The sequence below is a fragment of the Agrobacterium sp. 6Ca8 genome (genome assembly GCF_055382765.1).
The window spans coordinates 284,145-395,359 of record NZ_AP026435.1 but is presented as its reverse complement, the minus strand read 5'-3'; the positions used below and the strand labels follow the sequence as shown (position 1 = coordinate 395,359).

Genomic DNA, 111,215 nt, shown 5'->3' with positions numbered 1-111,215 from the left:
ATCGCCACGACCCTCCCGGTCCGGGCCTCCATAGAGACCAGCGCGCCCTGGACCTGCGGGGGCTGGCGCAGGCGGTGCCCCTCTTGCGTCTTCTCGACGTACACGACATCACCCACCGAAAAGACGTCGGACGCATCCTTCGCGCATCGTCTTTTGCCTTTCATGCGGCCGCAAAGTGCCCAACCGAGCGCTTTCAGATCCATCTCGATAGGCGCTTCGGCGCCGACATCAAGCCGCAAGAGCACCCCCTTCGTATCAACCCGCGATACGAGGGCGATGCGCCACTCGGGAACGTCGACTAGCGGTGCAATTGTTTCGGCAGCCGATGGCCAGCTCCCTGCGTTATCCAGATGGAGCAGCGGTCCGCGATAGCCCTTGGCCTGATCGTATTCGACGAGCCCCTTCTGCAACGCGCTCATCGCCGCATGTTGAAGATTAGGGTCCAAGCTCGTGCGCACGCTGAAGCCGGCACGATAGAGTTCCGCCTCGCCGTACTTCGCCAGCAAAAACCTGCGGACCTCTTCGGTGAAGTATTCCGCCTTCTGGACGGCCGGCTGGCTTTCCCGGACAACGACGTCCAACGGTTGCGCCATGGCCCGGAGCGTCTCGGCTTTGGTGACAAATCTGTTCGCGAGCATCTGCTCGATCACCCAGTTTCGGCGGGCGATCGCTCGGTCGTGAGCCTTAACCGGATGGTAGTTATTTGGTCCTTTCGGCAGCGCCGCGAGATACGCCGCCTCGGCGATGTCGAGATCGGCCACACTCTTGCCGAAATAAGTCAACGCTGCCTGTGCGATGCCGTAGCTTCCAGCGCCCAGATAGATATCATTGAGATAGAGCTCAAGCAGTTGGTCTTTGGTGAAGGCCTGGCTCATGCGGACTGCGAGCAGCATTTCCTTCACCTTCCGTTCGAATGTCCGGTCATTCGTCAAAAGGAAGTTCTTGGCTATCTGCTGCGTGATCGTCGAGGCACCGATCAGGCGACCGCCGCTCAAGCTATTTTCGACATTCGAGAGCAAGGCCTGTCCGATGCTGAACGGATCGACACCGGAATGGCTGTAGAAATTCTTGTCCTCGGCGGCGAGAAAAGCGCCCCTTACCCGCAGCGGCACAGCCCCGATCGGCATGAAAAGACGCTTCTCGCGGGCAAATTCCGCCATTAGCGTACCATTCCCGGCGTAAAGCCGCGATGTGACGGAGGGTTTCCAGTTGGCGAGCATGGTATGGTCGGGGAGACCGGCGCTGAAACTTGCGACCAAGAGATAAAGCATCAGGGCGAGCGCGAGACCCAGATTGATTCCGGCACTCAAAATCGCTCCAAGAAGCTTCATCCCTTACTCCATTCTAGATCCGGCCACCGCCCGCCAAGAGACCAATCTGGAGGCAACAGAAAGCGAGCCTCACTTTTCGTGAGACGCTTCGCTTCTTCTTGGCGAGCTGATCGTTCCGCCGCGTTCTTCTCGAGATCGGCCGTTTCGGTAATGGTTTGATATAGGGGTTGAACCATCCGCACAAACGACGTTATCTGGGATTAGATGCAAATTTAATTTGGGTAAACATGGTCCGTCCACATCTTCCTCTCAATGCGCTCCGCGCCTTCGAAGCCTCCGCAAGGCATTTGAGCTTCACGCGGGCGGCGATTGAACTCGGGGTTACGCAGGCGGCAGTCAGCCATCAGGTCAAAATTCTCGAGGAACGACTTAAGGTTAGCCTCTTCAAACGCATATCACGCGGCCTGATGGTGACTGCCGAAGGCGAGGCGCTCCTGCCAGTCCTGCGCGACTCATTCGACCGCATGGCCGATATGCTGGAGCGCTTCGAGGGAGGATACGTGCGGGAAGTCCTGACCGTCGGAGTGATCGGCACATTCGCGGTAGGATGGCTTTTGCCACGTCTCTCCGACTTTCAGCTGCACCATCCCCAGATCGAACTGAGACTGTCGACCAACAACAATCGCGTGGACATTGCCGCAGAGGGCTTGGATTTCGCGATCAGGTTCGGGAGCGGCGCCTGGCACAACATCGAGGCCGAGCATCTGTTCGAAGCTCCTCTCTCGGCAATCTGCATTCCGGAGATGGCCAAAGAACTGAAGCGCCCGGAAGACCTTTTCAGAAAGGTTCTCCTGCGCTCCTATCGCGCGGACGAGTGGACGGGATGGTTCACCGCCGCCGGTGTGGGCGGAGAGCCGCCGATCGCCAGGGGCATGATGTTCGACTCGTCTCTGGCGATGATCGAAGCGGCATTGCAAGGCGCGGGGGTCGCGCTGGCGCCGCCGCTCATGTTCCAGCGGCAACTGACGATGGGTTCCCTACAGCAGCCGTTCGATGTTTTTGTCTCGCGCGGGAGCTATTGGCTCACTTCGCAAAAATCCCGAAGTGAAACATCGGCAATGACAGCATTCAGGACGTGGCTTTTGGAGGCAGCCGGTTCTGTCGCGACCGGACCTCACGAACACGAGGATGCAAAGATAATCTTGCCCTAGGCATTAGAAAAATTAGGGAGAGCCAACAGCGAATGTTGGCTGCCCTCTTCGCGCCGGCAGCGCCGACGAAGAAAGTATTGGTTGCTCGCAATCCATCTCGACAGCGGCTTCTACTGCAAGACTTCGTCCTATCGCCGGCCGAGCGTGTTGACGACGATGACCCCGCGCAGCGCCAAGGAGCCACCCAGCAGCGTCCTCGCCTCAGGCTCCTCCCCGAGGCCGGGTGAAAGCGAGAAATACGGCGCATGGCGGAATGAGATAGAGAAACTGGCCTGCCCGCGCCGCGCCGAAATGTTTGAGCGCGTACGTCCAGCACGACTGACCGATGGCCGCAGGCGCGACGGCAAGAAAGACGACCGCGCCGACAGTTGACCGCGAGGCTGCGGCGAGCTGCTCGATCCCTACGGGAAGCCACGGGCAAAGGGCCACGATTCCGGCAATAATAACAACGGCTGTCACGGATAAGGGGTTATGCGCAAGAAGCGGCCGTTGCAGTACCGAATAAGTCGCTCCTTACGCTCCAAGCTGCTTTTCGATCTCTATGGGCCGGACCGATTAAAGCGAGGGCGCCGTTCAATCCCTGGAACTTTTCAGGAAGTTTTCAGCCGGTTCTCAGGACTTTGCGCTTCTCCGTGATCAGGATGTCGGAGGATTGACCGCCAGGGAACGTCGACAACAAAGATCGTCGCCTCGATGGCGTGTTGATCATCCCAACTTGATCAACCGGATGAGATAGCATGGACCTGAAACTTCAAGGAAAGTCCGTCATTGTGACGGGTGCCACTGGCGGCATTGGACTGGAAATCGCCCGCACATTTTCAAAGGAAGGTGCACTGGTCACCATTCCGGGCCGCTCACAGAAGAAACTTGATGCGGCACTCGGCGATATCCTGGCATCCGGCGGAGCCGGTGTCAGCGGCGTGCTGGCCGATCCGGCGACGGAAGCGGGCGTCGAAGCCCTGGTCGCCGCCGTGCCGCAGATTGATGTGCTGGTGAACAATCTCGGTATCTATGAGGCGAAGTCCTTCCAGGACATAAGCGACGCCGAGTGGCGGAACATGTTCGAAGTGAATGTGATGAGTGGTGTCAGGCTGTCGCGCGCCTATATGCCAGGCATGCTTGAGCGCAACTGGGGCCGCATCGTCTTCATCTCCAGCGAATCCGGGCTGATGACACCGGGTGAGATGGTTCATTACGGCATGACGAAGACGGCGCAGCTTGCCGTTGGCCGCGGTCTTGCGATTACGGCCAGAGGGACAGGCGTCACGGTCAATTCAGTCATGCCTGGACCCACCCGCTCAGATGGCATTTTCGATTTCCTGCGGGGCATATCGACCGATCCAAATGCGACGACAGATGAACTAGAAGCCGCCTTCTTTCAGCATCATCGACCAAGTTCGCTGCTGCAAAGGCTTATTCGCCCCGAAGAAATTGCAAGCCTCGTTGCCTATGTCGCGAGCCCGCTTGCATCTGCCACGAACGGGGCGGCATTGCGTGTCGATGGCGGGGTGACCCCAACAATCGTCTAGACACTTGCCTGCAGCCGCTCCTGCCAGAGGAGAGCACCCTGCTGCGCGGAAAGGGTCTTTGCCCCCTCAAAGACCGCAGCGGCGTCCAAAGCCATTGTAGGCCCTCGCCGCGACAAGGCGAGGCCCTTCAAACGCAGGAGTTCCGGCAGGCACCACAACTCCTTCGTCCGTCCGGCACGATCGATGGCCTCGTTGAGGATATTGAGACCAGCCGTCTCGTCACCGGCCGAGAGGTGAGCCCTGGCAAGCTCGCCCATCAGACCGCAATGGTACATGGAAAAAGGCACATCCCGGCTCGCGGCGAGCGCCGCCTGCAGCTTGATGATACCGCTTTTGAGCGAGCCGGTTCGGGTTTCCAGGCACGCTCGATAGGCCTCGGACCAGGTCATCCACACTGATAATCGGTGAGCGTTGGAAACGTCCACGAGCTCCTGGCTATAAAGCGCTGCCGCCTCAAGATGACCCTGGTCGAGCGCCAGCGGAATCGATGCTTGCGCCAGCGCGTGGCAGATCGAATAGGTGTGGTCCAGTTCCACCGCGCGTTCGAGCGCCTGCCGTGCGACGTCTAGTGCTCGCACGACATCGTTTCGCAGCCAGAGAACGCGCGCATAAAAAGCCAGGCCCGCGACCTGCTGATCGAAATGGTAATGGCTGGTCGGCAAGTTGCCGACGGGTTCTTCATATCCCTTTAGGAATTCCTCGAGCTCCGCTTGCGCCAAATGCTGTTCGCCGACGAGGTGATGAATGGAGCCCCGCACACGGCAAGCAATCAGACTGTCGATCCTGCTCCCCGAAACGGTAGTGACGTTCGTCAGTTCTGCCATGCAGCGCAGTGCATCGTCGTTCAGCCCCGCATTGACGCTCGCGACCCCTAGAGCCCAAAGCGATCTGGTTTGCGCTCCACCATCACCAATCCGCCGCGCCTCCGCCAGACCCTGCTGAAGAACCTCTCGCGTCGAGGGCGTCGAGCCGCTGACATAGAGAAGTGCGCAGCCACGCGCGACCGCCAGCTTGACCAATTCATGCGAAAGATTCGGATGATCCAGAACATGACGACCAGCCTTGTCGGCAAACTCCAGCAATTCGGTAACCAGGGACAAATGCAGCCAAAGGGGTTCGGCAGCGACAACCAACAGAACGGCTGTCACTACATCATTTCCCTCGCCCAGCGACCATTCCAGGGCCTGCCGGAGGCCAGGCAGGTGCGGCCTGTAGCGTGCGAGCCATTCCACGGTCGTCAGCTTTGCAATGTCTGCCTCCAGACGCCCGAAGATCCCGAGCACAAGAGCGGCCTGCCGGGACGCCACCGCGGCATATTCGCCGGCATCATCAAGACGTGCGCGCGCAAACTGACGCATGGGTTCAAGCAGATGAAACAGGCTGCCCTGCTCCGTCGCCTCGACGGTAAGCAGGGACTTGCCAACCAGCGAGGACAGAACGTTCACGAGCTTGCCCCTCGGCATGGCGGTGACTGCCGCCGCTGCCTCGGCTGTAAACTGCCCGGATAGCAGACTGAGCGCCCTGAACACCATCTGCTCCGGCGGTGTCAAAAGCCTGTAACTCCATGCGATGGTCGCCTCCATCGTCTGCTGCCGGGGAACGGCGGCGCGCCGGGAAACGCCGAGAATAGACAGGGAGGTCGCAAGTTCACGCAGCACCTCTCGCACGCCCAATGTGCGTGCTGCCGCTGCCGCCATTTCAATGGCCAGAGGAATGCCATCGACCCGGCGGCAGATCTCGACCAGTTGCGACAACTCCATTTGAAGCACCAAGGGACCGCCAGCGGTGAGGAGACGTTGCACAAATAGCTGAACCGCCGTGGACGAAAGACATTCCTGCAGCGGCGCCCCCTCTCTCGGCAGGCCAAGTGCCGGAATGCCTATGATCCGCTCGCCGTCGACCTCCAGCGCCTGCCTGCTCGATGCCAGAATGCGGACGCCCGGACATCCCGACAGCACCTCAAGCGCTATCGCTGCCACCGCGTCCAGCAGGTGTTCGCAATTGTCGAGGAGAAGAAGACAGGTCTTGCCGGACAGCGCCTGCACGAGAGACCGAACATCCCCCGGATCGCTCAGATTGACGTCCAAAACACCGGCGATCGCGGGACTAATGAACCGCTCGCTGTCGACGGGGGCAAGTTCCACCATCCAGACACCATCCGGGAACTGCTCAAGCAAGGCTAAAGCCGCGACCCGCGAGAGCCTGGATTTCCCAAAGCCGCCGGGGCCGATTAGCGTGACAAGCCGATGCCGATGGAGAGACGCGCAAATTTCAGCCTTGAGATCATCGCGGGCCACAAGACTGGAAAGATCGGGTCTAAGATTGGTCGGCGGCGGCAGGCGCGACGCTTCCACATCCACAAGACAATAGCCTTTCCCGGCAACTGTCTTGATCAGGTTTCGGTCGCTCCCGAGGGAGCGCCTCAGCGCGTGAATCTGAGCCTCAATGGCATTGTCATTGACAAAGCGCCCCTTCCAGACACGCTCGATCAACGCGTCCTTTGTGACGATCGCACCTTTTGCCTCCACCAAGGCAACGAGAACATCGAAAGCACGGCCGCCAAGCGAAATGACGTCATGCCCGCTGACCAGACATCGGCGCTCCCGGTCGATCGCATAACGGCCAAACATCGGAACGAGCATCTCCATCGGTTAGCGCAGCAGTTGCCAATGCGGCTTGTTTTTCAGAAGTTTTAAGATCCTCATAAGGACTTCAACCTTCGGCACCGTCAAGATGCACCCGCACCCGGAAGATGAACTGCATTCTGGGGCATAGCTTTACCCGTCACAGGCGCGCAGTTCACGCACGGAAATCTTGCTGCCAGGAGTTGCCCCATGAAACTGCTTTCCACCGTCGCCATCAGCGCGACACTCTTAGCCGGCACCGCATTCGCGGATGTCCAGCCCTTCCCGAAAGACTTCCAAACGAAGATGATCAAGGTGAAGGACGCCGAGCTTTACGTGCGCGTCGGGGGGCACGGGCCAGCCGTCGTTCTTCTCCACGGATATGGCGAAACCGGAGACATGTGGGCTCCCTTGGCCGCACGTCTCGCTGCCAAGCATACGGTGATCGTGCCGGATCTGAGAGGCATGGGGCTGTCGTCGCATCCGAAGAGCGGCTTTGACAAGGCAAATCAAGGTCATGACATTACGTCGGTTCTTGATGCGCTTCATGTCGAGAAGTTTGATCTCATCACTCATGACATCGGAAACATGGTGGGCTTTGCACTGGCGACACAGAACCCGCAACGCGTCACGAGCTTTACCCTCATGGATGCCCCGGTGCCCGGAGTGGGCCCTTGGGAGGAGATTCTGAAGAACCCGCTGCTCTGGCATTTCCGCTTTGGCGGTCCGGACATGGAGCGGCTCGTCGCGGGACGCGAGCGGATCTACCTAGACCGGTTTTGGAATGAATTCTCCGCCGATCCGAAGCGGTTCGATGAGGCCTCGCGAAAGCACTATGCAAAACTCTACGCCCGGCCCGGCGCCATGCATTCCGGCTTTGCGCAATTCGCAGCCTTCGATCAGGATGCCATCGACAATCGAGCCTGGCTCGCCAAAGGTGAGAAGCTCAACATGCCCGTACTGGCCGTCGGCGGCGAGAAATCCTTCGGCACGACCATGGCAACGGTCATGCAACCGGCCGCCTCCAATGTTCAAGGCGCTGTGATTAAGGCGTCCGGCCACTGGCTGATGGAGGAACAACCGAAAGCCACCGTCGATGTCATCGAAAAATTCATCGACAGCAAGAAGTAACGGCAGCCCAGCCCGGCTTCGTCCCAACCGGCCACGTCCTGGCCCCATGAGCGCGTGTTTTCAAACTCTGTCAGAGAAGGGCCTCCCCCATGACCTCGCCTGCCAAGATCCGCAATCCGGTGGAAGATCATATGCTCACACCGGAAAATGCCGCCCTCGTCATCATCGATTTCCAGCCGGTGCAGGTCGCTTCCGTTGTGACGATGGAACGGCGGCAGCTCGTTGCCAACGTGGTGGCGGTCGCAAGGACCGCAAAACTTTGTGGACTGCCGATCGTCCTTTCGACGGTCAATGTGAAGACAGGACGCAACCAACCTACCATTCATCAGCTCACCGAAGTCCTGGGCGATCTGACCCCGATCGACAGAACATCGATCAATGCCTGGGAAGACGTTGAGTTTGCGGACGCCGTCCGGGCGAGCGCACGCCGGAAGCTGATCATGGTGGCGCTCTGGACCGAGGTTTGCCTGGTTTTCCCGGCTCTCGATGCATTGAAAGAGGGATTTGACGTCTATCCGGTCGTGGATGCCATTGCAGGAACCTCTCATGAAGCGCATGCTGCGGGTCTTGATCGGATCCTGCAGGCGGGGGCCAAACCGATCACCTGGATACAGCTTGCTTGCGAACTGCAACGGGATTGGGCGCGGGAAGCCACTGTGCCCGGCTTCGCCGAAATCGTGTTTGCGTCAATTCATCCATAGACACGGATGGGGGTTCACATGTCTGCAATTCTGCTACTCACTCTTTTTCATGTATTGATCAGTCTTGTTGCGATCGTGGCAGGCTTCGGTCTGATCCACCGACTGATTATTAACGGAAATGACCGCGTGCTTGCGCAATGGTTTCTGATGACGATCGCGATCACGCTCGTGACCGGCTTCCTGTTTCCCTTTAACGGTGTAACACCGGCCATCAATGTCGGGATCCTCTGCACGGTCATCCTTCTGGTAACGCTCTATGCGCGCTACCGGGCAAGTCTGTTAGGCTTCTGGCGACCGGTCTATGTTGCCGGAGCAACGCTTCTGATGTTCTTGACCACGCTGGTCCTGATCATCCAGTCGTTCCAGAAGATCGGGCCTTTGCACGCTCTGGCACCGGTGGGCAACGAGCCTGCAATCCTCGCCTGCCAGGTGATCCTTCTGCTCGCCTCTCTGGCAGCCGGCATTCTCGCAGTGCTGCGGTTCCGACCGTCCTTGTCGATCCCCGGCGTCACCCTGCCGTCTGCCTGATAAGGCTTGCTGCCGAAACGGATAGGCGGACGATGCTATCGTCCGCCTATCCGTAATGCACGACTTCAGGTCCGGGTAATCGATGTGCCGCCATCCACCAGCGATGCGGTGCCGGTGACGAAGCTTGCATCATCGGAGGCCAGATAGAGTACGGACTTGGCGATTTCCTCGGCCGTTGCAACCCGCTTCAGCGCATGCAGCGCGGTGATGAAGGCCTGCTTTTCCGGCGTGTCGTTCATCTCCCGGTACATGTCCGTGTCGACTGCTCCGGGCAGGATGGAATTGACGCGGATGTTCTTGGAACCGAATTCGGCAGCCAGTGCCTGTGTCAGGCCGATTAGGCCGGACTTGCTCGCTGAATAGGCTGCGACACCCGGAAAAGAATAGCTGTAACCCACGAATGTCGACGTGAAGATGATCGAGCCCGCGCCGTTTTTTTCCATCGCGTCCGCCTGGTGCTTGGCCGCCAAGAACGACGCTGTCAGGTTGATGGCCAGCGTATCGGCAAAACCGTGTTCTGAAACACTTGTCGTCGGCCCGGCTTCGCCCAGAGTGCCGGCATTGTTGAAGGCGATGTCGAGCTTTCCATAGCGCTCGACAGCGGTTGCAACCAGGCGCCGATGATAGTCTTCCTCACGAACGTCTCCGGCGACCGCAATCGCCTGGCCGCCTGCGGCCTCGATCTCAGCAACGAGGCTATCGAGTTCCGCCTGTCGGCGGGCACCGACCACAACCTTCGCTCCCTCGGCGGCAAAGAGCTTTGCCGTTGCCCTGCCAATGCCGGAACTTGCGCCAGTGACGATGGCAACCTTGTTATTCAGCCGTGTCATGTTCTTGTCTCCATTCGGGAGCAGCACCTGCCGCTCCGTTCGATGGACTGAAGATGGCACCTTGCCATTGTTCGGATTAGTCGGCAGATATTGGAACTGAAATCCGGAGATGCCGAACGATGCTGATGCGAACGGAAGGGATTGTGACGTTTGTGGCCGTTGTCGAATGCGGCTCCATCAGCCAGGCGGCACGGCGGTTGAGGCTTTCGAAATCCGTCGTCAGCGAGCGTCTTGCGGAACTAGAAAAGACGCTGGGCAGCCTGCTTCTTCAGCGGACCACCCGGAAGCTCACCTTGACCGAAAGCGGCCAGGCCTTTTTGGAGCGGGCGCGCCGCATAGCCCAGGAGATGGAAGCGGCGGCAGAAGAGATGTCGGAGCGGCGGGGTGAGATCGCGGGGCCCTTGCGCATCGCAGCCCCCGTCACCTTCGGCCGAATGCATCTCGGCCCCGCGCTCTATCCGTTTCTGGTTCAGCACCCAAACCTTGAACTCACGCTTGACATCGACGACCGCAGAGTGGACCCGGCCGCCGACGGCTACGACGCCATCATCCGCCATGGTCCCATATCCGAGTCACGCCTCATAGCCTGGAAGCTGGCACGAAGCCGCCGGATGCTGACGGCCTCAGTCGACTACCTCACGCGGTTCGGCACGCCTCGCACGCTGCAGGATCTCGAAAATCACAAGGGCATATTCTATACAAACCGCGGGATTGCCGACTGGCGCTTCCTGACCGGCAGCGGCAACGTCATCGTACGGGCCAAGCTCGGCCTTGCGATCAACAATGGCGACATGATGCGCGATGCGGCGATAGCGGGCCTCGGTCTGGCGCTCTTGCCGGCTTTCATAGCCGGCCCCGCCATTCGCGATGGCTTGCTGCAGGAAGTAGAGGTCGATCACAAGCCGGAACCGGAATTTATCTTCATGGCCCATCCGCAGGGGCGCCAGCCGCCCGTGAAGCTGCGCGCCATCGCCGATCATCTAAAAACTGCGTTTGGCAATCCACCCTACTGGGATCCATAGATCAGTTTGATGTCTTTTCTCAATGAACACGACATGCTTGCGCTCTTGCTTTCGAAGCCAAGATGGCTGCTTTCGAGTTGTATTTAAGGCTTCCGTATCGACCGAAATGAGGGCGCGAAGCTGCCCTCATCCCTTCGGCCCGTGATGACCGCAATGGGCCGATATCGTTGAAAAACTCGATGGATTATCCGCTCAGACGCCCTCCGTGGTCTTTCGGACGCTGAACTATGCCGTGATCTGCCCCGCGCCTTGGCGCAGGGTGATGGTCGATGCCGCCTTTAGGCGGCGATGGGTCCGCATGGCGGCATCTGAGGCCTGAGTTTGGCCAGCCTCCTCAAGTTCTGTGCCGTTGCCGCGAGCAGGAATGCGTCTCTCGCGCCACATGGTCCTCTAAGCCGCAACCGTGCCATCCGCAAAATGCGTTTGAGGTGAGCGAGGAGCATTTCGACCTTCTTTCGACGATGCCGTGACTGCTCATATTCAGGTGTCTTGGCAATCGCTCTGGCTACATCGCGTGCATCCTCGTTGAGATCGCGCGGTACTTTGCGCATAGGCATGTTCGGGCAGCATCGAGGCTTCAGTTCACACTGATTACAATCCTTCTTGCTGGCACGGAAAAGCCGGGTCCCCTCGGCCGTGATTCCCGATCTGGGTGGATCGTAGGTGCGGTGGAATTGCTTCAGTTCCTTTCCTGCAGGGCAAAGGTACTGCTCTTTCTCAGCGTCCCAGGTGAAGTCGGAACGCGAGAAGGTGCCGTCCGTCCGCTCTGACTTATCGAAGACCGGAATGTGCGGTGCGATCTCCTTCTCTTTGACCAGCCAGGCAAGGTTGTCGGCAGAACCGTAGGCACTGTCGGCCGCGAGGTAGTCGGGCCGCAAGCCGAAGCGGTTCTCGGTCCTGTCGAGCATCGTACGGGATGCCCCAACCTCCGCCTGACGGATTGCCCGTGTCGCCTCCACATCCACAATGACGCCGTGATCGGTATCGATCAGATAATTGGTGGCATAGGCGAAGAAGGCATGGCCTTTGTGCGCACCGGTCCATTGGGCGGCCGGATCGGACGGGGAAATAAACTTCGTCGTCACTGGTGAGGCCGCGCCGAAAGCAGCATCGTCGAGAACGGCCAGATATTCCTGTACCGAGCGGCCAGCATCTTCTTTGGCCTCCCATTCCGAACCGGGCACCGACCGCTGCTTGTTGGCGTCGGCCGCGATCAGGCTGGCATCAACCGCAAATCCTTCCGCACTAACCAGTCCCTGGGCAAGACAGCGTTCCACCACCGTTTCGAACATAAGACGCAGGATGTCGCTTTGCCGGAACCGGCCATGACGATTCTTCGAGAAAGTGGAGTGATCCGGAACTTTGCCATCCACTCCAAGGTGGCAGAACCAGCGATAGGCGAGGTTGAGATGGACCTCCTCACATAGCCGCCGTTCAGACCGTATGCCCATGGAGTAGCCGATGATTAGCATGCGCATCATCAGCTCAGAATCAATCGAGGGGCGGCCGGTATTGCTGTAAAAGGGCTTCAACTGTGCTCGCACACTGTCGAGTTCGAGATGACGGTCGATACCGCGCAGCAGGTGGTCGGTAGGAACGTGATCATCAAGGCTGAAGTCGTAGAAGAGCTGCGCTGGAGCTGCCTGACATCCCATCATCGCTCAATCCCCAAATCAATGAGACGATTGAATCATGCCTATCGTGAAAAGAGAATTCGATTTTATATTCAATCAACAAAGGCTTCGAAACGAACTGGTTTTGCCATGACGCAAGAAAAAACCACAGCCATGCGGCGCATAGTCTCGCTCATCAAGATCGTATGGTCAGTGTCGATCATCGTCGCAGCGACTGCGGTGGGAGCCTTGATTGGTTGGGAGAACCATGGCGTTGTCGGAGCGGTTGCTCTTGGATTCGTTGGCCTCGTGGTTGGTGGCTTCCTGAGTTCGCCTTCGTTACTTCTGCAACTGATTACTTGATATCTCGCCAACGTTGAGCCACCTCACATCGAGGGTGTTTTTCAACGGTATCGGCCGATACCGTTGAAAAAAACCTATTGATCGTCGGCTCTCAAACCTCCACCTTTAACGAGGTTGCGCGGAAGAGGGGAACGCTATGGAAAGGCTTGTGCGAGCCATCGATTTCGTGATCGATATTTTTGGGGCATTGGGCGGTGGCGGACCTGAAACGGTTTTTTGGAGAAATGCTGACCGCGTTGTGGTGGCCATCGCGGCAATGGTCTTATGTTCCGTGCTTTGCTTTATTATTGCCGTTAAGATCATGGCGTGATTCAATCGTCGCATTGATTTGCGGAGGATTGAGCGATGATGGGATGTCAGGTAGCTCCGGCGCAGCTCTTCTAAGACTTCTGCCTTGATGATCACGTTCCAGCCGACCATATGCTGCGCGGCATCGACCGCCATCTCGAATTCGACAGACCCTTCTTGGACTCCGTCTTCAGCCAAGCCGACAGCCGATCCGCGAATGGATCAAGTTTGCTCGGTCGCTCCGGAACCTTGAACTTCGGCTCTACGCCATCCAGGCGCAGATACTTGCGAACCGTATTCCGGGACAGGCCGGTACTGCGGCAAATCTCCCGGATCGATAGATGTTCTCGAAAATGCCAGCGTCGAATTACGCTCAGTAACGCCATGTCGATCACTCCAGAGCCCCCGCTGAAACCTCGCGAGGGATGATTGAAACATGGGTCAAATCTCAGTGATAATTTCCCGCAATCCCGGGTCAGATTTCAGTGCAAATCAACAACCTAACCTTGCTAGCAGTGCAGCCGGACTGGCCGGCGCGACTATCTTGCAGGTGGGGCTATACGAGGATCTTTATCTTCCGATTTCGCTTCCAAGACGATCAGCCGCTTGCCGTCGTTACCCAGCAACAAAAATCGATGAATCCCTTCGCGCTTTTCTCAAAGTCCGCACCGAGACTTTCGATGTGCTCAGGCTTCAGCTTGACGTTCGGCTCAAGAACGACATTCGCGGGACCGCTTGTCATCGAAGAAGCGCCAGCCAGCGGCCTCCAGCAGCCGATTGATTTTTTATGGGCGCCGTCGCTTCCTTGCGTGGTACCAACGCCCATCCCCCGAGAAAATTCAGCTATCATTGCGCCTTCGGAATAAACCCCACAGTAAATCCGAACAATCGGCCAATCTTCCCTAAAGTTTCGAGCGTTGGGTTCGCCGTCCCGGCTTCGATCTCAGCAACTTGGCGCCTGGTGAGCGATAGCGTCTTGGCGAATTCGTCCTGCGTCAAACCAAGCCCTCTTCGGATTTCAACAACAGCCTCAGGTAACCTCAAGTCGCCAGTCCGAGCGCGTTCCGCCAGTGTTCGCCGGTTCTCAAGAATTTCCTCTTTCGTTGGCTTTCTCCATCGAGCCATTTAGCTGTCCTCCGGCATCACTGGCACGCCGCCAGAACGCTCTCCGCGATTTCAATGCAGCGCCCCATTGCACGCTTTAGAATTTCCGGAGACCCACCCATATCTTTCGCCATAGCCGGTGTTTGCCGGAGGTATTCGGCAAACACGGAAAGCTCAGTTGCGAGCGCATTCTGCTCATCAGGATCAGGGATCAGTTCAGCGCAAATGCGTTTCCAATCGGGAAGGTGATCGCGACCACCGTCCCGCATCATGGCCCAGCGGGTGGAACGAACGATCCCCTCTTTGGCGAGCCGCATTGGCGCGAAATCAAAGAGCGGAGACAGGCGGATCGTGCCGTCCTGGTGCTTACTCAGTGCAGAATTTCGGCCATGATTATCGGGATTGCCGAGCGCCAAATTGGCGATGTCCCGCTTCAGGTATTCGACAATGTCCGCGAAGGGATTGGCAGAATATTGGCGCAAAACGTCGATGTAGGCCTCGTGCGAGCCGACATGACCGAAATCAGCAACGCCGATCGCGGATACCAGGCTTTCTTGGCCAAGCCTAACGGTTCCGCCACCTTCTTTTTTCTTCCGGTCGAACCGAGGAATGATCAGGACACTTTCGGCATAGGTCGAAGGTTCGTGCACATTCAGGCCGATCTCTTGAGCGATCCGCGAATAGAGAGCTTCGCCTTCGAGTATAAGGCGGTCCACGGGCTCGTTGCTGCGGACCAGCTTGACAATGACGTGGCGCACGGCCTCACCATCAGTTACGAAGCTGTCGGGATAATAGAGACCGTCCTTCGCTTGGGTCATCGAGACCTTAGGCCATTCGCCTTGCAGGCCACTTGAGCCAGAGGCGAGCATTCCGAAGCGATCGGCGACTTCCATGAAACGATCCGAGCGCTCAAGGATTTCCGCTTCTGTAACCCCTTGGCGCTCAACACCGCGCAGCCGTTCCGTCTCGGCCTCTGCCGCTTCTTTGATCCGGATATTGCCTATGCCGCCCGTCGCCGATCGCAGAAGCAGCGGGAGATCAGAAGCGCGCGAGCCTTCAGCAAGACTGAGGTGCTCGGCAAGCTTTCGCCTTGCATGCCCCTGGGGCATGAGATCCAAGAGGAAGGGCGGCCAGCTGGAGCTGTATCGATTTTCGAGATCAACGGGATATCGGACAGATAACGCGCGATGGTCGCGAACCGTTTTTCCACCCGCGAACTCCGCAGATGCAACTGTGACGAAATAGTCGAGATCGTAATCGACGATGGACGCGCCCTGGAAGCCGGCCGCGTTATCTTTAAGTTCTAGCGTCGCGGCGTGGTGCCACTGGCCATAAAAATGGGCTTGGAGGGTTAGGCGCATTAATTGACCCTTTCAATGGTTCAATTAATGCATATTTTCAATTTATTCAACCCATCAAAGTGGGTTGAATAACTGCCTTTGGAACTGCCAGCTACTGACGCGGTCATTAAAGCTCCTGATCCGGCTGACCATCTTCCGGCCACGCAACGCATTGCCGCAAGCGAACAGCATGAGGGAGAAGCTCAGCACAGGTGTTAGCCATTCATTGGTTAAAGAGGATAACGCCGCGGGCGCGGTCGAGTACACGCCGGTGGCGCTCTGCTACGATGTTCTGGCTTGCCTGCATGCGGACAACCTGCTGCAGCATCTTCAACTGTTCCCGCATTACCTCGAACGCACGGCGCTGAGCAGGCGGCACGCGATTGATAACATCCAGTTCTCCACGCAGGATAGCATTGCGGCCGAAGCGCTCGTCGAGGGCGCGGCTGACGGTTGCAAACTCCTTACTAATGGCGGGATCGAGCGAGCCGGCAGCGACGTCGAGCCTGCCGTTCTTTTTCTTCATCGCCACTGAGAGTTCTGTCAGTGCATCTTCGGCGGACGGCGACAGTCCCGGGATGGCAATGCTCATGCGCTGGCGCTCCTCAGTGATCGCCTCCCTCTCTGCATCAAATGCGGCCCTAAATGAGGTGGCCAATGATCGGACACGGCTTCCCGCCTCCGGGACGGCACGGAAAGCCTCCTTCCGCTCCAGGCCGACAGCGAGCAATTTGTCCATGATACGGCCGGAGCCTCGCAACGCGCCGTAGGCAGCGGGATCATTGCTGATGGCCGCAGCGATCCGCTCACCGGCAAAGCCCTTCAGGATCAGATCTTCAATCTTTCCGACAGCACCTGCCGGATCGCGCCAGATACGCACTGCTGCGTTCACAAGGGCGGCGCGATTTTGACTGTAGTGAGGAACAGCTCGCGCCCTCTCCCGCGCCTCGTGGTCGATCGGGGTTTCAAACTCTGTTACAGCTTCAAGCATTGGCAACACCGGCACCGTCTCTTTCCTAGGCACGACGCTGGCGCCGGTAACGATCCTGGAGCGATCTTTCCTTTCGGCAAGATGCTGCTCTTCGGCAAAGCGGCGTATGGCGGCAAAAAGACGATTGAGCTCTTGGCGCCGGTCGAGGTCAAGGTCGTCCGGCATGCGCTCGATCATGTTGCGCTCGGCAATAGTGTCGGCCTTGTCGGTGAAGGCGGACCAGCCGAAGCGAGCGTTGAGAGCGTCGTTGACCCCCCTCACCTCTTGAACAAAAAGGCGATCCTCCGCCGCGTAGGAGAAGGCCGTCTTGTAGGCATCCTTGCCACCGCGCTCGCGTACGGCTTCGATTTCGGCAAGTTGCGCCATAGCCGGTTTGGAAAGCGCCGGGATCGACAACGACATATGCGCGCGCCGTTGCTCCTCTCGCATGCCGAAGCGTTCGACCTGGCGGCGGAACTCTGTGGCATGTGCACGCGCCAGCGGCAGCAATTCGCACAAGGCCGACACCGCCGCATTGCGCTCGGAGCGGGCCGCGCGGCCATCGACAAGAAGATCCGATCCATGCAGACGGCCGAGGCGCTGCGGCGAGGCCTCAAGGTCGTCGGCAAGCTCGCGGGGCGCAATCCGCGCGTCGGAGGCAAGCGTGTTCAGTCTGGCAAGCGCGCCTTCAGGATCGCGATAGATCTTTTGCAAGGCTGGGCGAAGAATGGCGTCGCGTTCCTTCCAGTGATCCGAGCGAAGCTGCGCGCGGCGGGCATCCTCGCCGACACCACGGGAAAACAATGTTGTCGGCGGGATGAGATATTGTCGATCCGTCGGAATTTTTGCCGTCCGGGTTTCGGCGCGTTCCTCACTATAGGAAACACGCTTCGCGCTTTCGATCGCGAGGCCGAGCGCCACGCTCGCCCGCTCCCAAAGCTTCGCCACTTGCTCGCGCTTCTGCGCCAGCCACGCCAGCTGCCGCGCCGCCCCGTCCTCCATCCAGGCTGCGACCCCGGAGAGCGTATAGATACCGCGACGCTGGGCAAAATCGCGGGCGTGCGCCCGGTAGCCGGCCTCGCTCTCGAAATCGAGGGTCGTCGTCTTGGCGCCGGAGCGGCCAAGACGCTCCACCAGTTGCTTGAACAGTTCCGGCCGATGGCTCTCCTCCTCGAGGCGCTGCCGGCGAACCTCTCCCGTTTCAATCCGTTTGGCAGTCCAGACGTTTCGATCGACCGTCCGTTCCTCGAGCCTCTTCTCTCCGGTTTTTTCGTCGATGACGGGCACCGTCACCGTCACCCGTTCGACACCGTCCTTGCGCAGCGCCACCGTGTCGCCTTCCGACACGCCGGCCTCCTCCAGGGCCTTTGGAAGGCTCACGCCCCAGAGCCGATGCACGCTTCCGTCGTCCGTTTTCACATCGGCATAGGGGGTTTGATCGGCATCCTCTTCCTGCGGCCGGAATTTCGCATTGCCGGTTTCGACCAGCTCGCCCGTGATGCCGGCGGCATGATCGGCCCGGGATCTTTTCTCCCATTCCGGCTTCGGCTCAAAGTCCTCGCGAGCGGCATAAAGGTCGGCCCGATCGCGATGGCGGGTCATCGACACGTACGTCAGGTGCTGATCCATCATGCCGGTTGCGAGCACGAATGTCCTGTCGACGGTCGCACCTTGGGACTTGTGAATGGTCGCGGCATAACCGTGATCGACATTGCGATAGCTGTCTTCGCTAATGACGACATCCGGGCCATTATCGAGACGAACCGATAGTTGTGGGTCGCCGTGCGTGTCGCCGGTGTAGACGACCGTGCCGAGCATGCCGTTTTTGACATATTGGGGTCCAAGCTTTTGCGCACGCGGCTCGAGGAACCTGGCGTTTTGGAGGAAGATGATCCGGTCGCCGACGGCGAACTCCCGCACGCCTCGTTCCGTTTGAAATTCACGAGAGACGGTCAGGGCGCCTTCATCTTTCATGACGTTGCGCAGCGCTTCATTGAGCCGCCTTACGTCGTCATTGGTATGGGCGAGAACGAGCAGTTCGTCACCACGCATGCGAACCGACTGTTCTTTATCGGCATATTGCTGGATGAGGTCGCGGCGAGCGCTCGTCCAGTCAGCAACGATACGCTCCACAGCTTCAGCCCGGCTCTCCGCCTCGACAATATGCCCCCGCTGCGCATAGGCATCCAGCCCCTCCTCGACCTTGCCGCGGGCGAAAAGACGGGAGGCCTCTCGCGCCCACTCCTCACGCTGGCGCCGCACACCGGCAAGTTCGGCAAAACCGATCCGTTCGGAAATTGCCCGAAAGGCTGCGCCGGCCTGGATCGGTTGAAGCTGCATTGCATCGCCGACCAGAACCACCTTGGCTCCGGCCTCCTCGGCGCGCTTGAGCACACGCGCCATCTGCTGCGACGAGACCATGCCAGCTTCATCGATGACAAAGATGTCCCGCCGGTCGAGGAGATCGCGTCCGTTATGCCAGGCTAGTTCCCAGTAGGCGAGCGTGCGCGATCTGATGCCGGAACTGTCCTCAAGCCCCTCGGCCGCCTTGCCGGCAAGCGCCGCCCCGAAGACGCGGTGGTTGTCGCTCTCCCAGGCGACGCGCGCCGCGGCAAGCAGCGTCGATTTGCCCGCACCGGCAAGCCCGATCACAGCAGCGATGCCAGTGTCGCCGGCGACATGATGGACGGCCTCCACCTGTTCGCGATCAAGCGTGAACAGATTTTCCGGATTGGCGGTTTCTATGGTTCTGACAGCCGCCGCAATTTTCGCATTGGCGACGCCGAAGCCCTTGCGCCGGGCCAGAACTTCCGCCGACTGCGCCATGTCGTATTCGGTGCGCAGGATATCGCGTGTGGTGAAGACCGCAGGTTCGGCCACCTTGCCGGTCTGCAGGTTAGCCTGTTGCGGCTTCAACAGCACGAGGTCATTGGAGGCCATCAGCTTGGCACGCATATTGGCGAAATCAGCGGGATCGTCGACATAGCGGTGCAGAGCCTTGGCGATGTCCCGTTCGTCGAAGGTGGAGCGCTCGTTGCCGAGTTGTTTCAGGAGTAGATGCGGATCGGCCAGCAACCGGTCGGCCATCTCCTGCCGGCGCGCGAGATCGGCCGGCGCGAAATGCATCGCGACACCCTTGCGGGCAAGCGCTGCCTTTTCCGGCCCGAGATGTTTCTGGGCAATCCCGTCGAGCCCCTGTTCGGCATAGGAACGCCCGTCGAGGCGGATCTCATGGCCGGCAAGCCCCAGATGCCGATTGGCCGTATCCGCCCAGGCGATCTTCCATGCCTTCATGGTTTCCTTGTCGCCGGCCCAGAGCCTGTAGACGATCTTGCCCTTCGGTCGGTCCGGCGTGACGACCCGCAACGGCTCGCCGTCGGCGCCAAGCACCGGCACTTTCTTCGGCCCGAAACCCTGTTCCGTCAGAGGTCGAAGCGCGGTCATCAGGTGGATGTGTGGATTGCCTTGCCGGTCATGATAAACCCAGTCGGCGATCATGCCCTTGGACGTCAGATTGTCCCGGACGAACTCGCGCACAAGGGCTATGTTCTCTGATCGCGTCAACTCTTCCGGAAGCGCGATGATCACCTCGCGGGCAAGCTGCGCGTCGGCACGAGTTTCGAATGCGTCCACTGCATTCCAAAGAGCTTCGCTGGCCGCAACGACGCTCTTCCCATCGATGGCCGCGCGCAGCCAGGCCGGTACCTGGTCCGGCAGCGCCAACTCTTCGTGTTTCAGTTCGGCGCCGCCGCCACGGTAACTGAAGGAGGTTCCGGCCTGTTCGTCCATCATCCGCGCCCGATGACGATAGGCGGCGGCCGAAACGATACTGCGTCCCGCTCCCCTGCTGATCACCTGCGCTCTGACGAACATGATCGCCACTAACGTCTCCAGTCCTTCCAGGCACGTCGCGTCAGCGACGTATATTGCGCCCTCAAATCAATCGGCCTGACAAGACCGATGCTGCTTTTCCGGAAGACGGCCCTGCTGGGATTTCCAATATCGACGTTTGGGGGCTTGTGTACGGTAGCGCGTTTGACTAACATTTTCTAGTCAGTTAAATGACGGAATAGAAATTTCCAAAGACGTTGAAAGGACTTGATTATGGCCACCAAGCCTGCGCTCATGGATATTGATGCTCAAATCGAGAAGCTTCGCGAACGACGAAAAACTTTAATAGTAAAATCAGCTGATCGTTTCGCGCGTGCGGCGACGAAGTCGGGATTGGCGGAGATGGAGATCGCTGACGAGGAGGTGGATCGCATCTTCGACGAGATCGCAGCGCGATTTCGCAACGGCGAGAAGAAGCAGGCCGCTGGCTCACCTGCTTCGCCGCGTGGACAGGCAAATGGAGCGACTGGTTCGGAAACGGAGGTTCCACATGACAGCTGACCGAAAGAAGGGAGCGAGAGAAAAGTTCTTGCTCGGCGACATTGTCGTTCGCGCGGGCCTGTCGAACGCCGATCGGGCTTTCCTGCTTGGCGGGCTTCTCGAAATGAAGCGGGTCGTGCCGGGGACACCTGAACATCGGCGTCTGTGCGATATCGGAGAGCTGGCCTTCAGGGATGCGGCATCCAACGGCGGGTTAGAACGCTTTTTGAAGGTGGCGGAATGAAGGGAAAGGCCAAACAGCATCCGAGCCTGTTGCTCATGATCATTCCCATCGCCGTCACCGGATTTTCCTTTTACGTCGCCCACTGGCGTTGGCCTGAATTGGCGACCGGCATCACGGGCAAGACGCAATACTGGTTCCTTCGGGCGTCACCGGTGCCCGTTCTTTTGTTCGGGCCGCTGGCTGGATTGCTGGCGGTCTGGGCGCTGCCCCTCCATCGGCGAAGACCCGTGGCGTTGGCAAGCTTTCTCTGCTTTCTCCTGATGGCCGGCTTTTACGGGTTGCGCGAGTTCGGGCGGCTTCAGCCGCTCGTAGAGAGCGGTGTGCTGACCTGGGATCGGGCGCTCTCATTCGTCGACATGATTGCGGTCGTTGGCGCAGCGATGGGATTCATGGCGGCCGCGGTCGCGGCGCGCATCTCCAGCGTCGTGCCCGAACAGGTGACGCGCGCCAGGCGCGGAACATTCGGAGATGCAGACTGGCTGCCGATGTCGGCGGCGGCACGGCTGTTTCCCGATGATGGTGAAATCGTTATCGGTGAGCGCTACAGGGTCGACAAGGAACTCGTCCATGAGCTGCCGTTCGATCCAAACGATCCGGCCACCTGGGGACGCGGTGGCAAAGCCCCGCTGCTGACCTACGCCCAGGATTTCGATTCGACCCATATGCTTTTCTTCGCAGGCTCTGGTGGCTTCAAGACCACCAGCAACGTCGTGCCGACGGCGCTCAGATATACGGGTCCGCTCATTTGCCTGGATCCGTCCACCGAGGTGGCCCCGATGGTCGTTGACCACCGAAGAGATAAACTCGACCGAGAGGTTGTTGTGCTCGATCCGGCAAATCCGGTCATGGGATTTAACGTGCTCGACGGCATCGAGCACTCGCTAAAAAAGGAAGAGGACATTGTCGGCATCGCGCACATGTTGCTCTCGGAAAGCGTGCGCTTCGAATCGTCGACTGGCTCTTACTTCCAATCGCAGGCGCACAATCTGCTGACCGGTCTTCTGGCGCATGTGATGCTGTCACCGGAATATGCAGGACGACGAAACCTGCGCAGCCTGCGCCAGATCGTCTCCGAGCCGGAAACCTCCGTGCTCGCCATGCTGCGCGACGTACAGGAACACTCCGCGTCCGCCTTCATCCGCGAAACGCTCGGCGTCTTTGTTAACATGACCGAGCAAACGTTCTCAGGCGTATATTCGACGGCATCGAAGGATACGCAATGGCTGTCGCTCGATAATTACGCGGCACTGGTTTGCGGCAACACGTTCAAATCGAACGAGATCGCTGGCGGAAAGAAAGACGTGTTTATCAACATTCCGGCATCGATCCTGCGGTCCTATCCCGGTATCGGTCGGGTGATCATCGGCTCGCTGATCAACGCGATGATCGAAGCGGATGGTGCGTTCAAGAGGCGAGCGTTGTTCATTTTGGACGAAGTCGATCTGCTTGGCTACATGCGCGTGCTTGAAGAGGCTCGCGATCGCGGTCGCAAATATGGCGTTAGCATGATGCTGATGTACCAGTCCGTCGGGCAACTGGAACGGCACTTCGGAAAAGACGGTGCGGTGTCGTGGATCGACGGCTGCGCTTTCGCGAGTTACGCCGCGATCAAGGCACTGGATACCGCCCGCAACGTCTCTGCCCAATGTGGAGAAATGACCGTCGAAGTCAAAGGCAGTTCTCGCAATCTCGGCTGGGGTACGAAAAACAGTACGTCGCGGAAATCCGAAAGCATCACTTTCCAGCGCCGGCCGCTCATTATGCCGCACGAAATCACCCAATCGATGCGCAAGGACGAGCAGATCATTATCGTCCAGGGCCATAGTCCGATCCGCTGCGGGCGGGCGATCTATTTCAGGCGGAAGGACATGGATATGCACGCCAGGCCCAACAGGTTTGCCAAGCTGGGACCTTGACGGCTCAGGCGTTTTCTTGCGGACCGTATTCGGCTTCTATTGGCCATTTCGTTGCCTTCATCAGCGCCAGTGCCGCGTCTATCGCCTTCTAGCGCTTCGATCAGGTCGTTGTGTCTCGTTGAAGGATGAGCATGGACACCGAAGAATTGACGATCTGCTAGCTCAACCCGTCCTAGTGCCTCTCCAGCGTAGATGACAGATGCTCCTGTATCGTAGTCGTCGCGGTCGCCGCAATGGATGCCATTTGATCCTCCTTTTTCGAAAACATGCGATGCCTGAACATGGACCTACTGACGATTGGAAGCGAAGACAGCTCGCCATCTGATTTACCGGCTGTGCTCACCTCGACGATCGCGCCCGGACGTGTCGTTCAGACCGGGAAGCTTGAGCGTCAGGATGATCGGACACTGCCGACACCGCAACAGGCATCCATCACAGAAATGAATCGGAAGCGACCTTTCGATTCATAAGTCTCGTTGGACCAGATCGCGAGCATCGCCGATCATGCGGGGATGGGAACACACCACTACCAGCTTTATTGCCAGAGGATCGACGCCAACAGGAACATGGCCCGATATTACGCACTTGCGATCCGGCCAACCCTTTTTGGCGAAATAGCCGTCGTGCGAAGCTGGGGACGGATCGGCAAGGCTGGCGGGGAGATGACCGAGGTGTTCGGCAATGAGAATGATGCGATATCGCGCTTTCTCGAACTGGTACTGCAGAAGCGCAAAAGGGGCTATCAACCGGCAAGAAACTGTGGAAACCCCGGCAGGAGCGCCACTCTAAGGACATCACCGCATGACAACGTAACGATCGCCTGAAAGGGTTTTCCCGTCTTTAACGAGGAAACCGTCATGACCACAACCAATGAAATCGCCGAAAAGATCGCATCCGAACAGAACCTGACCAAAGCCCAGGCGAAATCGATCGTCGAAACCGTCTTCGCGTCGATCACGACGGCAGCCACGTCTGGAGCGGAAACATCTATCCCGGGATTCGGCAAGTTCAAGATCAAGGATACCCCGGAGCGTGAGGCTCGCAATCCGGCAACCGGCGCCACCATCAAGGTTGCCGCTGCGAAGAAGCTTACGTTTCAGCCTGCCAAAGCACTGAAAGATGTGCTGAACAAGTAAGCCGCACCGCGGTAAGCGGGGTCATCAGGGGGGGAGCCGCCAAAGGCAGACGGCGCAGCGTCATCGGCGCTGTTTGCCATCACGCTTAAGCTGATCTCGATCTCGATGGCAATCGGACGGTGGTGGCAGCATTGCGGGTGTATGCCACCCTCAGAAGGGCGGCACGGCGTCAACGGAACCGTCCTGCTCGGCCATGATAACGGCCAGTTCGGCCAGAGCCAGTTCCAGCTCCGCGGCAATCTGGCGACGCTCGTCTGGGTGGCAATGGTTCATCTCGGCGCGCAGTTCTTCGATATGTTGTTCCAGTAGCATCGTCATCTCCTTGACGTTTGAGAAAGATGACGCCGCGGGACGTGAGGAAATGACGGGGTCAGGGATCGCGTCGGCGACCGCCAGAGGCGGCGAGTGGGGTGCCGGTTTTGTTGAAGCGCAGGGAACCGGAGCGGAAGCAAAATCGGGGGGCCACGCGAAGTCCTTGAGGCCGGCATTTGCTCGCGGCACGATTGGTCACTCTGAGCAGACCCCGCCTCTCCGTATCGCGACCAGGAGAAGAAGCGGGCTAGATGCCCGGTTCCTTCTTGGTTTGAACAAGGGAAAAGCCCCGCCGTTTCCGGCAGGGCTTCGTCTTTGATCAGGCGTCGCGCTTCGGGCGGTTCCAGACCAACGTATAGTCGCCTTCCCTCTCGGTCGGCCAAAGTGCCGCATTGATCGGGGCCGGGAAGCTCGGATCGTCGAGCTTGACCGAGATGTAGGGCTCTCCGTCGCCGGAAACCTGGCTCCAGGCGGCGCCGACTTCGGCCGCTCCGGACATGATCCGGAAGTCGGGAGCGTCGCGGGATGTGCGTTCGATCGGGTTCAGACGGGCCTTCATGGAGACCGTCAGAGTGCGTACGTGGCCGAGGATGGTGTTGCCGTTGGTGGTGAATTCGCCGATGATTGCCATTGTCGTGATCCTTTCGGTTTGATCGGGCCGCGACCATCGCGTCCTCGATGACTGTCGATTTGATCGGGGACGATCGGACCGCATCCTTAAGGGACCGGAATGCAATGGAGGGCGGCGGGAGACGGCTTTCTTGGACCGCGAGGAATGCGAACGCAGGTCGCAGGGGAAGAAAGGGGGCGATGCCGTTGCGGGAAAACGATCGAGGCGCAGCCGCTGTTCGATCGGACATGTCAAATCGAGGCCGCGTTGGCCGCGCCCACTTCCTATGCCCGAATGGATGGCAGCAATGGCCACATCGATCGTTTGGGCATTGCCGGGCCAATGCGACAAGTCCGGTGAGCGTCGCCGAACTTTCCGTGTCGATGGCGGCTCCGGTTTTCGATCGGGCACATGTCGCCCATGCTTGCTCGTATCCGCAAGAATGACCTGTTGCTGATGCAGGACGCATTAGGGCCAGTCGCAGCAAAACTGGCTCGCGTCCGCACGGCACAAGATCGCCTTCGCTTTCCTCCCGAACGGTCAATCCGCGCTGCCCGGATTCAGATTTTGGGAGCAGTACCAAAGGACGCTCTAAAATGAGAGGGGCGCTATTACACTGCCTCCCTCGTCGCGCAGGCATACGCCCTTGGCTGAAGACCGTGGAGATAATTGACCGCCCGCTGCGCATGCGCGGCCGCCTGGAAAATTGCACGTTTGTCGTTGGCCAGCACCGAGAGCCATGACTGCAGATAGGACGCGTGATCCGGCCGCGGCTCAAGTTCCGGCGCGATACCGAGGTCAGCGCAGAGGAAGCAACTGCCAAGTTCGGCAATGAGTTCTTCCCGCGCGCGCTCCGTCCGGTCCTTGGCATAGCGCGACAGGTCGCGTCCCACGCGATGTTCTGCCGCCGTCCAGTGGGTCGCCTCATGGCTGAGGACTGCCGCATACCCGGCGGCATCGCGGAAGGCTTCGAACGGTGGCATCTGGATATAGTCCATGGCCGGAGAATAGTATGCCTGGTTGCCGCCGTGCCGAATGACTGCGCCGGTATTGCGGAAGAACTCGTCGGCGTGACCGATGCGCTCGATCGGGCTCAGGAGCGGTTCGGGTACGCCATGATAGTGGTCAGGCAGGCCGTCGATCTGCGCCACGTTGAACACCGTGTACGATTTAAGGAACGGAATATCGCGCTCCACCTCGCCGCCATTGCTGTCGGTCTCCGACTTGGTGAAGCGGCTTGCATAGATGACCGTCGTTCCGGTCTCGCCCTTGCGAACAGCTCCATCCAGCTGCAAGGCCTGTTTGAACGTCATCCATGTCGGCGAGACATAGCCCCTCGCTGTGCTCTCCGACCACAACAGCAGCACGTTGAGACCGCTATAGGCTTCGCCGTTGTGGCGCAGCGGCCGGGTGATCCGTCCGGTCGTGTTTGCGGCCGACCAGGGCTTCATCCACGGACGGACGCCTTTTTCCAGATCCGCAACGATCCTGTCGGTGATCCGCGCATAGAGATCGGCGCGCTCGCCCTGCCCTTTTCTTTTCATATCCTTGAACCTCCGTTTTCGGAGGTCGCGACCATCGCGACCCCGTCACGTCGGTCAAAAGCCGGGCAGATCAGGGATGAGCGCACGCGGAACGCGCCGTAACAACGTGAAGGAGGGCGAAGCCCTTGCGCGAGACCCTCGGCCCGGCAGACCGAAGGCGGGACGGGGTAGCAATGGACAGATTACCGATCTTCATCCGCAGCCAAGGCGAGGGCTTCGCCAGCAAGACCACTTTCTGCCGCACGGCAGCGGACGGAATCTTAGCAACGGCGCGGTTGAGGTTGGGACCTTCTGTCGACGCATTGAAGTCGCGTCCCGTCGTAGATTCGAGGTGGTGGCCGGCACAGGCCCTCGTGACTTCGAGCTGACGAGAACAGGACACCTTCGTCGACGTGAACAAAGGCGGGGCCGGAGCCCCGCCGTGATGGATGTTATTCGAAGGCTGACAGCTGGACTGCTGCCGCCTTGCGGTCGAGCGTCTGGCCGGGATTTTCGACCGGCCGGTCGAAGGGTTTCCATGTTTCGCCCACCACCTGCTCATAGGCTGCGACAGCGCCGACGGCCGCCATTCTGAGCGCATGTGCCTGGATGCCCATGTCGGCTGCGAATTCGCGCTTGCGCTGGGCGGCGCTCTCATAGCCGACCGGACCGTCGAGATCCTCGTCGCGGGCATCCGCAGCGCTCTTGGCGGTGGCGTTCCGCGCCTCGGTGACGGCGCGGGAGTAGAACTGACCGGCGCCATGGGCCGATCCGACATAGGCCCCGACGATGCGCTGCAGATGGATCTGCATCGCCCGGTCGCCAAGGCCATCGGAAAGTGCGGTGGCGGTTTCGACGATCAGGCGCTCGTGCATGTCACGGATGCCATCGCTGTCGACAATGGCGATCCCGAAGCTTTCGGCGATCCGAAGCGCCTGTGTTTCATCGGGGCATGAAAGGCGAACCATTTCGAGGGTGGCGCCTCTGCGCAGCGGCACGACGCGGGCGGATTGGCGGATTGATTGACGGGATTGGGTTGCTGACTTTGCCATGGTGGTCTCCTTTGCTTCGCCGAAGTGTCGGCCCCCTGGCCGCTCTGTCCTTCGGTGCGGTCGAAAGGAACAGGCGCAATCCGGGCGGATCAGGGCCCGGGCAGGCCAGATCGAGCGAAGCAGGCAGGCGGTCAAGCAGGGGTGACAAGCCCTTGCGAAGCCCGCGTGCCTGCTTTGTCGAGAGCGGCATGATCGGCCGCCCCGCGGCGCGACAGCGGCCTTGAACCGAACGGGCGCCGGTTCAGACGCCACGAAACCGAAGGACGGAACGGCCAGAGGCAAACCTCGGATGCCGAAGCTGAGAGGAAACCACGCTAGACCTGCGCCAGGCCGCGCCGATCCAACGTCCAAGCCGCAGCTTGCACAGTCATCACAACCGCCGACGTCACTATCGGCTCGTGGTCCCGTTTGGCCTGAGCCACCCGGCAGATGTGCACGGGCACGCAATGATGCGATTGCATCCTCCTGTCGCGCGAGCGTTCACGAAAGTCCATCGACGGAGGAATTATGCCGCATAACCGAGACAATCGTCCGCAGTGCGCGACCAAATATGTTCCAGCTTCTCGTCGTGCTTCATCACAAGGGAGGGCCTGGATTCGCGTTCGATGACAGCGCTTTGCATGCGTTCGGGCGAGCTCTTGTCGGCCAGGTCGCAATAACCGCGGAAGTGCCAGAGGCACCCGTCGACCGGCAGAGAGAAGAGGATGCTGGTGACCAAACCGTTCGGGAATTCGCGCATGGCGAATATCCCGGCCTTTATCGAGAGCGGCGGCAGTATCTCAAACGTGTAGTCGCGGGATGCGTCGGCGATCTCGAACCATTCGCCGCTGTAGAGCGCGCTGTCGTCCCACTCCCATACATGCTCAGCCTCGTTCGGTAATGATCGCGCTGATGTGGCACCCATGGCTGCACACCAACTCTACTGTTTTCCAAAAAAATGCTGCGGGGGCCCTCGAGGGACGCCAAGCGGCGCGGCTCCCGGGATAGCGAAAAATCACTGAAAATTCCTGCTCTTCACCTTCAGCGTATCGATATGAAGATCAGGCGTGAACATATCCCGCGGGACGACCGGCCTCGGCCGATCGCGAGAGTCCGGCCCACCGCCCCCATGGGCAAACTCATCGCCTCGCCCCGTTGGCAGCCTGAATTCGACATCCCGATCGGCCAGGCCAACGAGATCGCCTGACAGATCGAATAGTTGCTGCGCGACGAGGTGCACGACCTCCCCTTCCCGCTGAATCCGCCCATTGATTGCCATCATCGAGGATCCGAGCACAACGCTCCTGCGCTTCTCGAACAGTGACGGCCAGACGACGATGTTGGCAGGGCCTGTTTCGTCCTCGATGGTGATGAACATGACACCCTTGGCCGACCCGGGCTTCTGGCGCACCAGCACCAAACCTGCAGTATAAACCCATCGCCCATCCCGAGCATTCATCGCCTCCGCACAAGGGATGATGTTGCGTGCCGACAGGTCCCTGCGCAGGAACGCAACCGGATGCTGCCGTAGCGTCAAGCCCGTATGGCTGTAATCTTCGATGACGTTGTGCCCGTCCGTCATCTGCCGAAGGGCGACCTCCGGCTCCTGCTGCTCAGCAATTGCCGCCATCTCGCGCTCAGTCGCGGCGGCAAACAACGGCAATGGCTCATCACGCAGCGCCTTGATGGCCCAGAGCGCGTCGCGCCTCTCGAGTTTGAGCGATGGCAGAAAGGCATCGGCCTCTGCCAGCTGGACAAGGGCCTCCGTCGGCACGCTGGACCGGCGCCACATGTCATCGACGGATAAGAAAGGACTATTCATGCGTGCCGTCACGATCCGCGCTGCGTCAGCGACAGCCAGTCCCTTTACCTGCCGAAATCCAAGCCGGACAGCATGCCGATTGGTGCTGCCGATCTTTTCCAGCGTGCAGTCCCAGCGCGAGCGGTTGACGCACACGGGTCGCACTTCGACGCCATGCTTGATCGCATCACCGACGATCTGGGCTGGAGCATAAAAACCCATCGGCTGACTGTTCAAAAGCGCCGCGCAAAAGACATCCGGATAATGGCATTTGATGTAGTTCGATGCATAGGCGATCAGCGCAAAAGATGCCGCGTGACTTTCCGGAAAACCGTAGCTGCCGAAACCTTCGAGCTGAGAAAAGGTCTTTTCGGCGAACTCCGCCGAATAACCGTTCTTGACCATGCCGGAGACGAGTTTTTCCTTGAAGCGGGAGACCCCGCCGGTGAACTTGAAGGTGGCCATCGACTTGCGCAGCTGGTCGGCCTCGCCACCGGTAAAACCGGCGCAGACCATGGCGACCCGCATGGCGCTCTCCTGAAACAGCGGCACGCCCAGCGTCTTGCCGAGCACGGCCTCAAGCTCGGGTGTGGGATACTCTACCGGCTCCTTGCCTTCGCGGCGGCGAAGATAGGGATGCACCATGTCGCCCTGGATAGGACCGGGCCGGACGATCGCCACCTGCACAACCAGATCGTAGAAGGTGCGGGGTTTCAGGCGCGGCAACATCGCCATCTGCGCGCGGCTTTCGATCTGGAAGGTCCCGAGCGTATCGGCTTTTCGGATCATTGCGTAGGTGGCTGCGTCTTCCTGCTGGATCGTAGACAGATCGAGATCCTCGCCCTTATCCTCACGGATGAGATGAAACGCCTTTGCCATGCAGGTGAGCATGCCGAGTGCGAGCACATCTACCTTCATGAACTTCAGCGCCTCGACGTCATCCTTGTCCCATTCGATGATCTGGCGGTCCTTCATCGTTGCCGGCTCGATCGGCACGAGATCGTCCAGCCGGTCATGGGTGAGGACAAATCCTCCTGGATGCTGGCCAAGGTGGCGTGGCGCACCCATCAGCTGCTGCGCCAGTTTCAGGGTGAGCGCTAAGCGCCGGTCGTCGGGGTTGAGGTTGAGTTCCCGGATATTTCGGTCGGGCACTTCCTCCGACCAGGACCACATGCCTGATGATAGCGCCTTGATCACGTCTTCCGGCAGGCCGAGCGCCTTGCCGACATCGCGGATCGCTCCCTTGGCACGATACCGCGTAACGGTGGCGCAGAGGGCTGCCTTGTCATGTCGGTAGGTCTTGTAGATCCATTGGATGACCTCCTCGCGCCGCTCATGCTCGAAGTCGACATCGATATCCGGCGGTTCGTCGCGTTCCTGGCTGACGAAGCGCTCGAAGAGAAGGTCGTTGGTCGAGGGATCGATAGAGGTAATGCCGAGAATATAGCAGACGGCGCTGTTGGCCGCCGATCCCCTGCCCTGGCAGAGAATGCTCTGGCTTCTTGCAAAGCGCACGATCGAAAACACCGTCAGAAAATACGGCGCATATTTCATGGTGCGGATGAGATCGAGCTCATGCCGTACGGTTTTCAAGACGTCGGGCGGCAGCCCTTCCGGATAGCGGTCAGGCGCGCATTCCCAGACATAATGCTCAAGCGAGGCTTGGGCATCCTTGCCCGGCACAATGGCTTCCTCCGGGTACTGGTAGGTCAGCTCCTCGAGAGAAAACGTGCAGCGCCGCACGATCTCCATGGTTCGCGCCAGGGCCTCCGGATAACGTGGAAATAGGCGAGCCATTTCTTCCGGAGGCTTCAGATATCGGTCGGCATGACGCTCTCGCTCGAAGCCGACGTCATCGATCGTGGTATTGTGCCTGATGCAGGTAACGATGTCCTGCAACTGCCGCCGACCCGGCTCATGAAACAGCACGTCATTGGTGACGACGGTTTTGACCCTGAACCGTGCCGCCATGTTGGAAATCTCATGGAGCCGCATCTGGTCGTTGGGTCGCCGGCGCAGGCACAGCGATACATAGGCTCGATCACCAAAAACGTGCGCCAACTTGCGAAGCTGCGCGGCGCATGTGGCGTCCGGCAGATCCGGCACCAGAATGCCGATCATGCCTTCCGAGTAAGCCATGACATCGTCCCAGTGCAGAATGCAGTTGTTCTTGCCGCCGCGCGACTTGCCAAGCGTGATGAGCCGGGTCAGCCGCGAATATGCCGGACGATCCATCGGATAGACCAGCAACGACATACCGTCGGCGAGGTCGAGGCGACAGCCAACGACAAGGCGGAGACCTGTCGCGCGGGATGCTTCAAGGGCGCGGACGATGCCTGCGAGCGAATTGCGATCGACGACGCCGATCGCACTGATCCCAAGGAGTTTTGCAGTATCAAATAACTCCTGCGCCGACGAGGCACCACGCAGAAACGAAAAATGTGTCGTGACCTGGAGCTCGGCATAGCTCATGCGAATATCCCGTGGCAGAACCAGCGGTGTGACCCGGTTTCCGGATTAATACCGTCGCCGGAGCGGAACACCCAAAGACGCTCACCGGATTCGTCCTCGATGACGAAATAGTCGCGCACGGCGTCCATTTCGGCATCTCGCTGCCACCATTCCCCGAAAATGCGTTCCGGGCCGTCGGCACATTTGACCTTGCGGCGTTTGCCACGCCAGACGATGGAGACTGGGGGCCGGTCCGGCATCAGCGCGATCGCCTCGATCAACTCAGGTCTCGGTAAGAGACGAACGGGGCGGCGCCAATGGCTGACCCAGGCAACGGCGATCGGTTCGGCGACGGGGCTGATGCGCTGGACAGAGCGTTCCGGCACATCGGATGCGACCGGTGCGACGCGATAGACCCTCTGCCCCCGGTTTCCATAGAGGTCGATTAGCGGCGTGACATCGGTGACGTCATCCTCGACCAGAGCAGAGGCTTTCTGAGCCTCCTCGAGAGGCTCGGCTATCACGGCGAGCAGGATCAGCTTTTCGATCCCGAAGCCCGGCTCGATCTTTTCCGTCCGGTCCCGAAACAGTTTTGTCAGCCAGGCGACATCTCGGGCGGGCCTGGCGGTTCCGGCGCGGATGGCCTGTCTCGTGCCATCGACCTTCTCGACGATCAGGTCGGCACGGCGAATGCCAAGCCCGCGCTTCTGGAGTTCGTCAACGAGTTGGACGACCAGACGGCCAACATATTTATTGATTGTTTCCGCAGCCCCGATCGGTTCGGCAAAGGCCTTGGAGACTTCAACCAGCTCTGCGGTCCGGATCGGTTCGATCGGCTCGGCGACACGACAGAGCATCTGGTCGAGACGGCGGCCGACCTCCGGACCGAAGCGCAATGTCAGCGGGGCCGGCGGGGTGTTGGCAAGCTCGCCGATTGTCTGGAAACCGAGAATGCGCAGATCAGAGACGATCTTTGACGGCAGGCGCAGAAGCGAAATCGGCAGTTTTTTGACGGCATGGGCCGTCTCGCCCGGAGGAACGACAATCGTTTCGCAATTGATTGCGCGGGCGCAAGCATGGGCAGCACCCCAGCTGTCGGCAACCGCCACGCGCGCCGTCAGTTTTCGGGCAAGAAACTGGTTGGCGATCTTTGTCACCATCGGCAGTTCACCACCCTGCAGATGATCGGCGCCTTCCGTATCCATGACGATACCATCAATCCCGTCGACGGCGACGATCGGCGAATAGATCGTCAGCGCCCAGAGCGTGATGCGCTCGAGCGCGGCTTGATCGGCTTGCGAATCTGCGTCAACCAGCATCAGGCCGCGAAACAGCGACTGCGCCTTTGCCGCCGCCATGCCGGCATGCACGCCCGCCTTTCTGGCAGCCGGATCGGCGGCAGACACCCATCGCTTCGAACCGCTTCTCGCGATCACGGCGATTGGCTGTTCAGGCGGAATAGACGGATCGGCCCGACGAATGCGATCCGTCGGCAGATCCGGAAGATAGATCGAGACGACCCTTGTCATCGCACGCCCTCACGAGAAACTCAGCACACTCACCCGCTTTCACGCGCATCAATTCCAGAAACCATTGAGGCCTGCCCACCCCCGGTACCGGCAACTCCTCTGACGGCATCACGCTGACACGCCACCGCGTGGTCGAGGCCGTCGGCTGCCCAAAGTCATTGGCCTCCGTCTGTCGCCGCCATCGGCGGACCGCGAGCGCCATGGTTCCGGTTCGCTCGGCTGCAAGCTGCAGGCGGCGGGAACTGACCATAGGCAGGCGAACAAGTTCACCGACGACGGCACCAAGTCCGCCGAAGGAAAGGCCCTCCTCCATATTGGCCAGCACATCCTCTTCCTTGTCGGATTCAACAAAGATGACGCGGTCGGGATGCAGACCCACATGGGCAAGAGCTGGAAAAAAAAGATCCGGCCGCGTCAGACACCAGATGACGGGGCCTTTTGTTCTTGCGGCAATGCCGGCAACACAAAGGGCGGCCGCCGCACCATCGACAGTACCGGAGCCACCGCCTGCAAACTCGTGCAGCGCGCCATAGGCGAGGCCCCCGCCGGGCAAGGCCGCATCGATCTCGGAAACGCCAAAAGAAAGTGTTCCGGCCCGCTTCGCGGATACCCCTTCCATCGACGCGATGCGGTCTCGCAAGTCGCAAATCACCCTGTGACGGGCAGCAGTCATCGTTCACGGCTCCCTTCAAGGTCGTGTTCAAAGGATCGACATTATGTCGTACGGGCTATATGTTCATTGTTTGTTCTCGTAATGCAAAAGAGTCAAGCACCACATGGTTGAGGAATATTATCCCAGTATTAGCAAAGTCGAAGATTCGAAAAGGATTCAAGGAGGTAAGGGGAAACAGAAATTTTTGCAGCCCTGGCGTCCGTCGGGTTCAAAACGGTGGATAGCGGGGATAGATGAACGGCGTCACAATCTTCTTAAGGTTTTCGTGCTGAACTCGTTTGCATGACGAAGCCACCGAGATCAAAGCCGCTCCTTCGTGATACCGAAGCTCCGCTACGGTCAAAGCCGCGTCGGAAGCGCAATCCCGCACAGCCACAGCTGCTGTTTGATCCGATGCCCGATCGCGTCGAGCCGGCGCTCGCCCAATTGAAGGCGCACCCTCCACAAGGCGACCAATGGAGCTGGGAGCTGAAATGGGATGGCTATCGCCTCGCTATCCATATCGAGCCGACAGGGGTCCGCATCCTCACGCGTGGTGGCCATGACTGGACGCACCGGTTTCCGGCGATCGAGCAGGCTGCCCGGGCGCTTGGTCCGGCAACGATGATCATTGATGGCGAGGCGGTTGTGCTTGACGATGAAGGGCGGCCGGATTTCGGGCTGCTGCAGAAATCGTTGGGTGCGTCTGGAAAGACGGCTGGCAACCGAGCTTCGGACGCCATCCTCTACGCGTTCGATCTTATTTATCTCGACGGCCATGACCTGCGCAACGTGGAGTACCGTTCGCGCCGGCATCTTCTCGAGGATACGCTGAACGGGCACGACGGCGCGATCCGCCTTTCGGAAACCATTGACGCCGATCCCGCGATCCTGCTGGAACACGTTGGCAGCCTTGGCCTCGAGGGCATCGTCGGCAAGCAATTGGATCAACCCTATCGCTCCGGCCGGACCGGCGACTGGGTCAAGATCAAGTGCGTTAAGAGCGAAGCCTTCATGGTTGTTGGCTACGAGCCATCGACGGCATCTCCCGACGGCTTCGGCTCTCTGGTGCTTGCTGCCTATCGCGGTGACGAGCTCGTTCATGTCGGGAACGTCGGGACGGGCTTCAGGCAAGCCGAGATGAACAGGCTGCGCAAGATGATCGACAGGCTGCGCTGGAAACGGAAACAGCCGCCTGTTCCATATGCCGAAAAGGCAGACATCGTTTGGGTCGAGCCGACTTTGATTGCCGAGATCGAGTTTCGGGCCTGGACGGCGGACGGCAAGCTACGCCATGCTTCCTACAAGGGATTGCGGGAACGACAAGACAATGCCGACGTTTACAGGCTCCAGTAGCGAAGTAGGCGCGATGCCGTGAACACACCGCATCTGCTTTAAGCGGAGGGCTTTCCAGCATGTGCAACCTTTATCGGATGGAAGACAAGGACTGGGTCTCGAAATGGGCCCAGGACGCCGAAAGCCTGATCAACCTAATGCCAGCCTATCAGATGAACCCGGACCAAATGGGGCCGATCGTGCGCAACACGGCGGAAGGCAAGAAGCAGCTTGTGCATGCGCGATGGGGATTACCGTCCCCTCGCTTCGCCTTGGAGAAAGCGGCCAAAGCCAAGGCCGAGAAGCTCGCGGCCAAGGGCAAGCCATTTGATCTCGAGGAGCTGATCCGCATGGAGGCCGACCGCGGCACGACAAACGTGCGTAAGCTCAATTTCCCGCATTGGACGCGATGGTTCGACGTCGAACACAGATGCCTTGTCCCAGTCACCAGCTTTGCCGAACCCGATCCGGCGAGCAGAGAGGAAGGCGGCAATGTGCCCAATGCCTGGTTTGCCCGCGATGACGAGAAATCCCTGATGTTTTTTGCCGGCATCCATGTGCCGCAATGGAAGAGCGTCCGGAAGGTTCGGGACGGACTCACGATCGACGACCTCTATGGTTTTCTGACCACGGATCCCAACGATCTCGTGAAACCGATCCATGAGAAAGCCATGCCGGTTCTGTTGCTGACGAAGGAGGACACGGACATCTGGATGCGGGCGCCGTGGGACGAGGCAAAACATCTTGTCCGCCCGCTTCAGAACGATGCGTTGATTATTTCGTCGCGAGAACCGTACGGGTCCACCGTCGTGTCGAAATCGGGCGAACCGGTTGGCCAAGACTGATTTGTGTCGTGTCTGACCGTGAGTGCGTTCACGGTGCGATTCCGCCAGCAACGGTCAATATCGTCCCGGTAATAAATCTGGCCATTGGTGACGCGAGCCAGATCGCCGCATCTGCGATGTCTTCCGGCTCGGCTATGCGCCCCAACGGGGTGGCACGCGCAACTTTCCCGGGTCGATCTGGGTTGCCCTCACGCGCGTGGATATCTGTCGCCGTCGTGCCTACGCGGATCGCGTTCACGCGAACTCCAACGGAACCAAGCTCCTTGCCGGCACCGATCGTCAGTGTTTCCACCGCGCCTTTGGAAGCCGCATAATGCACATATTCCCCTGGACTACCAAGCGTCGCCGCGAGGGACGACATGTTGACAATCGAGCCACCCGCACCACCACGATCGGACGCCATCCGCTCTATCGCTTCCTGGAGGCAATAAATCGTGCCAAAAAGGTTGGTCGCGAAAGTGGCTTGCAGGGCACCCTCGGTCAAACTTTCGAGCGTGGACGTTCCTCCGATGATCCCGGCATTATTAACAAGGCAGTCGATCGGGCCGAGTAATTCATCGCAAGTGCGGAAGAGATTTTTTACCGCGTTGCGATCCGAGACATCAGCGCCAACAGCGATTGCCTTCGCGCCTTCGGCCTCGCAACGCTCGGCCGTCGCAGATGCGCCTTCAGCGTCGGAGTGATAGTTCACACACACATCGTATCCTGCCCGCGCAAACGCAATTGCAGTTGCTGCACCTATCCCTTTGCTGGCACCTGTTACAAGGACGATAGATCGAGACGGCATTTGCGAAGAACTCTCTTAAATAGCTGCTAGCTAGACAGGTCGTGGAGATCGGTAGTGATCGCCGCACCGACTGAAAACTCCGAAAACCGGACATCCAGTCCGCCACGCTCAGGCGTACATGCAGTCAACCCAACGAAATAATGGGGAACTTTAGGAAACGGAGCAAGCCGCAGCAACGGCCATATGCTCCCATTGGAGGATGCCTGAATACGCATCGTGCCTTCCTTCAATGTGATCCGGATATAGAAATCTTCAAGTTCCTTGAAGGGCTGGGACACTGACCAGTCGGATTTTCCATCGGTGATGACTGTGCTGAGAAACCGTTCGCCATCTGTAAACTCAACGCCTGACTTCACCCATCGATTTTCATCAATGCGCACCATAAGACCGGCCTGATCGTAGAGAGACCGGAATTCGCCTTGGACACGGACACTCGCTGTGAAACCATCCACGACCGTTACGCCTAGGAAATGGCCACTGTCGCGCGTGAAGCCGTAATGCGTTTCACGCCAGAAGTCAGTGTTTGCTTCGGTGGTTAAAGAGAGACCCGTCTCGGTGGCTTCCCACACTACAGGTTTATTCAGCCACTCGGCTTCTTTGAGATTAACGTCCACGGCACTGTCTCCGGAATTGCCCTTGCATCACTGCTGGTGGGGCTATTGCCCGACTCAACGGATACCCGTGATCATAAACTCGGTAAAGTGAGTGTTGGCCTGCTGCCAGTTTCGTGGACACCAAGTTAAGGTGCTTCCAACGAAACTGGAGTGCATAAATGCAATGAAGCAAGTCCAGCCGCGAGTACAAGCTTGAGGCAGTGAAGTTCGTTAGGGAGCGTGAGGCCACACCGTCACCGAAGCGCTCGGCAAAAATCTTTCGATGGCAGTTGGTAGCACTATAGACAAAGCGCCTGACGGTCAGATGCAATTCGATCCGTCGAGCCATACACGGCAGATCACCGATCACCGGAGGGAAACGGTCCCGCAGTGGGGACATATGGAGTCCGTTGACCCGGCGGACGCAGTGACAACGATCGCGTCGGTGGCATCATGCACCGATTCAACGTTCAAACCGGCCGGGATCAGGTCGGAAGTCGAAACTGGGCTCGCATGGCGCTGATTCTCCTTCGAAAATCACACCAATTGAATCCGAAACATCATCGAGAATGAGTCAGTGCCCAAAAAGATCCCGCGGCCATAGTCGCGACGCGCTGCGTGAAGGACAATGTATTGCGAAGATTGCCAGACATGTTCGTCACCCCTCTGGCATAAACTATGCCACGCAAACGATTTCCGATTGCGTGGCATAGTCCTTGATTGGCGGCGGGGATATCCCCCGCCGATGCTCATGTCGTTGACCGATCGCCGATCAAAACTCCTGCCAGTCGTCCTTTGACGTATCGACAGCAGCGTTACCGGAGAATGCGGATGCAAGCTTGCGGCCAAGCGCGCGTACGGGGGATGCCACATATCTGTCGTTGCCGCCGGCATTGCGAACCGGAGCGGGCTGGCTCTTCTGCTGATAGGCGGTATCGGCGAGCTTGAACTGCGCGAGAAGCTGGTTGAGCGAAGCTACCTCCTTGGCCAGATTGTGGCTGGCGGCGTTGGTCTCTTCCACCATCGCCGCATTTTTCTGCGTGTCCTGGTCCATCTGGTTGACCGCGGTATTGATCTGCTGGAGGCCGGAGGATTGCTCCTGCGCGGATTCCACGATGGAGACGACGTGCCGGTTGATTTCCTGCACTTCCGATACGATCGTCGCCAGTGCCTTGCCGGTGTCGCCCACCAGCTGAACACCCTGCTGCACCTGATCGTTCGAGGTGGTGATCAGCGCCTTGATTTCCTTGGCCGCATTGGCGGAGCGTTGCGCCAGTTCGCGCACTTCCTGCGCGACGACGGCAAAGCCCTTGCCCGCCTCACCCGCACGCGCAGCTTCCACGCCGGCATTGAGCGCCAGAAGGTTGGTCTGGAAGGCGATTTCGTCGATCACGCCGATGATGTTGCTGATCTCGTTGGCGGATTTGGAGATCTGCTCCATGGCGACCACCGCGCGGCGTACCACTTCGCCGGATTGTTCGGCACCTGCCTTGGCGCGGCTGACGATCAGGCCGGCCTCCTGCGCTCGCTTGGTGGAATCCTTCACTGTCGTGGTGATCTCTTCCAGAGCGGCAGCGGTTTCTTCCACGGCTGCGGCCTGCTGTTCGGTACGCTTGGCCAGATCGTCGGCGGCCGATTTGATCTCGTTTGCGCCCGCGCCGATGCCACCGGCATTCTGCGCAACCCGGGTCAATGCCGATTGCAGCTTTTCGGCGGACATGTTGAAGTCGTTACGAACGCCGTCGAGTGTCGCCGTGAACGGCTGGCCGATGCGGTAGGACACATCGCCATCCGAAAGCTTCGAAAGACCGGTTGCAAGATTGTCGACGGCAAATTTGACGTCGGCAGCTTCCTTGGCCTTCTGCTGCTCGCGCGCGATGCGTTCCTTTTCCGAAAGGCTGCGATTGGCTTCGGTTTCCTGTTCGAGACGAATGCGCTCGATCGCACTCTCGCGGAACACCTGAACGGCAACCGCCATCTGGCCGACTTCATCCTTGCGGTCCATGCCATCGATCTCGGCTGCCGTATCGCCGCCTGCCAGCGACACCATGCGCTCCCGCAGCCGGGCAATCGGCGTTGTGATGCCACGTGAGGCCACGAAAAGTGCGAGAATGATGCCGGTTGCAAAGCTGATGCCAACCACAACAAGCGAGGTCAGGATCGTGGAATTCGTCTGATCCGTCAGATCGTCGCTGCCTGTTGCAACACCCTTGGCAAGCTTGTCCAGCAAAGAGCCTATTTCGTTTCCGGCCGCGCGAATTTGCCCATCAGCCTTCAGGAGTTCCGCCGCGGACTCCTGATTACGATTAGCGGAGCCAAGCTCGACGGCCTTATCAGTGGTTGCGATGATGCTCTGAGATTGTTTGAGCAGTTCGTCGATTGTGGCCGTCTCTTCCGGGAATATGGCCTTGACGTTGTTCAATCGCGAGATCAGTTCGCCTTTGTCGGTATTATACTCGCCTTTGGCGATGGCGAAATCCGGTATGGAGGTGTCGTATGCCATTACCTGATAAGCACCGTAAGCCACCGCCTGAAGATTGCGGTTGGCGCGAGAAAGCTCGACAAGCGCGGCATTATCGCCGGCAATGAACTCTGAATACAGCGTGTCCGCGTTTTTGTAACGGGCGGACATATATACTGTTGCACCCAGACCGATGATGCAGAGCGGTAAAATGAGCGACAGAATTTTGGTGCGGATACTGGCATTCTGGAGAAATGACACGGATAACCTCAGGGCATGAATACCGCTCCTTCCCCGTGCCGGAGGTGTTCGGCAAGACTGACATTGCACGTCGCGTAACCTCGATCATCAAGGCTTCGGTAGCCGCATCATCGGCTCTGATCGCAACTGCATCATGCATGCGCCGAAAAACGCCGGCCTGCCCCCTTCAAATACGGGCAGGTCACCATTCCGCGGGCGAAACGACAGCCCCGCCAACAGGCGGAAACGCCGGGCCGCATTTCGCAAAACACGGACTAGAACCAATTGTTCCACGGCCGTGCTTCGCTGGTTTTCTTGCGATTAGTTATAGTTAAATACTTTACAATTTCTTCATGCCCAAACGGGCGCAGGAGATACCAATATCTGAAAGATCAGCGTGCGATTAGCCATCCCACCCCGGATAAGCCCGACCTGTGGGATGGTGATGCAGGCCACATTCACATATGGGCAGCGCAAGGCTTAAAGAAACCTGCGAACAAGGGCTGTACGGCGGTTACGAGTGTACGCTTCGATGAAGCTGCAGGCCCGCTCGTTTCAAACTGTCCAGCGAATGCTGCGCCATCGCGTGTCGTCAAGGACGTCGCCGCTGAATGCATCAACTCTTTGAAATCGTCCAGGCCCACGTCATCGGCGCGCATGACTGAACGGATCAGTGGATCTGCGAAAATCTCGGCGAGCGTCATCTCGTCTATCGTCTGTCTCATCTCAGTCTCCTTTCGATAATTCCTAAGCTGTGAAAGCGGGCGATTGCTTGACGGGCTCGCGCCAAGGTGTTACCGGTAAGTAACTTTTGTGATAGTTACCGATCGGTAACACGCATGTCAACACCGCTTGAGGGTAAAAATTAAACTCATGAAATCCGAGACATCTGATCGTGCTTCTGAGCAGAAAATCGCACCTCGTGACCGGATTGTGTCAACGGCCTGCCAACTGTTTCGTGAACATGGGATACGCGGCATCGGTGTTGATGCCATTGCCGAAGCCGCCTCAACCAACAAGATGACCTTATACCGACATTTTGGTTCCAAGGACGATCTTGTGTGTGAAGCGCTCAAGCACAGTTCTCGAACGCTCGATAAAGCCTGGGAAGATCTCGAAAAAGAGAACCCGGGCGACCCGAGGGCTCAGCTCACGGCATGGGTTAAAGCGCGCGCACAATGTCTTTCCAGCGAACCCTATGGATGCGATTTGGCCAATGCTGCGGTAGAGTTGAAAGAGCAAGGGCACCCTGCACATGCGATAATAGAAACATTGAAGATGGAACAGCATTCCCGGCTTGCCGATCTTTGTCGTTCGACAGGTGTAAGCGATCCTGAACTTTTGGCTGATACGCTATCCATGCTGTTAGAGGGAGCACGCGTCAGCAAACTTGCCGTCGGCAAAGAAGGTCCGTCGATGCGGTTTACGCGTGCGTGTGAAGCGGCGATGGTCTCGTTTGGTCTAGGTGCACAGGCTTCTGCCTGATCCTGGTGGTGCAAGAAGGAAGTGCTACTGAAGGCAGTGTCACGTTAACAGGGCGTCGAATAAGGCTACATGACCAGACTTGCCCGTGATCCTCTTTATCGTCGCCACCGATTTCCACCTGACGTGATTGCCCATACCGTTTAGCTCTATGTCCGGTTTCCGCTCAGTCTGCGAATGGCCGAGGATGTGCTGGCAGCTCGTGGGGTCATCGTCTCTCGTCAGACCGTGAGACTTTGGGCTGAGAAATTCGACAGGCACTTTGCCAATGAAATCCGGAAGCGATCGATCGGCAAGCTCGGCGACAAATGGCTGTTGGTTATCGCACGAATATGATCCATTCTTCCATTTCGAAAAGATCCACTCTCACTTCGGAAAGAAGTTTTCGGTCAATACCATAGAAGCAATGTGTTGTTACAATGCCAAATGAAAAACTGGCTTAAACCCAGCTGAAAACCGACAGGCCGGGGTCAATCGCGGAGACCTTCTTCAACGTGAAGGCGTCTATGGCGCTCAGACTTACGGGGACAGTAACATCCTCGGCCTTGAGGTCGCTGGGAGAAGTGACAGCCGTCGGAAACGAAGTAACCGGCCTTGCCGTCGGCGACCGTGTCATGGGGATTGTCGGCGGCGGGATGGCGGCTACCATTCCGACCAGAATGTCCTTCATCGAGGCGGCCGCAGTCATGGAGAGCTTCGTCACGGGCTGGGAGGCTCTTGCACATCTCGGACGAACCGAAAAAAAGCGAGACCGTTCTCATTCATGCTGCTGCAGGCGGCATCGGATCGGCGGCAGTCCAGCCCGCCAAAGCGGCTGGAGCAACCTAGCTAGCCACCGCTTTGGCGGGCAACATCGGGAACGTGCTTTCGCAGGGCGCCGAAGCTGTGTTCGATTATCAGCGGTCGGACTTCGAGGCGGAGGTCGTCGATGCGACGGCATCCTGTGGGGTCGATCTGATCATCGACTTTGTCAGCGGGTCCTACCTCGTCCGCAACATTCGTAGTCTTGCTCCTGGTGGTCGGCTTGTCCAAGTGGGCCTGTTGGGGCGAGATAAGAACGCCATCATTCCGCTCGGAACTGTCCTTCACAATCACTTACAATTGCTGGGCACGGCCATGAAATCCAGATCTCGCTCAGAAATGAGAGCTATGATCCGCCGGTTCAGGGACGATGTGCTGCCAATGATGGGCAAAGAACTTCAGCCCGTTGTCGGGGCACTGTATCCACTCTCAGCTACATCGGATGCCGATCGCCGGATGGAAGCCGGCGGAGTGTTCGGCAAGATCGTTCTTGACGATTTTCATGGGTGATGCCGGATACGCGGGGAGCTCTTGGACTGAGTGGAACTCGCGAATTGCATCGCGATAAGCCAAAAGATTGACCGCCGGTGAGTTTTGCCCAGCAGACTTTTGCACGAGGAAAGATGCCGGAGTGGTGGAGAGGGCCGCTGTGAACGGCCCTACCCCTGGAGCGCTGAATTTATAGCACCCAGCCTCCGTCGATTGTCAGGCTCGATCCTGTCATGAAAGACGTGTCGGGACCCGTTAGATAGGCCACCATTCCCGCAATTTCCTTGGGGTCGGCAACGCGCTTCAAGGGGCTGCGGTCAGACAACATCTCAATGGCGCCGGCGTTCATGTCAGTGTCCGTTGGACCAGGTTGGATGTTGTTGACGGTGATGCGCCGCGGAGCCAGATCAAGGGCCAAGCCTTTCACCATCGCTGCGACCGCAGCCTTGGAGAATTGGTAGACGCTTGCTCCCGCCATTCCAGTCCGTTCCGCCGTGTTCGACCCGATCGTTATGACGCGGCCGCCATCCTTCATGTGCGGCACTGCGGACTGGATGGACAAGAAAACGCCGCGGATGTTGATGTCGATCATTAGATCGAGCTCTTCGAGAGTGACAGCATCCACCCTGTTGAGCCGCAAAATCCCTGCATTGACGACGACGGCGTCGATTGGCCCGAAGATGTCGACAGTCTTTGCCACCGCGCCACGAACGGCGGCAGCATCTGCGCTATTGGCCTGGATGGCCACCGCGCGGCGCCCACTCTTCTCGATCTCGTTCACGAGCGCCTTTGCGCTGTCCGGTCGCGAAACATATGTGAAGGCGACATCGTAGCCGTCTTTTGAAAGTCTTTCGACCGCAGCGGCGCCGATACCACGGGCACCTCCAAATACGAGGGCGGTCTTTCGTTCTTCGATTGTCATGGGATTCTCCTTTTATTGACAGATCAGTCCATAATTGAGCAAATGAAAAGCCTCCTTGTTGCGGAGGCCGCGTTATGGTTTTAGACGCTGTGTTGCAAATCGTGCCATCGCCTTCAGATCGAGAGCTTTTGCGCCGCCACGCGCAGCCACCTGCAGGCCGGTCATCGTCATCTGAATGAACGCGGTAGTTTCTTCAGCGTCGAGAGCGGGATTGATTTCCCCCGAACGCTGGCCCTCCAACACTCTCTCCAATATGCGTCGACCTAACGCCGCACTGGCAGAGTTGCGGCGCGAATTAAGGTCCGGGTCTGTCACGCCAAACTCGCCGACTGATCCAACCCCCATGCATCCCAGCGCCCGCTCGCAATCGTCTTCCGACACAAGACCGGAAAGCAGGTCTTCGATGCCTTTTATAGGCGATGTCGGGCCGCTCAACCTCATGACATGCCCAGTGTTTGTCCGCTGCTGATAGGTATCCAGCGCTTCCAGATAAAGAGTACGTTTGTCGCCAAAGGCGCCGTAGAGGCTTTGTCTGCCGATGCCCATCGCCACACGCAGATCATCGGTAGAGGTCGCGGCAAATCCCTTTGCCCAGAACACCCTCAGGGCTTTCTCCAACGCTGCGTCGCGGTCAAATTCTCTCGGTCTTGCCATGCGGACGACGTACCAATTATTGATTGATCAGTCAATAATTAAATTCCCACCTTGCGGCGGAAATATTCCGGGGCAAGTGCAACATGTTCGGGCGTCGATGAGAGTGCGAGCTTCCTGACTGTGGCAAGCCCCGGCCGCCGGAGCGCGGTTTTCTGTCATATTCCGAATTTTGAACGGTCTATGTGATCCCGGATTGACATCGAAGTTAATCGTGGATATTTTATATCCACGATTAGGAGATGCACCATGAAACTGAGCGAAGGCGTCGAGCAGGCCATTCACTGCACGGCATTCCTGGCGGGGCTGTCCGAAGACGGCGTCCTGTCGGCGGCAGCACTGGCAGAACTCCACGGCGTATCGACGAGCTACCTCCTCAAGCATCTGCAGGCGCTTTCCGGCGCCGGGATCGTCGCAACGACGCCGGGTCCGAAGGGTGGATATCGGCTGGCCAAGGCGCCAAAGGACATCACGATGCTCGACATCGTCCTCGCGGTCGAAGGACCAGCGCCCGCCTTCCGGTGCGCCGAGATCCGCCAGCGCGGGCCGAATCCACTTCCGGCGCGCTACTTCACTAAGCCCTGCCAAATCAACGCCGCGATGCTGAAAGCCGAGAAGGCCTATCGCGCAGAACTCGCCAAGGTGTCCGTCGCGGACCTTCTGGCGGACCTTGGTGCAGCCGACGACGGTGGTATCGCCGCCCGGGGATGCGCCTTCCTTGAACTCCACGAACGCAAGACGGGCAATCGCGCCTCGTCATAGGAGAAAGCACCATGACCAAGATGAAGAAGGTCGTCGTCATCGGCGGCACGGGCCTGATCGGCTCGAAGGCAGTGAAGCTGCTACAGGACGCCGGCCACGAAGCCGTCGTCGCAAGCTCCCGCAACGGGATTAATGCCTACACGGGCGAAGGACTGGCCGAGGCGCTTGCGGGCGCCGACGCCGTCATCGACGTGTCGAACATGATGTCTTTCGATAAGGCCGTCATAACCGACTTCTTCGACAAGTCGAGCCGAAACCTGACACGTGCCGAACAAGCCGCGGGCGTGCGCCATCACGTCGTCCTCTCGATCGTCAACGCGGACCGCCTCGCCGCGAACCCATACATGGCCGGCAAACTCGCCCAAGAAGACGCCGTCGCAGCATCGGGCCAGGCCTACACCATTGTGCGCGCGACACAGTTCCACGAATTCACGGAGACACTGGTGGGCGCCTACTCGGCCGACGGCGCGGTGAAAGTGCCGGATATCGACTTCCAGCCGATCGCGGCCGACGACGTCGCCGCTGCTTTGGTGGAAGCCGCGCTCGGGGAGCCGAAGAACGCATCCGTCGATCTTGCCGGGCCCGAACGGGCACCGTTCGAATCCTTCATCCGGACCTATCTCGATGCCAAGAGCGACGCTCGTCCGGTCAACGCCGACGCCGCCGTCGACTACTTCGGCGCTTCCGTTGTCGCCGGCTCGCTGGTTCCCGGCGGAGACTACATCAAGGGTGCGATCACGATCGCCGAGTGGCTCAGAACATAGGAGGGAAACAATCATGAAGACCATCCTCCATGCCGCTTCAGCCCTTGCGGTCTCTCTGGCCACAGCTTCCGCTCATGACGTCGCCAAGCCTGGACTTGCATATGATACGAAGGACGCGAAGGTGACGCTGGTTTACGAGCATCCCCTCCCGGACGTTCCCCGAAAGAGCGTGAAGGGCGTCCTCGTCGAGTACGGCCCCGGCGGCTACAGTTCCGCTCACACGCATGCAAAATCCGCCTTGATCTATGCGACGGTTCTCGAAGGCGCCATCTTAAGCGCCGTGAACGGTGGCGAGACGAAGACCTTCATCGCCGGGCAGAACTTCACCGAGCTGCCGGGCGACCGCCACGACGTCAGCGCCAACGCCAGCAAGACCGAGCCGGCGAAGCTGCTTGCCGTCTTCGTCGTCGATACCGATGACACCGCCCTGACGACACCGCGAAAGCCGTAGCGCTACCTACCAGACCTACCCCCTCACCTAGCACACGCAACGACGGTTTCTCCGGCGAACGGAGAACCGTGTCCACGAGAAAGGAAAACAACATGTCCCGCATGAACTGGTCCGAAGTCGCCCCCGAGGGTGCCAAGGCGCTCTTCGGCGTGCATCACTACGTCACCAAGAAAACGAACCTGCCTGAGGAGCTGATTCATCTCGTCTTCCTGCGCGTGTCGCAGATCAACGGCTGCGCCCATTGCATCGACATGCATAGTCGCGATCTGCGCAAGACGATGTCCGTCGATAAGATCACGCTTGTTCCTGTCTGGGATGAGGTGCCTCACCTGTTTAGCGACCAGGAACGAGCAGCACTGGCCTGGGCTGAAGAAGTCACGAATGTCAGCCAGACCCAAGCATCGGACGAGGCCTATGCCGCCGCAGCCGCAGCTTTCGAACCGAAGGACCTCGTCGATCTGACGATCACGATCGCTGCGATGAACGCGTTCAATCGTCTCGGGGCGCCATTCCGGCTTCCGGTTGCAGCCAAGGCGTGATCGCGCGAGCAGTGCAACCGCATAGGCACCTCCCTGCCGGGCCGTCGAGGTCCGACAGGGTGTTTCGACCTGCAGATGCGACCATCCCGGTCGCCATCTCCCAGACACGGAAGGCATTATCCGGATCGAACACTTCAGAGTGTTTATGAAGGTGAGCCGCTGTTTTACTCCTGCGTGAAACCGACTGACCACGATGTAGCAGGCCTTCGACTGACCGAAGGCCTCGCCTGACAACACCGCAAATCACTCGTGTGCCGATATGCGCTCAGCCTCGACGATCACCTACTGACAAGCCCGTTAAATGCTCAGAAAGCAGCCAGAGCCGTTCAGCAGCCTGTGGATCCATGGCCCAAGGCGCCACACCTCTGGTCCCATCCGTCTCCGCCTGCGGCAGGGCGACTTCGCAATCTTCGCAGTAGACGCCACCAATACCGTTGAGTTCGGGTCGCGTTGCTGCCCAGACGCTTGTTGCTGCCCCTTGTTCCGGCGTCTTGAGATCGCGCGATGGATCGACTCGACGATTGCCATTCTCGTCGTAGACATCAAAAGAGTTGATCTCGTCTTCGGTAAGATGGCGGGCGAGATCGGTCAGGATGATGCCCGGGTGCAAGGAAAATGACCGTACGCCACACCCTGCTCCAAGCCGATCAAGTTCAAGCGCAAACAGAGCATTTGCCGTCTTCGCCTGGCCATAGGCCTGCCACTTGTCATAAGGGCGAGCCTTGAAATCAATGTCGTCGAAATCGACTGGACCGATTTGATGGCCACGCGAAGATACCGAGACCACCCGCGCGCCGTTTGCCTTGACAAGGGCTGGCCACAGGCCTGCAACCAATCGGAAATGGCCGAGATGGTTGGTGGCAAACTGGCTCTCGTGCCCAGCCTCATCACGGGCAAGCGGCGTTGCCATGATGCCAGCGCTGTTGACCAGGATTGAGATCGGCATGCCCGTCGCAACGATCTTGCCAGCAAAGGCGGCAACCGATGCGGGATCCGCAAGATCCATCGCTTCGATAACAACATTGTCGATACCGGCAAGTGTGCGTCCGGCCTTTTCGCGATTGCGGGCCGGTACGATGACATGAGCACCGGCACCAGCGAGCGCCCGCGTCGTCTCGACGCCGAGACCGGAATAGCCGCCGGTGACAATCGCCGTCTTGCCGGAAAGATCGATGCCCTCGGTAACCTCGCGCGCCGTGCTGGATGCGCTGAAACGAGATCCAATAGGTTTCTGTTCGGACATGTTGTTACTCCTTCATTTGTGGCTCTGGTGTCCGTCCCCTATATCGGGTAGCTTCTCGGAGTCCCCAGCCTGCAGGATCCGGATTTCTGTCGTGATCGTCCAAAACATCCAGGATCCCCTGTCCGACGTGCTCAGCGCCATCGATGCGCGTGCGCTGTTCTCCGTGCGTTTTGCAGCCGGAGGCGCGTGGTCTGTTGCTTTTCCACCACCGGGCTACCTCAAGTTCAATGCAGTCCGTGAAGGCGTTGCCTGGCTGATCTCGGAGGGAGAGGCACCGTTGCGCATTGAAGCCGGCGATTGTCTTGTGGTCAGCGGCAAGGCGTTTACGCTTTGCAGCGATCCCAACGTGACGCCGATAGCAGCGGCAGAGGTATTCGCTGGGGGTAATCTCGATGTCTCAGTGGGCGATGGTCGGGATTTCGTGCTCCTAGGCGGCAGCGTCAACCTCGATACCGTCGATGGCTCACTCCTCACCGACGCCCTGCCGCCTGTTGTAGTGATTGACCACGAAGAGGCCGGACCGATTGGCTGGCTGCTCGAACAGTTGGACCTGGAGTGGAACAGCGCAGCACCGGGTGCTCGCGTCGCCTGCAACGACCTGCTGCGTCTGGTGTTTATCCATGTCCTGCGTGCCTATATGGCGCGCCAGACATCACAGCATCCCGGCTGGCTCGCCGGCCTTGCGGATGCTCGTCTGGCGCCGGCACTGCGGGCCATCCACGCCGATCCATCGCGCCGCTGGACGGTAGAAGCACTGGCGTCTCTTGCCGGCCAGTCCCGCTCCGGATTTGCCGAAAGATTTCGTGCCACCGTCGGAGCACCGCCGATCGACTATCTCGCGAACTGGAGGATGCGGCTTGCCGCCGCCCGGCTGCGGCGTGGCAACGAGCCACTGCCACGGATTGCACAGTCGCTCGGCTATGGATCCGACAGCGCTTTTGCCGCCAGCTTCCGCCGCGCCATCGGCCAATCGCCGGCGCGTTACCGTTCCCTTTATCGCGACAAGATGCAGAGTGAGGTTGTCAAGTCGTGACTGCTGGTTTGCCACTAGCCGGTCTGGTGCGCAGGCAGATGCAGCGTTGCAGCAAGTCCTCATTGTTTGCGACCGCTTTCAATTTGGACATACTCCGCATCATACGCCTTGACAGGAATCAAACCCAGAACCGGCAAACCGAAGAACCTATCACGCTGATTCTACCGCAAAAACACTCTCTATGATCGTCAAAGCTATCGGTCGTTTAAAGAACCGCAGACGTGGAGAGCTTCCCATGAGGCTGCTTAAACGGATCGGCTTTCGTTTGGATCGAGCCATTCACGCTGCTCATTGTTAGTGCTTTGACGGCCAACTGTTCAACTTTTTACCCTTATTTATCCCAGGCCCGAGGACCGGCGGTGCTAGTCCTTTTTCCAGAGGCGCTGATGTGGATCGGCACCCAATTTGGAAAAGGAAAGCATCATGAAAAAGCATCTGCTCGCCACTGTCGCACTTCTCATGGCCATCTCTCCCGTTGCGGCTGAAGCCCGCTGCGTGCCGAACACCCCAGTCATCGCCGCGAAAGCCGCTCCCGTCATTCAGTACAAAAACACGACGATAGATGGCGTAAAAGTCTTTTATCGTGAAGCCGGCCCCAAAGACGCACCGGTGCTACTGCTTCTGCACGGATTTCCGACCTCGTCCCATATGTTCCGCAACCTCATTCCGCTGCTTGCAGACCGCTACCGCGTGATCGCGCCTGACTATCCCGGCTACGGTCAGAGTGATGCGCCCGACCACACCAAATTTTCCTACACATTCGAGAACCTGACCAACGTCGTCGACAAGCTGACGGAAAAAGTCGGCGCCGATCGCTACAGCATGTATGTGATGGATTACGGCGCACCGATCGGATACCGGCTCGCGCTCAAACATCCCGAGCGGGTTGAAACCCTGATCGTGCAGAATGGCAACGCCTATACCGAAGGCCTTGCCGCGTTCTGGGATCCGATCAAGGCCTATTGGGCCGAGAAGACGCCGGAACGCCGAGAAGCGCTCGCCGGTCTGGTTACGCTCGAAACCACGAAATTCCAGTATACCGACGGAATGGGCGATGTCTCACATATCAGCCCCGACAACTGGGTCGTCGATCAGGCCTTGCTCGACCGGCCGGGCAACAAGGACATCCAGCTGGATCTCCTGGGCGACTACGGCAGCAATGTACCGCTTTACCCGCAATTCCAGGCCTTCTTCCGCGACAACCAACCGCCAACGCTGATCGTCTGGGGCAAGAACGACAAGATCTTTCCGGAACCTGGCGCGCACCCCTATCTTCGCGATCTCCCGAATGCCGAGATGCACATTCTCGATAGCGGCCATTTCGCCCTCGAAGACAAGCTCGATGTGATGGCGCCGCTCATCCGGGATTTCCTCGACCGCAAGGTTTGCAACTGATCGATAGCCAATCCGTTCCGCGGGGCCAGCGGCCCCGCAACTTCCCCCATCAAAGGAAAAGATCATGACCAATCCCGTTTCGGGCACCCAGACAGCTGGTGCGCCGTCCCTCTCGATCGTCCTCGTGCACGGCGCATTTGTCGATGGCTCCGGATGGCAACAGGTCCATGGCGAACTTGTCGACCACGGCTTTGAAGTGCTCGTCGCTCAACACCCGACGACCTCGCTTGAAGGCGACGTTGCCGTGACCGAACGCCTGATTGCCGCAGCTCGCCACCCGGTTCTCCTGGTGGGCCACAGCTACGGTGGAGCCGTCATCACCGAGGCTGGCGTCAACCCGAAAGTCCAGGCTTTGGCCTACATCGCGGCTTTCGTGCCGGATGCGGGCGAATCCGTCGCGGCTCTGAACGAAGCTCCGGAAGAGCCCGGCGAAACGAAGGCACCGTTGCTGCCGCCGCAGGACGGCTACCTCGTTGTCGATCCTGCCAGCTTTCCGGAAGCATTTGCCGCCGATGTCGACATCACGACCACGCGCTTCATGGCGGCGGCACAGTTGCCCTGGGGCCTTGCAGCGGTCATAGCACCCCTTACCCACGCAGCTTGGAAGACCAAACCCAGCTTCTATCTCGTCGCTTCCGCCGACAGGATGGTGCCGCCTAGCGCGCAGCGCCGGATGGCCAAGCGTGCGAGTGCCGCGATCACCGAGATCAACAGCAGTCACGCCGCGATGCTGTCGCACCCGCAGGACGTCGCGGCGTTCATCGCAGCAGCCGCCTTGGCCGCAACGCCGACCGAAGGTGCCGGACAATGACCCGGCCCGTCACCCATCACCGAACCACCAGCGTTGAAGGCGTGGAAATTTTCTACCGCGAGGCTGGAGAGAAAGGCGCCCCTGTCGTGGTGTTGCTGCACGGCTTTCCAAGCTCTTCGCACATGTACCGCAACCTCATCCCAGCGCTTGCCAACCACTATCATGTGATTGCGCCCGACCTTCCGGGGTTCGGTCTGTCGGCAATGCCGTCTTCCAGCGAATTCGAATACAGCTTTGCCACTTTCTCGGATGTCATCGCCGGTCTCCTCGAACAGCTGGGCGCCGAACGCTACGCGCTCTATGTCATGGATTATGGCGCGCCAACCGGGTTTCGTCTGGCGCTCGCGCATCCGGATCGGGTGACCGCCCTGATCGTCCAGAACGGCAACGCCTATGAAGACGGCATGGGGGATTTCTGGGGGGGGACGCGGGCTTACTGGGCCGACAACGGCCCGGTAAACCGCGACGCGCTGCGGCCTTTTCTATCGCTTGACGGCACACGTTTCCAATATCTCACTGGCACAAAAGATGAGACGCGGATCGATCCGGCGGCATGGTTATACGATCAGCTCTTCCTCGACCGCCCGGGCAGCACGGACATCCAGCTGGACATCATCTACGACTATAGGACCAATGTCGGGCTCTACCCCGACTTCCACGCCTATTTCCGCGCCCATCAGCCGCCGGCCCTGATCCTGTGGGGCGAAAATGATCCCATCTTCCTGCCGGAAGGCGCACGCGCCTTCCTCCGCGACCTGCCCGAAGCCGAGCTTCATTTTTTTGATACGGGACATTTCGCCCTGGAGGACAAGGCGGACGAGATGATCCCGGTCATGCACGACTTCCTCGCCCGAAACCTGATCCGTTAATTGGAACCCAAGAAAAGGAAAATGACCATGTATAACAGCAAATCCAAGCCGAGCGTCCTTCCCACCGGCGGCGGCGCAGCCCTCATCGATCCCTCCGACGCGCTGATCCTGCTTCTCGACCACCAGTCGGGGCTGTTCCAGACGGTCAAGGACATATCCGTGTCTGATCTGCGCCGGAATGTGGAGATGATCGCCAGGCTCGCCACTCTCCTGAACATCCCGGTGATCACCACTGCTTCGGAACCTGCCGGCACCAATGGTCCACTGATGCCCGAGATCCATGAATTGGCGCCGCACGCCGACTATGTGCCGCGCAAGGGAGAAGTAAACGCCTGGGACAATGACGATTTCGTCGCAACCGTTCGCGCAACCGGCCGCAAAACTCTCATCATGGCCGGCGTCTGGACCAGTGTCTGTGTGATGTTTCCGGCGCTCGATGCCCGCGCTGCTGGCTACGATGTCTATGCGGTGCTTGATGCCTCGGGGGATCCGAGCGAAATGGCCTCGCGGATTTCACTTGCCCGCTTCGTGCAGGGCGGCGTCAAGCCGACATCGACCAATGCATTGCTGTCTGAGCTTCACCGCACCTGGGCGCGTCCCGAGGCTGCCGAGCTTGGCAAGCTCTACGGACTTGCCGCACCGAACTATGCCGCCGTGGCCGAGAGCTATGCCCGCGCGCAGCAGGCCGCTAGAGAGGCAATCTAGTACTTTGTGCATCCGACGCCCTGCGAACAGAGCACACTTTAGGGAGATATGATATGAGTTACGGTTTCATGGATATCGCGATCACGCCTTCAGTTCGCAGGGCTCAAGCGGAAATGGGAGCGGATCATTTCTGGTCCGACTTCAAGGGACACCGCGAATTCGACCGGTTCACGGCACAGGAGACTGCATTCATCGCACAACGCGACAGCTTCTACATGGCCTCCGTTTCGGAAACAGGCTGGCCTTACGTTCAGCATAGAGGCGGGCCTGCCGGCTTTCTCAAGGTCCTCGACGATCGCACCCTCGCCTTCGTCGATTACCGCGGCAATCGCCAATATATCACCACCGGCAATCTGACAGAAAACGACCGGACATGCCTGTTCCTGATCGACTACCCCGCGCGCACCCGGCTGAAGATCTATGCCCGTGCCGAGAAGCTGGCCCTTGACGCCGATCCGGTACTTACCGAGGCCATCACCGATGGTGCTTATGGAGCCAAGGCTGAACGCATTTTCAGGTTGAAGCTCGAGGCGTTCGACTGGAACTGTCCGCAGCATATCGTGCCGCGTTACACCGAAGCCGAATTTTTGGCCGCCTCGCGACATCTTCTGGACAAGGTCGCTCAGCTTGAGCAGGAAAATGCGTCACTGCGGGAGCGCCTCGACTTGCGACGAAAAGACTAAGCACAAACCCAGGGTGAGTGCAGCAAGGTCAACCAAAGTCCGTTGCATCGATGGCAAGCCGGGTCCGTTTGGTAGCAGCACCTGCACCCATGGCGCGGGCACGATCCAATGACGTCTGGAAATAGCGCATCGCCTTGTCGGGCCGACTGTTTCCGGCTGCGATCATTCCCGCAACGCGCCAAAGATCCGGATGCCACCAACGCTCTTCACGTATGCCAGTTTCTGCAAGCACGGTGCGCAGACTATCCTCCGCAAGCTGCAGTTCGCCTGCGGCAAGATATGCCTCCGCCAACAGGCTCCGGTAGAAGGGGACGCGAGCACGCCAGTTCCCCCGAAGCAATCCGTTGATACTGTCTTGCATCAGGGTAAAGCCTGCCTGCTCACCTCGAGAGGACTGGATAGCACCGGCGAAAAACTTGGCTGTCCCCTCGTAAATGCCGACGCTTTCTCGCCGGCTGACGTCGGCCAGTTGGTGCTGAAGCCGCGAAACAGTTTCGAGATCACCCTCCACGAAAGCGATCGGAAGGGCCGCAAGCGAAATTGCATTGCCCAAGGAGATCATGTGATCGAGATCGGCGGCACGATCGATCGCCTGACCGGCCAGCCGGGAGGCACGATCAGAATCACCCTGTAACCAATACAGAAATGCCTGAGAGAAACGAATACCGGCAGGCAAATCGACCTGGAACCTGGACAAGCCATGCCCTTCCTCCAGGTGACCCCAATCATCCATCAGCGCCTCCAGGTCGGCCGATGCCGAATTGAACTCGCCTGCATAGATCTTGATATGCGCTAAAAGTCGTTTGCCGTCGGGCGCCGTCGACCAGTCCAGAGCCTTTGCTGCCGCAAACTCGTTCATGCTGCGCAATGCCGTGCGGGGCCGGCCGGAATAGGCCAGAAAAACGGCCTGTCCGCACACCGATCGTATTTCAAATTCCGCGTCGCGCGACCCGTTCGCATGAAAGATGCTTTCGCGCCAAGCATCATCGGTTTGCGGGTGCATATGGCGCGCCAGTGTCATGGCCCAGGCCCGAGCCGTGGAGAGCTTGGCTCGGCCCAGTGGCGCGAGCCCCATGAGGGCAGCGCTGTTTGACCCGGCAAGGTCGATGGCCTCCAGCATTTCCCTAAACGCCGATAGTTCTTGCCACAGCGGCAAGGCAGCGACCACCAATTCGACACCCAAAGCCGCATCGCCTGCGGGATCAAACGCCCAACCGATGGCCGCGCGAACGTCGTCGATCTGCCTCCGATATTTGCCGAGCCATTCGCGAGATGTCTGCGACGACCAATCCCGTTCGGCAATCTGCAGCTTGTCCTTTGTTCGAACGGCAAAATGTCGTCTTGCCTTCTCTCTGTAGAGGGAACCTGAAAGACGCCGCGCGGCATAGGCACCCGTGCTTTCGGCAAGTCTGTAATGCACAGTCCCGCCGTCGTATTCCGCTGATACCAGCGACTTTGCCACGAGCTGCGACAGTGCGTCTCGCCCGGTCATCGGCTCCAGGGCGCCGGCGAAATACATCGCCTCCACGTCGTCGGAGTTGAAACGGCCGGAAAATACCGAAAGCAGACCGAGCAAGACCGCCTCACGGTCAGGAAGAAGCCGATAGCTCCAGTCGAGCGTCGCCTCCAAGGATTGGTGGCGCAAGGGTGCATCCCTTGCTCCCCGGTTCATCGTATCAAAGCCATCCCTGAAGAGGTCATCGAGCGCCGAGGGTGCAAGAACACTGGCCGTACCGGCGGCCAGTTCGATGGCGAGTGCCAAGCCGTCCAGCCGTGAGCAGATCGAAACAACACTGCGGACATATTCATCAGTAGGCTTTATATCGCCTAAACCGTACGCCTTTGAAATGAACAGCTGGATTGCCGGAAACTGTAGCGCGTCGCTGATGGACATTGTCGTCGTCTGGTGCGGATAAGCCAATCCTGAGAGAAAATGAATCTGCTCGTGCCGCGTCCGTAACGGCTCGCGGCTGGTCGCAATGATCCGCGCCGAAGGAACGTCCGCGGATATCCGCTCAACGATCGTCGCGGCCATCGCGACAACGTGCTCGCAATTGTCGATGATGAGAAGCAGCCGGTTGCTGCGAAGGACGTCGATCACGCCTGCGATGGGATCATCAAACCCAAGCGACACGCCGAGGGCAGACGCGATCGCCGGAACCACAAATCGCGGATCGCTCAGCGTCGAGAGATCCGCAAAGGCGATGGCTTCGTTTGCCCCGCAGGATTGCTCAGCAACCGTAACCGCAAGAGACGTTTTTCCCGCGCCGCCTGGCCCGACGATGGTGACGTAACCCGCTTGATCAAGCTTTTCCGAGATCTGCCGGGTCGCTTCATCGCGGCCGAGGAGCGGCCGAACCTGGGGTGCCGCGATATGACGGCTTGTGCTGGCAACCACTTGCCGGGCTGGCGCCGGGCGATCGCTTTCCAAGGCGGCGACGAACTTGTAACCTCGCCCAGCAATGGTTGCGATGTACTCCATGGTAGGATCAAGTTCGGCCAGCGAGCGTCGAAGGTTGCCGACATTGACCTTCAGGTTATGGTCGTGGACGATATAATCTGGCCATACATGCGCAAACAGATCGGCTTTGCTGACAACCTCGCCCGCCCGCGCCACGAGCAGGGTCAGAATGTCGAAACCTCGCCCACCGAGGCCGACGGGTTGCCCCTTGTACAGGAGGGATTGAGCTTCTGGCAGAAAACGGAAATCTCCAAACTGGAAAGCGGTCTGTTTCGACAATGTCTGTAACCCGAGATCGTGTGACACCCTGCTCTCACAATTTAAAAAATTTAACGATATACCGCCCTGGCCAGTTTTCAAGGCGTATGGAGACAGGTTGCACCGCAGGCTGGCTCAAGATGAAGGTTGCCAGGCCTCTTCGCAGATCTTCGATGGCGTTGGAAGATCGTCTAGCTCGCTTAAATCACTCAACGCCAAAGTCGGCGCAAATCCTCATCAACGGCATTTCTGGCCCAAACGGGCGTGCAGGATTCGCCGATGAAATTGTTCTATTTTTAATCCGACAGTTCCGTTATCTGCTTTCGGCGAAGTGTCGGCCTTTGGAGTACTCTGTTGGATTCTTGTTCTTCTGATCAGCCCTGCCTCACGCAGGAGGATGCCATTGAGGCCAAAGCTTTCATTGATCTGCACAAGGCCGCCCGCGGCCGATTGACGGACGAGGAGCGGTTCGCATGCGTTTCCATGAATGGTGGATGCACGATCTCACTACCGAGCGCGCCTGCGATCGGCCTCAACCGTATCCTTGGCCTCACCACACGTGAAGATCTCGACAAGGCCTACAGCTGGATGAGGGGAAAGACGGGGAACCGGTTCTTACAAGTCAATGCCGACACTGCATCGGACGAGCTGACACAGTGGATCGAGACGAAGGGGTTGGTTGCCTACGGACCTGGATGGGCGAAGCTTCGGCGATCCACGGACACGGTCCCTCTTCCATCGCCAGGCACCGTGAAAACACGAAAAGTTCGGCCCGACGAAGCCGAGGTATTCGGCGCCATGATGTGTGCCGGTTTTGGCTTTCCGGAAAGCCTCACTGCTCTATGGGCAGCAATCGTGGGACGCGACGGATGGTCTTGTTTCTACGCGTTGGATGGAGACACACCCGTGGGAACAGGAGCGATGTTCGCTTCAGGATCCTTCGCGTGGCTCGGCGGTGGAACGACCGTGCCGAGCTTTCGAAATAGAGGTTCACAAAAGGCCCTAATTCAAGCTCGTCTAAAGGAAGGCGCAGACCGTGGCGTGTCGACTTTCGTGGTAGAGACCGAAGTGCCATCGGCCGAAAAGGCCAACATCTCGAACGCCAATCTAGCGAAAATGGGTTTCGTGCATATCTATAATCGCAGCAACTTCATTTTATGACATACTTGCTGTCGAGAGAGGACCAAGGTCGTGCATTAGCAATATGATTTGGTTCGGCAGCTTAGTGGGACTGACTCTACGGATATTTATGGGGCCACTACATTGCAAGCTTATGCCTTGGCTCTTGAGAGGATTTCAACCATTGGCACGCTTCTTTCTTCCCGATGCAGTCGGTCCGTAGGACGGCTCTATGGAGGTCGACATCATAGGAGCCAGCGCTGGGTGTTTTCTCGTATAAATATGTCCGAAGAGTTCGGCAGCGAATGCTCTTCCCCAACTCGGCTATCTCTCGGCCATATGAAGCGGCACCTCTACCTACGCTTTACCCTTGGCCACAGCTCCAATTAGATTCGAAAACACCCCCTCGGCCTCGGAAGCGGAGCAGTTTCCCCGTGTAACAGCGCTTGTCAACGCGTCTCCTGCCGCAACCAATGCCGCGCAGGCCAATGCCAGCGATTCCGGCTGAAAGTTTGAGTGAGGCCGTAAAACATCAATGAACATTTCGATCACAGCATCGACTAGCTCTTGGTACACGTTGGCTTTCTCCTCGCTTCCTGCAAGCGCTGCGCCGACAGCATGAAATTCGTCACCTTGGTCGGTTCCGCAGGCCAGATAAGTTTTAGCCAAAGCCAATATAGTCTCTTTCGCCGGTCGATTTCCCTGAGCCATAAGTGTGCGAAACGCGGCAATGCGTTCGGTGTCTATCCAACGATAGAGTTCAATTAACAAACCCGTTCTGGTCTCGAAGTGCTCGTAGGTCACAGGTTTGGAAACGCCCGCCCGCACTGCCAGGTGACCTAGTGTCAGCCGATCAGCACCTTCTTCCCGAACGATCAGGCGCGCCGTCTCTAGTAGCTGCTGACGCCTCTCGGACTTCGAAAGTCGGCCTTTAGTCCTATTGTCGATGGCAGCTTTTTGCTTTTCCACTTGCATACCTACTTTTAGTAACCTACCATGTGTAGGAATCAGTAAACCACAGGTATCGTGATGTTACAAGCTTCTGGAAGTCTCCACGACCCAATACTTATTATCGGCGGCGCCGGCGAGGTTGGGCGATGGGCCACACGCTTCTTGCGTGAGCAATATCCTGATGTACCAATCCTCATTGGCGGTCGCGACGAGCAACGCGCGATACGAGCAGCAGCAGCTGTCGACGGCGCGTCTGCGGTGGTAGTGGACCTCACTGCCTCTGACCTGGGGCTAGGCGAGCAACGTGTCTCGGCGGTCGCAACGCTCTTTACGGACAAAACCGGGGCAGCTCTCCGCTGGGCCCAACAATTGGGCGTTGGGCACGTCAACATCTCACCAAGCATAAGCGAGCTGGGCTTGGAAACTGCTACATTCATGCAGAGACCTACCGCCGCGCCAGTCGTCCTTGGTACAGAATGGCTCGTTGGTGCGACAAGCGTACCGTCACTCTTGTTCGCCCGAGAATTTGGTCGTCTGGAAAACATTCATATCGAGGCAGTGCTCGATGAACAGGATGCGTTCGGACCTGCAGCGAATGCAGATCTTGAGCGCCAGATGTATGCGGGTGCTGCCGCTCTTTTGAGAACGGTTGGCGCGTGGCGATGGTACCATGGCGCCGAGACCAGATCGAAGGTGCGCGCAATCGACGGCACCGAGTTGGACGCGAACGTGTTTTCGCCAAACGACGTCTTGTTGTTGGCAAACGCAACCGGCGCTCCTGATATTCGGTTCGACCTGGCCATTGGAATGAGCTCCACCCGCCGGAATGGCGGACCGGTATCGACTGAAATCATTATCAACCTTTCGGGCCTGGATCACGCCGGGCAGCAGCTTCGGAAACGTCACGCGATCGTTCATCCCGGGGGGCAGATGCCGCTAACGGGTCTGGGTGTCGCGCTCGTTCTTGAACGCTTGGCTGGTCTCGCGGGCGATACGCCCCGACCGGGCCTCTATTTCCCAGCCCAGCTCATCGACCACTCCACATACTTTGATCGGCTTCGCGCATCAGGCGGTGAAGTCATTGAATTGGAGCCGATCCAACACGCGCTGCAAGGCTCGGATCAAGCATAACCTGGAGCAGAAAATGAACCACACTCATAAAGCATCAGCCGCCACGGATCATCCCGTACACCATTCGCAAATCGAGGCCAACGGAGCCTCTTTCCATGTGGTTGAACAAGGCCGCGGTCCAGTAGTGCTCTTCTTGCACGGATTTCCAGACACTGTGGAAACGTGGCGTAGCCAGATGCAAGTTGTCGCAGAAAACGGATACCGCGCGATCGCGCTCGACATGAGGGGTTTCGGCGACAGCTATGCCCCGAACGATCCCGCACTTTACAGCGGGGCCCTAATTGTTGGCGACCTGATTGGCATCCTTGATGCGTTGCAGGTGCCTACCGCAACCATCATATCCCATGACTGGGGTGCCGACCACGGACAACGGGCGATGGTCATGCGACCGGATCGTTTCAACGGCATCATAACGCTCGGCATCCCGTTCCTGCCGCGTGGCGAGCTGAGTACATGGGACTTGCTACGCAGTCGCGGTCTCGGCGATCTCTATTATGCTTTCGACATGATGAAGCGAGAGACGGATGACCGTATCCGTGATGCCAGCAAGACTATTCCGAGTGCACTTTATTGGCTCTCGGGCGAACCCGCCGAAGGAACCGGCTGGGACCCCATCGACGCAAAGCGGAATATGTTTCGACCTGCCCCTGACGTGCTGCCGACTTGGGCCGATCCAGCCTATGTGAAGCACAACATCGACACGTTCCAGCGAACGGGATTCAGAGGCGGTCTGAACCAGTACCGTGGCGTGCAGGCGACGTTTGAGCATCTCGCCGCGTACAAGGACGTACTGATCAAGCAGCCATCGCTTTATATTTGGGGCGATGCAGATGGGTTGTGCCGACTGTTCCACCCGGTCCCACCAACCGTGGAAGAGATGCGCAAGACAGCGCCCGGGCTCGTCGATGTCGTGCGCCTGGAAGGTGTAGGTCACTGGCCTCATCATGAGGCCCGCAAACGCGTGAATGCCGAAATCATCAAATTCCTGAACGGCCTGAATGCCGCCGTCTCAGCAACTGTCTAATCGATCAAGGAACATAGAACCATGATACTTTCTCACGCACTTCGTACAGGCGATCTTGCTTCGGTCAAAGAAGCTATCGACGCCGGGGCGGACGTTAACGCTAGAGGCCCCGATGGTCTCACGCCGTTGATGATCGCGTCTGCGCTTGGGCAGGCACAAGCTGTTGCTTTGCTCCTTACTGCCGGCGCGGACGTGCTGACGGCGGACCCTCGAATGGGAGCAACGGCAATCCACAAAGCGGCACAGTCCGGCAGCGCCGACGTGATCGGGATTCTGCTTGACCACGGAGCTTTCATCAATCAGCAATCGCCAGTTCTTGGCAATACCGCATTGATGGATGCCGTGCTTCACAAGCACGAAGCTGTTGTGCGGGTTTTGCTGTCGCGCCGCGCGCGCACCACGATACGGAATTACTGGCAACAGACCGCGCTCGACATCGCCAAGCATGACGACCTGAAAGCAATCGCAGCGCTGATTGAGGAAAGAGATGAGGCGGATGAAAAGCACATCGCCAGCTTGTCAATCATCTCATCAGTCAAGGCCGGAAATATTGAGGAGGTGAAGCGGCTGATCGCAGATGGCGCGGATTTTGAGGTTCGGGTGCCGATAACCGGGACGTTCGATGACGACTACACGCCTCTCGGTCTTGCAGTTCGCGAAGGTCATGCCGAAATCGTGCGCCTATTACTGGATGCTGGGGCAGATCCTCGCCGCACCATCGGTCTCATGCGCGGTTCGCCACTTCACGATGCTGCCTATTTTGGGAAGGCGGATCACATCGATATTCTGACGTCAGCAGCAAAACAGGGGGACACACAGATTGAGCTCGACGCGCAGGGTCCTTACAATGGCCTGACCGCTTTGCACGATGCTGTTTGGCATGGATACGTAGATGCAGTTGCATCCCTTGTGCGCGCTGGTGCTCGCCGTGATCTGAAAACTCACTCGGGCCTAACACCACTGAGCCTCGCTACTCTCTACGGCTATGAACCGATCGTTGAAATGCTGAGCAGCGACAGTCAGCAGACTGGATCCCAACCAGAAATCCTTTGAGTTAACTCGTTGAGCTCTCAAGGGCGCGGCGATGGAAATTAAAGACTGATCCGTAGTGCAGTGGTGTGATCTCGGTTTGATGGCCAAGCTGCGCAAATTTCGCTCATTTAGCTACCGCACATCAACAATTTGCGGTAGCATCCTGGATGGTGGAACGCGTGGGGGACGGTTCAAAAGAGCCGCCATAGCTAGTCTCTGGCAGCCCACATGAAAAACGTTTCTCGCTGTTCTCCCGCTTTGACCGCGTCCAGATAGCGGGTCTTCCAGACATCACCAATGAACGTCTCCATCGTCGTGGGCAATTTCGGACGATACTCGTGCTCTCCATGGAACCTTACGATGCCACTGTTCAAAGCGTCAGCACTGAGGGTGTCGTCCTGCCATTTCTCCAGCGTCCCGAACCGTGCCAGAAATTCAGCCTCGACGTCTTTATGGGTCGTTTCGATGTATCGGTAATCCACCGGCCTGCCGATCTTCTTGCCAATGATTTCGGCCAGTTCGTTCATCGAGACATCTTCCGAGCCTACTTCTAGGTATACGCGGTGTCCGCCCCTCGGATTGGTCAATTCCTTGGCCGCCAGCCACGCAATGTCATCGGTCGCCACCCAGGGCATTTTCAAATCGGGTTTGCAGAACCAGGCAATTCGACCGTATTTGGCAACCGGCCCCGTCCACGCCGATACGTCGTCCATGAACCAAGCGGCGCGCAGGTGGACCAAATCGATGTTGCCGAGTTCGTTTAACTTTTCGTCCAGATCGTGGAAGCATTCGAAATGGCCCGTTTTCCCCTTCACGTCCGAACCCATGGCCGTCAGGCTCACGGCCAGGTTGACAGAGGATTTTTTGAGCGCATCGACAAAGCGCTTGGCAACAGCGGGGTAATGCCCCTCGATGTTGTTCCAATCGGTCTTCACCATCAGGAACGCAGCATCGGCACCTTGGAAAAACTGGTCAAGGTCTCCCTCTCCGGTGTCAAAGCTTCCCAGAAATGGCTCTGCGCCGAGCGCGACCAGTGCGTCCAACGCTGGGCCACCTCGCGACAATGCTCTAACCTGATGCCCGGCCTTCAGTAAGTTCCGGGTAAGTTTAGCGCCAACTCGTCCCGTGGCACCGACGACAGAAATTCGCATGACAGTCTCCTTGCGGTTGTTGATCGCCGATTAGTAGACTATTGCTGTGCGTACGAATTTGGAGATAATGCCAAATGATCTCGAAATCGGGCCAATCCGCAAAACTGCTGCGTTCGTGCTACGATGACATTGATCTCGACCAGTCGGATCGTCCGGCCTTCGCTGTTCGCCTCGACTTCAATGACTATGAGGCAGAAGTACCCCAGCACCAGCACAAGGAAGGGCAGCTCATCTTGGCCCTGCATGGGGCCGTCACCTGCAAGACGGAAAATGGCATCTGGATTGTCCCACCAGACTGCGGAGTCTGGATACCCGGCGGCGTGCCCCACAGCAACCAGGTGACGTCCAACGCACGCCTGTCCTATCTGTTCGTTCAACCAGGCGCAGCGACACTGCCTCATGAGTGCTGTACTTTGTCTGTGTCACCGATGCTCCGCGAGATGATCCTCCGACTGGCGGATGTACCCGTCAATTCTCCTCCGGACAATCATGTCGGCCGTATGGTGCAGGTCTTGCTGGACGAACTCGCGCAAATGCCGATGCAGGGGCTGGATTTGCCCGCCTCCAGCCATCCCAAAATCGCCGCGATCACCGCTGCACTGATGGCGGAGCCGAGCGATCGTCGCACGCTCGTGGATTGGGCGACACACGTTGCCATGAGTGAGCGATCCTTGAAGCGGCTGATGGTCCAGGAAACGGGACTTACCTTCGGCCGATGGCGGCGGCAACTGCATCTGGTCATCGCGTTGCGCGAACTGGCCAGCGGCGCGACGGTCCAGAGGGTGTCGAGCGACTTGGGATACGAATCCCCTACCGCCTTTATCGTCATGTTCAAGAAGGCATTGGGAACAACACCGACCCGCTACTTCGCGAGGTGATTTTCCGAGTAGCCGAATTTCTCAACACTGGTCGGCCCTTGCAGCACGTGCCGTGACTACAATGGGCCTACTACGGACGATGGATCTTGCGTCGTCCCGCTCAGGAACAAGGTCGAAAAAGGGCTCGACCTCACCCAGCCGATCAGAGAGGCGACGGTAGCGCTGGGATCCGGGATCGACAGCCCCCTTTGTATCAATCATTTGGATCTTCGGCATTGAAGCTATTGAGAGGATGCGCGTTATTTCTAAGTGCATGTCCCCAAAACGCCAATACCCACGCCTTGAACGGATACGAATCAACCATCCGTGAAACATGAAGATGTTAGCCGCACGAAATGAGTCGTGGATTTTCGCACCAAATGGTGCCATACGAGCTACTCATTTACGGGGGCTCGAATATGCGATCAACCATAAATATCGACGACAATCTTATGGAACGGGCCAAGTCCCTCACGGGCACCAAGGAAACAGCAGCTCTCGTGCGGCAAGCGCTGGAGACACTCGTGCGTGTGGAATCCGGCAAACGGCTGATCGCGCTTGGCGGCTCTATGCCTGGGGTTGAAGCGTCGCCTCGCCGACGGAGCGATGTGGCAAAGTGATCCTGGTAGACACATCGACCTGGATAGATCATTTTCGATACGATTACTCAGAACTACGAAAAATCATCAATGATGACCAGCTGCTCTGCCACCCTTTCGTTGTAGCCGAATTGGCGCTCGGCAGCTTAAGAGAGCGGGCTGCAGTTTTAGAGTTCCTAACAGCTCAACGCGAGGCGCTAATCGCGACCCATGCGGAAGTAATGACGGTCATTGATCGTCATTCGATATTCAGCGTGGGGATTGGTTACACAGATGCGTATTTACTGACTTCAACGTTGCTCGACCGGCGATCAAGCTTGTGGACAAGAGATAAGCGCCTAGCGGCCGCAGCGCAAAAAGTTGGTGCGGCACTTTACCCGCACGCGCAAGCCTCTCATTAGCCCAATAACGCAGGACGCCCAGCAATATTGTGGCTCTTGAACGGATTCGAACCGTCGTCCACGCGTCGTGGATTGGGTAAGCATTTGCGACGCAATTCACTCACACTCGCTGGCGCCGCCCTAACTTGGTTTTGCTGGCTAATCGAAATGATGCGCACCGAAAGAATGATCGACCGAACGGCGGTATAGCTAAGGTCGCCAAGTTGCGGAGAAATCAGCGCGGAGACGTAGAGGAAGGCGCTGCGGATACCGCTGGCTTGTGATCGCACAGCGTTTTCAAAAGCGAGATTGTCGTCGCTTGAGCAGTTTTCGAAATATCCGCATATCCTTCTCTATACTGAAGCTTCCCCATAACTGTGCTAGCGAGGCGTGCATCCATTCTCTCGGCGACGGCCAATGCAGCGGCGGCCCTGTTTTTGAATGGCAAGAGAGCTTCGAGAACGTATCCATCGCCGCATGCCTTGGCGATGCACGCGATATCGAACATGTCACGTGGCTGAAGAGAGGATCCTCGATAGTGAACCTTCTTCGCGATGATTTCGCCCGGGGTCTCAAGGTCAACTTGGATTCCACGTACTGCGACGCGGGATGTTGGATCGTTGGTCAGACTTGGAGCACAAATGAAGTCAATTTCACCGATGCCCGCGAACACGATTTTCAACGCATGCGTCCCGTCCGAAACATATTCATCTGGGTTCACCTGCAGGGTATAGCCCTGTGTTGTCGGGTTCAGATATGGGAGGACCTGCGGATCATCGACGAAAATGTCGATATCGAAGCTTTCACGATGGTTTATCTGGAGCATAAGGGCGGTGCCACCCCCGAAAGTCCAGCTATCGAGGAGTTTAAAAGAAGAGTTCGCCTGATTGATAATTGACGCAGCCTGGTCGAAAAGGCTTTCCCATTGGCTCATCAGGACAACCCTCAAGCGGCTAGGGCGAGGGGATATCCAGCTAGCTGCGAGAATTTCTGGGCAATCTCGGATGCTGTACCGTGGTCGATTTCCATCTCATCCAGAAACTGGTGCTGGAGCTCGGCTTTCACTTCGGAATAGAATGAGAATGCCGAAGCATCGAAATTCTCAACGCTCGCAAAATCCGAAATCTTCGAAGCGAGTTGCTCAGCCGAAAGGTTCGTCCCGTAAGGGGCGTTCACCGTCGACAGAACCTTAATCGCAACGCTAGACATCGTTATCACCACCAATTTTCAATAAGTTATGTAATACATACCCGCCAAAAACGCAAGAAACACAGCAGACGCAGGCATGCAACGGCAATTAATCCGGCTTATTCCAGTTCTTGCCACAAGAGCAGACGAAGCTGCGGCGTTTTTCTTCCCGGTGCATGTCTACTACACCGGGAAGAGGCATTTTGCGGCTCAGAGGCCGGCGCGCGCAAAACCGTGTTCAACGAGCCCGTCGATTACCTCAGGATAGCTGACGCCGCTTGCCGCCATCGCCTTCGCATACATGCTGATATCGGTGAACCCCGGAATGGTGTTCACCTCGTTGACCAAAAAAGCCATGTCCTCGGTCAGGAAGAAATCGACGCGCGCCATACCGTCGCAACCGAGCGCCCGGAAGGCGAGTGCTGCCGTCTCGCGGATCTTCATCTCAACCTCTGGCGGAAGCTCTGCCGGAACCGTCAGCGCCGCGCCATCGTCGTCGATATATTTCGCATCGTAGCTATAGAAGCCATGGCTTTCGGCCGGGATGATCTCACCCGGGCGAGAGACGAACAGGCCACCCTTGGCGTCCTCGAGCACGCTGCACTCGATCTCGCGGCCGCGGATGAATTCCTCGGCAAGCAGCTTGCGGTCATGCTTGAAGCCCTCCGCGAGCGCCGGCGCAAATTCCTGGTTGCCAGAAACCTTGCGCACGCCGACCGAAGACCCCTGACGCGCCGGCTTGACGAACAGCGGCAAACCCAACGCGATCTCAAGCGTGTCGAAGGACGGCACCCGATCCGCATGCACGGTAACAGCACGCGCCACCGGTAACCCCGCCGCCCGCAGCAGCTGCTTGGCGATATCCTTGTCAAGCGCTGTCGCTGAACCCAGGATGCCGCAGCCAACCAGTGGCACGCGGGCCACCTCCGCCAGTCCCTGCACGGAACCATCCTCGCCGAAAAATACCATGCAGAACCGGGAACAGAATATCGATCTTCCCGGCATCGCTCATTCTGCCGCCGTCGATGGCGATCATCCGCCCACGCCCGCCGGGCACCAATGCGATTTCGGTGCCGTTTGCCGGCCTGGCGAGCACGCCATTTTCGAAATGGCTGAGCAGCCACTCGCCTTCCCGCGTCACGAAGATCGGCACCGCCTCGTATTTCGAGGGCTCCAGTGCCCCCACGACATTCGTCGCCGACATGACGGAGACGTCGTGTTCGGCCGAGCGGCCGCCGAAGAGAACGGCGATGCGCGGCTTGCCGCGGGAAGATGTCATGAAAACCCCCAAAATAATCCGGTGTCTAAATAGATCTCAGAAGCTGATCGCGATGCCGGGATTGGCAAAGAAGCGGTCGAATATGGCAAGCGGTAGCAGCACATCCGCCTGGCTCGCAGCATCATGACCGGATGGATTGTGGAAACGGACCGTATCAGCCGAGGCTGCCGTCACCAGAATGAGATGCCCGCCTTTTGAGGGCGGCATGCGTTCCGGCCAGCGTATGCCGCTATTGACCGAGGCGATGAAGAACGGGCGTTCAGCGAGCAGACCGGGGATGCTCTCTGTTGCGACACCCGTCATCGTTTCTGCCGAGAGCCCGAAGCGCTCGCCCACATAGGTCACGAAGGGCGCATAGATTAGTCCCTTGATCGAAGCATCCAGCTCGTTGACGACATAGCCGCCATAGGCGGTGCAGGCACGGGCGAGAGCAAGCGTCGGATGCAGGTCGCCGCGCGCTGCCAGGATCATCCTCAAGCAGGCCATGCCGCAGACATTGACCGCCCAGCGCGCGTATTCCTCGATCGTCTCGGCACCCGATTGCCGCCAGAGCGGATCGCGCAGCAGCGCCGCAGATCCTTCGGCAAGCACGGGCAATGTCATCTCCGGTGTTTCCCACTGACTGAAATAAGGAACGACGCCTGATGATAAGGGCATGGCAAAAATCTCCTGAACGGTATACTCGTATACGAGGTTGCTTGGCATGATCAAGATGATTGCTGTCTCGGAGAAGGTTGACCATGAACAATTTCGTCGCAATAAATGTTGAAACCATCCGGCCGGAGACTGTGGCGGATCGTATCGCAAGGGTTCTCAGGGAAGCGATTTCCGGTGGAGAGCTTCGCAGTGGCGTCGCGCTCCGACAAGACGAGCTGGCCGCACGATTTGGGTTCAGCCGCATGCCTGTGCGTGATGCCTTGAGGCTTCTGGAAAGCGAGGGCCTCGTAACCATTCACCCGACAAAGGGGGCCTTCGTGGCAAGAATAGATGCCAAGGAGATTGCGGAGATCTATTCCATTCGCTCGCTACTGGAGACGGAAGCCTTGCGCCTATCATATGAAGGGCTGACGACAGCCGATTTGGACAGGGCGGCAACATTTCTCGCCCAGATCGACGCTGAGAAAGATGTGGGACGTTGGGGGACGCTGAATAAGCAGTTCCACATGACACTTTACGGCGCCTGCCAAAATGAGCGGCTCATCGGCCTTATCGCTACCCACCATGATGCAGCCGACCGCTACGTACGTGTATTGCTATCCAGCTTGGACTATGAGCAGCAATCGCAGGACGAGCACCGTGCTCTGTTAAAGGCTTGCAGAGATCGGAATATCGACGCTGCAAGTGCAATTTTGCAGCGTCATTTGCTTGAAGGAAGTCGCAAGCTCAGCACGGCCGCCCAGTCGAGCTAAGGCGGCTCGCCGGTTCAGCGTTCGAGACGGGCGAAAGTACGCTTGAACTAGGAGATTCGCTGCCGTTGAGACGGGTAACAGGTACATTTTTGCTCTTGATGAGAGGTGAACCGCTGACCCCCACACCGCGGAAGTAGGAATCTACCCTGACAGACCGTTGCGTTATCACGACCTCTTCGGAAGTTTCGACTTAAAACTATCTTTCGCTTCGGCTGAAAGTGGACAAAGAGTGATTTTAGCTTAACGTCGCGAACGCATCGCGCGGGCTCAAGGTGGATTAGGCGTGGGCTTCTTCGGGACATTTGATAGGCTGCATCACGGTTTTCAACCTCAGCCGGATTGTCACCAATAGGTTGGGGGCCATCGCCCGCGCGGATTATCTCATGCCAGCTGGAACGATGTAACAATGCATGTGCTTCTTTAGAGTGATACGGTGCCAGCCGTCCTGGACCTCGTACCCCCCGGTGATCGATGACAATATTTACCGTCCGGCATGTCACGTCCTATCGTTATAAACGGCCGGTTGCGTTCGGAGAGCACAGACTTTTGTTCAGACCGAGAGACAGTTTCGATCAGACGCTGCTGAGCTCCCGACTCCTCATCGACCCGGAACCGGACTATCTTCGTTGGATCCATGATGTGTTCGGAAACTGCGTCGCAGTCATCGGCTTTGCTCAACCCTCACGTGAGCTCCGCTTCGAAACCGTCATTCGCCTTAACCATACACCCTATGTCGCAATTGATCTGCAAATCGATCAGGACGCTTTGACTTACCCGTTTTCATATGATCCAGACGAAGCGCTGGATCTGGAACGAACCATCCAGCGCCATTACGCTGATCCACATGATCAGGTCGGTAAATGGGCGCGCCAATTCGTGCGAACCGGGCAACCCACTGAAACCGGGCACCTGCTGATGACGTTGTGCTACGCCATCCATGAAAGTTTCATCTATGCCCGACGACAAGAGCATGGAACGCAAGCGCCGACCGAGACGCTGCAGCTTCGAAAGGGAACCTGCCGCGACTTCGCGCTACTTATGATGGAGGCCGCTCGATCACTTGGGTTCGCGGCCAGGTTCGTCACGGGCTATATCTACGTTCCAGACCGAGACGGATCCACCACCCTTGGCGGCGGTTCCACCCATGCGTGGTGCCAGATCTATTTGCCAGGCGCCGGTTGGGCTGAGTTCGACCCAACCAACGGTATCGTGGGCAACCATGATCTTATCCGTGTTGGGGTGGCGCGGGATCCGAAGCAGGCAGTTCCTTTGTGGGGAAGTTACGACGGAACAGCCGCTGACTACGAGGGCATGTCAGTCCAGGTCAACGTCACAACGGATGATCGCATCGAAACTGTGCTCAACTGATCGGAACGCATTGCCTATCCCGGCGTTTGCCGCCCAAGCTAGTATCACGGCAAGGTGGCGTCGCCTTAACTGCCTGTTCGAAATGACCTGATATCGGGTTTTCATGACCGAAGCCCCTCTCGTCCACTTCAGACGCCACCGATTTCCCGCTGAGATAATTGCCCATGCCGGATGGCTCTATTATCGGTTCCCGCTCAGCTTCAGTGACATTGAAGATCCGCTCGCTGAGCGCGGCATCAACGTCTCATTCCAGACCGTCTCGGAATGGGCGGCGAAATTCGGCTTGAAATTTGCTCATCTGCTGCGGCACCGTTCACGAGGCCATTTCTCCGACAAGTGGCAGCTCGACGAGATGGTGGTGACGATCAAGGGAAAGAAATATTGGTTGTGGCGCGCCATCGACGCGAACGGTTACGTGCTCGACGCTCTGCTGCAAAGCCGACGGAACAAGGCGGCCGCCTTAAAGCTGATGAGAAAGCTGCTCAAGCACCAGGGGACCGCCCCGCGCGTGATGGTGACCGACAAGCTGCGTTTCTATTCGGCCGCAAAATCCCAGTTGATGCCGCGCGTCGAACATCGTTCGCATAACGGATTGAACAACCGAGCTGAGAACTCTCATCTTGTAGTGCGACGGCGAGAGTGGCGCGAGGTGAGTATGTAATCTCGGATGACATCGGCGTGGGCGTCGAGGTCGCCGCGCAGCTCGCTGTCGAAGGTTTCGACGTCCCAGACTTCAATGATGGTGATACCCTCGGTCATGCCTAATTCTCGTTTCTTGCTACGATTCGCGCGCATGACGGGCTGACCAACTCCCAAATCCGTTCAATGATCGATTCCAGCGAACCAGCGTCTAGTTCGAGCGATGCGGCGTAAGCAAGCCATTGCCGCTGCTTCCCTTCGTCGCCAAACATTTCGACAGAGAGGCCTGGTCGGTGGCGACAAGGGTCCCCAGGACAAAGAAATTCGATTAGCTAAAAAACTAGCACAGCAATTGAAGGAGTAATCGCATGCCACTTGAGACATTTGAGTACGACTCCGCCGAATTCCTTGGGAGTGAGGAAGCGATCGCTGAATATCTTTTAGCTGCTAGCGAAGATGGAGACGCAAACCATATCGCTCGCGCTCTTGGTGTTGTCGCGCGCGCGCGCGGCATGTCGGATCTCTCTCGGAATACCGGACTTACGCGACCTGCTCTTTACCGAGCATTAAGTGGCGATGGCAACCCAGAGTTTGGGACGATTGCGAAGGTAGCTGACGCCCTTGGTTACAGGCTAAATCTTGTTTTGAAATCCAGCAGCGGTTCGAACGCCGCGGCGAAGTGAACGGCATATTCGAACGTTTTCTAAACGCTTTTTGGGCTCGAGACAGACCGAGGTAGCCGATTTCTCATGGTTTAAGCTCTTGAACGGATTCGAACCAGCGACCCTATCGGTTTTGGTGGGCTATGAAACTGCTAACGAGTTACGCAAAAACACCAATTGCTAATTCGCGCACGTGCCGAGGATCGGCGACATCAGCTTGATGTGGGCATCAATCCGTTCCAACACTCTATCGGGTAGAACAGCTCGTTCAGGCAGAGACCACCAAGACTGGTTGACGCGCTCGACGGTCTGCGTAACAGCCTTCAGCACAGCAGCTTCAGGCAGTCGCGCACGATGCGCGAAGACTTTCCATCGCTGGGCGTTCATTGCCTTGAACGGCCTTTCACTGGCCAGCGACAGTGCCATGGCATCCGACGGAATGTAAGGGACTGTCGAGAGCACATCATAGACTGGGGCGAGTGCCGGCTTGTTGCCCTTCCTATAATAAATCAGCGACCAATTCTTGAGGTGCATGTCGCCATTTCCTGTCAGGACTGCCAAAGCCAGTCGTCGGACGAACTCGAGGGCTGAAGCTGAAGAAACGGCGACCCCAATAGCCACAGCGATATCATGATATGAGGCCCCCTCATATTTTCGAGACGGATAGACGCCGAATACCTGTGCGAAATCTTCGATATGGATTCGTTCACCACCGGCAACGCGATCGAAACGTTTGACGAGGAGGACTTTGCCGTCGGACAATGTCTCAAACTCCTCCGGGATACCCTCGAACTGCGATTGTTCCACGAGCTCGCGTTCCGGCACGTCCATACCAATCGCTTCGGCCAATGCGAGATTTGCAAATTCGTTTTCCGAGACAGCGGGAAATGATGTTGATGGAAACTTGGCGATATATGAACCCTGCTCGTCGCCTAAGGGGATCGTCAGACCGCCGCCCTTGCCTGTGTTTTTAATGACGGAGAGTTTCATTTGCACGCCGGCGAGCGAAAACCGGGCCTTCGGTCTGGGGGGTGTCAAACCCTCATTACGAACAACGCTGCCTTCGCTCGGCACAATTCGGACAGCCCCCGGCAGATCCGATCCGAGTGCCGCAAGCAAATCGAAATCATTTCCTGCTCGCACGCTGCCTGAATGGTGCCTCTCCATAGCCTCGCGCAGTTTATCCTCTGGAAGAAGGTTCGCAAAGAACGATGGCAAAGCCCTTGCGGCAGGCTTCGGATCCTTCCGCAGACCCCCATGTGCCGCGCGAAATGACAAACTGAGCACTGGGAAACCACCCGTCTGTCGATAGCTCTCCTCAAAGCTGAACGCGTTGAAGTCTCCCGGCGTCCTCACGATCACGCCGACCTTCAGGTCATTCAGCAGCACGTCCAGTGAGGTTATAGCTCTTGGATCAAGAGGCGCATCAGACATTGCCATCACCATCAGGACTGGCGACGAAAGCAGGAAGGTCATCTTCGGCGCCACCTGGCTGCAGTAAAGCTTCAACCGCCGGGACCATCGCTTGAGGGATGAGCATCAGTTCCAGACCAAGCGCACGACCAATGTTGACCAGAGTGGTCGTACGGGCAGCGCTGGCTCCAACCTCAATCTCGCGGTACCGCGGTCGCGATATACCCGCCATATCCGCAACCTGCTCCTGGGTGAGGCCCAAAGTCTTGCGCGACGTCTTGAGCAGCCGCCCTATGTCCTGAAGAGCCTCCGAATCCGACTTCATATGATACCTTAACGCTTCATCTTCCCCATTATGATATGTTTAAGTATCTCACAGCATCTGCTCAGTCAAACCAAATGCCGCTAATAGGGATCATATCAGACTAAAAGATCTTCTTACAGATCAATTTTGTTTCCTCCACTGAGACAATCTGGGCACCGAAACTGGAAGCACACCCAAAATACACCCTTCTTTAAATGTCCGCTCCTATCCGCCTGGCAACATGCCTGCCGAGCAGGAAGACAAGGCATGAGGATTGGCTTCATCGGGGCCGAGCACATCAGTAAGGCACTGGCCCGGCTTGCAGTCGCGAAAGGACATACCGCGACGCTCAGCAATTCGCGCGGACCAGAACCCCTGCGCGAGGCAGCGGCCGAAATTGGTTGTCAGGCCGCTGTTGTATCCGACCTGCCCTCGTCCAGCGATGTGATGGTTCTCACAGTGCCGTTCGCAGCTTGCACCGCAGTTCCTTGATGGCAAGATCGTCATCGATGCGAACAACTACTACCCGGATAGGGATGGAAGTATCGATGCGCTCGACCGGCGCGAGACGAAAACGTCGCAACTGATCGCAAACCATTTCCAAGCGGCGACGATCATCAAGGCGTTCAACGCCATTCTGGAGAACGACCTCCTCGATCCTGTTGCACTTCCAAACAGAGCTAAGTGTGCCTTGCCGATTGGGGGTGACGATGCCGCCAACAAGGTGATTGTGACCACCCTACAAGCGGACTTCGGGTTCGATACTGTAGACGTCGGCCCCTCGCTGATAGCTGGCGTTTTGAGCGGGCCAAGCCCGCTTACTGCATCCCGCTCGATAAGGACGGTGTCATTGCGGCGCTCGCTGCGGCGGAACGGGATAAGGAACCCCCAGAGGGGTCGTGGAGGCGATAGCCCAACAAGGGGCGGCTTAACGAAGAGGCCGCCACTTGAATTCGCGACCTTCGGAGTGAAAATGTTAGGTGCACTCTTTGTCCGATATGGGCGAAATTGGACTTTGCTCGAACTCGTTTCGCTTTGAGTAAGCGCGAAAGCGCTTGACCTCAAACCGCCGATTAGAGAAGCGCCGCATCGCGGAAGCCGGGACCGACTACCCCGGCGAAAACGCTCCATCAACTTCTGCTTATGCGGCTTCGCGCATAGCAACCCGGCCCAGTTCCGCCGATAGCCATGGATCAACCGACAGATCTCTCTGCCAACAACGCCCTCGGACATCCACTATCGTCGCTGAGTTGAAGACGTTTCCATCGTCAGGAGACGCCTTCCCGAGTGTCACCGTCGTCAGGCAGGCAGCTTCATCTGCTTGCGCAGGCTCTTGTCGAACGCGCTTGCGGGTACGAAGCGTCGCAGGAAATGCAGTTGCCGCGCCGCCTTGGTGGCGGGGTAGCGCAACTTCGGCGACTTTACTGTCGCCGCCTTCACGACGGCTTCCGCGACAATCTCCGGCGCATCGCCTGCCTTGATGGCACTGTTCCACACGGCTTCCGTTGTCTTGCGGCCCGCATCGTAGACGCTCGTCATGCGGTCGGGCTGTTTCGCGTTGTGGTCAAGCGCCGTGTTCGTAAAGGCAGGCTCCACCAGAAGGACCCTGATACCGAGCGATCTGACTTCGTGATCGAGAGACTCCGAGTAACCCTCGACGGCATGTTTCGTGGCGGCGTAAAGCGCGCTGAACGGACTGGGAATGAAGCCAACCACCGAACTGATGTTTATGATGCGCCCGCTACGCTGCCTGCGCATGATCGGTAGGACCTCGTTAGTCGTCCGGACGATCCCGAAGACGTTGAGATCGAAGATAGCCTGCGCCTGTTCAACGGATGATTCCTCGGCGCCACCGATGAGGGCCCCGCCCGCGTTGTTAACGAAGATGTCGATACGGCCCGTGCGGCTGACGACTTCGGCGACCATTGCAGCCACCGAAGCGCTGTCGGTCACGTCGCATTCAAGCATCGTGATCCCCGCGACCGTCCCCGACCTCGCCTTCCGACTTGTTCCAAAGACCTGGTAGCCGGCCGACACCAGAGCCTTGGCCGTGGCAAGACCGATTCCGGTTGCCGCGCCGGTGACGACGGCGACGCTACGATTGTTCGTGTTCATTTCAATTCCTTTCGTTCGCCCGATACAGGGCGGTGTTGATGGCGCGGGAGTTGCAAGTGGTCCCCGCGAGGTCGAAGTGTCATGAGTTGGAGCGGTATCGCGCGGCGGGTTCGGAGTTGCTAAAGCCTGCGGCCAAGACGCCGCGCGCCTGCTCGAAGGCATCCCATGCGGCGACGTCGGGCACGGGCGGGATCGTCACCAGCTCCTTCCGGTCAAACCCGATCAGCGCCGCGTCGACGAGGTCTTCCACTTCCATCAGGTTCTGGACACGGTTGATGTCACCTCCTGCCCGCTCGAAGATTTCCGTACGTGTCGCGGCGGGCAGGACAGCCTGGACGTCTACGCCCTTGGAAGAGACTTCTGCGGCTAGGCTCTGCGACATGGTCAGCACATAGGACTTGGTGGCGGCATAGATGCCGTGGGAATATTCGGGTAAAAGCGCCAGCACCGAGGCGATGTTGACGATCGACCCGCTGCCCCGCTCCACCATCCCCGCGATTACCGCGGAAGCCAGTAGCGTCGGAGCGACGACGTTGAGACGAAGCAGTGTTTCCATCGCCGCAGGATCGGCCGACGTGAATCCGCCGAGCAATCCTGCCCCGGCGTTGTTGACGAGAATGTCGATAGACGGCTCTGCCTTCAGGCGTTCGGCGACCGTGCCGAGTTGCGTCGGGTCTGTAAGGTCGGCCGTGATGTTCTCGACGGCGATGCCATATGCCTGGCGAAGTTCGGCGGCCAGCGTTTCGAGGCGATCGGTCGCCCGGGCGACGAGAACGAGGTCGTGTCCCCGAGCGGCTAGCCGTCGTGCGTAGACGGCGCCAATACCGCTGGACGCTCCGGTAATGAGTGCGATGGTCATAGAGGTTCCTTCCGTCGGTCGCGTGACGGCCGATAATTGGTGGCATGAGGAGACAAGGGGTTTGCGGACTCAGCCGCGACGCTTGATGTGAAGCATAGGATAATGCTCGTAGTGGCCAGCGCCGTTTTGCACGATCGGGTCAAGCGAGGTCAGCGCCTCGATATTTTCGTCGTCTTCAATCTGATAAAGCGAGACGCCGTAACCGCCAGCGGGGTCCATGACAGGCCCGTGCGCCACGATTTTACCTTCCCCGAGAAGCCTGTCGAGATAAGTGCCGTGCTGGCCCATCCAGGTCTTTTCGTCGGTCGTCATCGTGGCGAGGAAATCGGGGCGCGGGGGTATGTATTTGCAGAGATAGAACTTCATCGTCGTCTTCCTGATGGGATTGGGCACCGGCTAATTTCGACGGCCAACAGAAATTTACGCTGGAATGTCGATGGATAAAGAGTTACTCTCATATTAAGAGTAAGTAACTACCAAAATGAGATCCACATGAAAAATCTTTCGGACCAGCCATGCCTCATTGCCCGGAGCCTTGCTCTCGTAGGCGATGCATGGAGCATGCTGATCATGCGCGACGCCCACGCCGGGTCCACGCGGTTCGACGAGTTTCGCAAGAACCTCAAAATTGCGCCGACACCGCTGGCGACACGTTTGGCTGCCATGACGGAAGAAGGACTTCTCGAAAAGCGCCGCTACTCGGAACGCCCACCTCGCGACGAGTATGTCCTCACCGATGCAGGGCGGGACTTTCTCCCGGTCCTTTTCGCGCTCGCGGCGTGGGGCGGAAAGCATCGCGGCGGCGGCGAGTTCACCCGCTTCTTCGATGAAGGCTTGGGCACGGAAATCGAGCCGGTGATGATCGATAGAACCACGGGCGAACCCATCGGGACGCGTCCCATCAAGATCGTGATGCCTGGCTGACATCGATCTATTGCGATCTTTTCACTTGGTGCTTCCGCATGTCACCGCTTGCTTGAGCGCACGGCGGCCCACACAAGCACGTCGGTCGAGAGCAGTATCGTGGACACGAGGACTGCGACTGACAGAAGCCCTGCCATTCTCTCCGAATAGCGCACCGTCTCTGTGTAGACCGACTTCGCTGTTGAGTAATAAAGATGGTCGTCCGGTAAACTGTCGTGCGACAGGATGTTAACCCGTGCACCCGCCGGAAGCGGAAATTATTTCCGCGTAGTGGCCATTTCCGGTTCCGACGCCTTGAAGGGATCTGAACTTAGGATACCCAGATGATCACTGCCGTAATCTTGGCCGTTTGGAAACTGCGCGAACCGGCCGAAGCCGGTGCCACTCATCGCCGATTGCTCACGTATTCGGCCAATCCAATAGATAGCGCTGATGGAAATCTTGCCATCGGCCCGTCTAAAACAAGGAGGCCTACCGGCTCTTATCGTCGCCGGTCTCCCAAGCAGCGTCTGACGCAATGCCAAAGCGACAAAGTTCTTCTTAAAAAACGTTCCGATGAACATCGCTCATTGCCCGCCGCAAATCATCGATCGCAGACGCCGTCTGTCCAGGTTCATCATTGAGCACCGGTGGTATTTTCCAACCGGGGTCGATGCCTTCCATGTTCGGCAGATCATGGGCGATACCCTTGTGGCAATCGATACAGGTGGCCTTGCCCGTCAGCAGGTATTTGGAATGTATATCGGCGGCCCGCTGCGTCTGTTTGGTAAAGTCCATGGCAACGGGTGAATGACAATTGCGGCATTCCAGGCTGTCATTGGCCTTGAGGCGCGACCATTCGTGCTGAGCAAGTTCGAGCCGCTTGTCGAGGAATTTCTTGCGGGTGTCGATGGTGCCGAAAATCTTGCCCCAGACTTCCTTGGAGGCCTGCATCTTGCGGGCGATCTTGTCGGTCCATTCATGCGGCACATGGCAATCTGGACAGGAAGCGCGCACGCCGGAACGGTTGGAGAAATGCACCGTCCGCGTCAGTTCTTCATAAACATTGGCGCGCATCTCGTGGCAGGAAATGCAGAAGGCTTCCTTGTTGGTCATTTCCAGCGCGGTGTTGAAGGCGCCCCAGAAGATCACCCCACCGACGAAACCGCCAAGCGTCAGGAAGGCGAGGCTGAGCGTACCCGCCGGCGTGGTCAGAACCGCCCAGAGCCAGATGAAGAGTTTTTTAATACGGGCAATCATCATTCGCTACCCGCCGGTTTCACGCCCATCGTGCTCATGTCCTCGAACGTGTTGGGCACGAGCGGTCGCGTATCGGCCTGCGGCACATGGCAGGCGGTGCAGAAATAACGCCGTGGCGAAACATCCGCCAGCATCTGGCCTTCGCGCGTCATGTAATGGGTGACGCTGATCATAGGTGCGCCGGAATCCTGCGTGAATTCGCGCTTGTGACATGACAGACAGCGATTGGCATTGACCGACAGCTGATAACCGTCAATCGAATGCGGGATGACCGGCGGTTGTTCGGGATAGGCACGCATGCGCCGGAAGTCGTCGATCACCCATTTCGGCAGCGGTTTGGCCGGCTCGGTCTTCATGGCATCGCCGCGCGGGCCGGACAGTTCCGGCACCATCTGCGCAACGGCCCCCGTCGCAAGCGCCACGACCAAAAGCGTGGTGGCGATCCATCCGTGTTTCCTGATCATGCGACTGGCTCTATCTTGACTGCGCATTTCTTGAAATCCGTCTGCTTGGAGATGGGATCGGTTGCGTCAAGCGTCACCTTGTTGATCAGCTGGCTGGCATCGAACCAGGGAACGAAGATAACGCCGGGCGGCATGCGGTTGCGGCCACGCGTTTCCACCCGCGAGCGGATTTCCCCGCGCCGCGAGACGATGCGGATTTCCGCGCCCTGATTGAGCCCGCGCTTGCGCGCATCATCGGCATTCATGAAACAGCGGGCGCCGGGAAACGCCTTGTAGAGTTCCGGCACGCGCATGGTCATGGAACCGGAATGCCAGTGCTCCAGCACGCGGCCCGTCACCAGCCAGGTATCGAATTCCTGGTCGGGAGATTCCGCCGGCGGCTCGTAAGGCACGGCGATGATGACCGCCCTGCCGTCCTTGTTGCCGTAGAACTTCACACCCTCGCCGGGTTTGACGTAGGGGTCGTAACCCTCGCGGTAACGCCACAACGTTTCCTTGCCATCGACGACAGGCCAGCGCATGCCGCGCACCTCGTGATAGGCATCGTAGGGCGCCAGATCGTGGCCGTGGCCGCGCCCGAACGCGGCATATTCCTCAAACAGGCCCTTCTGCAGATAGAAGCCGAAATCACTGGATTCCTGGTTCGCGTAATCGGCGTTGATCTCGCTCAGCGGGAACTTGCCGACATCGCTGTCCTTGTAGAGCACCTCGTAAAGCGTCTTGCCGCGATAGGCGGGATTGGCGTCGAGTATCTCCGCCGGCCATACTTCGTCGGTGGTGAAACGCTTGGAGAATTCCACCAGCTGCCACAGATCGGAACGCGCCTCGCCTGAGGGCTCCACCAGCTGGTGCCAGACATGGGTGCGCCGCTCGGCATTGCCATAGGCCCCTTCCTTCTCCACCCACATGGCGGCCGGCAGGATGAGGTCGGCGCTCATGGCGGTGACGGTCGGATAGGCATCCGAAACCACGATGAAGTTTTCCGGGTTGCGATAACCCAGATAGGTCTCGTTCTTGGTGTTGGGGCCGGCCTGGACATTGTTGTTGACCTGCACCCAGTAGAAATTCAGCTTGCCGTCATGCAGCATGCGGTCCTGCTGTACCGCGTGGTAACCCGGCTTTTCCGGGATGATGCCATGTGGAATGCGCCAGATTTCCTCGGCATGTTTGCGGTGTTCCGGGTTGGTCACCGTCATGTCGGCCGGCAGGCGGTGGGCGAAAGTTCCCACTTCACGCGCCGTGCCGCAGGCCGATGGCTGGCCGGTCAGCGAGAACGGACTGTTGCCGGGCTCGGAAATCTTTCCGGTCAAAAGATGGATGTTATAGACCATCTGGTTGGCCCAGACGCCGCGGACATGCTGGTTGAAACCCATGGTCCAGAGCGACATGACCTTGCGTTTCGGGTCGGCGTAAAGCTCGGCTAGTTCCTCTAGGAAGCCGGCTTCCACCCCGGTTATGGCGGCGGTCTTTTCCAGCGTGTATTCGGAGACAAATTCCTTGAAGGTCTCGAAATCGATCGCTTCCGTCTTGGTCGGATCGGCGGAATTGGCGGCATTCACCTCCACCGGATCGTCGGGACGCAGGCCATAACCGATATCGGTGACGCCGCGCACGAATTTCGTGTGGTTCCTCACGAAGTCCTCGTTGACGCGGCCGGTCTTGATAATGTGGTTGGCAATGTAATTGAGGATGACGAGATCCGTGCCGGGCTTGAAGACCATGGGGATATCGGCGAGATCCATGCTGCGATGGGTGAACGTCGAAAGCACCGCCACCCTCACATGGTCGAAACCCAGACGCCGGTCGGCGATGCGGGTCCACAAAATGGGGTGCATCTCCGCCATGTTCGAGCCCCAGAGCACGAAGGCATCGGCATGTTCGAAATCGTCGTAGCAGCCCATCGGCTCATCCATGCCGAAGGTGCGCATGAAGGCGTAAGCGGCCGACGCCATGCAGTGGCGGGCATTGGGGTCGAGATTGTTGGAGCGGAAGCCGGCGCGCATCAGCTTGGTCGCGGCATAACCCTCGAAGATCGTCCATTGGCCGGAACCGAACAAGCCGACGGCCGTCGGTCCCTTTTCCTTCAGCACGCGCTTGCATTGCTGCGCCATGACGTCGAAGGCCTCGTCCCAGGTTACCGGCTCGAACTCGCCATCCTTGGCGTAGACGCCGTTTTTCTTGCGCAGAAGCGGGGTCTCGAGGCGGTCCTTGCCATACATGATCTTGGAGAGGAAATAGCCCTTGATGCAGTTGAGGCCGCGATTGACCTCGGCCTGCATGTCGCCATGGGTGGCAACGACCTTGCCTTCCTTGACGCCGACCATGACGCCGCAGCCCGTTCCGCAGAAACGACAGGGTGCCTTGGACCATTTGATCTGCAATGCGGAAACACCGCCCGGCACCGGCTGGGCGGCGGCCGGCGGCGCAATGCCCGCCGTTGCCGCCGCAATGCCGGCGGCATGCGCCTTCAATAGATTACGCCGCGTCAGTTCGCTGCTCATCGCCGCCTGTCTCCTCTGTATCGACGTGTTCGAAAACCATGTTTGCGGCAATCACACCGTCGAATGTCGAAATATAGGTGAGCGTATCGCCCAGCATGCCGGTGCTCGTGCCATCTATGACGATGACGATCTTGCCGTTGCCCTCGGCATGGACCTCGACATTGTCGAGCGTCAGAAGCGTTGCAAAAACGGCGTCCCGCATCTGCGGCATCACCGCAACCACAGCGCTTGAGACATGATATCGGCCTGTATTCTCAGGCATATTGCGTCTCCCTGGCTGTTTCGTTGATCTTGATCACACCGACTGGGCAGACGGACACACAGGCCCCGCAGCCGGTGCAGGCATCCTCGACAAGCGCGGGCACGAAGGGGCCGCCGCAGCGGGGGCGAAACCGGATAGCCTCGCTCGGGCAGGCATCGCGGCAGGCCTGGCAATCGACATTGCCAAAAGCGAGACACCCCTCGCCGATCGCCATGACGTGATCGAAGCTTTGTGCGTCAGGCGTCGCAAAAACCGGCTCGGGACAGGCTTGCGCGCACTTGCCGCAGAAGGTGCACTCCCCGGCAGAGAAATCCACCGAAGGCAGACCGCCTACCATGGTGATGATGCCGGTGGGACAGGCTTCAACGCATTTTGCGCAACCGCTGCAGGCGGCGAGGTCGCTCCACGCGACCCCGGGGGGACAGACACGCATTTCCCGTTTCTGTCCGCCGCGCAGAAAATCGCGCCGGCTGAGTGAGACTTCCAACGTCATTTCGCCCTCAATGGCCTGGTGGACCCGGCGGCCCGTAAATGATCTGGAACATCCAGACGATGAAGCCATAAGCCCCAACAAATCCGACCGCCAGCACAGGCCAGATACCAAAGGCCAGAACGGCGAAGGTAATAAGCTCCTTCGTCCGGCTCGGCTTTCCATCCGCGTGTAGAGGCGCGACTATTTTAGGCATATTCGCGTTTCCCTGTTCGGTTCGCACCATCATCGGCCAAAAGGAGGGAATATTCAACCATCTGATATTATTGATTATTTATCAAACCTAACATTCATCAAGACCGCCCATCTAAGTCACTGATTTCATGTTGTGCGTTTGCCGAAAAAATAAACAGATAGCGTAAAGAGAGCAAAAATGGATGCCGGAGACGCCGGGCAACCTGCGTTCTCAACCACAAGCGCCGGCCTCGTCGGTACCAGGCGCGCGCATGAAGGGTAGAAAGCCCTGAAGCCAGATACCGAAACTCGCAGCCCACAGGATAGCACTGAGCCCGTGATGATAGGGTGACAGGACTGCTGCGAAATCAAATTCGGGCAGGATGCGGGTGAGACCTGCCATCACCATCAGGGCAGCCGCTGCATGCGCCTGCCAGGGCAGATGTTTCAGATCGCGTCCGGTGTGCCGGAGCCCGGCAATGATGAATACGGCCATGATGGCGCAGCCAAGCGCGCCGACTGACAGCAGGTGCAGCCCTGCCGCGGGCGTGGTGGAAAAACCGAGCCGCGTCGCCCCGAGCGCCAGAAATCCCGCCCCGGCAAAGGAATTGCCGAGCGCCAGCAACAGGACCTCGGTCCTGAAGACGGCGCGGCCGATGAACCATTCGGCCAGCCGGTCGAAAAACGCGGCACCGGCCGCAAGCGCCAGCCAGGCGCAGACATCACTTTCCGGAAACAGAAGTTTTGCTGCCATGTACAGCGTCACCATGGCACCTGCCATATGCTGGCGTCCGGGATGTGGCCGGTAAGGCGTGGTCTCGCCGCTTGGATCGAGCGCCAGATTGATGACGACGACGTTGATGCGCGCGGCCGAGAGCGAGAAAAGCACGATGAAGATGCACAGCGCCGCCTCCAGACAGCGGGCCGCGAATTGCAGATCGCCAGCCCACCAGGCAAAACGCACACCCGCTTCCGCCGCCGCAAACAGCATGAGCCAGAGAAGGAAGGCCAGATGTTTTGTCGTTCGCCGTACCAGCATTGCCCTGCCGATGAGGGAGGACAGAGCAAGCAGAAACGCCAGGTCGAAAAATCCCGCCAGCAGGCTCCACGCATCAGCCCCCAGGAAACCGACGAGGCGACCCGGCAGCCAGAGGCCGGCGAGAGCAAGCAGCGTGCGGCCAGCCGCCGCTTTTGTATCGGTCCACTCAGGGACAGCCGAGCCAAGAAAACCGGCCAGCGCCATGCCATAGGTACCAAAAATCATTTCGTGGGCATGCCATTGCGATGGCGGAACAGCGTCGGCGAAAGGCAGGCCGTAACCGCCGATGACGATCCACAAAAACGGCCAGACAGCGCCGTGCAGGGCCGCCAGAGAGAAAAACAGTCGCAGAGCTTCCGAAAGGATGGGGGGCTGTCTCATCTCATCCGCTCCTTTGCCGAAAACAATTCGGAGAAGGCCGGGCTTTCCGCCAGCAATTCCGCCTCATCGAAAACCGCGCGCGCCATGCGCTGGCCCGGCGAACCGTTCGGACTATGCGCGGCGATAACACGGCCGTCGGCGCCGGAGAGCACGATCAGCCGGTCGGCAACCAGCAGCGCCTCGTGAAGATCATGGGTGACGAGAAGGGTGGAAAAGCCGCGTTTGCGGGCAGCCATCACCAGCAGTTCCTGCAAATGTCGGCGCAGGCCCACATCGACGGCGCTAAAGGGTTCGTCCAGAAAAAGCATGTCCGGCTCTACGGCAAGCGCCCGCGCCACACCGGCTCGCTGGCGCATGCCGCCCGAAAGCTCGACCGGATATTTACGAAAATCCGTTTCTTCCAGACCGACTTCCAGCGCAAACAGCGCCGCGATCTCCCGCCGCAGCCGTGTCGGTATGCCGACTGCCGCAAGCCCGTAGGCGATATTGTCGATCAATGTCATCCATGGCAGCAGCCGCGGCTCCTGAAACACCAGTCCCTGCCGGCGGTAATTGCGTCGTACCCCGCCGCGAACGGGATCGATGATACCGGCCGCGATCTGCAAAATCGTCGTCTTGCCGCTGCCGGAAGGGCCGAGCAGCGCCACGGTTTCCCCCGCCGCGATGCTCAGATCGAAATTCTCAAACAGGCTGCGGCCGAGAAAGGCATGGCCGACCTGTTCGAAACTGAGGGCAAAATGGTCGCTCATCGTTTGACACCCCATGGCAGCCCGGCGGCGCGCCAGCGCTCCAGCGCTTCGCGCAGCAGATGCAGCAGGCCGTAATCGGTCAGCAAGGCAAGGCCGACCGTGATGGTGAGCCAGGCGCTGACCTGGGCGATATCGAACAGGGCCCGTGCAGTCGCCAGTTCGCCGCCAATGCCGCCGGAATTTGACAGAAGCTCGGCCATGACGGTCACTTTCCAGGCACTGCCGGCCGTCGTCGTCCAGGCCGGAAAGAGATAGGAGAGAACATGCGGCATGGTGACCGTGCGCAGGCGGTAAAACCATCGAGCGCCGAAAGCCTGTGCCATCACCTCCAGCTGCCGGTCCCGCTTGGCGGCACCTTCCAGCGCGCCGGCGAAAGAAACGGGTGCGGAGGCGATGACCACGGTCATGATGGCCGTGCCACCGGACGAACCGAACCAGATGAGCGCCAGCACAATCCAGCCGATGGGCGGCACGCCGAGGAGGACGGTGACGACAGGCTTCATCAGCCGCATGGCCGCGAAGGAATAACCTGCTAGCACGCCCGCCACTGTGCCGATGCCGGCGGCGATGGCAAAACCGGTCAGAGCCCTGACGGCGCTCTGCGACAGGATCGCGAAAAAATCCGGCCGCGCCGCCAGAAGCCCGATCGCCGCGAAAGTCTCACCCGGCGAAGGCAAGATGACGGAGCCGTAAATCTCGTGCCCGGCCTGCCAGGCGGCGAGAAAACAAAAAATGCCTGATAGCCCGGCCCAGCCCGCCCAGAGATAGCGACCCGTCCAGCCAAGGATTTCAAGAATGCGGTTCATGCCTGCTACACCAGATAAAAGCCGTCATCCGGTCGCCGGCCGCCGATGATGGCCGGATCCGCCTTGGTGAGTTCATCGTAAAATGCATCGAGATCGGCGCGTGCAGCGCTCGCCTTCAAAGCCGACAAATGGCTCGTCGGAAAGGAGGCCGCGATGATTTCCGCCGGGAACCCAAGGGCGTCGGCGGCGGCCGCCGCCGCCCTTTGCGGATCGGCCATAGCGCTGATGAGCACCGCCTCCATGCCCGCCTGCAAGGCCCCAATGCCAGCCTTGCCGAGCTTTTCCTGAACCTGCGACGTCAGGGCGAGCCCCGCCTGCGGGATTTCGGGCTTGCCCGCCACCTTCGCCCAATCCTGCTGGATATCGATGGTGCGATGCACGGTCATGAAAAACGACTTTGCCTTGATCAGCACCGCAGTTGCGGCCGGTTCGCTCAGCAGCGCAGCATCCACCCTGCCCGTCAGCAGCAATTGCACGGCCTCCGGTGGCGAGGCGGCATATTCCAGCTTGATATCGCCGGGCTTCAAGCCTTTTTCAGCGACCAGCCGGCGCAAGACGAAATCGGGCATATCGTTCTTGAACGGCAGAGCGAGCGTCTTGCCGGAAAGGCTTTCCAGCGACGTCAGCGTTTCGTCCTTCGACACTACATAGAGCAGACCGGTGGTCAGCACATTCAAAAGCCCAAGGCCGAGGCCGCGATTATGGAGATTGGCGGCACCGTAGCTCGGCATCACCACCGCCCCCATCGAGCCGGAGGCAACGGCGGCGCGCATCTCGTCCGGGGTTTTCCAGGCCTTGAAGACGGCCTCAGGCGCGACATCGTTCAGGAACCCGCCTTTTACCGCATGGGCCAGCACGGCCGAAGGTGCGGCCGGCGGACCGTAAAAGACAAATGGAGCTTCGGCCCTCAGGATCGAGGGCGCGGCAAGGCTCACAACGGTCAGCCCGGAAAGCAGCGACAGCGCCCGGCGTCGTGTGTAACTGGTCATGATCAGATCCTTTCCGCGTTCAGAAACGCGCCTTGATACCGGCATAAAATCCGCGTCCGTCGCCCGGCAGATAGACCGCCTGACCGGCGCTTGCCTGATCGAGAATGAGTGTGGAGGAGGCGTAGGTCTTGTCGAAGACGTTGGTGACGGCGCCATAGACCGAGAACCTGTCATTGACACTATATTCGGTCCGCAGATCGACCACCGCATATGGATCGGCATACAGGGTGTTCATGTTATCGACCGGTGTCTTGGACGGGACCCATTGCAGCACCGCGCCGATATCCCACTGTTCGAAAAGGGCATATTGTACGGCCAGATTGACGACCTGGCGCGGCGCGCCGGCCAGCCGGTTATCACCGCGCACCGGATCGTCCCAGAAGCGGAAATCCTGCAGCACATAAGCGAGACGAGCGGTCAGGCCATCCAGCACCTCACCGGAAACGCCGAGTTCCAGACCGGCATGAACGGTTTCATCCGCGTTGAAGGCGGAGAGCAGCGAACCGCTGCTGTCGCGCAGGCTGAGCAATTCGTTCTCCACCCAGGAATAATAGGCGGTGGCGTCGATATTCCAGGAGCCGCGCTCGCCGCGCCAGCCGATTTCAACCGTGGTGGCGGTCTGTGCCTTAAGATTGGGCGTCGAAAAGCCGGTGGGCGAGGCGTTCGGCGTGCCGCCGGTGGTGCCGAGAAGATCGTCATGGGTCGGTGGCTCGAAACTGCGGCTGACGGCTGCAAACACCATGTCGCTGTCACCCGGCCGCCAGCTGATGCCGAGCGCCGGCGACCATCCGTTATAGCTGCGCTCATAGCTCGTATCCACGGCGGCCACCGAAGGGGCGACTGCGCCACCCGGTCCGAAACTTAGCCGCGGCCGCCTCGCGGCCCGCCAGAGGTCCTCATTGTCACGGGTGGCGTGGGTATAGGAAAGCGATGGCGACAGCGTGAGCGTTTCCGAAAGCGGTGCGTTCAGGCCCACATTCAAGGATAGCGTCGACGCATCGAGATCGTTGCTGGAAAAGGCCGGACCATCGCCCCCTGCCCGGTTGATATGATAGGTGCGTTCCGCCGATCCGACCGTATAAAGCGCAGACGCCTCGAACAGCGGCAGCAGCGCATCGGCATCCGGCTGGTAGGCATAACGCAGAAGACCCGTCACATCACCGCCATCCGTGCGCCGCACGCCGCTCGAGACAGGGAAACGGAACATGTCCCTGGTATAGGTGTAACCCAGCCCGATATCGAACAGATGATCGCCGAGTTCGATTGAGCTGCGCGAACCGATGACGAACTGGCTCGCTTCCCGGCGCGGTTTGTCACGCGTCACATTCGGGCCGAGGCTGATTGGCGGACCGGGCGAAATCTGCCGTGGGTCGGCATCCATGGCACTTTTCGTCAGGGGGCCTGCCACGTCGAAACCAAGATCGGTATAGCTGGCAAAGACACGGGTTTTGACCGTGTCGGACACATCCGCCTCGATCACTCCTCCAACGCTTAACCGGCGTGATTCATTATAGACGCGATAACCGTCGCGGCGGCTGGCATCGGCATAAAAGCCGGCTGCAAAGCGATCCGCGTCGAAGCCGGTGCGCAGCGAGGCGTCCGCCTGCCCGAAGCTGCCGCCGCCGGCGGAAATGCTGGTTCCGTTCTCCACCGGCGAAGCGAAATTGATCGCTCCGCCAAGCACGCTGGCACCCAGCCGGTTGGCGGTGTAACCGCGATAGATTTCTATGAGACTGGCCTGACCGGGATTGGCCAGCCCAACGATGTAAGAACCATCGGCGCGGTTGATCGGCAGCCCGTCCTTCAGCACCAGAACGCCACGTTCGACCGGGTTCTGCTGCAGCCCGGAGCCCCTGATCTGAATGCGCGGCTGATCGTTGCCGCCGAAAAAGCGCTGGACGACAACGCCGGGCGCAGATGCAAGTGCATCCGCAAGCGTCGGCGCGGCAGTCAAGGTTCGGTCCTGAGGCTGAAGCGCGGAAACACCACCCGGAATGGCGTTCAGCCGCTTTCGCGCCTGCTCCACGCCATCCGCCCATCTGCTCCCCTCAACCGTGATCGTCTGCAGAACCGTGGTCGAACCCGGCGTGGCCGATTGCGCCAGCGCAACACCGGAAACCCCGGCCATCAGACCCGTCATTATCGTGAAAAACCCAGCCTTCAGCCCCCGCATGTGCCACCCCTTCAGTCATGTTCTGCGTGCACCGGGAATGACATTTTGCAAGAACGGCCTCTTTGCGCTCGATCAAACAACACCAAAAACATGAGTTTTATTTGCATGTTTTAAGAGACAGGGCGTCACGCAGAATTCGCGAGCCTTCCTGGGCGGCGGCGGCGATATCCAGAAACATCAGGCTCGCGGTTTCGACGACACCTTCATCGACCGTATCGTCCTCGGCGAAATCAGCGAGCATCTCGGTCAGAAGTCCGATCTTGCGCCGCTCCTCACGGGCGGCGGCCAGAAGCTTGACGATGTTGCGCTGGCGCTCGAAATCTTCGGGCTCACGCAGGGCCTCGTGCACTTTGTCGCAGCAGCCGCGATCGAGCGCGTTCTGCAAGACAACGTCGCGCACCAGATGGATCGTAGCCGCGATATCCGCGCCGCCCGGAGTTGGCCGTGCCTGCTGTTCCTGTCCGCTAATCGTCATAGATTGGCTCCATGCGCCGTGTTGCGGGCGCGGGCTACCCACGCCGCCCCTTCCTGCCCGTGGTGAAAACCATTGGAAAAGGGCGCGTCTGGATAGGCTTGTTGCAGAAGGACTAGACCTTCCTCCGCATCATGCCTTCCGGCCAGAACATCATCGTGGATCCGTGCCACCGCCACCATGTCGCAATCCTGTGGCGACAGGCGAAAACGCGCGATGCCGGCAGCGGCCAGATCCTGCAGCTCGCCAAGCAGCGACTGGCAGGTGTGTGACACCGTCTGCACGCCGTTCAGCGCCAGAAAAGACTGCCGGTCGAGCGTGCGCACCGGCAATCCATCCGGGTCGTCACCGCAGACGAACTGGCAATTATCCTTGATATTGCCCTTGGCGCGGGCATGGGCGCAGCGCGCCGAAATGGCGAGCGGCAGGCGGCCGAATGCGAAGATTTCGAAGTCCACATCAGTTGTTTCCGCCACGATGCGTTCCACCGAGGTGACCGGCAGTTCCGGCGGCAGGCAGATGGCGCTTGCACCACGTGACGCCAGAAGCCGCGCGGTTGCGGCATTATAGACATTCACCATCGGCCCGACGACATGCGGCGTGCCGTGCAGCATGCCGAGTGCTGAAAGGTCGTTCGCCTCGACGGGATAGGGGCTGTCGGCGATCAGGCCGCGCAGTTGGCGGCTTTCCCGCTCCAGCGTCACCAGGGAAAGCGTCGAGAAGACCACCTGTTTTCCGGCACCCTCCAGCCGCTCGATCACCTCTGCGAGATGCGGTTCGGTGAAATGAAACCGTTTTGAACATACAGTTTCGCCAAGATAGACATGGCTGACAGGAGCCTCATCGGCGATGCGGAGATAGAAATCGCGCCATTTCTCGCCCTGCCAGAGATAAAGGACCGGGCCGAGCGCCAATGTGGCCTTTTCGGTTTTTGCCATCGCCATCATCTCCAGCGTTTCTCGTAAGCGCCGACAGTGGTGCGCTGGCCTTCGCTTAAGAGCCGCAGGCGTGAGAGCAGCCGTGCCCGCTCTTCGGCGCTGGCGGCCAGCGCCCGGTGCAGGGTGGACACCACTTCCGCCACATAGGCCTTGCCGCGCTGGCGGCCCTCGATCTTCAGCGCGCTAACGCCCGCTTCACGCAAGGCATCGATCTGGTCCATGACATCAAGCGACACCGGATCCTCGAAGGCATAGGACTTGTCATCGGAGATTTCGAAACGGCCCTTGCATAACGTAGGGTAGCCCGCCGGCTCCCCGCCCGGAAAGCGGTTGATGGTGTAATCACCGAGTTCCGACACCAACTCCTGGCCATCCTGCCGGTAGCGCACATGGCTCGCCGGCGAACAGACGCCGTTCATGTTGGGTGACTTGCCTGTGGCATAGGAGGACAGCGAGCAACGCCCCTCCGCCATGACGCAGAGACCGCCAAACACGAAGATTTCGATCTCGCAGCGGATTTGCCGCGCCAACCGGGCGATGTCGGCAATCGTCAATGTGCGCGGTAGCACCACGCGTTTCGCGCCGAAGGCATCAACGAGAAAATTCACCGCATCGGCATTGGAGGCGGAGGCTTGCACGGAGACGTGTATGCGCTGTTGCGGATGGTGTTCCGCCACATGCGCCATCAGGCCGAAATCGGCAAGGATCAGCGCGTCGGCACCTGCCTTCACCGCATCGGCCGCGCCGCGATACCAGATATCCTCATTGCCAGCAAGCATGAAGGTGTTGAGCGCCACGAAGGTCTGCACGCCGCGTTTCTTCGCATAGACAATGGCTTGGGCAAGCTCTTCGCGGGAAAAATTGAGGCCGGGGAAATTGCGGGCATTGGTCTCGTCGCGAAAGCCGCAATAAACGGCATCGGCGCCGGCATCCACGGCCTCCCGGAAGGCGGCGGGCGTTCCCGCCGGGCAGATCAGTTCCATGCCTGCTCTCCCCGTGTTTCGGAAAGAACATGGCCGCGCAGGCGGTTTGCCGCACGCATCACCATGGGTGCGAAAGGCCCGGCAAAGGCACCGAGATCACGCGGCAGGTCGATGCCGCTGTCATCGAGCGCATTACGCAGCGCCAGCATTGCCTCCATGTCGCCGGTCACACTCAGATCACGCGAGAAAAACAGCGCATCGGCATCCTGCCGCCCCTCCATCAGCGCAAGCAGCATGAAGAGCGGCCCCTCGACCGCCGCATCCGCCTTCGGCAGACGGCCCTTGCGGCTGACGGTGATGGCGGGACGCGCCGGTTCGACTACGAAGGCGAAAGGCAGATCGACGGGAAGAAAGGCAAAACGCTTGTTGCAATGTTCTCCCAGCCGACCGAACAGATCGGGATGTCGTTTCATGATCTGCGCCAGCATCGCCGCCGTCGCTCGCCGCACCACGGCAAGGGGCAGAAAATTCATGGGGGTAGCGATGGCGGCGGGAAACGGTCTCATAGATGGTCCTGTCAGATCAGTTGCGGGCAGGAACCTAACCGCAGCGCGCCAGCACCGGTTTGAGGGAACGCAAAGACAGAGAGATTTTCAGGTGCGGCTTCACAAAAACCGCTATAAATCATTCACTTGCGAAGCGAAGGAGGCCGCCCATGTCCGATATAGGGATCAAACGGATTTACGACGCCGCCAGCGATGATGACGGCGCACGCATTCTGGTGGACCGGCTGTGGCCGCGCGGCATGCGCAAGGGAACCGCACAGCTTTCCCTGTGGATGAAGGAAATCGCGCCCAGCAACGAGTTGCGCAAGAATTTCTCGCATATGCCGTCACGCTTTGCGGAATTCACCCGCCACTATCATGAGGAACTGGCGTCAAATCCCGATGCCGTGGCACGCATGAAGGAGCTGATGGCGAAAGGCCGCGTCACGCTGCTTTATGCCGCCCATGATACCGAACACAACCACGCCCTCGTCCTCGCCGACTATCTTCGTTCGCACTGAAGCCGCATTTGCGGCAGCGCAAGGACATGCCGCATCGCCACCGGCAAACAGGCGGCATGAGAGACGAGAAAACAGAAACTAAACCCGCCCACGCAGCCGATTTGCGTAGTTTCGCCCGGCTGCTGGAAGAACGCGGCCAGCTGCAACGAATCCACCAGCCGGTTTCGCTGGTGCACGAGATCACCGAAATCCACCGCCGTGTGCTCGCCGATGGCGGGCCGGCGCTGCTGTTCGAGCAACCCGTCGATCATGAGGGCAAGGTGCAGGAGATGCCGCTGCTCGCCAATCTTTTCGGCACGCGGCAGCGCATCGAATGGGGGTTGGGGCTTGAGACGGGCGGCCTGCCAGCACTTGGACAAAAGCTTACCGAATTGCGCGAGCCGCGGCCGCCGAAATCCATGGCCGAGGCCTGGGGTAAACTGCCTTTGCTGAGAGCCGCACTTTCCATGCGGCCAAGAAATGTCTCCCGCGCGCCGGTTCAGGAAAGGGTGCTGACGGGCGATGCGGTCGATCTTGCCCGCCTGCCGGTGCAATGGTGCTGGCCGGGAGAGCCGGCCCCGCTCATTACCTGGCCACTGGTCATCACGCGCTCGCCTGATGATCCCGACGATATCAATGTCGGCATCTACCGCATGCAGGTGCTGGGGCCGGACAGGGTGATCATGCGCTGGCTGGCGCATCGCGGCGGCGCGCATCACCACCGGCTGTGGCAGGCGCGTGGACTGGATATGCCCGTTACCGTCGCCATCGGGGCCGATCCCGCCACCATTCTTTCCGCCGTCATGCCGCTTCCCGAACATATCAGCGAGCTTGGCTTTTCCGGCCTGCTGCGCGGCACGAAAAGCCGTATCGCCAGAGCATTGACCGTGCCGATGCCGGTGCCCGCCAATGCCGAGATCGTGCTGGAAGGCACTGTCTCAGCAACGGAAACGGCAATGGAAGGCCCCTATGGCGACCACACCGGCTATTATAATTCGGTCGAAGCCTTTCCGATCCTGACGCTGTCGGGGATCACCACGCGCCGCGACCCGATCTATCTTTCCACCTATACCGGCCGGCCGCCGGATGAGCCCTCGGTTCTGGGGGAAGCCATGCTCGAGATTTTCCTGCCGCTCGTCAAAAGGCAGTTTGCGGAAATCGTTGATCTGTGGATGCCGCCGGAGGCCTGTTCCTATCGTGTGATGGTCGCTTCCATCGACAAACGTTATCCGGGGCAGGCAAAACGGGTGATGATGGGCCTGTGGTCGATGCTGCCGCAGTTCAGTTATGTGAAGCTCATCATTCTGGTCGATCCCGATATTGATGTGCGCAACTGGGCGGATGTCATCTGGGCGCTCTCCACCCGTTTCGACGCCTCGCGCGATACAACGATCATCGACGATACGCCGATCGATTATCTCGACTTCGCCTCGCCGAAAGCCGGCCTCGGCGGCAAGATGGGTCTGGACGCCACCCGCAAGCTGCCGCCGGAAACGAAGCGTGAATGGGGCCGCGTGCTGTCCATGACGCCGGACGTCGTCGCGAAAGTGGATCTGATGTGGCGTGCTCTCGGCCTTGAAGAACGGCCATGACCCCATGCCGCGTCGTGCTCGGCGTTACCGGCGCATCTGGTGCTGCAATTGCGCTGCGCATCATCGAGCGCCTTGCCGCGATGAAAAGCGTCGAAATCCATCTCGTCCTGTCGCAATCCGCCAGACGCACCGTGTTGCATGAGGAAGGTGCGCAAGCCATGGGGCGGATGTTGTCGCTCGCCAGCGTCAATCATGCCGTCGATGATATCGGCACGGCGATTGCCAGCGGTTCTTTCCCGACCACTGGCATGATCATTGCGCCCTGTTCCATGCGCACGCTCGCGGCCATTGCAACCGGGCTTTCGGACAATCTTCTCACCCGCGCCGCCGATGTGCATCTGAAGGAACGGCGGAAACTCGTGCTGATGACTCGTGAGACGCCGCTGCATCTCATCCATCTGCGCAATATGTGCGCGGTGACGGAAGCAGGCGCCGTCGTGATGCCGCCGGTACCGGCCTTTTACAACAAGCCGCAAAGCGTCAACGATATTGTCGATCAGCTCGCCGCCCGCGCCATTGATCAGCTTGGCATCGCTTCCGCACCGCAGGCGACGATATGGCAGCCGCATGTGGTGAAGGCGCCCTGAGCGATCAGAGATAGGCCATCGGGTCCGCGCCGAAGAGCACGGCGTGGCCATCGGCCAGCAGCCACCAGACCGTCAATCCCGTCAGCGCCGCAGCAAGCAGCATCGGCCCATCAACTGCGATACCGGTTTTGCTCGTAAGGATCGCCGCGAAGGGAATCGTAGCGCTTCCGGCGGCCGTAGCGCTCCATGCACCGCCCAGTCTTTTGCGGGCGCGTTTTTCGGTCATCGCCATTCCGCCAAGCGAAAACAGCGCAAAGCCGCCGAAGAGGATAACGGAGCGCAGATCGCCGTTCGGCACGACATGCCCCAGAGACCAAAACAGAAAACCGACGAGCACCGGGTGCCGCGTGATGCGCACGATTGCCCCCGGTTTTTCTCCCTGCCGCACGGAAATGGAGAGCGGATTGACACTGAGAAGACCGGCCAGCACGAAAAACAGGCCAATCGGCGCTGCCAGAAACGTGACATGCGCCTGCCAGGGCGCAACATCCCAGAGCGGAATATAATCGACCGACAGCGCGGCATAAAACACCCAGCCCAGCGTCAGAAGCGAGACCACGGAATAAGCTCCGAAATAAGCGGGCCGGCCGATGGCCGCAATCAGCCGTCCGCGCACGGCAGGCACAGCGGGAATGGAATGCAGCGCCACGAAGAGCGAAAGAGCGGCGACGAGTTCAAGCATCCGACTGTCTTCTTACTGGTTCAGGAACAGCACCGAAGCAATGGCCACGGAGGCGAGCACGGCGGAAACCGCGCCCATGCGCTGCAGCACTCCCATACGGTACAACAGCACCGCAAAGCCAATGATAATAGGGGTTGCGACAATCAGCCCGACCTGCGCGTCGTTCATGGGAAGCTCCATTTTCCAGAGTTGCGCTTTGTCATGACAATAGTGCTTTGCGCGCTCCCTTCTTTGACCGACCGCAAAGACGCAGGGTTTGAGGACGCCTAAGCGTGGCTTGCTGTTTTACAATTACGGACAAGGCCATGGCGATCAATACGGAAGAGGAAAGCGGGAACCTGCTCCTTTGGATTCTGGTCTGGAGCGAGCTTGCCGCCTTCGGCGCGCTGACCGGCGCCTTCATCATCGCTTTCGCGGTTAATCCCGAGGCATTTGCCGCCGCGCGCCAGCATCTGCAGCCACAGCTTGCCGGTCTCAACACGCTGATTTTGCTGGCAAGCGGCTGGCAGGCGGCCGTGGCGGCCAGCCGCCACACCACGCTGCCGGGTAAAAGGCGGGCGCTTGTCCTTGCCGGCCTGCTGGGTTTCGCTTTCGTCGGTGTGAAGCTCCATGAATATTCCGCCGAAATCGCCTTCGCCTCCGATCCCGCCTATGGCGCGTTCTTCGAGCTTTATTTTCTGCTCACCGCCTTCCACCTGCTGCATGTCGTCTTCGTGGCAATCCTGCTGTTCATCGTCGCAGTCTTCCCGAAAAACGAGAACGTCACGTTGGTGACGACGCTGTGGCATGTCATCGATCTGGTCTGGATCGTCGTTTTTCCCGTTATTTATCTGGTTTGACATCATGATCCATCGCACCTCCCGCAAGCTTGCAAGAAGTTTTGCAGTGCTCGCCATTCTCGTTCTCGCCGGCACGGCCGTCGTCACCTCATGGAAGGCGGCGCTTCTGCCACCGGTTGCCGCCGCCTGCCTGATGCTGCTTTTCGCACTCATGAAATCCAGACGCGTCATCGACGATTTTCTCGGCTTTCGCAAAGAGCGCGGCCTGCTGCGCACGGCACTTCTGGCATGGCCCGCCATCTTCGCCGCGGCCGCGCTTTTTCGGGCGTTCCTGCAGGGCATTTTGTCGCTCTGAAAAGGCCGGCGACGGGACCTCTCCCGTTGTTTGCCAAATGGCAAAGAACGCCGGCGGCAAGCGGCTAGAAAGGGGCGAGACCCGAAGCCTCCCGGAAAATCCCGGCGCGAGGGTTCGATCAAGCCAGTCCGCATAAGCGGTCTTCCGGATGGAAAGGACCATTGGCATGGCAGAACGCCTGACCAAAACAGGAGCGCGAAACGTCTTTTACGGCGGCTCCATCTTCTTCTTCGCCATATTCGTCGGGCTGACCGCCCATAGCCATTATTACATGCGCACCACCTCGACGGATGAAAGCACGCTGACCGAAAGCGTCGCGCGCGGCAAACACGTGTGGGAGAAAAACTCCTGCATCAACTGTCACACGCTGCTCGGCGAAGGCGCCTATTTCGCACCCGAGCTCGGCAATGTCTGGAAGCGCTATGGCGGCGTGGAAGGCAAGGAGACGGCGCGCGATTCCATCAAGGCCTGGATGGCCGCCCAGCCCACCGGCATCGAAGGCCGCCGCCAGATGCCTCAGTTCAATCTCACCGAACAGGAACTCGATGATCTCGTCGACTTCCTTGAATGGACGAGCCGGATCAAGACGCAGAACTGGCCGCCGAACGAGGCGGGTTGAGGTTGACGGCAAGGAGATGACGAGATGAAATACCAGACGCAAAAAGTCGCCATGCTGTATTTTTACGGCGCAATCGGGCTGTTCGTGGCGCAGATCCTGTTCGGCGTCGTCGCCGCCACGATCTACGTGCTGCCCAATACGCTTTCCGAGCTTCTGCCCTTCAATATCGTGCGCATGATCCACACCAATGCGCTGGTCGTGTGGCTGTTGATGGGCTTCATGGGCTCGACCTTCTATCTTCTGCCGGAAGAAACGGAAACGGAGCTTTACAGCCCGAAACTCGCCATCGCGCAGTTCTGGATCTTTCTGGTGGCCGCCGCTGTTGCCGTGGTCGGTTATATGTTCCGCATCCATGAGGGCCGCGAATTCCTCGAACAGCCGTTCTTCATCAAGGTCGGCATCGTTCTCGTGGTGCTGATGTTCCTGTTCAACATCACCATGACGGCGCTGAAGGGCCGCAAGACCACGGTCATCAACATCCTGCTCTTCGGCCTATGGGGTCTGGCGATCTTCTTCCTCTTCGCCTTCTACAATCCCATCAACCTCGCACTCGACAAGATGTACTGGTGGTACGTCATCCATCTGTGGGTGGAAGGCGTTTGGGAACTAATCATGGCGTCGATCCTCGCCTTCCTGATGATCAAGCTCAACGGCATCGACCGCGAAGTGGTGGAAAAATGGCTCTATGTCATCGTCGGCCTGGCGCTCTTCTCGGGCATTCTCGGCACCGGTCACCATTATTACTGGATCGGCGCACCGGGTTACTGGCAGTGGATCGGCTCGCTGTTCTCGACGCTGGAAGTGGCCCCCTTCTTCACCATGGTCATCTTCACCTTCGTGATGACCTGGAAGGCCGGCCGCAAACATGAAAACCGCGCAGCGCTGCTCTGGTCGATCGGCTGCTCGGTCATGGCCTTCTTCGGTGCCGGCGTCTGGGGTTTCCTGCACACGCTGTCTTCGGTGAACTACTACACCCACGGCACGCAGCTGACCGCCGCCCACGGACATCTCGCCTTCTTCGGCGCCTATGTGATGCTGAATCTGGCGATGATGGCCTATGCCATACCGGAAATGAAGAAACGTGCGCCCTACAACCAGTGGCTTTCGATAACGAGCTTCTGGGTCATGTGCACAGCCATGTCGGTCATGACCTTCGCGCTGACCTTTGCCGGCGTGGTGCAGATCCAGCTTCAGCGCGTCATGGGCGAAAGCTTCATGGATGTGCAGGACCAGCTGGCGATCTTCTACTGGATCCGCCTCGGCTCGGGTTTCGCGGTTCTCATTTCGGCGGCCATGTTCATCTGGGCAATCCTGGTCCCGGGCAAGCAGAAACAGGGTGACGTTGCCCGCCTCGTGCAGCCCGCCGAATGAGAAAACGGACCGGCTCTCCTTTTCCCCCGGGGAGCCGGTTCCTTACCATCAAACATGGAGATGACCATGAACACCCTCTTCCGCCCGACACCGCCGCCCCTGCCGGAGGCCCCCTTCTACACGCCGCTCGGCAATGAATGCGTGCTGTTCGAAAGCGCCTGGGTGCGGCAATTGCCGCTTCTGCTGAAAGGCCCGACAGGCTGCGGCAAGACCCGTTTCGTCAGCCATATGGCCGCGAAACTCGGCCTGCCGCTTTCCACCATTTCATGCCACGACGATCTAGCCGCTGCCGACCTGACCGGCCGCTACCTGCTGAAAGGCGGCGAAACCGTGTGGATGGACGGTCCGCTGACACGATCCGTGCGGCAGGGCGGCATATGTTACCTCGACGAGATCGTCGAGGCGCGCAAGGATGTGGCCGTCGTGCTGCATCCGCTTACCGACGACCGCCGCATCCTGCCGCTGGAGCGCACCGGCGAGGTTCTGGAAGCGCCCTCCGGCTTCATGCTCGTCGTGTCCTATAATCCCGGCTACCAGAACCTTCTGAAAAGCCTGAAGCCGAGCACCCGCCAGCGTTTCGTCGCCATTGAATTCGACTTTCTGCCCAAGGAACAGGAAATCGCCGTCGTTTCGCACGAAAGCGGGCTGGATGCGCGCGATGTCGAGCCGCTCGTCGATCTCGCCCACCGGCTGCGCGGCCTGAAGGGCCACGATCTGGAAGAAGGCGTCTCCACCCGCCTGCTCGTTTATTGCGCCAGCCTCATCGATACCGGGCTTCCCGCCCGCCACGCCGTGCGCGCAACCATGATCGAACCGCTGACCGACGAGCCTGATGTGAAGGCCGCGCTGCATGAAGTCGCGGATGCGATCATCCGATAGCGCGCTTTGATATACACACCGGAATGCGCGGTTGCCCCGCGCATTCCGGTCCGATGCCATGAGGATAAACCATGCTGGACTTTCTGGAACTGGAAGAATCCGTCGGCCGCGCCTGGCACAGGCTGATCGGCGAAACCGGCACATGGCTGCGCTTCCCGGATCATGCCGTGAAGCTGGAGGATATGCAGGCCGTGCTGGCCATCTGTTTCCGCGGTTTTGGCGGTGAACATGCGGTGCAGATCGCCCCGGCCCGCGCGCGCACCTCCACACACCGGCTGAGGCTTCGCCAGCGCATGGGCCTAGGCGAAGAAAAGCTCGCCCAGCCCGGCCGCGATCACGCGACGCTGATGTTGCCGCCGGTGCTCGATCTGTTTCCCGACCGCCGCCTCAACCGCGATCTCTATCTCTGGCTCGCCGCCGCCATGGCGCTGATGCCGCTTGAACCGGTCGCGGCCGCCGACCCGCTGCGCAACGATCTCGCCCGGCTCGACCGCGCCGCAGACCTGGCAGAAACCGTAAGCCGTACTTTTCCCGGCATGAAGAACCGTTATCGCCGGCTGTGCGCCGCCATGCTTGCGGTGCGGCAGACGCGGCCTTTACCGCAGGCAGAACAGCGGTTGGAACAACGGGTGTTATTCATGTTGGCCGCGGCGGCAGGGATCGAGGGCTATGCACCGCCCGCCGGTCTTCCGGAAAAAGCGCCGCCGCGCTACCTGCCGATGCTGCCTGTTCCGCTGTGGCCGGACACGTTGCTGCGGGAGACATCCGAGGCCCGGCAGGGCGAGGACCAGCCGGCAGCGGCGGCAGCGCCGCAAGGGGCGGAAGCCGCCCGCCATATCGCCGTGCGTGAAAAGGCGGAGAACCGGCAAACCGAACGCAGCCCCTTTATCCTCAACCGCTTCGAAAAAATCCTCGCCATGGCCGAGATGGTGAATGTCGACCGGCCGGGTGACGACAGCGACGATGCCGACGGCAGTGCGGCGGACGAGCTTGACGATATGACGCTGGGTGAAAGAAAGGGACGGCCTTCCGCCCGCTTCCGCTTCGATCTCGACCTGCCGCCTGAAGCACTGAACCATACCGCGCTGACGGCGGAGCTGACCTATCCCGAATGGGATTATCGCAGCGGCACCTACCTCGCCGACCATTGCCGGGTCATTTCAGGACCGGCGAAGGACGCCGAGACGGCACCGGAACCCGACCCGGACACCAAAAACCTCATCCGCCGGGTCAGGCGGCAATTCGAGGTGCTGAGACCGCGCCACGAGATGTTGCGAGCGCAGCTTGACGGCAATGATCTCGATCTTGACGCCGTGGTGCGCGCCAGAAGCGATATCGCCGCCGGTGGACAGGGCAGCGACCGCATTCATATGGCAAGCCGCCCGCAGGCGCATGATCTTGCCGTGACGATCCTCGTCGACGTGTCGCTATCGACCGATGCCTGGTTCGACAATCGGCGGGTTCTCGATGTGGAAAAGGAAGCTCTGCTGGTGCTTGCCCACGGGCTATCCGCCTGCGGCGACAGTCACTCCATCCTGACCTTCACATCCCGCCGCCGTTCCTGGGTGCGGGTGGAGACAGTGAAGGATTTCGATGAGCCGATGGGCCACACTATCGAGCGGCGCATCGCGGCGCTGAAGCCCGGCTTCTACACCCGCATCGGCCCCGCCATCCGCCACGCCAGCGCCAAGCTGCAAGAAAGACCGGAGCGCCGCAAGCTGCTGCTGCTCCTGACGGATGGCAAGCCGAACGATGTCGATCACTACGAGGGCCGCTTCGCCATAGAGGATAGCCGCCGTGCGGTTTCCGAGGCGCGGCGCTCAGGCGTCAGTGTCTTCGGCGTAACGGTCGACAGCAAGGCGCAATCCTATATTCCGGCCATGTTCGGCCAGAACGGTTATGCGATCGTCAGCAGGATAGCGAAGCTGCCATCGGCGCTGCCGGCAATCTATCGCAGCGTTGCCGGCTGATGCATGTCGCAACGAACCTGACGAATCTCAGGTTTGTTTGCGCGGCGACAATGTCTCCCAACGGCACGGCGGATAGGTTTTTCCAGTCCGCCGGCCGGCCGCACCGCCGGACATCATTCCATCCGCGGCCGTGGAGCCAGCCTATGTCCGAAGCCCAAACCGCAACCAATATAGATGTGCGCATCATTCCGCATCGTGAACGCCATCCGCGCATTTTCGGTGCGCTTGGCGCGTTGACCGAGGGTCAATCGCTGCGGATCACCAGCGATCACGATCCCCGCCCCCTGCTCTACCAGCTCGCCACCAATTTCCCCGGCCAGTTCGGCTGGGAATATCTCGAACAGGGGCCGGAAGTCTGGCGCCTCGATATCGGCCGGCTGGAAGAACAGGCCGAAGGTTCCGATGACGACATGTCCGGCTGCGAATGCTGCTGCGGTTCCGAGCATTGACCCCAGCGCCTGCGGCATGGTGAAAAGACCTCTGGCGGACGGCCCTTGCCGCCGCCAGCCGACAGATGAGGTGATGCAATGACGGAAATGATCAGGGAACTTGATGTCCGGCCGCTTTTGCAGAGTGGCGGCGAGCCCTTTCCGGCCATCATGGAAGCCGTGGCCGGGCTCGCCCCCGGTGAGGCGCTGCGATTATACGCCACCTTTCGGCCCGTTCCGCTGTTCAAGGTGATGGCCGAGCGTGGTTTCGACCATCAGGTCAAGGAAATGGGCGGCGGCGACTGGGAAGTGCTGTTTACGCCGCAATCCAGTGAAACCGAGCAGATTTCCGTTTCGCCGGCGCTTGCGGGCAATGCCCAGGAGCCGCAGATATGGCCCGATCCGGTCATCTATCTCGATCTCAGCGAGGAGACGGCCGAAGGCCAGACGCGCCGCACGATTGCCGCCCTCGACCGTCTTCCGCCGGGCGCCGTGATCTTCGTGCTGACGCTGCAGGAGCCGACCTTTCTTTACCCGGAGCTTCTGGCCCGAGGCCATCAATGGGCCGGCAATTTCGACGAGGCGCGCACGGCGTTTCGTATCTTCATCCGCGCCGGGGCCGGCGCACATTAAACCATCAGGTATCCTCGATAACGAAACGCCCCGGAAATTGCTTCCGGGGCGTTTCGTTTTGGCGGTTTAGCAACGAACACGACTACGCTTTCAGCGGTTTGCGCTCACGCATCAGGATCGGCCCGTATTCGACGCAAAAGAGCCCAAAGCCCACGATCCAGAGAAGCGCCGAGCAGGCGTAAAGATGCATCATCCCGCCGGGGAGAAACTCGACCGCAGGTCTCAAGAGCGCGCAGGCGATCAGCGCGACATAAGCTGCGATGGTGACCCCGCTGGCCGCAAGCTTGCGTCCGGTGTGGCCAAGGCTTGCTCTCGTCATGACCGCAAGCATCATGCAGCCGATCACGCCGACGGTGAAGACATGCAGGACGGACCGTGTGTCCATGACATCAAGAGCCGCCAGAGCGATGGCAATGAAACCGGCGGGGATGAAGGCATAGGCCACATGCAGCACCACCAGCACTTGCTCAGGCCAGGTCGTCCAGCCGCGCCAGCGAATGAGACGCACCGCATGCATGAAAGCTGCCAGAAGTGCCGTGGGCACGGCCACGATGCTCTCGGGCTCTATCGTCCAGACGGCCAGCGCCGCGATGCCGGTGAGGATGGCGGCGGTGTCGAAGCCATTATAGGGTACGGGGAAATCCGTGCGGCCGAAACGGTTCAGCCAGTTGCGAGTGAAACTCGGCACGATCCGGCCGCCGACGATAATGACGAGCACGGTATAGGCCGAAACGGCAAGGCGGCTCGCCATCTGGCTCAGGTCGCCTTCGATCGCCGCCACATGGAAAATTATATTGGCGACGGAAAGCGCCAATAGCCCGCCCAGCACTTTGAGGTCCTTCCACTTGCGCCCGGCAATGACCTCGCGCGCGCAGATCGTGAGAAGTGCCGGCAGGAAAAGTCCGTCAACGGCTGCGGCGGTGACCACGCCCACCGTGTCCGGCACGAGCAGAAGAATCCGGCCCGCGCACCAGAGCGCAAACAGCCAGACCAGCGGTTTGCCCGACACCGGCAGCCGCCCCGTCCAGTTCGGCACGGCCGTCAGTAGAAAGCCGGCCAGCACCGCCGAAGCGAAACCGAACAGCATCTCATGGGCATGCCAGTTCGGCGCACCGTAATCTCCGCCGATGTCGACAAGGCCGGAAAGGGCTGCGATCCACAACACCATCGCCACGATGGCCCAGATGGCGCCGCCGAGGAAAAATGGCCGGAAGCCATAAGAAAAGATAACCGGGCCGGTGCGTGCCAGCCCCCTTGGAATGCCGCCCTTTGGCCGGCTGCGCCCTTCGGTGAGAACGGTTTGGCTACCACTCATTGTAATGCTCCTCGTTTGGTCTTGACTTATGTCTAGACGCAAGCCCGTCTCGCTTCTTTGCGAACAGGCAAAGAGGAGGTGCGACGCCTCCGCATGAAGCCGTAACCGCCTGCCAAAATGTCGCAGGTGGCCCGACGCGCAGTTTGCTCCATCTCAAATTGTATTTCCGCCCCTCCGCTACAAATGCTGTGACAGAGCGAAACATGCTCTGCCCTAGGAGGGACAGGAGAAATATGATGACGGAAACCTTCCACATCACACGGCGTAATATTCTCGCAGGCGCAGCATTTGCAGGGGCTGTAGCCCCCATGGTCATACCATCGGCGGCGAGCGCGGCAGAGGAAAAGAAGGCCGCAGCCAAGCCATTGACGAGCGCGGAAATTGCAGCGCTTACTCGCGTAAAGGTTGCTCTCGTCAAGCCACCCTTCGTGCACGCCCACACGCAGAAAGCCGAAGGTGGACCAAAGATCGTCGAGTTCACCTTGACGATCAAGGAACAGAAAATGGTTCTCGACGACAAGGGCACCGAGGTCCATGCCATGACGTTCAACGGCTCGGTTCCCGGGCCCCTGATGGTGGTGCATCAGGACGACTATGTCGAACTGACCCTCATCAATCCCGATACCAATGAGCTGCAGCACAATATCGATTTCCACTCGGCCACCGGCGCGCTCGGCGGCGGCGGGCTCACCATCGTCAACCCCGGTGAAAAGGCGATCCTGCGGTTCAAAGCCACCAAGGCCGGCGTCTTCGTTTACCACTGCGCACCTCCCGGCATGGTGCCCTGGCACGTCACATCGGGCATGAACGGTGCAATCATGGTGCTGCCGCGCGAAGGGCTGACCGATGGCCACGGCAACGCGCTGGTCTATAACAAGGTCTACTATGTCGGCGAACAGGATTTCTACATCCCGCGCGACGAGAGCGGCAATTTCAAGAAATATGAAAGCACCGGCGACGCTATGGCCGACACGCTGGAAGTGATGCGCACACTGACGCCAACCCATATCGTCTTTAACGGCGCTGTCGGCGCCCTGACGGGGGAACACGCCCTTCAGGCCGCAGTCGGCGAAAAGGTGCTGATCGTCCATTCGCAGGCGAACCGCGATACCCGCCCGCATCTCATCGGCGGCCACGGCGACTATGTCTGGGCCACCGGCAAGTTCAGTAACCCACCGGATCTCGACCAGGAAACATGGTTCATTCCCGGCGGCACAGCGGGCGCGGCCTTTTACACCTTCGAGCAACCCGGCATCTATGCCTATGTCAACCACAACCTCATCGAGGCCTTCGAACTGGGCGCGGCCGCTCATTTCAAGGTGACAGGTGAGTGGAACGACAGCCTGATGCAGGCAGTGCTCGCCCCATCGAGCATCTGACACATACGGAAGCTCGCCGCTACCATCAGGTGCGGCGCGCTTCCCTCTCCAGCTCTATCAGGCCTGATGGCAGGCCCGAACTTTGGCATTCCGAAAACGCAGGCAGGTTCCCATGGGCATTCCCGACAATAGACCTCTTCCCAATAGATTTTCGCTTCTCCTGCCGCTCTCGCTTGCCACGCTGCTGGCGGCGGCGATCGGTTTTCAGTCTGGGATCATTCGCACCGACGACATCGCCAGCGCGGCCGTGACGTCGCCGCTGGTCGTGACCGTGCCCGCAGGCAGTTTCATCTACCGGGCGGAGGGCGAATATTTCCGAAGCGGTTACGCCGTCGATGGACCGATGGTTGAGGTGACGATGCAAAAAAATCTCACCATCATGAAATATCAGGTGTCGAGCGCCGACTATACGCGTTGCGTGGCCGAAGGTGTCTGCCAGCAACCCGAGCCGGGCTTTTCCGGCCCTGTCAGCGGTGAAATACCGGCGACAGGCATCAGCCAGGACGATGCTCGCGTCTATGCAGCATGGTTGGGCGAGCGGACCGGTAGCGTCTGGACCCTGCCAAGTGACGCCGAACTGGCCTTTGCCGCCGGATCGCGCTTTCCCGACGAGATGCTCGGCGTGGAAGCCGCTACCGAGAATCCGGCTTTGCGCTGGCTGGCCGATTATGAGCGCCAGACCAGCCGCAAAGCATCGAGTAATCCGGCCCCGCAACCCTATGGCAGCTTCGGGGAAAACGAATATGGCCTTGCCGATTTCGGCGGCAATGTCTGGGAATGGACATCGAGCTGCAGTCACCGTGTGACGCTGGGCAAGGATGGCGAAGAGATCGATACCGTCGCTTCCTGCGGTATTCCCGTCGCTTCGGGAAAACACCGGGCGGCGATGAGCGCCTTCGTGCGTAACCCGAAAGGCGGCGGCTGTGCCGTCGGCGTGCCGCCCGACAATCTCGGTTTTCGGCTCGTGATGGATACACGCTGGTATGCGCGCCTTCTCGCAAAACTTCGCGCCGCAAACCTGATTTCTTGACAATAATCAATTATAACAAATATTTGATCCATATCATTTGATCTTTTGCCTTCAGTGATAGTGCTGTATGGTCCCATTACAACGAAGGACCGATCCCCTATCGCTGGCTGCAAGCGCTGCGCCGGACCGGCCGATCACCGGAGAAGATGCACGTGAAGATTGACCGAAGCGTCGTCCGGTCGCTGGCTCTGTTTGCCAAAATGGCCGACGATGAGTTGGATGGATTGCTGGCCCACGCCACGTCCCGGCTGGTGCCGGCAGGCGAAGCTATATTCAAACAGGGCCAGTCGGCCACGCATTTCTTCCTGCTCATCCACGGCCGCCTGAAAGTGACCCAGGTGACGTATGACGGTCAGCAGATCATCGTGCGCGTGGTGCATCCCGGCGATCTCTTCGGTTTTGCGAGAGCACTGCAGAGGGCTGATTATCCCGGCACCGCAACGACTGCGGCCGAAAGTGTCATTCTGTCCTGGCAAACCGACCTCTGGCCGCAGTTCGTCGAGCAGAACCCACATCTTGCCGTCTCCGCCATGCAGACCATCGGGCAGCGTCTCGAGGAAGCCCATACACGCATCCGCGAAATGTCGACGCAGGAAGTGGAGCGCCGGGTGGCGCATGCCGTGCTACGCCTATCGCAACAGGCAGGACGCAAGGAGTTTGACGGCATTCGTATCGACTTCCCGATCTCGCGTCAGGATATAGCGGAAATGACTGGAACAACGCTGCACACCGTTTCTCGAATCCTTTCCAGCTGGGAGGGCAAGGGGCTAATACAGGGCGGGAGGCAGAAACTTCTCGTCTGCAATCTGCCGGGCCTTGCCCAGTTGGCGGAAGGGGAAGCCAGCCAAGTCTAAGAGTGGAGCCGCCTCCTAAAGCCATGCCCCGACTTCGCTAAAAACCTTGTCTGGGCCGGTCGGCCGCGCGGCTTTCGGTCAACGAGTTTGCTACGCTTTCGATGCAGGCTGATGCCGATTGGCACTATGTTAACCGACATTTTTTCTTGGCGCAGTCAGGCTAAGCATTTCTCGTCACGCTATCTCATTGAAGCCGACGACAAGGGTGCGACGCATTTTTGGTTGGAACAAAAGGATCCCTACGCCGGGCCAAAGACTTGAAGCTTGCGACTTCCACCTGGCCGGTGGGTGGATGCGGGCCCCGCCTCGATTCACTACACGAACCGTACGCTGCTTCCCTCAAAGACATGCATGTTCAACGACTTTGTCGCTGAGGTATTTCTGCGCGAGAAATACGCGGAGCAATTTCCTGGAAGCCTTGGGTGAAGTACCTATCAATCGGTGCAGGCTCTAGAACCATTTCAAACCATGCACCCGGCAAGCCGATTTAAATCACATTGATTTCCGTCATTAAATTAGACATCGGCTTTTGTATCAAGCATTTGCTTCCCGTAACAGGGATGGCGATTTTTCTATTTTATCGGTCGGAAGAATACCCCACGTGCGGAGGGCCGCCGGTTGATAGTGCCTCTGGGCGGCATCACTGCCCGTTGTGAGCGCACTTCTCCAAAATGAGCCTCTGCCCACCTCCCCTTCCCGCTGGATCCGGCCATTGATCGCCCTCATCGAGGAACCCAACACCACACGCCGGCGCTTCTCGAACAGGCTGGGCCAGACAACATTGTTGGCGGGTCCTGTTTCATCCTCAATGGTGATGAACATGACCCCCTTGGCAGAACCCGGCTTCTTTCTAACGAGAACCAGGCCTGATGTATAAACCCATCTGCCGTCACGCGCCGTCATCGCCTCGTGGCAGGTAATGATGTTTCTCTGCTGAAGGTCCTTGCGCAGAAAGGCCATCGGATGCTGTCGCAACGTCAAACCCGTATGGCCATAGTCTTCGACGACATCGTGTTCCTCGGTCATTTGCTTCAGCACAACCTTCGGCTCGTTTTGCTCGGCGATCGTCGCCATCTCGCGTTCGGCCGCTGCGGCGAATAGGGGTAGAGGTTCATCACGCAAGGGTTTGATAGCCCAGAGCGAACCACGACGCTCAAGCTTCAGGCCCGGACCATAGGCGTCAGCTTGGGCGAGTTGGACGAGCGCTTCGGTTGGCACACCGGAACGGCACCAGATATCCTCCACCGACGCGAAGTCGCTGTTCATCCGTGCGGCGACGATGCGCGCCGCGTCAGCAATCGCCAGTCCTTTTACCTGCCGAAACCCGAGACGGACAGCATGCCGACCGCCGTTGCCGATCTGCTCAAGTGTACAGTCCCACCGGGATCGATTGATACAGACTGGCCGGACCTCGATGCCATGAGCGCGGGCATCACCGACGATCTGAGACGGCGCGTAAAATCCCATGAGCTGGGAGTTTAGCAAGGCAGCACAGAAGACATCTGAATAGTGGCACCTGATGAAGTTGGAGACATAAGCAATCAAAGCGAATGACGCTGCGTGGCTTTCGGGAAATCCATAAGAGCCAAACCTTCGAGCTGGCTAAATGTCTTTTCTGCGAATTTCGCCGTGTAGCCGTTCTCATATTGTTACTAGCTGCTTGCTGACGGCAGTGAGAAGCCGTCCACGGTCCTCTCAGTCGTTCCCTGAGTTTCTGTCCGTTTGGTTATCGCCTGGATTTGCCCCTTTCTGATATTGAATTTACACGGGGTCAGGGGTTTCAAGGTCGAGTTGGTGGATTATTGCGCTTGCTAATTGAGCAACGCATGGCTATTGCGTGCAGCAAGACCCAACGTTGATCGCTGGCATTGCACACCGGTCTTGGGAATTCGGCGCGAAATGTCTCGGATCGAGTACCCAGCGAAAGGATTTTCGAGCTCCGCCCGCATGTGCGTAAGAGGTGGGGGATCGACGCAGTTTACAAATAGTGCGCTTTATGCCGACTGTTTGAGAAACGCATCGATCGACGCAGCCGCGCATTCGCTGTCCTGGGCTGGCGTTCCTGAACTTACGCCGACGGCGCCGACGACCTGGCCGTCGACGACAACTGGAATCCCGCCCGCCACGATGGACAAACGGCCGCCGATTGCAGTGTTGATACCAAAGGCCGGCTTGCCAGGCTGGCTGGCCTCCCCGTAAGATTCTGTCGTGCGCTTTGCCCCCGCTGCGGTAAAGGCCTTGTCCTGAGCGATCACGGTGCTGGTGATTTTTCCACCATCCATGCGCTCGAAAGCAATCAACTGCCCCGACTCGTCCGTCACCGCGATGCACATCGGAACACCGATTTCGTCGGCTTTTGCCTTCGCGCCGGCGATCAGCACTCGTGCATCTTCCAGGTCCAGCCTCTTGATTGTCAGCATGGCATTATCCTTTATAACTGCGGTGTATGAGTTTGGAGGTTATATCCGGCCGGCCGTTGTCCTGCGCGAGAAAGGCAAGAGCAGCGGAGCCAATCAGACCGGAATTGTGCCCCAAATTGGCGCGCACGACTTTGACGTCCTTGAACCCCGGCATTGCCCACTCGTTGATGTAATTTTGAATGCCTGGTTGGAGCCGCTCAAACTCGTTAGAGAGTCCGCCGCCAACGATAACGGTATCGGGTGAAAAAATGTGTATCAGGCTAGTGAACCCGCGACCGAGGATCTCGGCCTCCTCGTCGATCAGTTTGTTGGAAAGGTGGTCGCCGTTTCGCGCGGCGGCAAATACATCGCGACTGTGGATCTCGTTTCCATTTGCCCCAAGTGTCGTATCACCGCATTCGGCGGCCCGCATGCGGGCTCGGCGTGTGAACGCTGTGCCAGAGCCGTAGGCCTCAAAGCAACCTCTGTTTCCGCATGGGCATAGTTCACCATTCGGAATCACGGACATATGCCCGATATGGGCGGCCATCCCCCTTCGTCCGCGAAGAACACGCCCATCAGTGATCGCGCCACCACCAATTCCCGTGCTGACCGTCACATAGACAAGGTTGTCCACGCCCTTGCCGGCGCCGAACTGCCACTCGCCGATCGCCGCGGCGATGCCGTCATTTTCCAGGCTAACAGGAAAGGGGAAGCGCCTTTGAAGCTCCGCTCTCAACGGAAAGTCCGCAAAGCCGGAAAGGGTTGGAATGTTTCGCGCAACCCCGGCAACGGTGTCAATTGGGCCAGGGGCAGATACACCAATACCAACTACATTCGAAAGATCAGAGGTCGCCAGCAAGGCGTCTGCAAGCCCGCGAATTTGGGCAAGAATACGATCCGGACCTCCATGCGCGTCCGTTCTTTCCTCACGTCTTGCGATGACGTTACCCTGCTCATCGACAAGCGCGCCCCTGGCTTGCGTTCCGCCCAAGTCTATCCCGATGGCAATCTGCTGCATGTCCGGACCAAAATTTAGAGTTCACGAAGCCACGTCATTCGCTCATCCAGCGACGGAGCATTGAAAGCGAGCGAGCCAAGCACAACCGTTTCGGCACGGGATTGTCGGAGGAGAGGGACCGTATGCTCACGGATGCCACCATCGGCGGCGAGAATGGTGCGCCGCTTTGCCCCAGCCTCTCCAATCAGTTGTCTCGCCTGAAGCAACCGGTCGCCGGCCGCCTCGTTAAGGCCCTGACCCTTCACGCCGATTGCTGTACCAAGGAGTGTTACAAAGCGAAGCCTCGGGATAAACCGTTTGATCCGTTCAACCGGGGTATCTACTTTGAGCACCATGCCCGCAGCAACTTTCCGGCGGTCGATAAGATCGAGCGCGGCATCCGCAACAGCATCGTTTTCGACGTGGATGCTGATGAGATCACTCCCAGCGTCTGCAAATTGGTCGATCTGGGACAAGATGATATCATCGTCCACCATCAGATGAACGTGGATGGGGCGCGCGGAGATCTTCCGCACCGCCGCGACAAGATCAGGAAAGAACAACATCGCCGGCGCAAAATGGCCGTCAGCCACATCGATGTGAAGAATGTCGACATAGGGATCGACGCGGCCGAGGTCCTCGCCGAGGCGCACGAGGTCTGCCGACCATACCGAGAATTCGGCAATCAGACGATCGCGCGGCAGGTCGTCAATCCAGTCAGGTGAAATAACTGACATCGGCTAGAGCTCCTTCAGAAAATTGCGCATGGCCGCATGAAAATCGGTCACATACTGGGTTCGATCGGTAACCTTTGGCGTGATCTCCAAAAGGCGTGCATGTGCAATGTGCTCTGCAAGGGCGCGCGCATACGCCATCGGGTGAATCAGATCGTTTTCGTGCCCGATTACCAACGTCGGGATGGATAAACTGGCGACCTCGTCCTCGGTAACCCCTGGACCGTCGTTCGCGATCGCCGTGATGAGTGCAGTGGTGACTTCAATAGGCTGGCGTGAAAAGAAGCTAAGCAGGGAGGTCAGATTGTCCGGAGCGCCAACTGCAAGGCGTTGCCCAACTTCCCCCGAAACGAAGGCTTGTTTGGCGGTCTCGGGGTCAAGAGTAGCCAGCAGACGGCCCACCTCTGCATTTGGCGCCATGTTTTGCGGCGCGAAAGCAGTTACCCAGGCCGGCCGCGCCATGATGAGTGCCCGAACGAGATCAGGACGCTGGATCGCCAGGCGCAAGGATATGGCTGCCCCCATCGATATGCCGCCAACGATGACAGGCGCGTCAAGCTCCTGCTCGATGAAGTCGGCAATGTCGCTCGCGAACGTGGCGATAGACAATTGTGCCAGATCGCCCGGCTCCGACGCACCATGGCCCCGCGCCTCGAGCGTTATGCGGCGGAACCCGCACCCGGACGGGAAGGCTTCCCGGGTCTGGCCTGCGTCGCCGCAAAGTCCATGCAGGAAAACGACGGGCGGCCCGTCGCCCTCGACATCGACGTTAAGGCGGCTTCCATCTCTCGTCACGAACTGGCGGGTAGGGCTCATTGGTTCGCCCCGGTTCTCAGTTTTGAGGCAAGGAACGCGGCAACGCCTTCGGCCTCCGCGGCG

The 111,215-nt window shown here is 59.0% G+C and carries 109 protein-coding genes and 8 pseudogenes (2 of these 117 cut by a window edge); 55 read left to right on the top strand and 62 right to left on the bottom strand.

Annotation, left to right across the window (positions count from 1 at the left end; all coding sequences use genetic code 11):
• Positions 1-1,331: the 5' portion of a penicillin-binding protein 1A gene (locus ACZ5A6_RS25585; protein WP_111791051.1), read on the bottom strand. 1,093 nt of this gene lie to the left of the window's left edge; only the first 1,331 of its 2,424 coding nucleotides appear in the window; it begins with the start codon at positions 1,329-1,331; its stop codon lies beyond the left edge, outside the window.
• A gap of 227 nt (positions 1,332-1,558) precedes the next feature.
• Between ACZ5A6_RS25585 and ACZ5A6_RS25580 the strand changes: the two genes are divergently transcribed.
• Positions 1,559-2,482, top strand: a complete 924-nt coding sequence (locus ACZ5A6_RS25580) for a LysR substrate-binding domain-containing protein (RefSeq protein ID WP_111791052.1) — start codon at positions 1,559-1,561, stop codon at positions 2,480-2,482.
• A gap of 128 nt (positions 2,483-2,610) precedes the next feature.
• On the opposite strand, the pseudogene ACZ5A6_RS25575 reads toward ACZ5A6_RS25580, so the two are convergent.
• Positions 2,611-2,992, bottom strand: a pseudogene (locus ACZ5A6_RS25575) (EamA family transporter); the annotation flags it as partial.
• A 227-nt stretch (positions 2,993-3,219) separates the two neighbouring features.
• On the opposite strand from ACZ5A6_RS25575, the gene ACZ5A6_RS25570 reads away from it, so the two are divergent.
• Positions 3,220-4,011, top strand: coding sequence for an SDR family NAD(P)-dependent oxidoreductase (locus ACZ5A6_RS25570; protein WP_111791053.1), 792 nt, complete (start codon positions 3,220-3,222; stop codon positions 4,009-4,011).
• Here the strand turns inward: ACZ5A6_RS25570 and ACZ5A6_RS25565 are convergent.
• Positions 4,008-6,641 carry a winged helix-turn-helix domain-containing protein gene (locus ACZ5A6_RS25565; RefSeq protein WP_162690707.1) on the bottom strand — a complete coding sequence of 878 codons (2,634 nt, stop codon included), beginning with the start codon at positions 6,639-6,641 and terminating at the stop codon, positions 4,008-4,010. The two genes, ACZ5A6_RS25570 and ACZ5A6_RS25565, sit on opposite strands and share 4 nt — an antisense overlap.
• Positions 6,642-6,845: 204 nt before the next feature.
• Between ACZ5A6_RS25565 and ACZ5A6_RS25560 the strand changes: the two genes are divergently transcribed.
• From ACZ5A6_RS25560 to ACZ5A6_RS25550, 3 genes are all read left to right on the top strand, one after another.
• The gene (locus tag ACZ5A6_RS25560; protein ID WP_111791055.1) at positions 6,846-7,766 is read left to right on the top strand and encodes an alpha/beta fold hydrolase; all 921 of its coding nucleotides are present in this window, start codon (positions 6,846-6,848) and stop codon (positions 7,764-7,766) included.
• An 89-nt stretch (positions 7,767-7,855) separates the two neighbouring features.
• Positions 7,856-8,467 carry a hydrolase gene (locus ACZ5A6_RS25555; protein WP_111791056.1) on the top strand — a complete coding sequence of 204 codons (612 nt, stop codon included), beginning with the start codon at positions 7,856-7,858 and terminating at the stop codon, positions 8,465-8,467.
• Positions 8,468-8,485: 18 nt separating this feature from the next.
• Positions 8,486-8,995 carry a hypothetical protein gene (locus tag ACZ5A6_RS25550; protein ID WP_111791068.1) on the top strand — a complete coding sequence of 170 codons (510 nt, stop codon included), beginning with the start codon at positions 8,486-8,488 and terminating at the stop codon, positions 8,993-8,995.
• A 65-nt stretch (positions 8,996-9,060) separates the two neighbouring features.
• On the opposite strand, the gene ACZ5A6_RS25545 is transcribed toward ACZ5A6_RS25550, so the two are convergent.
• Entirely contained in the window at positions 9,061-9,825 is a 765-nt protein-coding gene (locus tag ACZ5A6_RS25545; RefSeq protein WP_111791057.1) for an SDR family oxidoreductase, read from the bottom strand.
• A 122-nt stretch (positions 9,826-9,947) separates the two neighbouring features.
• On the opposite strand from ACZ5A6_RS25545, the gene ACZ5A6_RS25540 reads away from it, so the two are divergent.
• On the top strand, positions 9,948-10,847 hold the full coding sequence (locus tag ACZ5A6_RS25540; protein WP_111791069.1) for a LysR family transcriptional regulator: 900 nt from the start codon (positions 9,948-9,950) through the stop codon (positions 10,845-10,847).
• Between the two features lie 278 nt (positions 10,848-11,125).
• Here the strand turns inward: ACZ5A6_RS25540 and ACZ5A6_RS25535 are convergent, their stop codons facing one another.
• Entirely contained in the window at positions 11,126-12,505 is a 1,380-nt protein-coding gene (locus tag ACZ5A6_RS25535) for a transposase (protein WP_111791058.1), read from the bottom strand.
• A gap of 27 nt (positions 12,506-12,532) precedes the next feature.
• Between ACZ5A6_RS25535 and ACZ5A6_RS25530 the strand changes: the two genes are divergently transcribed.
• Positions 12,533-12,823 carry a hypothetical protein gene (locus tag ACZ5A6_RS25530; protein WP_464111440.1) on the top strand — a complete coding sequence of 97 codons (291 nt, stop codon included), beginning with the start codon at positions 12,533-12,535 and terminating at the stop codon, positions 12,821-12,823.
• A 136-nt stretch (positions 12,824-12,959) separates the two neighbouring features.
• Positions 12,960-13,133, top strand: a complete 174-nt coding sequence (locus ACZ5A6_RS25525; RefSeq protein WP_162705312.1) for a hypothetical protein — start codon at positions 12,960-12,962, stop codon at positions 13,131-13,133.
• 133 nt (positions 13,134-13,266) lie between these two features.
• Here the strand turns inward: ACZ5A6_RS25525 and ACZ5A6_RS25520 are convergent.
• From ACZ5A6_RS25520 to traA, 5 genes and pseudogenes are all read right to left on the bottom strand, one after another.
• Positions 13,267-13,497: pseudogene (locus ACZ5A6_RS25520) on the bottom strand (IS21 family transposase); the annotation flags it as partial.
• Between the two features lie 171 nt (positions 13,498-13,668).
• Positions 13,669-13,930: pseudogene (locus ACZ5A6_RS25515) on the bottom strand (DEAD/DEAH box helicase family protein); the annotation flags it as partial.
• A gap of 27 nt (positions 13,931-13,957) precedes the next feature.
• Positions 13,958-14,236: a helix-turn-helix transcriptional regulator gene (locus tag ACZ5A6_RS25510; protein WP_003517384.1), complete on the bottom strand. Its 279-nt coding sequence runs from the start codon at positions 14,234-14,236 to the stop codon at positions 13,958-13,960.
• Positions 14,237-14,253: 17 nt separating this feature from the next.
• The gene (locus ACZ5A6_RS25505; protein WP_111791059.1) at positions 14,254-15,576 is read right to left on the bottom strand and encodes a type II toxin-antitoxin system HipA family toxin; all 1,323 of its coding nucleotides are present in this window, start codon (positions 15,574-15,576) and stop codon (positions 14,254-14,256) included.
• Positions 15,577-15,778: 202 nt separating this feature from the next.
• Positions 15,779-20,407, bottom strand: a complete 4,629-nt coding sequence (gene traA / locus ACZ5A6_RS25500) for a Ti-type conjugative transfer relaxase TraA (RefSeq protein WP_111791061.1) — start codon at positions 20,405-20,407, stop codon at positions 15,779-15,781.
• Between the two features lie 222 nt (positions 20,408-20,629).
• Here traA and ACZ5A6_RS25495 point away from each other — a divergent pair, with 222 nt between their 5' ends.
• The 5 genes from ACZ5A6_RS25495 to ACZ5A6_RS25475 all read left to right on the top strand — a co-directional run bounded on the left by ACZ5A6_RS25495 (position 20,630) and on the right by ACZ5A6_RS25475 (position 24,192).
• A complete protein-coding gene (locus ACZ5A6_RS25495; protein WP_111791062.1) occupies positions 20,630-20,917 on the top strand; it encodes a TraC family protein in 288 nt (95 codons plus the stop codon).
• Positions 20,907-21,140 carry a conjugal transfer protein TraD gene (locus tag ACZ5A6_RS25490; RefSeq protein ID WP_111791063.1) on the top strand — a complete coding sequence of 78 codons (234 nt, stop codon included), beginning with the start codon at positions 20,907-20,909 and terminating at the stop codon, positions 21,138-21,140. The genes ACZ5A6_RS25495 and ACZ5A6_RS25490 overlap by 11 nt, the downstream gene beginning before the upstream one ends.
• Positions 21,137-23,056, top strand: a complete 1,920-nt coding sequence (traG, locus tag ACZ5A6_RS25485; protein ID WP_111791064.1) for a Ti-type conjugative transfer system protein TraG — start codon at positions 21,137-21,139, stop codon at positions 23,054-23,056. The genes ACZ5A6_RS25490 and traG overlap by 4 nt, the downstream gene beginning before the upstream one ends.
• A gap of 512 nt (positions 23,057-23,568) precedes the next feature.
• On the top strand, positions 23,569-23,880 hold the full coding sequence (locus ACZ5A6_RS25480) for a WGR domain-containing protein (RefSeq protein WP_060642167.1): 312 nt from the start codon (positions 23,569-23,571) through the stop codon (positions 23,878-23,880).
• A 33-nt stretch (positions 23,881-23,913) separates the two neighbouring features.
• Positions 23,914-24,192 carry an HU family DNA-binding protein gene (locus ACZ5A6_RS25475; RefSeq protein ID WP_003517400.1) on the top strand — a complete coding sequence of 93 codons (279 nt, stop codon included), beginning with the start codon at positions 23,914-23,916 and terminating at the stop codon, positions 24,190-24,192.
• A 150-nt stretch (positions 24,193-24,342) separates the two neighbouring features.
• Here ACZ5A6_RS25475 and ACZ5A6_RS25470 read toward each other — a convergent pair whose 3' ends face one another.
• From ACZ5A6_RS25470 to ACZ5A6_RS25435, 8 genes are all read right to left on the bottom strand, one after another.
• Complete coding sequence (locus ACZ5A6_RS25470; RefSeq protein ID WP_019565695.1) at positions 24,343-24,504, bottom strand: hypothetical protein; 162 nt, start codon at positions 24,502-24,504, stop codon at positions 24,343-24,345.
• Positions 24,505-24,823: 319 nt separating this feature from the next.
• Positions 24,824-25,135, bottom strand: coding sequence for a DUF736 domain-containing protein (locus ACZ5A6_RS25465; RefSeq protein ID WP_003517402.1), 312 nt, complete (start codon positions 25,133-25,135; stop codon positions 24,824-24,826).
• A gap of 590 nt (positions 25,136-25,725) precedes the next feature.
• Positions 25,726-26,658, bottom strand: a complete 933-nt coding sequence (locus ACZ5A6_RS25460; protein WP_111791079.1) for an ArdC family protein — start codon at positions 26,656-26,658, stop codon at positions 25,726-25,728.
• A gap of 431 nt (positions 26,659-27,089) precedes the next feature.
• Complete coding sequence (locus tag ACZ5A6_RS25455; RefSeq protein ID WP_111791078.1) at positions 27,090-27,689, bottom strand: hypothetical protein; 600 nt, start codon at positions 27,687-27,689, stop codon at positions 27,090-27,092.
• A gap of 505 nt (positions 27,690-28,194) precedes the next feature.
• Positions 28,195-28,593 carry a DUF1419 domain-containing protein gene (locus tag ACZ5A6_RS25450; protein WP_111791077.1) on the bottom strand — a complete coding sequence of 133 codons (399 nt, stop codon included), beginning with the start codon at positions 28,591-28,593 and terminating at the stop codon, positions 28,195-28,197.
• A 90-nt stretch (positions 28,594-28,683) separates the two neighbouring features.
• Positions 28,684-31,941, bottom strand: coding sequence for an error-prone DNA polymerase (locus ACZ5A6_RS25445; protein ID WP_111791076.1), 3,258 nt, complete (start codon positions 31,939-31,941; stop codon positions 28,684-28,686).
• Entirely contained in the window at positions 31,938-33,449 is a 1,512-nt protein-coding gene (locus ACZ5A6_RS25440) for a Y-family DNA polymerase (protein WP_464111439.1), read from the bottom strand. Before ACZ5A6_RS25440 ends, ACZ5A6_RS25445 begins: the two co-directional genes overlap by 4 nt.
• On the bottom strand, positions 33,370-34,122 hold the full coding sequence (locus tag ACZ5A6_RS25435; RefSeq protein ID WP_112402690.1) for an ImuA family protein: 753 nt from the start codon (positions 34,120-34,122) through the stop codon (positions 33,370-33,372). Before ACZ5A6_RS25435 ends, ACZ5A6_RS25440 begins: the two co-directional genes overlap by 80 nt.
• Before the next feature lie 282 nt (positions 34,123-34,404).
• Here ACZ5A6_RS25435 and ligD point away from each other — a divergent pair, with 282 nt between their 5' ends.
• The gene (gene ligD, locus ACZ5A6_RS25430) at positions 34,405-35,457 is read left to right on the top strand and encodes a non-homologous end-joining DNA ligase (protein WP_111791075.1); all 1,053 of its coding nucleotides are present in this window, start codon (positions 34,405-34,407) and stop codon (positions 35,455-35,457) included.
• A gap of 59 nt (positions 35,458-35,516) precedes the next feature.
• Complete coding sequence (locus tag ACZ5A6_RS25425; protein ID WP_111791074.1) at positions 35,517-36,281, top strand: SOS response-associated peptidase family protein; 765 nt, start codon at positions 35,517-35,519, stop codon at positions 36,279-36,281.
• 28 nt (positions 36,282-36,309) lie between these two features.
• Here the strand turns inward: ACZ5A6_RS25425 and ACZ5A6_RS25420 are convergent, their stop codons facing one another.
• From ACZ5A6_RS25420 to ACZ5A6_RS25405, 4 genes are all read right to left on the bottom strand, one after another.
• Positions 36,310-37,068, bottom strand: a complete 759-nt coding sequence (locus ACZ5A6_RS25420; protein ID WP_111791073.1) for an SDR family oxidoreductase — start codon at positions 37,066-37,068, stop codon at positions 36,310-36,312.
• A gap of 26 nt (positions 37,069-37,094) precedes the next feature.
• Positions 37,095-37,682, bottom strand: a complete 588-nt coding sequence (locus tag ACZ5A6_RS25415; RefSeq protein ID WP_065662706.1) for a DUF1349 domain-containing protein — start codon at positions 37,680-37,682, stop codon at positions 37,095-37,097.
• 751 nt (positions 37,683-38,433) lie between these two features.
• Positions 38,434-40,383, bottom strand: coding sequence for a methyl-accepting chemotaxis protein (locus ACZ5A6_RS25410; RefSeq protein ID WP_464111438.1), 1,950 nt, complete (start codon positions 40,381-40,383; stop codon positions 38,434-38,436).
• A gap of 437 nt (positions 40,384-40,820) precedes the next feature.
• On the bottom strand, positions 40,821-41,087 hold the full coding sequence (locus ACZ5A6_RS25405) for a hypothetical protein (RefSeq protein WP_060642264.1): 267 nt from the start codon (positions 41,085-41,087) through the stop codon (positions 40,821-40,823).
• Between the two features lie 148 nt (positions 41,088-41,235).
• Between ACZ5A6_RS25405 and ACZ5A6_RS25400 the strand changes: the two genes are divergently transcribed.
• Both ACZ5A6_RS25400 and ACZ5A6_RS25395 read left to right on the top strand, forming a co-directional pair.
• Positions 41,236-41,847, top strand: a complete 612-nt coding sequence (locus tag ACZ5A6_RS25400; protein WP_080802590.1) for a TetR/AcrR family transcriptional regulator — start codon at positions 41,236-41,238, stop codon at positions 41,845-41,847.
• A 69-nt stretch (positions 41,848-41,916) separates the two neighbouring features.
• Positions 41,917-42,162 (top strand): annotated as a pseudogene (locus tag ACZ5A6_RS25395) (IS6 family transposase); the annotation flags it as partial.
• Between the two features lie 121 nt (positions 42,163-42,283).
• On the opposite strand, the gene ACZ5A6_RS25390 reads toward ACZ5A6_RS25395, so the two are convergent.
• Positions 42,284-42,532 carry a hypothetical protein gene (locus ACZ5A6_RS25390; protein ID WP_111790966.1) on the bottom strand — a complete coding sequence of 83 codons (249 nt, stop codon included), beginning with the start codon at positions 42,530-42,532 and terminating at the stop codon, positions 42,284-42,286.
• A 152-nt stretch (positions 42,533-42,684) separates the two neighbouring features.
• On the opposite strand from ACZ5A6_RS25390, the gene ACZ5A6_RS25385 reads away from it, so the two are divergent.
• A complete protein-coding gene (locus tag ACZ5A6_RS25385) occupies positions 42,685-43,155 on the top strand; it encodes a zinc-binding dehydrogenase (RefSeq protein ID WP_233283734.1) in 471 nt (156 codons plus the stop codon).
• 169 nt (positions 43,156-43,324) lie between these two features.
• Here ACZ5A6_RS25385 and ACZ5A6_RS25380 read toward each other — a convergent pair whose 3' ends face one another.
• On the bottom strand, positions 43,325-44,056 hold the full coding sequence (locus ACZ5A6_RS25380; RefSeq protein WP_111790967.1) for an SDR family NAD(P)-dependent oxidoreductase: 732 nt from the start codon (positions 44,054-44,056) through the stop codon (positions 43,325-43,327).
• 72 nt (positions 44,057-44,128) lie between these two features.
• The gene (locus ACZ5A6_RS25375) at positions 44,129-44,710 is read right to left on the bottom strand and encodes a TetR/AcrR family transcriptional regulator (RefSeq protein WP_111790968.1); all 582 of its coding nucleotides are present in this window, start codon (positions 44,708-44,710) and stop codon (positions 44,129-44,131) included.
• A 246-nt stretch (positions 44,711-44,956) separates the two neighbouring features.
• On the opposite strand from ACZ5A6_RS25375, the gene ACZ5A6_RS25370 reads away from it, so the two are divergent.
• From ACZ5A6_RS25370 to ACZ5A6_RS25355, 4 genes are all read left to right on the top strand, one after another.
• Positions 44,957-45,469 carry an RrF2 family transcriptional regulator gene (locus ACZ5A6_RS25370; RefSeq protein ID WP_019565668.1) on the top strand — a complete coding sequence of 171 codons (513 nt, stop codon included), beginning with the start codon at positions 44,957-44,959 and terminating at the stop codon, positions 45,467-45,469.
• 11 nt (positions 45,470-45,480) lie between these two features.
• Positions 45,481-46,233, top strand: a complete 753-nt coding sequence (locus ACZ5A6_RS25365; RefSeq protein WP_111799498.1) for an SDR family oxidoreductase — start codon at positions 45,481-45,483, stop codon at positions 46,231-46,233.
• A gap of 13 nt (positions 46,234-46,246) precedes the next feature.
• On the top strand, positions 46,247-46,684 hold the full coding sequence (locus ACZ5A6_RS25360; protein WP_111790970.1) for a cupin domain-containing protein: 438 nt from the start codon (positions 46,247-46,249) through the stop codon (positions 46,682-46,684).
• Between the two features lie 92 nt (positions 46,685-46,776).
• A complete protein-coding gene (locus ACZ5A6_RS25355; RefSeq protein ID WP_060642260.1) occupies positions 46,777-47,223 on the top strand; it encodes a carboxymuconolactone decarboxylase family protein in 447 nt (148 codons plus the stop codon).
• A 265-nt stretch (positions 47,224-47,488) separates the two neighbouring features.
• On the opposite strand, the gene ACZ5A6_RS25350 is transcribed toward ACZ5A6_RS25355, so the two are convergent.
• Positions 47,489-48,466 (bottom strand): oxidoreductase, encoded by a 978-nt coding sequence (locus ACZ5A6_RS25350; protein ID WP_111790971.1) that lies wholly within the window; start codon positions 48,464-48,466, stop codon positions 47,489-47,491.
• Between the two features lie 91 nt (positions 48,467-48,557).
• Between ACZ5A6_RS25350 and ACZ5A6_RS25345 the strand changes: the two genes are divergently transcribed.
• The 6 genes from ACZ5A6_RS25345 (at position 48,558) to ACZ5A6_RS25320 (ending at position 53,962) form a co-directional block, all read left to right on the top strand.
• On the top strand, positions 48,558-49,499 hold the full coding sequence (locus tag ACZ5A6_RS25345; RefSeq protein ID WP_065689176.1) for an AraC family transcriptional regulator: 942 nt from the start codon (positions 48,558-48,560) through the stop codon (positions 49,497-49,499).
• A 423-nt stretch (positions 49,500-49,922) separates the two neighbouring features.
• Positions 49,923-50,894, top strand: a complete 972-nt coding sequence (locus ACZ5A6_RS25340) for an alpha/beta fold hydrolase (RefSeq protein ID WP_111790972.1) — start codon at positions 49,923-49,925, stop codon at positions 50,892-50,894.
• A gap of 64 nt (positions 50,895-50,958) precedes the next feature.
• Positions 50,959-51,705 (top strand): alpha/beta fold hydrolase, encoded by a 747-nt coding sequence (locus ACZ5A6_RS25335; RefSeq protein WP_111790973.1) that lies wholly within the window; start codon positions 50,959-50,961, stop codon positions 51,703-51,705.
• Positions 51,702-52,574, top strand: coding sequence for an alpha/beta fold hydrolase (locus ACZ5A6_RS25330; protein ID WP_111790974.1), 873 nt, complete (start codon positions 51,702-51,704; stop codon positions 52,572-52,574). Before ACZ5A6_RS25335 ends, ACZ5A6_RS25330 begins: the two co-directional genes overlap by 4 nt.
• A 27-nt stretch (positions 52,575-52,601) precedes the next feature.
• Complete coding sequence (locus ACZ5A6_RS25325; RefSeq protein WP_019565661.1) at positions 52,602-53,279, top strand: isochorismatase family protein; 678 nt, start codon at positions 52,602-52,604, stop codon at positions 53,277-53,279.
• Positions 53,280-53,332: 53 nt separating this feature from the next.
• The gene (locus ACZ5A6_RS25320; protein ID WP_111790975.1) at positions 53,333-53,962 is read left to right on the top strand and encodes a pyridoxamine 5'-phosphate oxidase family protein; all 630 of its coding nucleotides are present in this window, start codon (positions 53,333-53,335) and stop codon (positions 53,960-53,962) included.
• Between the two features lie 28 nt (positions 53,963-53,990).
• Here ACZ5A6_RS25320 and ACZ5A6_RS25315 read toward each other — a convergent pair whose 3' ends face one another.
• Complete coding sequence (locus ACZ5A6_RS25315; protein ID WP_236776234.1) at positions 53,991-56,702, bottom strand: ATP-binding protein; 2,712 nt, start codon at positions 56,700-56,702, stop codon at positions 53,991-53,993.
• Positions 56,703-57,035: 333 nt separating this feature from the next.
• Between ACZ5A6_RS25315 and ACZ5A6_RS25310 the strand changes: the two genes are divergently transcribed.
• Positions 57,036-57,842 carry a GNAT family N-acetyltransferase gene (locus tag ACZ5A6_RS25310; RefSeq protein ID WP_019565658.1) on the top strand — a complete coding sequence of 269 codons (807 nt, stop codon included), beginning with the start codon at positions 57,036-57,038 and terminating at the stop codon, positions 57,840-57,842.
• A gap of 315 nt (positions 57,843-58,157) precedes the next feature.
• Here ACZ5A6_RS25310 and ACZ5A6_RS25305 read toward each other — a convergent pair whose 3' ends face one another.
• Positions 58,158-58,775 (bottom strand): TetR/AcrR family transcriptional regulator, encoded by a 618-nt coding sequence (locus tag ACZ5A6_RS25305; protein ID WP_111790977.1) that lies wholly within the window; start codon positions 58,773-58,775, stop codon positions 58,158-58,160.
• A gap of 54 nt (positions 58,776-58,829) precedes the next feature.
• On the opposite strand from ACZ5A6_RS25305, the gene ACZ5A6_RS25300 reads away from it, so the two are divergent.
• The 3 genes from ACZ5A6_RS25300 to ACZ5A6_RS25290 are packed head-to-tail and all read left to right on the top strand — an operon-like array spanning position 58,830 to position 61,959.
• Entirely contained in the window at positions 58,830-59,882 is a 1,053-nt protein-coding gene (locus ACZ5A6_RS25300) for a hypothetical protein (RefSeq protein WP_013637274.1), read from the top strand.
• 13 nt (positions 59,883-59,895) lie between these two features.
• Positions 59,896-60,906: an alpha/beta fold hydrolase gene (locus ACZ5A6_RS25295; RefSeq protein WP_111790978.1), complete on the top strand. Its 1,011-nt coding sequence runs from the start codon at positions 59,896-59,898 to the stop codon at positions 60,904-60,906.
• Between the two features lie 21 nt (positions 60,907-60,927).
• Complete coding sequence (locus ACZ5A6_RS25290) at positions 60,928-61,959, top strand: ankyrin repeat domain-containing protein (protein WP_112402695.1); 1,032 nt, start codon at positions 60,928-60,930, stop codon at positions 61,957-61,959.
• 188 nt (positions 61,960-62,147) lie between these two features.
• Here ACZ5A6_RS25290 and ACZ5A6_RS25285 read toward each other — a convergent pair whose 3' ends face one another.
• Complete coding sequence (locus ACZ5A6_RS25285; RefSeq protein ID WP_112402696.1) at positions 62,148-63,089, bottom strand: NmrA family NAD(P)-binding protein; 942 nt, start codon at positions 63,087-63,089, stop codon at positions 62,148-62,150.
• 74 nt (positions 63,090-63,163) lie between these two features.
• Here ACZ5A6_RS25285 and ACZ5A6_RS25280 point away from each other — a divergent pair, with 74 nt between their 5' ends.
• The 3 genes from ACZ5A6_RS25280 (at position 63,164) to ACZ5A6_RS25270 (ending at position 64,946) form a co-directional block, all read left to right on the top strand.
• Positions 63,164-63,967, top strand: a complete 804-nt coding sequence (locus ACZ5A6_RS25280) for an AraC family transcriptional regulator (RefSeq protein WP_112402697.1) — start codon at positions 63,164-63,166, stop codon at positions 63,965-63,967.
• Positions 63,968-64,365: 398 nt separating this feature from the next.
• The gene (locus tag ACZ5A6_RS25275) at positions 64,366-64,566 is read left to right on the top strand and encodes a type II toxin-antitoxin system VapB family antitoxin (RefSeq protein WP_112402713.1); all 201 of its coding nucleotides are present in this window, start codon (positions 64,366-64,368) and stop codon (positions 64,564-64,566) included.
• Complete coding sequence (locus tag ACZ5A6_RS25270; RefSeq protein WP_112402698.1) at positions 64,563-64,946, top strand: type II toxin-antitoxin system VapC family toxin; 384 nt, start codon at positions 64,563-64,565, stop codon at positions 64,944-64,946. The genes ACZ5A6_RS25275 and ACZ5A6_RS25270 overlap by 4 nt, the downstream gene beginning before the upstream one ends.
• A 214-nt stretch (positions 64,947-65,160) precedes the next feature.
• Here ACZ5A6_RS25270 and ACZ5A6_RS25265 read toward each other — a convergent pair whose 3' ends face one another.
• From ACZ5A6_RS25265 to ACZ5A6_RS25250, 4 genes and pseudogenes are all read right to left on the bottom strand, one after another.
• Positions 65,161-65,859, bottom strand: a complete 699-nt coding sequence (locus tag ACZ5A6_RS25265) for a nucleotidyl transferase AbiEii/AbiGii toxin family protein (RefSeq protein ID WP_112402700.1) — start codon at positions 65,857-65,859, stop codon at positions 65,161-65,163.
• A gap of 11 nt (positions 65,860-65,870) precedes the next feature.
• On the bottom strand, positions 65,871-66,134 hold the full coding sequence (locus ACZ5A6_RS25260; protein WP_013637284.1) for a hypothetical protein: 264 nt from the start codon (positions 66,132-66,134) through the stop codon (positions 65,871-65,873).
• Positions 66,135-66,323: 189 nt separating this feature from the next.
• Positions 66,324-67,392, bottom strand: a pseudogene (locus ACZ5A6_RS25255) (D-alanine--D-alanine ligase family protein).
• 36 nt (positions 67,393-67,428) lie between these two features.
• Positions 67,429-68,049 carry a C39 family peptidase gene (locus tag ACZ5A6_RS25250; protein WP_464111591.1) on the bottom strand — a complete coding sequence of 207 codons (621 nt, stop codon included), beginning with the start codon at positions 68,047-68,049 and terminating at the stop codon, positions 67,429-67,431.
• Positions 68,050-68,132: 83 nt separating this feature from the next.
• Between ACZ5A6_RS25250 and ACZ5A6_RS25245 the strand changes: the two genes are divergently transcribed.
• The 4 genes and pseudogenes from ACZ5A6_RS25245 (at position 68,133) to ACZ5A6_RS25230 (ending at position 71,491) form a co-directional block, all read left to right on the top strand.
• Complete coding sequence (locus ACZ5A6_RS25245) at positions 68,133-68,801, top strand: GntR family transcriptional regulator (protein WP_112402702.1); 669 nt, start codon at positions 68,133-68,135, stop codon at positions 68,799-68,801.
• Positions 68,802-69,272: 471 nt separating this feature from the next.
• The gene (locus tag ACZ5A6_RS25240) at positions 69,273-70,169 is read left to right on the top strand and encodes a transglutaminase-like domain-containing protein (RefSeq protein ID WP_112402703.1); all 897 of its coding nucleotides are present in this window, start codon (positions 69,273-69,275) and stop codon (positions 70,167-70,169) included.
• A 103-nt stretch (positions 70,170-70,272) separates the two neighbouring features.
• Positions 70,273-70,815: pseudogene (locus ACZ5A6_RS25235) on the top strand (IS6 family transposase); the annotation flags it as partial.
• A 361-nt stretch (positions 70,816-71,176) separates the two neighbouring features.
• The gene (locus ACZ5A6_RS25230; protein WP_065689125.1) at positions 71,177-71,491 is read left to right on the top strand and encodes an addiction module antidote protein; all 315 of its coding nucleotides are present in this window, start codon (positions 71,177-71,179) and stop codon (positions 71,489-71,491) included.
• A 159-nt stretch (positions 71,492-71,650) separates the two neighbouring features.
• Here the strand turns inward: ACZ5A6_RS25230 and ACZ5A6_RS25225 are convergent, their stop codons facing one another.
• Both ACZ5A6_RS25225 and ACZ5A6_RS25220 read right to left on the bottom strand, forming a co-directional pair.
• The gene (locus ACZ5A6_RS25225) at positions 71,651-72,904 is read right to left on the bottom strand and encodes a type II toxin-antitoxin system HipA family toxin (protein ID WP_464111604.1); all 1,254 of its coding nucleotides are present in this window, start codon (positions 72,902-72,904) and stop codon (positions 71,651-71,653) included.
• A complete protein-coding gene (locus ACZ5A6_RS25220) occupies positions 72,897-73,208 on the bottom strand; it encodes a helix-turn-helix domain-containing protein (RefSeq protein WP_174027637.1) in 312 nt (103 codons plus the stop codon). Before ACZ5A6_RS25220 ends, ACZ5A6_RS25225 begins: the two co-directional genes overlap by 8 nt.
• Before the next feature lie 246 nt (positions 73,209-73,454).
• Between ACZ5A6_RS25220 and ACZ5A6_RS25215 the strand changes: the two are divergent.
• Positions 73,455-74,099: pseudogene (locus tag ACZ5A6_RS25215) on the top strand (NADPH-dependent F420 reductase).
• Between the two features lie 387 nt (positions 74,100-74,486).
• Here ACZ5A6_RS25215 and ACZ5A6_RS25210 read toward each other — a convergent pair.
• From ACZ5A6_RS25210 to ACZ5A6_RS25200, 3 genes are all read right to left on the bottom strand, one after another.
• Positions 74,487-75,302, bottom strand: coding sequence for an oxidoreductase (locus ACZ5A6_RS25210; RefSeq protein WP_112683017.1), 816 nt, complete (start codon positions 75,300-75,302; stop codon positions 74,487-74,489).
• Between the two features lie 79 nt (positions 75,303-75,381).
• Complete coding sequence (locus ACZ5A6_RS25205; RefSeq protein ID WP_464111590.1) at positions 75,382-76,161, bottom strand: SDR family NAD(P)-dependent oxidoreductase; 780 nt, start codon at positions 76,159-76,161, stop codon at positions 75,382-75,384.
• Positions 76,162-76,230: 69 nt separating this feature from the next.
• Positions 76,231-76,527 carry a YciI family protein gene (locus tag ACZ5A6_RS25200; protein WP_174007754.1) on the bottom strand — a complete coding sequence of 99 codons (297 nt, stop codon included), beginning with the start codon at positions 76,525-76,527 and terminating at the stop codon, positions 76,231-76,233.
• A gap of 126 nt (positions 76,528-76,653) precedes the next feature.
• Here ACZ5A6_RS25200 and ACZ5A6_RS25195 point away from each other — a divergent pair, with 126 nt between their 5' ends.
• Positions 76,654-77,085: a winged helix-turn-helix transcriptional regulator gene (locus ACZ5A6_RS25195; protein WP_174007757.1), complete on the top strand. Its 432-nt coding sequence runs from the start codon at positions 76,654-76,656 to the stop codon at positions 77,083-77,085.
• A gap of 540 nt (positions 77,086-77,625) precedes the next feature.
• Here ACZ5A6_RS25195 and ACZ5A6_RS25190 read toward each other — a convergent pair.
• The 15 genes from ACZ5A6_RS25190 to ubiT form a co-directional block, all read right to left on the bottom strand.
• Positions 77,626-78,321, bottom strand: a complete 696-nt coding sequence (locus tag ACZ5A6_RS25190) for a cytochrome c3 family protein (RefSeq protein WP_272479405.1) — start codon at positions 78,319-78,321, stop codon at positions 77,626-77,628.
• A gap of 2 nt (positions 78,322-78,323) precedes the next feature.
• Positions 78,324-78,815: a nitrate reductase cytochrome c-type subunit gene (locus tag ACZ5A6_RS25185; protein WP_065659082.1), complete on the bottom strand. Its 492-nt coding sequence runs from the start codon at positions 78,813-78,815 to the stop codon at positions 78,324-78,326.
• Positions 78,785-81,289, bottom strand: a complete 2,505-nt coding sequence (gene napA, locus ACZ5A6_RS25180; protein ID WP_464111589.1) for a periplasmic nitrate reductase subunit alpha — start codon at positions 81,287-81,289, stop codon at positions 78,785-78,787. Before napA ends, ACZ5A6_RS25185 begins: the two co-directional genes overlap by 31 nt.
• Complete coding sequence (locus ACZ5A6_RS25175) at positions 81,264-81,551, bottom strand: chaperone NapD (RefSeq protein WP_065659080.1); 288 nt, start codon at positions 81,549-81,551, stop codon at positions 81,264-81,266. Before ACZ5A6_RS25175 ends, napA begins: the two co-directional genes overlap by 26 nt.
• Entirely contained in the window at positions 81,544-82,044 is a 501-nt protein-coding gene (gene napF, locus ACZ5A6_RS25170) for a ferredoxin-type protein NapF (RefSeq protein ID WP_112403079.1), read from the bottom strand. Before napF ends, ACZ5A6_RS25175 begins: the two co-directional genes overlap by 8 nt.
• Positions 82,045-82,051: 7 nt before the next feature.
• On the bottom strand, positions 82,052-82,237 hold the full coding sequence (gene napE, locus ACZ5A6_RS25165) for a periplasmic nitrate reductase, NapE protein (RefSeq protein ID WP_112403080.1): 186 nt from the start codon (positions 82,235-82,237) through the stop codon (positions 82,052-82,054).
• A gap of 210 nt (positions 82,238-82,447) precedes the next feature.
• Complete coding sequence (locus ACZ5A6_RS25160; protein ID WP_112403082.1) at positions 82,448-83,635, bottom strand: NnrS family protein; 1,188 nt, start codon at positions 83,633-83,635, stop codon at positions 82,448-82,450.
• Positions 83,632-84,384, bottom strand: a complete 753-nt coding sequence (locus tag ACZ5A6_RS25155) for an ATP-binding cassette domain-containing protein (protein WP_112403084.1) — start codon at positions 84,382-84,384, stop codon at positions 83,632-83,634. Before ACZ5A6_RS25155 ends, ACZ5A6_RS25160 begins: the two co-directional genes overlap by 4 nt.
• Positions 84,381-85,190 (bottom strand): ABC transporter permease, encoded by an 810-nt coding sequence (locus ACZ5A6_RS25150; protein ID WP_174007401.1) that lies wholly within the window; start codon positions 85,188-85,190, stop codon positions 84,381-84,383. The genes ACZ5A6_RS25155 and ACZ5A6_RS25150 overlap by 4 nt, the downstream gene beginning before the upstream one ends.
• A gap of 5 nt (positions 85,191-85,195) precedes the next feature.
• Positions 85,196-86,179 carry an ABC transporter substrate-binding protein gene (locus tag ACZ5A6_RS25145; protein WP_112403157.1) on the bottom strand — a complete coding sequence of 328 codons (984 nt, stop codon included), beginning with the start codon at positions 86,177-86,179 and terminating at the stop codon, positions 85,196-85,198.
• A 19-nt stretch (positions 86,180-86,198) separates the two neighbouring features.
• The gene (locus ACZ5A6_RS25140; protein WP_112403088.1) at positions 86,199-88,352 is read right to left on the bottom strand and encodes a TonB-dependent receptor family protein; all 2,154 of its coding nucleotides are present in this window, start codon (positions 88,350-88,352) and stop codon (positions 86,199-86,201) included.
• Positions 88,353-88,449: 97 nt separating this feature from the next.
• Positions 88,450-88,827, bottom strand: a complete 378-nt coding sequence (locus ACZ5A6_RS25135) for a hypothetical protein (protein WP_112403091.1) — start codon at positions 88,825-88,827, stop codon at positions 88,450-88,452.
• The gene (gene ubiV, locus ACZ5A6_RS25130; RefSeq protein ID WP_112403159.1) at positions 88,824-89,762 is read right to left on the bottom strand and encodes a ubiquinone anaerobic biosynthesis protein UbiV; all 939 of its coding nucleotides are present in this window, start codon (positions 89,760-89,762) and stop codon (positions 88,824-88,826) included. Before ubiV ends, ACZ5A6_RS25135 begins: the two co-directional genes overlap by 4 nt.
• 5 nt (positions 89,763-89,767) lie before the next feature.
• Positions 89,768-90,745 carry a ubiquinone anaerobic biosynthesis protein UbiU gene (ubiU, locus tag ACZ5A6_RS25125; protein ID WP_464111588.1) on the bottom strand — a complete coding sequence of 326 codons (978 nt, stop codon included), beginning with the start codon at positions 90,743-90,745 and terminating at the stop codon, positions 89,768-89,770.
• The gene (gene ubiT / locus ACZ5A6_RS25120) at positions 90,736-91,251 is read right to left on the bottom strand and encodes a ubiquinone anaerobic biosynthesis accessory factor UbiT (RefSeq protein ID WP_112403095.1); all 516 of its coding nucleotides are present in this window, start codon (positions 91,249-91,251) and stop codon (positions 90,736-90,738) included. Before ubiT ends, ubiU begins: the two co-directional genes overlap by 10 nt.
• A gap of 149 nt (positions 91,252-91,400) precedes the next feature.
• Between ubiT and ACZ5A6_RS25115 the strand changes: the two genes are divergently transcribed.
• Genes ACZ5A6_RS25115 through ACZ5A6_RS25105 form a run of 3 tightly spaced genes read left to right on the top strand, consistent with a single transcriptional unit; the run spans position 91,401 to position 93,909 of the window.
• Positions 91,401-91,751, top strand: a complete 351-nt coding sequence (locus ACZ5A6_RS25115; protein ID WP_112403097.1) for a DUF488 domain-containing protein — start codon at positions 91,401-91,403, stop codon at positions 91,749-91,751.
• Between the two features lie 56 nt (positions 91,752-91,807).
• Positions 91,808-93,322 carry a UbiD family decarboxylase gene (locus ACZ5A6_RS25110; protein WP_162714263.1) on the top strand — a complete coding sequence of 505 codons (1,515 nt, stop codon included), beginning with the start codon at positions 91,808-91,810 and terminating at the stop codon, positions 93,320-93,322.
• The gene (locus tag ACZ5A6_RS25105) at positions 93,319-93,909 is read left to right on the top strand and encodes a UbiX family flavin prenyltransferase (RefSeq protein ID WP_111799450.1); all 591 of its coding nucleotides are present in this window, start codon (positions 93,319-93,321) and stop codon (positions 93,907-93,909) included. Before ACZ5A6_RS25110 ends, ACZ5A6_RS25105 begins: the two co-directional genes overlap by 4 nt.
• A gap of 4 nt (positions 93,910-93,913) precedes the next feature.
• Here ACZ5A6_RS25105 and ACZ5A6_RS25100 read toward each other — a convergent pair whose 3' ends face one another.
• Positions 93,914-94,591 (bottom strand): NnrU family protein, encoded by a 678-nt coding sequence (locus ACZ5A6_RS25100; RefSeq protein ID WP_112403099.1) that lies wholly within the window; start codon positions 94,589-94,591, stop codon positions 93,914-93,916.
• Between the two features lie 12 nt (positions 94,592-94,603).
• Complete coding sequence (locus ACZ5A6_RS25095) at positions 94,604-94,759, bottom strand: hypothetical protein (protein WP_003520964.1); 156 nt, start codon at positions 94,757-94,759, stop codon at positions 94,604-94,606.
• A 137-nt stretch (positions 94,760-94,896) separates the two neighbouring features.
• Between ACZ5A6_RS25095 and ACZ5A6_RS25090 the strand changes: the two genes are divergently transcribed.
• The 8 genes from ACZ5A6_RS25090 (at position 94,897) to ACZ5A6_RS25055 (ending at position 101,625) form a co-directional block, all read left to right on the top strand.
• Positions 94,897-95,430 (top strand): cytochrome c oxidase subunit 3, encoded by a 534-nt coding sequence (locus tag ACZ5A6_RS25090; protein WP_112403101.1) that lies wholly within the window; start codon positions 94,897-94,899, stop codon positions 95,428-95,430.
• Positions 95,431-95,434: 4 nt separating this feature from the next.
• The gene (locus tag ACZ5A6_RS25085; RefSeq protein WP_065659068.1) at positions 95,435-95,725 is read left to right on the top strand and encodes a hypothetical protein; all 291 of its coding nucleotides are present in this window, start codon (positions 95,435-95,437) and stop codon (positions 95,723-95,725) included.
• 166 nt (positions 95,726-95,891) lie between these two features.
• Entirely contained in the window at positions 95,892-96,344 is a 453-nt protein-coding gene (locus ACZ5A6_RS25080; protein ID WP_065659067.1) for a c-type cytochrome, read from the top strand.
• Between the two features lie 24 nt (positions 96,345-96,368).
• The gene (locus tag ACZ5A6_RS25075; RefSeq protein WP_112403105.1) at positions 96,369-97,715 is read left to right on the top strand and encodes a cbb3-type cytochrome c oxidase subunit I; all 1,347 of its coding nucleotides are present in this window, start codon (positions 96,369-96,371) and stop codon (positions 97,713-97,715) included.
• A 66-nt stretch (positions 97,716-97,781) separates the two neighbouring features.
• Positions 97,782-98,594, top strand: coding sequence for a CbbQ/NirQ/NorQ/GpvN family protein (locus tag ACZ5A6_RS25070; protein WP_112403163.1), 813 nt, complete (start codon positions 97,782-97,784; stop codon positions 98,592-98,594).
• A gap of 71 nt (positions 98,595-98,665) precedes the next feature.
• Entirely contained in the window at positions 98,666-100,564 is a 1,899-nt protein-coding gene (locus ACZ5A6_RS25065) for a nitric oxide reductase activation protein NorD (RefSeq protein ID WP_112403107.1), read from the top strand.
• A gap of 143 nt (positions 100,565-100,707) precedes the next feature.
• Positions 100,708-101,013 carry a DUF2249 domain-containing protein gene (locus tag ACZ5A6_RS25060; RefSeq protein WP_162692056.1) on the top strand — a complete coding sequence of 102 codons (306 nt, stop codon included), beginning with the start codon at positions 100,708-100,710 and terminating at the stop codon, positions 101,011-101,013.
• A 78-nt stretch (positions 101,014-101,091) separates the two neighbouring features.
• Positions 101,092-101,625, top strand: a complete 534-nt coding sequence (locus ACZ5A6_RS25055) for a DUF2249 domain-containing protein (RefSeq protein ID WP_112403109.1) — start codon at positions 101,092-101,094, stop codon at positions 101,623-101,625.
• Positions 101,626-101,707: 82 nt separating this feature from the next.
• Here the strand turns inward: ACZ5A6_RS25055 and ACZ5A6_RS25050 are convergent, their stop codons facing one another.
• Positions 101,708-102,940, bottom strand: a complete 1,233-nt coding sequence (locus ACZ5A6_RS25050; RefSeq protein WP_112403111.1) for an NnrS family protein — start codon at positions 102,938-102,940, stop codon at positions 101,708-101,710.
• Between the two features lie 236 nt (positions 102,941-103,176).
• On the opposite strand from ACZ5A6_RS25050, the gene nirK reads away from it, so the two are divergent.
• The 3 genes from nirK (at position 103,177) to ACZ5A6_RS25035 (ending at position 106,203) form a co-directional block, all read left to right on the top strand.
• Positions 103,177-104,319: a copper-containing nitrite reductase gene (gene nirK, locus ACZ5A6_RS25045; protein WP_112403113.1), complete on the top strand. Its 1,143-nt coding sequence runs from the start codon at positions 103,177-103,179 to the stop codon at positions 104,317-104,319.
• A gap of 112 nt (positions 104,320-104,431) precedes the next feature.
• Positions 104,432-105,349, top strand: coding sequence for an SUMF1/EgtB/PvdO family nonheme iron enzyme (locus ACZ5A6_RS25040; protein ID WP_112403115.1), 918 nt, complete (start codon positions 104,432-104,434; stop codon positions 105,347-105,349).
• A 152-nt stretch (positions 105,350-105,501) separates the two neighbouring features.
• Entirely contained in the window at positions 105,502-106,203 is a 702-nt protein-coding gene (locus ACZ5A6_RS25035) for a Crp/Fnr family transcriptional regulator (RefSeq protein ID WP_112403165.1), read from the top strand.
• A gap of 534 nt (positions 106,204-106,737) precedes the next feature.
• Here ACZ5A6_RS25035 and ACZ5A6_RS25030 read toward each other — a convergent pair.
• The 6 genes and pseudogenes from ACZ5A6_RS25030 to ACZ5A6_RS25005 all read right to left on the bottom strand — a co-directional run.
• Positions 106,738-107,846: pseudogene (locus tag ACZ5A6_RS25030) on the bottom strand (helix-hairpin-helix domain-containing protein); the annotation flags it as partial.
• Between the two features lie 351 nt (positions 107,847-108,197).
• Positions 108,198-108,623, bottom strand: coding sequence for a GlcG/HbpS family heme-binding protein (locus tag ACZ5A6_RS25025; protein ID WP_065659049.1), 426 nt, complete (start codon positions 108,621-108,623; stop codon positions 108,198-108,200).
• 4 nt (positions 108,624-108,627) lie between these two features.
• Complete coding sequence (locus ACZ5A6_RS25020) at positions 108,628-109,623, bottom strand: ROK family protein (protein WP_112403118.1); 996 nt, start codon at positions 109,621-109,623, stop codon at positions 108,628-108,630.
• 14 nt (positions 109,624-109,637) lie between these two features.
• On the bottom strand, positions 109,638-110,339 hold the full coding sequence (locus ACZ5A6_RS25015) for a ribulose-phosphate 3-epimerase (RefSeq protein WP_065659047.1): 702 nt from the start codon (positions 110,337-110,339) through the stop codon (positions 109,638-109,640).
• Positions 110,340-110,342: 3 nt separating this feature from the next.
• Entirely contained in the window at positions 110,343-111,152 is an 810-nt protein-coding gene (locus ACZ5A6_RS25010; protein WP_112403120.1) for an alpha/beta fold hydrolase, read from the bottom strand.
• A protein-coding gene (locus tag ACZ5A6_RS25005; protein ID WP_111800562.1) for a sugar phosphate isomerase/epimerase family protein crosses the window boundary here: on the bottom strand, positions 111,149-111,215 show its end. The gene runs 770 nt beyond the window's last position; only the last 67 of its 837 coding nucleotides appear in the window; its start codon lies beyond the right edge, outside the window; its stop codon occupies positions 111,149-111,151. The genes ACZ5A6_RS25010 and ACZ5A6_RS25005 overlap by 4 nt, the downstream gene beginning before the upstream one ends.

Bases quoted from the DNA above. Each gene is read 5' to 3' on its own strand.
- ACZ5A6_RS25580 (WP_111791052.1), top strand. From the start codon at position 1,559: ATGGTCCGTCCACATCTTCCTCTCAATGCGCTCCGCGCCTTCGAAGCC.
- ACZ5A6_RS25570 (WP_111791053.1), top strand. From the start codon at position 3,220: ATGGACCTGAAACTTCAAGGAAAGTCCGTCATTGTGACGGGTGCCACT.
- ACZ5A6_RS25565 (WP_162690707.1), bottom strand. From the start codon at position 6,641: ATGTTTGGCCGTTATGCGATCGACCGGGAGCGCCGATGTCTGGTCAGC.
- ACZ5A6_RS25560 (WP_111791055.1), top strand. From the start codon at position 6,846: ATGAAACTGCTTTCCACCGTCGCCATCAGCGCGACACTCTTAGCCGGC.
- ACZ5A6_RS25555 (WP_111791056.1), top strand. From the start codon at position 7,856: ATGACCTCGCCTGCCAAGATCCGCAATCCGGTGGAAGATCATATGCTC.
- ACZ5A6_RS25550 (WP_111791068.1), top strand. From the start codon at position 8,486: ATGTCTGCAATTCTGCTACTCACTCTTTTTCATGTATTGATCAGTCTT.
- ACZ5A6_RS25545 (WP_111791057.1), bottom strand. From the start codon at position 9,825: ATGACACGGCTGAATAACAAGGTTGCCATCGTCACTGGCGCAAGTTCC.
- ACZ5A6_RS25535 (WP_111791058.1), bottom strand. From the start codon at position 12,505: ATGATGGGATGTCAGGCAGCTCCAGCGCAGCTCTTCTACGACTTCAGC.
- ACZ5A6_RS25525 (WP_162705312.1), top strand. From the start codon at position 12,960: ATGGAAAGGCTTGTGCGAGCCATCGATTTCGTGATCGATATTTTTGGG.
- ACZ5A6_RS25510 (WP_003517384.1), bottom strand. From the start codon at position 14,236: ATGGCTCGATGGAGAAAGCCAACGAAAGAGGAAATTCTTGAGAACCGG.
- ACZ5A6_RS25505 (WP_111791059.1), bottom strand. From the start codon at position 15,576: ATGCGCCTAACCCTCCAAGCCCATTTTTATGGCCAGTGGCACCACGCC.
- ACZ5A6_RS25495 (WP_111791062.1), top strand. From the start codon at position 20,630: ATGGCCACCAAGCCTGCGCTCATGGATATTGATGCTCAAATCGAGAAG.
- ACZ5A6_RS25490 (WP_111791063.1), top strand. From the start codon at position 20,907: ATGACAGCTGACCGAAAGAAGGGAGCGAGAGAAAAGTTCTTGCTCGGC.
- traG (WP_111791064.1), top strand. From the start codon at position 21,137: ATGAAGGGAAAGGCCAAACAGCATCCGAGCCTGTTGCTCATGATCATT.
- ACZ5A6_RS25480 (WP_060642167.1), top strand. From the start codon at position 23,569: ATGGGAACACACCACTACCAGCTTTATTGCCAGAGGATCGACGCCAAC.
- ACZ5A6_RS25475 (WP_003517400.1), top strand. From the start codon at position 23,914: ATGACCACAACCAATGAAATCGCCGAAAAGATCGCATCCGAACAGAAC.
- ACZ5A6_RS25470 (WP_019565695.1), bottom strand. From the start codon at position 24,504: ATGCTACTGGAACAACATATCGAAGAACTGCGCGCCGAGATGAACCAT.
- ACZ5A6_RS25465 (WP_003517402.1), bottom strand. From the start codon at position 25,135: ATGGCAATCATCGGCGAATTCACCACCAACGGCAACACCATCCTCGGC.
- ACZ5A6_RS25460 (WP_111791079.1), bottom strand. From the start codon at position 26,658: ATGAAAAGAAAAGGGCAGGGCGAGCGCGCCGATCTCTATGCGCGGATC.
- ACZ5A6_RS25455 (WP_111791078.1), bottom strand. From the start codon at position 27,689: ATGGCAAAGTCAGCAACCCAATCCCGTCAATCAATCCGCCAATCCGCC.
- ACZ5A6_RS25450 (WP_111791077.1), bottom strand. From the start codon at position 28,593: ATGGGTGCCACATCAGCGCGATCATTACCGAACGAGGCTGAGCATGTA.
- ACZ5A6_RS25445 (WP_111791076.1), bottom strand. From the start codon at position 31,941: ATGAGCTATGCCGAGCTCCAGGTCACGACACATTTTTCGTTTCTGCGT.
- ACZ5A6_RS25440 (WP_464111439.1), bottom strand. From the start codon at position 33,449: ATGACAAGGGTCGTCTCGATCTATCTTCCGGATCTGCCGACGGATCGC.
- ACZ5A6_RS25435 (WP_112402690.1), bottom strand. From the start codon at position 34,122: ATGACTGCTGCCCGTCACAGGGTGATTTGCGACTTGCGAGACCGCATC.
- ligD (WP_111791075.1), top strand. From the start codon at position 34,405: ATGACGAAGCCACCGAGATCAAAGCCGCTCCTTCGTGATACCGAAGCT.
- ACZ5A6_RS25425 (WP_111791074.1), top strand. From the start codon at position 35,517: ATGTGCAACCTTTATCGGATGGAAGACAAGGACTGGGTCTCGAAATGG.
- ACZ5A6_RS25420 (WP_111791073.1), bottom strand. From the start codon at position 37,068: ATGCCGTCTCGATCTATCGTCCTTGTAACAGGTGCCAGCAAAGGGATA.
- ACZ5A6_RS25405 (WP_060642264.1), bottom strand. From the start codon at position 41,087: ATGAGACAGACGATAGACGAGATGACGCTCGCCGAGATTTTCGCAGAT.
- ACZ5A6_RS25400 (WP_080802590.1), top strand. From the start codon at position 41,236: ATGAAATCCGAGACATCTGATCGTGCTTCTGAGCAGAAAATCGCACCT.
- ACZ5A6_RS25390 (WP_111790966.1), bottom strand. From the start codon at position 42,532: ATGACTGCGGCCGCCTCGATGAAGGACATTCTGGTCGGAATGGTAGCC.
- ACZ5A6_RS25380 (WP_111790967.1), bottom strand. From the start codon at position 44,056: ATGACAATCGAAGAACGAAAGACCGCCCTCGTATTTGGAGGTGCCCGT.
- ACZ5A6_RS25375 (WP_111790968.1), bottom strand. From the start codon at position 44,710: ATGGCAAGACCGAGAGAATTTGACCGCGACGCAGCGTTGGAGAAAGCC.
- ACZ5A6_RS25370 (WP_019565668.1), top strand. From the start codon at position 44,957: ATGAAACTGAGCGAAGGCGTCGAGCAGGCCATTCACTGCACGGCATTC.
- ACZ5A6_RS25365 (WP_111799498.1), top strand. From the start codon at position 45,481: ATGACCAAGATGAAGAAGGTCGTCGTCATCGGCGGCACGGGCCTGATC.
- ACZ5A6_RS25360 (WP_111790970.1), top strand. From the start codon at position 46,247: ATGAAGACCATCCTCCATGCCGCTTCAGCCCTTGCGGTCTCTCTGGCC.
- ACZ5A6_RS25355 (WP_060642260.1), top strand. From the start codon at position 46,777: ATGTCCCGCATGAACTGGTCCGAAGTCGCCCCCGAGGGTGCCAAGGCG.
- ACZ5A6_RS25350 (WP_111790971.1), bottom strand. From the start codon at position 48,466: ATGTCCGAACAGAAACCTATTGGATCTCGTTTCAGCGCATCCAGCACG.
- ACZ5A6_RS25340 (WP_111790972.1), top strand. From the start codon at position 49,923: ATGAAAAAGCATCTGCTCGCCACTGTCGCACTTCTCATGGCCATCTCT.
- ACZ5A6_RS25335 (WP_111790973.1), top strand. From the start codon at position 50,959: ATGACCAATCCCGTTTCGGGCACCCAGACAGCTGGTGCGCCGTCCCTC.
- ACZ5A6_RS25330 (WP_111790974.1), top strand. From the start codon at position 51,702: ATGACCCGGCCCGTCACCCATCACCGAACCACCAGCGTTGAAGGCGTG.
- ACZ5A6_RS25325 (WP_019565661.1), top strand. From the start codon at position 52,602: ATGTATAACAGCAAATCCAAGCCGAGCGTCCTTCCCACCGGCGGCGGC.
- ACZ5A6_RS25320 (WP_111790975.1), top strand. From the start codon at position 53,333: ATGAGTTACGGTTTCATGGATATCGCGATCACGCCTTCAGTTCGCAGG.
- ACZ5A6_RS25305 (WP_111790977.1), bottom strand. From the start codon at position 58,775: ATGCAAGTGGAAAAGCAAAAAGCTGCCATCGACAATAGGACTAAAGGC.
- ACZ5A6_RS25300 (WP_013637274.1), top strand. From the start codon at position 58,830: ATGTTACAAGCTTCTGGAAGTCTCCACGACCCAATACTTATTATCGGC.
- ACZ5A6_RS25295 (WP_111790978.1), top strand. From the start codon at position 59,896: ATGAACCACACTCATAAAGCATCAGCCGCCACGGATCATCCCGTACAC.
- ACZ5A6_RS25290 (WP_112402695.1), top strand. From the start codon at position 60,928: ATGATACTTTCTCACGCACTTCGTACAGGCGATCTTGCTTCGGTCAAA.
- ACZ5A6_RS25285 (WP_112402696.1), bottom strand. From the start codon at position 63,089: ATGCGAATTTCTGTCGTCGGTGCCACGGGACGAGTTGGCGCTAAACTT.
- ACZ5A6_RS25280 (WP_112402697.1), top strand. From the start codon at position 63,164: ATGATCTCGAAATCGGGCCAATCCGCAAAACTGCTGCGTTCGTGCTAC.
- ACZ5A6_RS25275 (WP_112402713.1), top strand. From the start codon at position 64,366: ATGCGATCAACCATAAATATCGACGACAATCTTATGGAACGGGCCAAG.
- ACZ5A6_RS25265 (WP_112402700.1), bottom strand. From the start codon at position 65,859: ATGAGCCAATGGGAAAGCCTTTTCGACCAGGCTGCGTCAATTATCAAT.
- ACZ5A6_RS25260 (WP_013637284.1), bottom strand. From the start codon at position 66,134: ATGTCTAGCGTTGCGATTAAGGTTCTGTCGACGGTGAACGCCCCTTAC.
- ACZ5A6_RS25250 (WP_464111591.1), bottom strand. From the start codon at position 68,049: ATGCCCTTATCATCAGGCGTCGTTCCTTATTTCAGTCAGTGGGAAACA.
- ACZ5A6_RS25245 (WP_112402702.1), top strand. From the start codon at position 68,133: ATGAACAATTTCGTCGCAATAAATGTTGAAACCATCCGGCCGGAGACT.
- ACZ5A6_RS25240 (WP_112402703.1), top strand. From the start codon at position 69,273: ATGACAATATTTACCGTCCGGCATGTCACGTCCTATCGTTATAAACGG.
- ACZ5A6_RS25230 (WP_065689125.1), top strand. From the start codon at position 71,177: ATGCCACTTGAGACATTTGAGTACGACTCCGCCGAATTCCTTGGGAGT.
- ACZ5A6_RS25225 (WP_464111604.1), bottom strand. From the start codon at position 72,904: ATGTCTGATGCGCCTCTTGATCCAAGAGCTATAACCTCACTGGACGTG.
- ACZ5A6_RS25220 (WP_174027637.1), bottom strand. From the start codon at position 73,208: ATGAAGTCGGATTCGGAGGCTCTTCAGGACATAGGGCGGCTGCTCAAG.
- ACZ5A6_RS25210 (WP_112683017.1), bottom strand. From the start codon at position 75,302: ATGAACACGAACAATCGTAGCGTCGCCGTCGTCACCGGCGCGGCAACC.
- ACZ5A6_RS25205 (WP_464111590.1), bottom strand. From the start codon at position 76,161: ATGACCATCGCACTCATTACCGGAGCGTCCAGCGGTATTGGCGCCGTC.
- ACZ5A6_RS25200 (WP_174007754.1), bottom strand. From the start codon at position 76,527: ATGAAGTTCTATCTCTGCAAATACATACCCCCGCGCCCCGATTTCCTC.
- ACZ5A6_RS25195 (WP_174007757.1), top strand. From the start codon at position 76,654: ATGAAAAATCTTTCGGACCAGCCATGCCTCATTGCCCGGAGCCTTGCT.
- ACZ5A6_RS25185 (WP_065659082.1), bottom strand. From the start codon at position 78,815: ATGCGCAGTCAAGATAGAGCCAGTCGCATGATCAGGAAACACGGATGG.
- napA (WP_464111589.1), bottom strand. From the start codon at position 81,289: ATGAGCAGCGAACTGACGCGGCGTAATCTATTGAAGGCGCATGCCGCC.
- ACZ5A6_RS25175 (WP_065659080.1), bottom strand. From the start codon at position 81,551: ATGCCTGAGAATACAGGCCGATATCATGTCTCAAGCGCTGTGGTTGCG.
- napF (WP_112403079.1), bottom strand. From the start codon at position 82,044: ATGACGTTGGAAGTCTCACTCAGCCGGCGCGATTTTCTGCGCGGCGGA.
- napE (WP_112403080.1), bottom strand. From the start codon at position 82,237: ATGCCTAAAATAGTCGCGCCTCTACACGCGGATGGAAAGCCGAGCCGG.
- ACZ5A6_RS25160 (WP_112403082.1), bottom strand. From the start codon at position 83,635: ATGAGACAGCCCCCCATCCTTTCGGAAGCTCTGCGACTGTTTTTCTCT.
- ACZ5A6_RS25155 (WP_112403084.1), bottom strand. From the start codon at position 84,384: ATGAGCGACCATTTTGCCCTCAGTTTCGAACAGGTCGGCCATGCCTTT.
- ACZ5A6_RS25150 (WP_174007401.1), bottom strand. From the start codon at position 85,190: ATGAACCGCATTCTTGAAATCCTTGGCTGGACGGGTCGCTATCTCTGG.
- ACZ5A6_RS25145 (WP_112403157.1), bottom strand. From the start codon at position 86,179: ATGACCAGTTACACACGACGCCGGGCGCTGTCGCTGCTTTCCGGGCTG.
- ACZ5A6_RS25140 (WP_112403088.1), bottom strand. From the start codon at position 88,352: ATGCGGGGGCTGAAGGCTGGGTTTTTCACGATAATGACGGGTCTGATG.
- ACZ5A6_RS25135 (WP_112403091.1), bottom strand. From the start codon at position 88,827: ATGACGATTAGCGGACAGGAACAGCAGGCACGGCCAACTCCGGGCGGC.
- ubiV (WP_112403159.1), bottom strand. From the start codon at position 89,762: ATGGCAAAAACCGAAAAGGCCACATTGGCGCTCGGCCCGGTCCTTTAT.
- ubiU (WP_464111588.1), bottom strand. From the start codon at position 90,745: ATGGAACTGATCTGCCCGGCGGGAACGCCCGCCGCCTTCCGGGAGGCC.
- ubiT (WP_112403095.1), bottom strand. From the start codon at position 91,251: ATGAGACCGTTTCCCGCCGCCATCGCTACCCCCATGAATTTTCTGCCC.
- ACZ5A6_RS25115 (WP_112403097.1), top strand. From the start codon at position 91,401: ATGTCCGATATAGGGATCAAACGGATTTACGACGCCGCCAGCGATGAT.
- ACZ5A6_RS25110 (WP_162714263.1), top strand. From the start codon at position 91,808: ATGAGAGACGAGAAAACAGAAACTAAACCCGCCCACGCAGCCGATTTG.
- ACZ5A6_RS25105 (WP_111799450.1), top strand. From the start codon at position 93,319: ATGACCCCATGCCGCGTCGTGCTCGGCGTTACCGGCGCATCTGGTGCT.
- ACZ5A6_RS25100 (WP_112403099.1), bottom strand. From the start codon at position 94,591: ATGCTTGAACTCGTCGCCGCTCTTTCGCTCTTCGTGGCGCTGCATTCC.
- ACZ5A6_RS25095 (WP_003520964.1), bottom strand. From the start codon at position 94,759: ATGAACGACGCGCAGGTCGGGCTGATTGTCGCAACCCCTATTATCATT.
- ACZ5A6_RS25090 (WP_112403101.1), top strand. From the start codon at position 94,897: ATGGCGATCAATACGGAAGAGGAAAGCGGGAACCTGCTCCTTTGGATT.
- ACZ5A6_RS25085 (WP_065659068.1), top strand. From the start codon at position 95,435: ATGATCCATCGCACCTCCCGCAAGCTTGCAAGAAGTTTTGCAGTGCTC.
- ACZ5A6_RS25080 (WP_065659067.1), top strand. From the start codon at position 95,892: ATGGCAGAACGCCTGACCAAAACAGGAGCGCGAAACGTCTTTTACGGC.
- ACZ5A6_RS25075 (WP_112403105.1), top strand. From the start codon at position 96,369: ATGAAATACCAGACGCAAAAAGTCGCCATGCTGTATTTTTACGGCGCA.
- ACZ5A6_RS25070 (WP_112403163.1), top strand. From the start codon at position 97,782: ATGAACACCCTCTTCCGCCCGACACCGCCGCCCCTGCCGGAGGCCCCC.
- ACZ5A6_RS25065 (WP_112403107.1), top strand. From the start codon at position 98,666: ATGCTGGACTTTCTGGAACTGGAAGAATCCGTCGGCCGCGCCTGGCAC.
- ACZ5A6_RS25060 (WP_162692056.1), top strand. From the start codon at position 100,708: ATGTCCGAAGCCCAAACCGCAACCAATATAGATGTGCGCATCATTCCG.
- ACZ5A6_RS25055 (WP_112403109.1), top strand. From the start codon at position 101,092: ATGACGGAAATGATCAGGGAACTTGATGTCCGGCCGCTTTTGCAGAGT.
- ACZ5A6_RS25050 (WP_112403111.1), bottom strand. From the start codon at position 102,940: ATGAGTGGTAGCCAAACCGTTCTCACCGAAGGGCGCAGCCGGCCAAAG.
- nirK (WP_112403113.1), top strand. From the start codon at position 103,177: ATGACGGAAACCTTCCACATCACACGGCGTAATATTCTCGCAGGCGCA.
- ACZ5A6_RS25040 (WP_112403115.1), top strand. From the start codon at position 104,432: ATGGGCATTCCCGACAATAGACCTCTTCCCAATAGATTTTCGCTTCTC.
- ACZ5A6_RS25025 (WP_065659049.1), bottom strand. From the start codon at position 108,623: ATGCTGACAATCAAGAGGCTGGACCTGGAAGATGCACGAGTGCTGATC.
- ACZ5A6_RS25020 (WP_112403118.1), bottom strand. From the start codon at position 109,623: ATGCAGCAGATTGCCATCGGGATAGACTTGGGCGGAACGCAAGCCAGG.
- ACZ5A6_RS25015 (WP_065659047.1), bottom strand. From the start codon at position 110,339: ATGTCAGTTATTTCACCTGACTGGATTGACGACCTGCCGCGCGATCGT.
- ACZ5A6_RS25010 (WP_112403120.1), bottom strand. From the start codon at position 111,152: ATGAGCCCTACCCGCCAGTTCGTGACGAGAGATGGAAGCCGCCTTAAC.